The following is a 115,343-nucleotide window of genomic DNA, read 5'->3' on the forward strand; positions in this document are numbered from 1 at the left end:
CAGATTTGGCATCTCAGTAGGCTTTGCATCTAAAATCTTGGCTTTAACACCCGCTTTCTGAAAATTGGCTTGTAAGGTTTGAATGAGTTTTTGCTTGGTATCACGATCAGTTAAATTTGAAGCTTCACCAGTGGCAGGCGCAGTTGCAGTCAAGGTGTCATCTTTTTTAGAGTCTTGGTTTTTTGAGCAAGCACTCACGGAGATAGAGCCTGCAATGAGGCAAGCGAGCATCAATTTTGAACGATTTAATAGCATAAAATAACTCTTTGTGTTTTTTTACGTGGTTTTAACAAACCCGTTTTGAGGAAAATAGCATAGCAAAATTTTTATTGTTGTACGTTAAAACTTGATTAAGGGATGTAAATTGACGATATACAACCCTATTTTCATATTTTATAAAAAACTAAGCTCTTGGATGATATTTTTCATGTAGTTGTTGCATACGAACTTGAGCGACATGGGTGTAAATCTGTGTTGTTGATAGATCACTATGTCCCAATAACATCTGCACCACACGTAAATCTGCACCGTGATTGAGTAAATGAGTGGCAAAGGCGTGGCGCATGGTATGTGGTGAAAGTTCTGCTTGAATCCCTGCCTGTAGCGCATAGCGCTTAATCGCATACCAAAAATTTTGCCGACTCATGATGCCACCATGCTGAGTAAGGAAAAGATAATCAGTCGCTGATTTATAGAGCTGTGGACGAGATTCTACTAAATATTTTTCAACCCATTCACACGCAACCTCACCTAAAGGAACCAGTCGCTCTTTATTGCCTTTCCCTGTGATTCTTAAATAACCTTGTTTGAGGTTAATCAGATCCAGTCTGAGATTTAACAATTCAGAAACACGTAAGCCACATGCATAAAGTACTTCAAACATAGCTCGGTCACGTAAACCGAGCGCGGTGCTGACATCGGGCGCTTGGATCAGTGCTTCTACATCTTGTTCAGATAAATCTTTAGGCAATGCACGTCCAAGTTTTGGCGTTTTATGGGCTGCAACAGGATTGTCCAAACGGATTTTTTGTTCACGTAAAAATTTAAAAAAAGCTCTAAGTGCAGACAATGAACGAGCAATCGAACGCGGGCTTTTACCTTGTTTAGTCAATTCAATCAAAACGTCTGAAATATCGTCATGCGTCCAATCGGGCAGGTAGGCTGTTACACATTCACTACATTGAATTAAGTCGGATAAATAGGCATTTCTTGTATGCGGACTGACCGTTTGCGCAATTAAGTAGTCACGAAATCCCTGTAAAAAGCTTAAATTTTCAGGAATGGTTACCGCAGTGGGGATACGTGGTTTCTTATTGAGCATAGCTTTGGTCAAGAGAATTAGAGATTTATTGTGGAAATGTAGACTAAAAAAAAAGATAAGTCGAACGCTGTTTGGAAATGAGAATTGGAATCAAACCTTATTTGGTAATTATTCTCATTTGTATGTATAATAAACTGAATATCGTATTAATTTCAGGGTTAATCGCAGTGCGTTTGTCAGACTTAAAAGTAAAGCAAACTGCCATTATCAGCAAGGTCAATCGTACCGTTTCTGATAATGTCAATCAGCCAGATTTAGTGGCGAGTCGTTTGGAAACACTAGGTTTTGTGCCTGGCACGCAAGTACAAGTGATCACGAAAGGTATTTTCGGTGGAGATCCTATTTTAATTCAAATCGGTTTTACTCGTTTTGCTTTACGTAAGGTTGAAGCAGCACGTATTGAAATTCAAGAAGTTGTGCAAGGAGCGACTGTATGAGCGAAACATTAAGAGTCGCTTTGGTCGGGAATCCGAACTGCGGTAAAACTTCACTTTTCAACCATTTAACAGGAACACGTCAAAAAGTTGCTAACTATGCAGGTGTGACGGTTGAACGAAAAGTGGGTGCATTTACTTTACCTTCTTCGCGTGCTGTACGTGTACTCGATTTGCCAGGAACGTATAGTTTAAATGCGACCAGTCCTGATGAAGAAATTACCCGTGATGTGATTTTAGGTAAAATTGCAGATGAGCAAGAACAAGATGCTTTTCTGTGTGTGGTTGATGCAACCAACTTAAAACTGCACTTGGGTTTAGTTCTTGAAGTGATTGAACAGGGCAAGCCGATTCTACTTGTACTCAACATGATGGATGAAGCACGTCGTCGTGGCATGCAAATCAATACTGAAAAACTGTCACAACGTTTAGGCATCCCAGTGGTTGAAACAGTTGCCGTGCGTAATGCGGGTATTGAAAACCTCATGGCAGCTTTAGATCAAGAGAAATTCCGTACACCTGATGTGGCGCTGAGTGATGTGATTTTGACGGGTTCAAATCATGACAAAGTCGACCAAATCTTAAGAGATGTAGTGATTTTTGTTGATCATGAAGATAAGCGTACGGATTTTCTTGATAAAATTTTCTTGCATCCTGTATTAGGCTTAGCAAGTTTAGCATTGATGATGTTTGTGGTATTCCAAGCGGTGTTTGCTTGGGCAGAACCGATCATGACTTTGATTGAAGATGGATTTGCTTGGTTAGGTGAGTTTGTCGGTCAATTCATTTCTGCACCTTTGCTGAATAGTCTTGTTGTTGACGGTGTGATTGCAGGGGCGGGTGGTGTTGTGGTGTTCTTGCCACAGATTTTGATCTTATTCTTCTTTATTCTTGTTTTAGAAGAATCAGGTTATTTACCTCGTGCAGCATTTCTCTTAGATAAGCTGATGTTTAAAGCAGGCTTAAGTGGTCGTTCATTTATTCCTTTGCTTTCAAGTTTTGCTTGCGCCGTACCGGGGATTATGGCGACACGTAGTATTAGTGATCCACGAGATCGTTTAACCACGATTTTTGTTGCGCCATTAATGACCTGTTCGGCTCGTTTGCCTGTATATGCCTTGTTAATTGCTGCCTTTATTCCGTCACAAACGGTTTGGGGTTTTCTAAATTTACAGGGTTTGGTGCTTTTCGCGCTCTATATGTCTGGGATCGTGAGTGCCTTGATCGTGGCAACCGTGTTGAAGTTCTTCCAAAAGGATAAGTCTGAACATGCGTTGTTAATGGAGCTTCCAAGCTATCGTATTCCTGATGTGAAAAGCGTGTGGATTGGTTTGCTTGACCGTGCCAAGATCTTCTTAAAGCGTGTGGGTGGCATCATCTTCGCTTTATCTATTTTGCTCTGGTTCTTGTGTACTTTCCCACAACCACCTGAAGGTGGAACTTTACCTGCAATCGACTATTCATTTGCAGGGATGTTAGGGCATTTGATGCAACCGATTTTTGCACCGATTGGTTTTAATTGGCAGATTTGTATTGCATTGATTCCTGCGATGGCAGCACGTGAAGTCTTAGTGGCATCTTTAGGTGTGGTCTATGCGTTGTCTGCAACAGACGAAGATGCGGTGACCCAAGGTTTATCGCAATTGATTAGTCAAGGTGACTTGAGTTGGTCGTTGGCGACAGGCTTGTCACTATTGGTTTGGTTTATCTATGCACCACATTGTTTGGCGACTCTGGCAACTGTCAAGCGTGAAACAGGTTCATGGAAAACAGTGGCAGGTATGACAGCTTATCTATTTGGCTTGGCTTATTTGATGGCGTTCTTTACTTATCAAATTGCATCACATTACTTTGGCGCTTAGATTTTATCGTATCGCGTTCAAAGTCTTGGACAATCAGCGAGGAGTTTGAAATGGTTGAATTATTGATTATTACAGCATTGGTGATTTGGAGTGCAATCTTCGTATTTAAGAAAGTATTTCCCAAGTCAGCGTATTCGGTGTTTTCTAAGCTTGCTCAATTTTGCCGATCAAAAGGTTGGAATGGGTTAGCAAAATGGATTCAACCTGCCATGGTTGCAGGCTGTGGCGGTGGTTGCGGTTGTTCAACCAGTGACGCACCTACACAAAAGAAAGTTGAAGTCCAAGCGGTAAAGTGGAAATAACAAGGTCATTTATAAATTTCAAATGAAAAGCCATTCTGACGATAGAGTGGCTTTTTTATTCTTAATAACTGATGTGATAGATGTCTTTTTAAAACTATTTTAAAGCTTATTTGACGGAGTCTTACATCAAGTATTTGGATTTAGGGTTTAGCCTGCGGCTCGCCTTACTTTTTTTCGGAAAAATGAGAAGCGAAGCTTCGCAAGAAAACCACCTTGCGGAGCGTTGCTCCTCACCGCAAAACTCGTCAACATCCGTCAAATTTTTCAATACATCACAGAAACATTAACTTGTATATTTAGTCCTGCCTCAAACAGTTGCGGATGACGTTTTCGCGTATCCATATTCTTCAAGGTTTAGAGTAGGGTTTTTATCTCACTACGTACATCATTCAATAAATACTTAGACAATCAACTATGCGTTTCTTCCTCAGCATCATCTTCAAAAGTTTTGGCAATTTTTTCAATATTTAAGCTCTTCGCCATTGCATCAAAAATCTCTTTATACGTTCCTTCTTGATGATAAAGCTGATGATGTTCACCGTGTTCTACAATATGCCCATCTTTCATTACATAGGTATAATCCGCATCAATAATTTGCGACAAACTATGTGAAATCATAATCACAGTACGTCCTTGTTTGATCTCATCCAAACTCTGTTTGATTTGTTCCGTCGCAATCGCGTCTAAACTTGCAGTCGGCTCATCTAAAAAGATAATCGGAGGATTCTTCAAGAACATACGTGCGAGCGCAATGCGTTGTTGTTGCCCGCCCGATAATAAAAGTGCATCGGCTTCATAAGCATGTGGAAGCTTTAAAATTTGCTCATGAATAGATGCTTTTTTTGCAGCTTGAATCACTTCATCATTACTGGCATCAGTTTTACCATAACGAATATTTTCTAAAATAGAACCTTGGAAAATATGATTTTTCTGTAGCACTAAGCCAATATTTTCACGTAAATAATGCGTATCAATTTGTTCGAGATCAATGCCATCAAGCTTGATGCACCCCGAGTTTGGTGTATAGAACTTATCGAGTAAACTGATCAGCGTTGATTTTCCTGCACCAGACAGCCCAACCAATGCTGTGATTTTATTCGGTTGAATAGTCATATTGATGCCATGTAGAGCTTGATGACCATTTGGATAGGTAAAATTAACATTTTCCAGTTCAAATTTGCCATGTAAGGCAGGCTTGTTTGAACCACTTTTTTCTATTTCATTATCGGCTTCTAAAATATTAAAGAAGCTCTCTGAATAGATCATTGCTGAGTTAATTTCATCATAAATTCGATGCAAAGAACGAATCGGGGCAGACACGTTATTAAATAACAACACATGATACATGATCATCCCGATGCTCATTTTACCTGCAAGGACAAAATAAGCGGTGAGAATGATGATCAGGACAACACCCACTTGTTCAATAAAGGTTTTTAAACCATCAAAGATGTAACTGGTTTTACGTGTCTGCATCTGATTTTCAGTCAGAGATTTTTGTAAATTCAATTGTTTGGTTGATTCTACCGCTTCTTTATTAAATGATTTAATCACCGTAATCGAGTTGATAATACTCAAAATTCCTTGATTCTTTTTTTCAAAATTATCACGCAGAGCACGACGTTTACCTGAGAGTTTTTGTGATTGTTTATAGGTCAGCCAGAAGTAAATTGGAACAATAATTGTGGCGACCAAGCCGACCCAAAAATTGGCATAGTACATTAACCCAAGCGCAATAATTGCACTGGTAAATAACGGTAAAATATCAATAAAAAAGATTTGCACCAATCGTGTCAAAGAGCTCACACCACGATCAATACGGGTTTGTAATTTACCTGCTTGGTTGTTTTGTTGATCAAAAAAAGCTAAACGATAAGTAATAAATTTTTCAATAATGCCTTGTGATAAATCTTGTGAAATTAAAATTCTGAGTCGTTCACCAAAGGATTTTTGTCCAAACTGTACAATGGCATTGATGATTTCTTTACCCAATAATACGGCTGTAATGGTGATGAGAATATGCCAACCTTGCGTTAAACCTTGTCCTGTTTGGAGCAATTCATTGATACTGTCTACGGCATATTTCAGTGTCAGCGCATTGACCTGTGCGGTGAGTGAACCGATTAAAGTCAGTACGAGTGTGATGATGACGAGCCATCGGTATGGTCGTACAAATGGACGTAATTTTTGGAAGAGTTGCCATAAATTCATAGACAGTTGTTTTTATTGGGAAGCTTAATTGCAGTCTACGGCTGAATTTTTTTTGTCACAAGTCTGTGAATTGTTTTGAATTGTCACAAATGGGAATACTTGGAATTTTCCCATTTACTCTAAGTCTTCTCGATCAATATCTTCTTGAAATTGATGACTAAGTTTAAATCCTAATTCATCCAGTTTTGCAAAATAAGACAAGTAATCTTCGTCTTCCATATCATCAGGAAGATTTTCCCAAAGAAAGCTTGCTATCCATTGATACCAACGTGGTGGAGCAGGGTAACGATGTAAATAAGCCACTTTCTCATCAAAATTCATTTTCTGTTGGCTCATCCATTCACCTAAAAACATGAGATGAGATTCACCAGCACCCATTCTCCAGCCCATACTATAGGGATGAAATTCTGGAGCAAAAGTCCATGGTGGTGGTACTTCGCCATATTCTTCTAAGTATTTTCTAATTCCCTCAATGTACCAAGGTTGATTCGCATATTCTCCCATTTCTATATCCTTTTATTCTTCGTAGATAAAACAGTTAAATTTGGTAAAACAATAGCACTTGTTTCATTAAATGGATTGATTCATTGTGAAATAAAGTTAGAACGTATTTGAAGCCATGAATCTTGAACTTTTTGAGCCACAGCAAAATGATAATTTGCTACCCAGTGATGGGGTCGTGAAAGACTATGGCTTAATTTTAGATGATGGGCAAAGCCAAAAGTATTTAAACTATTTTCTTCAGCATTTGGCTTGGCAACAGGATGAAGTCTATTTGCATGGTCAATATTTTCAAACTGAACGAAAAGTGGTTTGGTACGGTGATGAGAATTATCAATATCATTACTCAGGGATGGCGAAACAAGCACATGTGTGGAATCCCGCATTATTCAGATTAAAACAACACATCGAAAAGCTGACAGGGCATTCTTATAATTCTTGTTTGGCAAATTTATATGAAAATGGCACGCAAGGTGTCGGTTGGCATAGTGATGATGAGCCATCTTTAGTTTCGCCTGAGCAAGAGGTGGTGATTGCATCATTAAGTTTGGGTGCAACTCGAAAGTTTAGTTTTAAGCATAAATGGACAGCTGAAAAAGTCGATTTGTTATTGCAAAGTGGTCAGTTGATTGTGATGCAAGGGCAGACTCAGCGTTATTGGAAACATATGTTGGCGAAATCCACACGAATTTTTGAGCCTCGTGTGAATTTAACTTTTCGTTATTTTTATTCAAATACATCGAAATAGAGAGTTAGCAATTTTCATAAGATTCATTGTGACGGAGTCTTATAGGTTTTGTTCATATATTAGGACTAACCACTGCGTCTTGCGCTTTGTTAAAGCAATGCTTTAATTTGCTCAGGTTCGAGTTACTTTTGATAAGGCAAAATGAGAAGTGAAGCTTTGCAAGGAAACCATCTTACGGAGCGTTGCTCCTCATTCGCAGAACTCGTCTGATACCGAAATATATCAAAATTATCGCAAAAACATTAACGAACGAATTGTGTCCTGCCTCAAACAATTGCGAAGGACGATTCCGCGTATCGAATGTTGACGAAAATTCATATTGAACTCAAATTATTCTATCCTTTAGGCAGTGGATAAAGCTTGTCATCAAACTGCTCTAGTTTCGGAAATTCTAAAGCTTTTAAATTTTCTAAATTGCTTAAATGTTGTTGGTAATCCACTAACATTTGTTGACGAGCTTCATTTGAAATATAAGGGACATGATAGGCAACAAAAGGTGGAAGTACTTCAAAGCCAGCATAAGCCAAAGTTCCACGTTGAATGGGTAAAAGCAGGTCTTCAATCGAACCATGAATCGCATGATCTCCAAACATGTGTTCACGTCCACCGAGGGTAAAACTGAGCATGGCTTTTTTACCGACCATCCCACCATGATTATAAAAACGTTTGCCACCATAGAAAATGCCTGAAACAAAGACGCGATCAATCCAGCCTTTTAACATTGCAGGCATAGATGTCCAATACATTGGAAAGTTTAGAATCACCAAATCAGCACGTTGGACTTTTTCGACTTCGACTTGAATATCTTCAGTCAACGTATGTGTTTTGGATGAATGACGTTGTTCTAAGGCATAGTTTAAATATTCAGCATTGCCACGACTATGAAAGTCTGCTTTAGATGCCACAGGATTAAAATCCATTTCATAAAGATCAGATACTTCAACGTGGTGACCTAAGTCTTTTAAGACTTGAATTGCATGATCTTTTAGCGCTGTGGTAAATGACTGTGGTTCAGGGTGTGCATGTACAATGAGGATATTCATAATTTTCTCTAATTCCATCTCAACTTTTTGTTGTTCAATTTCTACAGTGTTTTTTGATTATTCATAAATCAGTATGCTTCGCCAATTACCTTAAGCATTATTTTTATGGCTGAAAAGTACATTCAATTGTAAAAGTATTGGGTATAAAAAAGCCCATGCAAATGGTGGCATAGGCTTTCTTACTCTGAAGAAACATTGTTTTCGTAAAAACAATGTTTATATCATGGAATACTGAAGAACATAATCATATTATGAGAATATTTAAACTTAATCAAGTGATAAAAATATTACAAAATATTAAATTATCAATGTGTTTAAGGTTGCAGTTCAGTCAGTTGGTCATTTGCAGATAAGGCTTGATAACGTTTTTCAATCTGCGATGCTGAATCTTGCAGTGTTTCGATCAGCTTTTGGAGGTTTAAAAATTCAAAGCGGTTTTTTGAAGCAAGTACGGTCAATGCCATCGGTGCTTCTTTACTTGAAAATTTGATTGGAATAGAAAGCCCTGAAACATTAGGATCTAATTCTCCTTGTGAAAAATAGTAACCTTGTTTCTTGATTTTTTTCATTTTATTGACAAAGGTTTCTTCGTTTTCAGCAAAGCCAGCTTCTGCCAATTGTGTCGCAAATTGAGTGTAATATTCATGGATTTTCTGCTTTGGCAGATGTGCCATGATGACTTTAGGTGAAGAACCCATAAACACAGGGCGAGGGCAACCACGACCATACGAGAGTAGAGTTTCATCACGGTACACTTCATGATGTATGTCGATACAATAGTCATCATTCAAATGGGTCAGTAAACAGCACAATTCGGTACGGTTTGAAATTTCCTGCATAAAAGGCTTACTGATTTGAACCAAAGGATCAGTTGTTCTGGAAATATAATCCATGACTGCAATTTTAGGTCCAAGTGTGTAATCACCTGAAGTGCCATTTAAGCGTTGCAAAATATCGGCTGAAACTAATTCTTTCAGATAGCGATAGCTGGTTGGTTTTGATAAGCCAAGTTCTTCACAAATCACATCAACATTAATTACAGGGCGAGACACCGAAAATAAATCCAATACGGTGAGAATTTTGCCAAAACTTGAAAGTGCCATTGATGACCTACTCAATTAGTGAGAATCAAAAAATAAAAAATTAATGTTACGTTATAACAAATTGTCCGGAAAAAAACAGCCAAATTTGCATTGTAAATGCAAATGATTCTACATTTTTCAATTTGGTGTAGTTTTTGAGAAAAGTACACCATGGGGTGATGTTTATTCGAAATATATTATAATAAATTATCAAAATAAGATATTAATATTGACTTTTAGGTGTTTTTTTGAAAAAATTAGCAATATGAATATCCAATGATGAAAGTTAAACTTTGAGAAAAGCTTAGAATTTCAGCATAAATTGAGTCATTCTCTACTCAAACGTTGTATTTGAACAAAAACATTCAATAAGAAGTCTATTGAATGTTCATATTATTGTTCGCTTATTCACATATTTAAATTTTTTACGAACTTCACTGTTTATTGATTTAGATGGTGCAGTTTTTTGGTCGCTCTAAAAAATCAAAATGTGATGTATGCAACTAAAATTGTAATAATGACGCTGTATCTTTCAGAGATTTTAAGTCGAAGGACAGCCGTTAAAAATTGCAATGGAGAAGCCAAATAAAATTTAAGTTATAGCGAGCGCAAAATGTTACTGATCAAACCACTATTGGCTTTTAGACCCAATAAATTGGATTGGATTTTTGCGAGCAAAACTTTTATTGCGGGGATGTTGGCTCTTTATATCGCCTTTGAATTGAACCTCAGTTATCCGATTTGGGCGATTGGTACCGTATTTGTCACAGCAAACCCTTATTCAGGTATGTTGGCTTCAAAAAGTATCTATCGTCTTTTAGGTACATTATTTGGGGCGATTTTTGCACTTGCCGTCACATCACATTTGATCAATACGCCGTGGCTATTCGTTTTTGTACTGGCAACTTGGGTCGGAATTTGTCTCTATCTTTCACTCATTGATCGTTCACCTCGAAGTTATGTGGTGATGTTGGCAGGATATACCGCGGTTATTATTTGTTTTAACTCGATTTATTATATTGATATGGTTTCAATTTTTGACATGGCGGTCGGACGCTTTTTAGAAATTTCTTTGGGCGTGGTTTGTGGCTCTGTGGTATCCGCAACGATCTTTCCGATGCATATTGGACCTGTGGTACAAATGCGTGTGTCTAAAACCTTAGCAGATACTAAACAAGCTTTTGATTCGATTTTATCCGATCCTAAACATTTGGATAATTACACACAACTCTTAGCCAATATCACACGGGATACCTCGGATATTCATACCATGGCAGAGCATTTGAGTTATGAAAAATCAAAATTTAAAGGCATGACCAAACCGCTACAAGAGTTATTACATCAAATGACGATGTTGGTTGCCAATCTGGTTGCAATGTCTGAACGGATGAAACAGCTTGATCAAATTGATTTAAATTATCGTCCATATCTCCGTGAATTCCATCAATGCATCGATCAGTTTTTAGATCAGCAAAAAAACTTAGAAGATCATGAATTAAAGCATTTACCAGAGAACTTTGATTCAGATTTTAAAAATATTGCGCTACATGCAACATCTGAACAGCAAGTTATTCTGGGCAGTTTGAAAATGGATATTCGCCATTTTATTCAAAATGTTCGTGCCGTACAGTTAATTTGGCAACGCATCCAAAAAGGTGATAGTACATTACCTGAATCGATTACACCGTTGACCACAGCCTATCCAAGTTTACATCGTGATTATGGTATTGCAGTACGTGGTGGTTTATCTGCATTTCTTACCACACTTATAGCGTGCTCATTTTGGATACTGAGTGGTTGGAAAATGGGTTTTATGATGGCTGAAATGGCAGCGATCAGTGCATGTATTTTGACCTTTTTAGATGATCCAGTGCCTGCATTAAAAATGTTTATTCGTGCCAGTATTTACGCTGCATTCTTTGTCTTTATTTATGCATATGGGATTTTTCCACATATCACAGCGTTTTGGCAATTAGCACTGGTTTTGGCGCCATTCATCATGTTCTGTGTGATGTTGTACCTACATCCACCTTTACATGGTTTGGGCTTACCTTTGATTATGAGCACGATCATGGGTTTAAATCTTCAAAATCGCTATGCCATGGATCAAGTGACATTCTTTGATGCGTCTATTGGTACGGTGATTGGACCTGTGATCGCGGTATGCATGGTACAAATGGTGCGTGCAATGTCACCAGAAATGACCGTGCAACGGATGCTCGCTCTACATTATAAAGCGATGCGTGAAACCATTCTTATGCCTTATGGCACAGGTTTTAGAATACATTTGCGCAGTATTCTGGATCGTATTGGTGTGCTGAATACCAAGATGATTCAGTCAGAACATCTCAAAGTGGAAATTAATAAGGCATTGATTGAATCCAGCGCTGCGATTGATTTAACCCGTTTACAAGAGCTGATGAAAAAACTGCCTGCGGATTCTATTACTGCGCTGTCTATTGCCAAATTACAAAGTCTACTGAGTCAGTGGTTAAGTGAGCGTGAAAGCTATCAAGTTGATGAAGCTTTGCAACATCAATTGATTCAACAGTTTTCTCAAGTTGTTGCAGATGCGCAAGCTGTGGGGGATGAGGATATTCGCCATCGTATTGAAATTTCAGTCAATAACATTCGCAATAGCATTTGCCATATTTCAGTCGTAGATACTCAAGCAACAGAACCACAAACGACAACAACTTTAATTGGAGCATGAATATGGGTGAGTTAAACATTTATGGCATTTATGTTCCGATATTTTTGATACAAGCCGTGATCGCCTTTGTGATTTGGAAATTTGTTTGTATCGGTACAGACCGTTTGATTGAGAAAGATTTAATCGCTTTGCCTGGTATTTTTAATATCAGCTTATATCTGATTATTTTATGGATTTTGCATTGGGTGGTGATTCAAATCACCACTTAATTGTCGTGATCGGTTGCTAGGTGTTGTGTTGTTTTAAAAGTTTAATGATTGGACAAGTGAAATGAATAAGTTTGATGTGCGTAAAGTAATACGCCCAGTCTCTTTGGCTGTGGTGGTCATCATCGCGATCTTTTGTGGACTACATATTTGGAATTATTACAATGCTGAACCGTGGACACGAGATGGTCGTGTACGTGGTGATGTGATCCAAGTGTCCTCAGATATTGCGGGTTTGGTCACTGAGGTGATGGTTCAAGATAACCAAACTGTGAAAAAAGGGCAGACTCTATTTAAAATTGATCTGGCACGCCAAACTTTGGATGTTGAACAAGCCAAGTCAGATTTAGCAAAAGCACAATCAGGATTGGCGGAAGCGGAAGCAGGGCTTGCAGAAGCCAGAGCTAATATTGTCAAATCCAAAGCCAATATTAATCTTGCAGATAAAAATGCCAGTCGCTATTCAAACTTGATGGATGGTGCAATCTCTAAACAAGAGCAAGATCAAATGTTTGCAACACGTGATCAATCACATGCTGAACATCAGCAACTTGAAGCAGCTGTGCAACAAGCCGAAGCCAATATTAAACAGCAAAAAGCCTTAATTGAAGCAGCAACCAGCAGTGTGCATTTGGCACAGCTCAATATGCAACGTTCTGAGGTGGTTGCTCCAGCGGATGGGACGTTGTCTAATTTTGATTTACGCGCAGGGAATTATGTCAAAGTTGGACAAGCTGTAGCTGCTTTATTAGATCGTAAACAACTTTATGTAGTCGGGTATTTTGAAGAAACTAAACTCAATAAAATTCATTTGGGTGATCCAGCAACGATTCAGTTGATGGGGGATTCTGAGAAATACAAAGGGCATGTTCAAGGGATTGCTTCAGGTATTGAAGACCGTGAACGGACGACTTCTTCAGGCTTATTGGCGAATGTGAATCCTACATTCAGTTGGGTTCGTTTGGCGCAACGTGTCCCTGTAAAAATTGTTTTAGATGATGTTCCACATGATTCATTAGCATTTGTCGCAGGGCGTACCGTGACTGTACATATTTTGGAAAAACCGAAAAAGTAGTAGCTTCAAACTGATTCAGATCATTCAACTTTTGACCCACCGTGAGGTGGGTTTTTTTATTGAATAAGGCTCTGAGAAGTTTATAAATACATCATTAGTTTAGATCCAGAAAATTATCTTTTTCTAAATAATGGTTTAGAGCATGAACCAGTTCCCCATCTGTCGCATTTGGTTTTTGTTGTATAGCTAAATCGATAACGTCCTGAATATTTTCATCTGAACATGAGTAACTAAATCTATGTGCAATCACATCTTCAGGATAGATTTCAGAATCATCATCCGACACACTGACAGTGTTGCTGATTAAAATTTTTTGCCCTAAGAAAAGAGAATCTTCTTTTGTATAAATTGCATAGAAAAAAGTAGGATCATACTTTTCAGAGCGCTCAATCTTCTGTTTGACCAGTTGAATAAAATCTTCAATCAAATAGATTTTATGTTTGAAATTAGCTGAGTTCATTTGGACATTTCAATTCATTTAACAATCTGATTAAGGCACTAACCCTTCAGGATTACGATACCAACTTTCGATAAATAAAGCGGCAGCAATACTATCCGCAGATATTTTTTTCCCACGACCTTGTGCTTGATAATGATCTAACTCATGACGAGCTTCACGGGTGGTAAGACGCTCATCGACCATGAAGGTTTCAATATTGGTTTGATGACGAATACGACGTGCAAATTTACGCGCACGGGTCGATAATTCAGATTCAGAATCATCCATATTTAGCGGTAAACCGACTAAAAATAAATTCGGTTGATGCTGTTTTACAATTTTTAAAAGTTCATCCCAATTTGGAATCCCATCTTTCATCGGGAAAAGTGCAAGCGGTGTAGCACTTTCAATCAGTGAAGAACCCACCGCCATTCCCATTTTTTGTGTACCAAAATCAAAAGCCATAATTAATTTTGGAGAAGTATTTTGTGAGGAAGCTTGTTGCGGTGGATTTAAATCAGGCATGTCCAATCTCAGAAGATAACCAAGTACGATCAATGCCTATTTTACGATATGCAGCATCCCAACGGTCGGTATAAGGTAAATTAAATACCAAATCCATATCAGAATCGCAGACTAACCAATCACCACGAGAAATTTCCCCTTCAAGTTGGTTCTTCGTCCAACTGGCATAGCCCAACGCGATTTGATAGCGTCCTACGCCTTCATTATGGGCAATTGCATCTAAAATATCTTTACTTGTGGTGATACACAGATTTTCCCCAACAGCAATCGACGAATGCCAAGTCGGTTGACCTGTATGTAACACAAAGCCTGCTTCAGGACGTAAAGGGCCACCTTGCAACACTTCATGTGGATGAACATTATCTGCTTCTATTTCAAGATCATTTAAAAGTTCTTTGACTTGAATCCCCGAAGGTCGGTTGATAATAATGCCTTGAGCACCCTCTTCATCGTGTCGAGCGATATAAATGACTGTATTGGCAAAAAAATCATCTGCCATTTCAGGTGGTGCAATTAGACAACGATGTGAAAGATATTGTTTGCTCAATATGCAACTCCTTTAATCCATTCAAATTAAGCTTTTAATTTTTTAAGAATATTCATGTCTATATAAATAGCATACTTCAAAGAAATAGTTTGATGATTCTTACAAAGGTGTGAAAAATATGCCATATTAAAACTCAATGTGTTTAAAAAACAATCAAACAAACTATTGAATAAAAATAATAATTTGCTTGCTATTTAATCTAAATTAAATGAATACGGTTAAAAAATATGATTCACTGATCATTCGATGTAATTTTGTTTAGTATATGTTGAAGATGTAGTTTTTATATAATTTCAATATTCAAGATGAATATTGAAACTATTGTTATTGATTTGTAATATCTCGCGCATACTTTATTAATAATCATAATATTATGGAATTTTCATTCACGAAAAATATTGGGGTCGCTTGTCTATCATTGGCTTTATCCATGAGTGTTCAAGCAGGGGTTTTTAGTACATATGAAGAGGATGGGGCACTTTTTAGAAGTGATCTGAATAGTCAGATCTCAGCACCGACTTTAGCCAAATTTGATAAAAATCTATCTTCTAAAGACGCCGTGTTGTACAACTTAGAAAAAGCACGTCTATTGCAAGTGAATCATCAGTATGAGGAAAGTGCTGATGTGTATAAAAAAGCCTTTGAATTACTAGAAAAGCAAAATAATCGTGCCAAAGTCAGCGTTTCTCGCCTTGGTTTTAAAGCACTTTCGATGCTGAGTAACGATTCAATCGTACCTTATGATGTACCCCCTTATGAGCAAGTTCTTGCACATATTTCTCAAGCGAAAAACTATATCTTTTTAAAAGATTCAGAAGCTGCAAGTGTTGAAATGCGAATTGCACAACGTATCCAGCGTGAAATTGAAATTGATCATGAAAAAGAGTTAGAGAAGAAGTCTGCAAAAGCCAGTAAGAATGAACCGAGTAATCCCGCTTTAGAAAATGTCGATGAAGCTTTCGCAGGACTAAATACGATTGCTGGGAAAATAAAAAATACTTACCAAAATGCTTATGCATTTTATATGGCTGCCAATCTTTGGGAAGCCGTTGGAGAATCCAATGATGCGTTGGTTGATTATAAAAAAGCTTATGAATTGCAACCAGATACAAACTTAGCCAAAGATGTACAACGTTTAGATCGTAGTCCAGCTCGTGGTAAAGGTGCTGTGCCAGTTATTGTATTTATCGAACAAGGAATTGTACCTAAAAAAATTGAAAACAAACTGGCTTTACCGATGCCAAACGGCATCATGAATATTGCATTTGCAACTTATGAACCAAGTACCTATGTCAATCCTGAAAGTCTAAATATCAAACTGGGCAATAAAGCACAACGCAGCTTTGTATTGAATGATATTGGCGCACTTGCAGTAAAAGATTTAAAAGAAAAAATGGTGGGAACGGTCACCAGTCAAATTCTGCGTGCAACGACTAAATATGCAGCTCAACAACAATTGGGACAGCAACTCGGCTCTCTAGGACAGTTGGCTGGCAACTTGATGAATATTGCTACAGAACGTGCAGATTTACGTGCATGGTCAACCTTACCGAGTAATACCCAAATCGCGCGCTTTGATGTCGCACCAGGAAAGCACAATCTACAGATTTTTGGAAAACGTGCTAACAGTGAGCCTGTGAGTTTGGATGTAGCAGCGAATCAAACCGTATTTGTTTATGTCAATGATGTGAATGAGCGTATCACGACCAGTATCAGTACCATCAGTTATTAATTTTTTAAATTAGAGAAAATGCAATGAAAACATTATTAAAGCTCAGTTTATTGGGTGTGCTTTCTGCAACAGTTGTGGGCTGTACAGCGCCAAATGCACTGTCGACCAAAACAGCTGCAGATGGCACTTATTCTGTGAAAACAGTGGGGAATAACCCATGGTTAAACACCAAAGTTTCGGCTGAGCGTATCTCAATGGCTTATGCAGGGGATTTGAAAAAAGTTTCTTTAGGCATTAAGGGTGATTGGTTTGTGACCAAAGAATTTTTATACAAAATTGTTTGGGTCGATGCAAATAACATGGAAATTAGCCCAGAAAGTTCAATCTGGAAACCAATTCAATTGGCAGGTCGTGAAACGAAAACAGTTCAATCTGTTGCACCAAATCCATCGGCTGTTGATGTCATTGTTTATTTAAAAGGTAATTAAGGAAATAGATCCATGAATATGAAATTAGTTTTGGCTTCGGTTGCCACTGTAGTTGCATTAACGGGTTGTGCAAGCACTCAGGTGAATTATGGTGATGCGCAGTCTGTTGAAACATTAAACAAAGATTTTGGTTCTACAGATCTACAAATGATTGCTGATAAAATGGTGACAGATATGTTGTCATTCCCAGTGGTTGTACAATTGACGCAAAACCGTCGTCCAGTGATGTTTGTAGATAAAATTCGCAACAAAACTCAAGAGCATATCGACACTGAATCAATCACTGACACGATTCAAAACAAATTGATCAATTCAGGTAAATTCCGTTTTGTTGATATGACTGCTGCCAATGCGATGGCAGATCAATTGAACTATCAGAAGAACAGTGGTTTAGTGAATCAAGCGACTTCTGTAAAAGCAGGTGGTCATATTGGTGCTGAATACATGCTTAACGGTAACCTTTCAAGTATCGTGAAAAATGTTGGTGGTAAGAGCGATGTTTATTATAAATTCACTTTAAAACTACAAAATGTTCAAACCGGTATCGTTGAGTGGACAAGCGAAAAAGAAATTCGTAAATCAGCAAAACGTTCAGCATTTGGCTTATAAAATCATTTTAGCGACTGTCTTAGGCAGTCGCTTTTTTTCTTGAAGATGAGAATGATGAAAAAAATATTACTTGCCGCAATTTTAGCAGGAGTGTGCAGTAGCAGCGCATTTGCAGCCCTAAAGGAAGTGGTTAAAGAAGCAACTGGAAGCGGTGCAACACAGCATCAAGCTATTTCAGAAGCACTTTTAATTGCTGTACAGTCTGTTAATGGTGCAACGGTTGCGCCACGTGCTGATATTGAAGAAACAGTTGAAATGTCTGTGAGCAATAATCAGTGGAAATATTCAGGTAAAGTTTCACCTGTATTTAGCGTGGATAATACTGGATCAGGTTCGGTAACAAAATTCCAAGTATTGAGTGTAACGGGCTCAAAAAATAACTATCGTGCTAAAGTTCGCGCGCATGTAGTTCAATTCCAGTCTACGGTTCAAGATCAACATTTGCGCCGTATCGCAGTATTGCCATTCCAATTTGCAGAGAAAAATAACCGTTCCGCAGCAACAGATTCAGCGGGTGAGTTTAGTGTAGAACTAGCCGATGTTTTAGGCAATTATCTTGCACAATCAGGTCAATTGAGTCTGGTAGATCGTCATTATCTTGAAGAAATGATGTATGAAAATGCATTCTTACAATGGGATGGCGCACCACAAGAAATGGCGCGTATTGGTCAAAAAGTAGGTGCAGACTATTTATTGGTTGGGCGTATTAATAATTTGTCTGCTGCAAATTCAGATCGAATGTATGGTTTGAATAAAGGTGCTGAACAAATCCGTTTAACTTGGCGTGTAATCGAAGCGAATACGAGTAAAGTGGTGGCTTCAGGAACATTCAATCGCGCTTTGAACAATAGTTCTTTTCAAAATATGTTGAATAACAATTTAGATGAGAATAGTGCTGAAAAAGTTGCACAAGGACTGAGTCAAGAAGTATTGGCAGGCTTGAAGTTACAGCCTTCGGTAGGTACTTATGGCAATCAAGGTTCAAGTTTTACCCCAACTTATGATATGACACCTGGGTCAAGTGAAAAACCGATTAAGTGGGATTAATCGAGATTGATTATTCTGACAAAAAAACCAGCCATTTCGATGACTGGTTTTTTTGACTCTATTTTTGATGAATTGCGCTTAAAAGTATTTTCCAGTTTAGGCAAGTGAAGACTTATTAGGCATGTTGAAACTTAAGTTGTCGTAACTGTTTGGCATGTTGCAAAGTCGTTTCACTAATTTCAATACCACCCGTCATTCGTGCCAATTCTAAAATACGTTGATCTTCCTCAAGCTCAACAATGGTACTGCTTGCAGGATCAGTTTGTAATTTTTTCACCAGTAAATGCTGATCGGATTGTGCTGCAACTTGGGCTTGGTGGGTAATACATAAAATCTGTACGTGCTGTCCTAAGTCACCTAATAGGCGACCGACAATTTCAGCGGTCCCACCACTGATCCCGACATCGATTTCATCAAATACCAACACTTCAGCATCGGTTTTTTCAGCATTCATCACTTGCATGACGAGGGCAATACGGGACAATTCACCGCCCGATGCAACACGTGCCAAAGGCTGTGGCGGAATGCCTTTATTGGCTGTGAATAATAGCTGAATAAAACTAAGTCCTTCGGCAGATACTTGCTCTAAAGGTTCAAACTTAAATTCAAAATGTGCTTCAGGCAGTGCCAATTGTTTGACTTGTTCCGTTAATTGTTTGGCTAATGGTTCAGCGGCATCACGACGAATTTGATCAAGATATTGTGCTTTCTCGATAAAGGCTTGATGCGATTGTTCAACTTGTTCAGCTAAAGCTTCAGGATCTTCAAGTTGATGAAGCTGTGAAAGTTCAGCTTGCCAAGTTTCATACTGTTGTTTTAACTCGTCAGGTTGAATACGGTATTTTCGGGCTAAACGATGAAAAACTTCAAGTTGAGTATTCAACTCATCCATGCGTTCAGGATCAAAACTTTGACGGTCAATAAATTGACGTAAATTTGCAGTCGCATCATCAATTTCACTTTGCGCATTGATCAGAGAATTATAAATCTCAGACAGTTGTTCGCTACGTCCTGCATGTGATTCTAAACGACGAATAATCGAAGAGATTTCTTGGCCAATATTCTGCTCAGATTCATCAATGACATTGATGCTATAACTACAGTCTTGCATGATGTGTTCATGATGACTGAGGCGGTCAAATTCTTGCTCTATTTCTTTATAGTCGATCTGTACAAGTTCTTCGAGTTCTTCGATTTGTAGTTCTAAGGTGCCTATGCGCTGTAAGCGATTGGCTTGCGCATCAATCGCGGCTTGATGGGTACGAATATTTTTTTGCCATGTACTATAAGCATTGCGAACATCTTGGGCAGGTTGGTAAAAATTACTATAGCGATCAATCCAATGCTTTGGATAAGGTGGTTCTAAAAGTTGTTGTTGACTGTGTTGGCTATAAAGTTGAACCAATAAACGTCCAACTTCTTTTAATTCAGACAGACTGCTTGGGCGACCATTAATCCATGCCTTACTGCGACCTGTAGCAAATATAACTCGTCTTAAATGGATTTCACCAGATTCGTCATCTAACTCATGGGTTTTTAACCATTCAGCTTCTGGGCTAGTGTCCTGATAACTAAACACCGCAGTAATATCTGCTTTTTCTGAGCCATAACGGACATAGTTGGTATCCGTGCGTTCGCCTAAGCAAGCTGACAAAGCATCTAATAATAATGATTTACCTGCACCTGTTTCGCCTGTGAGTACATTGAAGCCCTGATTAATATCGATGGCAAGGTTATCGGCTAAAGCAAAATTGATTAGATTTAAGTGTGTCAGCATAAACGCATCCAAGCTGCGAACGATTAGGTTCTAAGATAGTCAAGTTTTGTTTTTGTCACAAGTCAGAAAATATTCTAATATGAGGTATTTTATACATTCTAAATAATTTTAATATGAAAATGAAACTACCTTTGCCTAAGCCTCCAAATAATATGCACAAACAAATGAGTACGGCAGAGTTAAATAAAAAATTAGATCTTGCCTCTAAAGCATTTAGATCAGCACTAGCGCGAAACAACTTTGAAGAAGCATACCAAAAGATTCTTCCAGCACATCAAATTTTGCCGCAACATCCAAGTATTTTGATGGATTTAGCATATACAGAATTAAGATTGCACAAATTTGATTTAGCATATGATCATTATAAAAAAGCAATTAAATATAGTGGTGCTAAAGTTGACCCCAATATTTATGATGGTTTAGCAGAAGTATGCCATTTTTTAAATAAAAAAGATGAGCTTGTCCAATATGGGCGATTGGCTTTAGAAACTAAAAAAAAATATGGTGAGCAATGAGCCAATCCTGAAACACATCCAAACACCGCCTGAAGCATTTAATCCACATCAGCCAAAAGAAAATATCATTGCATTTTCATTGTTTGGAAATTTGGCACGTTATTGTGAAACTTCCATTATTAATGTGGATTTGGTTAAAGAGATTTATCCTGAGTGGACGTGCCGTTTTTATGTCAATGACACGGTAACGGATCTGGTCAAACAGCGACTCAGAGAAAAAGGTGCAGAAGTTGTTGAAGTGACACAAGCTCAAAATCAATTGTCTGGGCTGTTTTGGCGCTTTTTTGTGATGGATGATCCGACCGTTAAGCGCTTTTTGATTCGTGATGCTGATTCACTGGTATCGTATCGTGAAAAAGCCGCTGTAGATGCGTGGTTGAAGAGTGATAAATGGTTTCATACCATGCATGATTCATATTCACATACTGAGCTAATTCTTGCAGGGATGTGGGGTGGCTGTTATGGCATGTTTGAGAATATTGAGCAGTTGATTCGTGACTTTATTGTTACTGGGCGCTTTTCCAATACACGTGTTATAGATCAGCATTTTTTACGCTGTGCGATTTGGCCTACGATCAAGCAAAGTGTCTTGATTCATGACAGCCAAAGTTTTGAAGTGGATGCTATGCCATTTCCAAAACATGAACAATATACTGATTTTGAAGGCTTAAGCCAGTTTCATATTGGGATGAATGAAGGTTCTGGAAATTTGAAATTAGACGTAAAATTTCCAAATCAGAAACAGGTTTTTTGGACCTTGCTGGATGAAAATGAACAACAAGTTTGTCGATATATTGCAGATGTTACAAAAGATCAGCAGATTGTATTGGATGTACCAAGGTCATATGCACGACAGATCGAAAAGCAAAATTGGAAAATGCAAGTAGATCTATTTGAAAACAATGAATGAAACATAGATTGATTAGTTGGTGAGGCAACATTAAACTACTCAAAACATAATTTTTATAAATGCGCATTATCTGGAGAATACGCATGTCAACTCAGTACGATCATGTATCCGTAGTAAAAAAATCGAATGTATATTTTGGCGGTTTATGTATTAGTCACACTGTTCAATTTGAAGACGGAACGAAAAAAACTTTAGGCGTGATTCTTCCATCAGAAGAAGCTTTAACTTTTGAAACACATGTACCTGAACGTATGGAAATCATTTCTGGTGAATGTCGCGTTAAAATTGCAGACAGTGAAGAAAGTGAATTGTTCCGTGCAGGTCAGTCATTCTATGTACCAGGCAATAGCCGTTTTAAAATCGAAACAGATGATGTTTTAGATTATGTATGCCATTTAGAAGGTTAATCTAAAGCTCCATTTTTCAAAGTGTAGATTGGATTGTCTTTACGAGTTTGGAAAATAAGCAAAGAATTTTTAAGCTAAATCGGTTAGACTAGATCATCAAATAAAATCCTGTAAAGTTGGCTTTGCAGGATTTTTCATTTCTATATTTCTATTATCGTGTTGTTAATGAGGTCGTTCATGGCGAAGTCCGAATATTATTATGGCGTTCATTCTGTGGAGTCATTATTGGAGTTAGAACCTGAGCGTGTTTTGACCTTATTTACCTTGAAAGGACGTGATGATCAGCGTTTGCAAAAGATTTTACAACTGGCTGAACCATTTGGAATCAGTGTGCAAAAAGCCAGCCGTGAAAGTTTGGAAAAACTGGCAGGGCAACCTTTCCATCAAGGTGTCGTGGCTGCAGTACGTCCACATCCAGTGCTGAATGAAAAAGACCTAGATCAATTACTTGAGTCTTCAAATCAACCTTTATTATTGGCTTTGGATCATATTACTGATCCACACAATCTCGGTGCTTGTATCCGAACTGCTGCGGCAATGGGTGTGGAAGCGGTGATCGTACCACGTGATCGTTCAGCGACTTTAACACCGACTGCTCGTAAAGTTGCGGCAGGTGGTGCTGAAAAAGTGAAGTTTATTCAAGTGACTAACTTGGCACGTACATTGGGTCAAATCAAAGAAAACTACAATGTCCGTGTTGTTGGTACAATGTTGGATGAGAAAGCATTACCAATTCAAAAATTTGATTTTACAGGTACAGCAGTCTGTGTGGTGATGGGGGCTGAAGACACAGGCTTACGTCCAATCACTCAGTCGCATTGTGATCAAACGGTCTTTATTCCAATGTCTGGAAACCTACAAAGTTTAAATGTCAGTGTGGCAACAGGGATGGCGTTGTATGAAGCATGCCGTCAACGACAAACAAGCTAATTCACTATTTTTAGTGTCAATTTAATTATCAGTCCGCTGTAAATTAGAGAAAGATCATGATGACCTCCCGTACCCAAGGCTATTTATATGTAGCAATTACCATGTGCATTTGGGGCGGGTTTACCATTACATCAAGGTTGAATGCAATTTGGCATATCAGCCCTTGGGACATTACAGCTTTACGTTTTTCTCTGGCATTTTGCATCTTAATGCCAATTCTGCTTTATAAAAAAGACACGGCATTTTTATTTAAAAAAGAACCTTTTATACTCGCTATGATTGGTGGGGTTGCTTATTGCCTAACTTCATATAGTGCTTTTCACTTTGTCCCCGCAGCGCATGCCGCTATTTTTCTCAATGGTTGTATTCCACTGTGTACGGCTTTAGCAGGTTTTTTCTTATACAAACAGCCTTTTGATAAGCATACGTGGATCAGCTTGGTCATTATGATGACTGCGATTTCTGCCATGAGTTTCTTGATGTATGAAGAAACAGGTGTTGCTTTTGGTTTTGGTGATTTTCTATTCTTCTGTAGTGCAATTTGGTGGGGGATCTTCACCGTCTTGTTACGTCAATGGAAGCTCTCAGCATGGCACTCGATGGCAGGAGTTGCGATTTGGTCAGCGATTATTTATGTACCAATTTACTTATTGTTTTTGCCGAAGCATTTAGATCAAGCAACTGTACCGCATCTAGTGATGCAAACACTCTTTCATGGGGTGTTTGTGGTGATTATTGCAACCTTGGCTTATGTTGAGGCGATTAAGCGTTTAGGTGCGTTTAAGACGGGCAGTATTGTCACACTTGCACCGTTCATCGCTGCAATTATTGCTGTGCCGTTGCTGAATGAACCGCTTAGTCTTGCGATTATTTGTGGCTTGATTGGTATGGGAATCGGTGCTTTACAGCCTTGGCGTTGGTTTGCCTATAAGGACAGTTTGCAAACCAGTTTAGAGCAGCAGCATAAAGATTAAGTCATCCGCTATTTATTGGCTGTTTTCGCCTTTAGCTTTGCTTAAATATTGTTGATGCAATGGGGCAAGTTTGGCGTGTAAATGATCAAGATGCCCATCATTTAACACAATATCATCAGCAAGTTGTTGTTTTTTCTCTCGCGACATTTGTGCTGCAATAATTTTTTGAATTTGTTCAATGGATTGTCCATCGCGCTGTGATGCACGTTGAATTTGTAAATCCTCACTCGCATCAATCAACAGTGTATGTTGTGTGAGCTGATGTTGATTGGTTTCAAAAAGCAAAGGTGATACCAAAATCACATAGGAACTCGTCGCTGCTTGGAGTTGTTGAATGATCGAGGTGCGGATCGCAGGGTGGGTGATTTGTTCGAGTTGATGACGTGCTTCAGGTTCTTTGAAAATATATTCACGTAAAGCACGACGATCGAGTTCACCATTTTCAAGGAGTACCCAATCACCGAAAGTTTGCTGAATTTGTCGTAGAGCAGGCTGACCTTTTTCGACAATTTCTCGTGCCACAATGTCAGCATCAACCACAGTAATTCCTTGGGTCTCGAACCATTGACTCGCAGCAGACTTGCCGCTACCAATTCCACCTGTTAAACCCAAGATAAATGACATGGTTGATTCCTGATTTTATAATTTAAAGTACTTTAAAATTATTGTCCTAAATAAATCTTCATGATTTGATCGCCCCATAAGAAAGCAATCCAACCTGCTATCGCGATATAAGGACCAAATGCGAAAGGAATATTTTCCTTGCGTATTTTGAGGAGAATAATTCCAATAATCGCGCCTACAACTGATGACAATAGAATAATTAATGGGAGGAGTAATGGTCCCATCCATGCACCCAATGCTGCAAGTAATTTAAAATCACCATAGCCCATGCCTTCTTTACCAGTCACAATTTTAAAGAGGTAGTAGACAATCCATAAGCATAGAAAACCAATAATATAGCCCCAGATTGCTGATGTTGCAGTGGTGTATATGTTAAAACTGTTAATGCCTAAGCCAATCGCACCCAGTGTCAGAGTGAAGCGATCTGGGAGTAGTTGGGTATCAAAATCAATAAAGGTAAGGGTGATCAGTATCCATGTTAAAAAGACCCCGAAAACCATTTGTAAAGTTGGTCCAAAAACAGCAACGACGATTAAAGAGCATACAGCAGTCAGTAATTCGATAAAGGGATAGCGAATACTAATCGGGTTTTGGCAAGTACCGCATTTTCCTCTTAATGCTAACCAACTAATAACAGGTATATTTTGATACCAACGAATTGAGGTTTTGCATTTTGGGCATGTTGAAGCTGGTTTGCTTAAACTGAGTTTTTCTTCATCAATGATGGGCTGCTCTGGATGAAGCAGAAGTTGACAGTCAGTATGCCACTCTTGTTCCATTATTTTGGGTGTTCTGTAAATGACAACATTTAAAAAACTACCTATGCACAAACTAAGCACACCAACAGTCAAATAAAGCGCTGTTGGTGTTTGAATCAAATAATCGAGAAGCTCTTGCATTAAACCACTGAACCCATTTGGAAGATTGGAAGATACATTGCAATTACGAGACCACCCACAAGTACACCAAGCACAGCCATGATCAACGGCTCCATCATTGAAGTTAAGCCATCAACAGCATTATCGACTTCATTTTCAAAGTGTGTTGCGACTTTATCGAGCATGGCATCAAGTGCACCTGATTCTTCGCCAATAGCAACCATTTGAATTGCCATGGAAGGGAATTTATTGGTCACTCGCATCGCAAAGTTAAGTTGTTGTCCTGTAGCCACGTCATCACGAATTTTGAGGACAGCTTCTTCATAGACCACGTTGTTGGTTGCACCTGCTGTGGACTCCAATGCTTCAATCAGTGGAACACCTGCTGCAAATGTTGTTGCTAAAGTACGGCTATAGCGTGCAATAATGGCTTTATAGACCAAATCACCAAAAATAGGTGCTTTGAGTGCCGCTTTGTCTAAGAAGTCACGGAATTTTTTACTGCGTTTTTTTGCTTCAAGGAAAGCCGTAATCACAACAGCAATAAAGATAATTAGAATAAACCAATAACTTTGCATCCATTTCGACATATTTACGACCATTTGGGTGAAAGCAGGAAGATCAGCACCAAATGAGCTAAATAAGTCTTGGAATACAGGAACAACTTTGACCATCAAAATAATGGTAACAATGATCGCAACACAAATAACTGCGATGGGATACTTCATCGCTTTTTTAATTTTTTGTTTAAGTAATTCAGATTTTTCTTTATAGATTGCAACACGGTCCAACATGGTTTCAAGCGCACCAGACTGTTCTCCTGATTCAACCAATGAACAAAATAGGTTATCAAAATACTGAGGGTATTTTCTTAAAGCCCCTGCAAAAGTGTTACCGCCTTCGACTTCACCTTTGATTCCCAAAACTACTTCACGCATCGATGGATTTTCTAAACCTTCAGCAACGATTTCAAAACTTTGAACCAAAGGTACGCCAGCTTTCATCATGGTGGCTAATTGACGTGTGAAAATCGTGATATCTAAGGTTGAAACTTTTTTCTTCATTAAACCTTCGAGAATATTTTTCTTTTTTTCTCGAATGGTTTTGATGGTGATGCCTTGCTTTCTTAAAGTCACTTTAGCCAGTGCCATATTACGTGCAGGCAGTTCACCTTTGATTTTGACCCCTTTACGATCAACCCCGTCATATGCAAATGTTGGCATCATTTGAGCTTTTTTAGCTGCCATAACAATTTCCTTAAATATTGATTATATTTATTCGCTGGTTACGCGGTTAATTTCTTGTAAAGAAGTTAAACCATTCATGACCTTAATCAGTCCTGAACGTCTTAGATTATTAAACCCCAATTTCTCAGATGCTGCTGCGATTTGAAGCGCATTACCATCTTCCATAATAATCTTTGAAATTTCAGGTGTTACTTTCATCACTTCATATACACCAACACGCCCCTTATAGCCTTCACGACATTCACTACAGCCAATCGGTTGATATATTTGTAAGTCTGGGTTGCTTAAATCTTGTTCTGTAAAACCCATTTCTAACAGACTTTGCTTTGGAATTTCAACGGGCGCTTTACAGTGACTACATAGGCGACGCGCCAATCGTTGAGCAATCACGAGATTCACTGATGTTGCGATGTTAAAAGAAGGCACCCCCATGTTTCTTAAACGGGTCAATGTTTCAGGAGCACTATTGGTATGTAGAGTAGACATCACCATATGACCGGTCTGTGCTGCCTTAATCGCAATTTCAGCAGTTTCAAGGTCTCGAATCTCCCCGACCATGATGATATCTGGATCTTGACGCAGGAATGATTTGAGCGCTGCGGAGAAGCTTAAACCCACTTTAGGATTGACGTTAACTTGGTTAATCCCTTCCAAGTTGATTTCGACAGGGTCTTCGGCTGTAGAAATATTCGAGCTTTCGGTGTTTAAAATATTCAAGCCTGTATATAAAGAAACCGTTTTACCTGAACCCGTTGGACCTGTGATAAGTAACATGCCTTGAGGTTTTTCGAGCGCTTCCATAAATAAGGCTTTTTGATGTTCTTCATAGCCTAAGGCATCAATCCCGAGCATGGCGCTGGATGGATCAAGAATACGCAGTACCAGTTTTTCACCAAAGAGGGTTGGGAGTGAGTTCACACGAAAATCAATGGCTTTGGTTTTAGATAGTTTTAATTTAATACGACCATCTTGAGGAACACGTTTTTCAGAAATATCCATTTTGGACATCACTTTTAGACGTGAAGCTAAACGATTTGCCAATTGTAGTGGTGGGTTGGTAATAGATCTTAAAACACCATCGACACGGTAACGCACACGATAAGATTTTTCATAGGGTTCAAAATGCAAATCGGATGCGCCCATTCGAATTGCATCGACCAATAACTTATTAACATATTTAACAATCGGCGCTTCATCTTCTGGGGTGTCATTATCGACGTCCGTTGATTCTTGATCATCTGTGGCAATAATATCGACATCAAAGTCTTCTTCGCCAAAACTAAAACTTTCTTCTACTGTAAAATGCTTTTCTAAAGCTTTTTCTAATTTGTCATATTCAACAATGATCGGTTCAATGTTGAGCCCACAATTAAAACGAATGGCGTCAAGCGCTTCAACATTGGTTGGATCTGAGGTCGCAACATATAAAATATTGCCACGCTGTACCAAAGGAATCACTTTATGTTTGAAACATAAATTATTATCAGCCACTTCTTTGGGTAACATTTCAGGGTTAAAGCTATCTAGATCAAAAATTGGTTCGCCAAATTCAGATGAGATCATTTCAGCAATGAGAATCGCTTTAATATCTAATTTTTCGACTAAATAGGCAACTGTGCTCATTTTATTCTTTTTAGCACTGTCAATCGCATCTTTCATTTGTTGGGCTGATAAAAAGCCTTCATCCACTAAGCGACGAATATATCCCGAAAACTTAGGTGAACCATTCTGTATAGACATCCCCAAAACACCTTAAATTTCATTTTATAATTTGAATACGAAAATTATACGATGATCCTTGAAAATAGCTAGGTTCAAACGCATTCTTCTAAACAGATATTTGAGCAATAATTTGAGCTAAGTAGAGTTTTGGTCATTATCTATGAAATGATTTTACTTTCTAATTTGCCTATTCTTTATATTGCTAGAACTTAACTTTAAATGAGATGACGCAATTGATAAAGAAAAAATGATTTAAAAATTAAAATTCCGTGTAGAATGTGCTCATTTTTGATAAAAGGTTAGATGTATGTCGGATTCGACTATTACTCCTTGGGTTGTCGGCAATTGGAAAATGAACCCAATGCAAGCGAATTCGCAACAGCTCATTCAAGATTTAAAACAGTATTTAAAACAAACACCGATTACAGAACAACAATGTCATATTGGTGTTGCACCGATTTCTATTGCTTTATTGTCCGTTCAACAGTCATTGGTTGATGCACAGTCACCTGTTAAAGTTGTCGCTCAAGACCTTTCTCGTATGGCAGGTACAGGCGCATTTACAGGTGAAGTCAGCGCGGAGCTACTTAAAGACAGTCAAATTGATTATGTGTTAATTGGTCATTCTGAGCGCCGTGAAATTTTTGGTGATGGTGTTGAACACGTGAAAGCCAAAGTTCTAAATGCACTGAATGCTGGTTTAACCGTCATTTACTGTGTTGGTGAAAGTTTAGAACAACGTGAAGCAGGGCAAGCAGAGCAAGTTGTGCTACAACAAATTTGTGACCTAGCGACAGTTGTAAAAGCAGATCAGTGGCACAATATTGTAGTTGCTTATGAACCAATTTGGGCAATCGGCACAGGTAAGACAGCTTCTCCTGAAGATGCACAAGCGATGCATGCCCAAATTCGTCAAGGTTTGGCTCAAATTGCAGCTGAAGGGAAGAATATTGCCATTTTGTATGGTGGTAGTGTTAAACCTGAAAATGCAGTAGAGTTGGCAGCTTGTCCAGATATTAATGGTGCACTGGTTGGTGGTGCATCACTCAATGCAGCGTCATTTTTTGAAATTGCTCGCGCATTTGCGAAAATAAAAGAATAGGAGTTCAGCATGCATACTTTTGTGCTGGTAGTACATATCATATTGGCTGTTCTGATGATTGGACTGATTTTAGTTCAACATGGTAAAGGTGCAGATGCTGGCGCTTCATTTGGTGGCGGTGGTGCAGCAACTGTATTTGGTGCATCAGGTTCAGCGAGTTTTTTAACACGTTTAACTGCGATTCTGACAGCATTGTTTTTTGTCACCAGTATCACGCTTGCTGTGTTTGCGAAAAAGCAAACTTCCGATGCTTATGGATTGAAAACAGTACAATCTAGTTCGCAAACAACAGCTCCTGCACAAACAAATACGGGTGAAACTTCGCCAACCGCACCGAAATAACTCTTTTTTTAAAATTAAACCTTTCAATTTGGTGTGTAAGCTACTAGAATGCGTCACAGCTGCGGTGGTGGTGGAATTGGTAGACACGCTACCTTGAGGTGGTAGTGCTTTCGGGCGTGGGGGTTCAAGTCCCCCCTTCCGCACCAACAAAGAATCCAGAAATTTTTGTTGGTGTTTGCAGTGAATACGTTGTTGCGGGATGGAGCAGTCTGGTAGCTCGTCGGGCTCATAACCCGAAGGTCGTTGGTTCAAATCCAGCTCCCGCTACCATTTATTTGGTAAAGTAGTTGATGTGTTTTTGTTGATTTGGCCCGTCGGGCTCAACTCTTCATAAAATCACGAAGGTTGTTGGTTTATTCAGCTCCCGCTACCAATTTAATTAAGATGCAACTTAATTAAAAATAAGATTGAAAAATTTTATTCGTATATTTGCAGTTTGTTGCGGGATGGAGCAGTCTGGTAGCTCGTCGGGCTCATAACCCGAAGGTCGTTGGTTCAAATCCAGCTCCCGCTACCATTTATTTGGTCATGTAGTTGATGTGTTTTTGTTGATTTGGCTTGTCGGGCTCAACTCTTTATAAAATCACGAAGGTTATTGATTTAATCCAACTCTTGTACCATCTTAGTTAAGATGCAACTTAGCTAAGCTTAGAAATGAAACATATTGATTGAAATTTGAATCATTTTTGAGTATAATATTGCAACGCTGATGCGGGATGGAGCAGTCTGGTAGCTCGTCGGGCTCATAACCCGAAGGTCGTTGGTTCAAATCCAGCTCCCGCTACCAAGTTTCTAAAAGGGCTCACAGATAGGTGGGTCTTTTTGTATAGTGAGCTACGGTTTACTGTACGATAATAGGGGCGATTACGCCCTTTTTTATTGGCTATCGTGTGGTGTGTACATCAATTGGTCAAAAAGACATGCTTCACTATAGTAAAGTTTGGTTAGTCCAAAAAATTGGTTAGTCCGATGAGCGATTGAATCGCACAAATTGACGAGAGTAAATGAAGCTATCAAATAAAACTCAGGCACTTCAAGATCTAATCACTCCTGCAGTGCAAGCTTGTGATGTTGACCTTTGGGGAATTGAATTTATCCCTCAAGGTAAACGTTCTTTATTGCGTATTTATATCGATAAAGAAGTTTCTGAAAATGCTGAACCTGTTCTAAATGAAGAGGGTGAAGTAGAGTTAGGCCGTGGTATCGGTGTACAAGATTGTGTACGTGTAACACAGCAAGTGGGTGCGATTTTGGATGTTCATGATCCAATTTCAGGTGAATATGCCTTAGAAGTATCATCACCAGGTTGGGATCGTCCATTTTTCCAATTGGCACAGCTACAAGCTTATATTGGTCAACAAGTTGCTTTGCGTTTAATCGCAGCGGTGGAAAATCGTCGTAAGTTTCAAGCGAAATTGGTTGCTGTTGATTTAGAAAATGAATTCATTCAAGTGGAAGTTGAAAAACAACAGGTACTTGAAATTGATGCAAACAATATTGATAAAGCGAATCTGATCTATCAAGATTAATCCAGAAATAGAAATCTGAACAAATAGGTGACCTATGGCACGCGAGATTCTCACCGTCGTTGAAACGGTTAGTAATGAGAAAGGTGTAAGTCGCGAAGCAATTTTTGAAGCGCTTGAACAAGCTTTAGTTGCAGCGACTAAAAAGAAATTCTACGAAGGAACGAATTCGGAAGAAGCGCGTCTACGTGTGGAGATTGATCGTAAAACTGGTGACTATAGTACTTTCCGTCAATGGGAAGTGGTTGCTGATGAAGATCATGAAATGCCTGCATGTCAAGATGCTATTTCTGATGTTGATCCTGCGCAGTGGTCAATTGGTGATATTCGTGAATTGGAAGTGCCATCAATCGATTTCGGTCGTATTGCTGCTCAAATCGCGAAACAAGTGATTGTGCAAAAAATTCGTGAAGCTGAACGTGCGTTGGTTGCAGATGCTTATGAATCTAAAGTGGGTGAGCTGATCTACGGTGAAGTGAAAAAACAAACCAAAGATGGCTTTATCATCGACTTAGGTGACAATGCAGAAGCATATTTAGCGCGTGAAGAAATGATTCCTAAGGAAATTCTTCGCCCTAAACAACGTATGAACGCAATTCTTTTCAATGTGAACCGTGAAGGTCGTGGCGCGCAATTATTATTGTCTCGTGCTAAACCTGAAATGTTAATCGCATTGATGAAAAAAGAAATTCCAGAAATTTCTGAAGAAATCATTGAAATTAAAGCAGCAGCACGTCAACCAGGCGTTCGTGCAAAAATTGCTGTGAAAACCAATGACCATCGTATTGACCCAGTAGGTGCTTGTATTGGTATGCGTGGTACACGTATCCAAGCAGTACAATCTGAGTTGAATGGTGAACGTATTGATGTGGTTGTATGGTCTGATGATCCTGCTCAATATATCGCTAGTGCTTTAGAGCCAGCGGATGTATCGGGTATTGTGATCGATGAAGAAGAGCGTACTGCAGACATTATTTTTGCGACCAGTGATCAACTCGCGCGTGCGATTGGTTCTCAAGGACAAAACGTTCGTTTAGCTTCAGAGTTAACTGGCTATAAACTCAATATGATGCTTGAAGATGAGTATCGTGCTCGTCAACAAAATGAAGCTCAACAATATTTAGACATGTTTGTAACACGTCTTGATATTGAAGAAGATCTTGCAATGGCTTTAGTAGAAATGGGCTTTACTTCACTTGAAGAGATTGCTTATGTGCCTGCAGAAACTTTCGATGAAATCGAATTGGATGCGGATACAGTTGAATTGCTACAAAGTCGTGCAAAAGAAGCCGCTTTGGCAGATGCATTGAAACAACAAGAAGATATTCAGGATCCAAGTCCAGAGCTTCTTGAGATGGAAGGTATGACTTCTGAAATTGCGCATGCTTTAGCTGCTCGTGGTGTTGTAACAATCGATGACTTGGCTGACCAAGCAACTGACGATATTTCAGATATCGATGGTTTAGGTGCTGAAAAAGCAGGTCAATTGATTATGAAAGCACGTGAATCATGGTTTAACTAGGAGTGCATAAATGACGGATAAGTCAACGCAAGATGCAGGACAATCAGGACAAATTACGTTAAAGCGTAAAACGACCAGCACTGCAAAAGTTGCTAGTACTTCAGGTAAATCTAAAACGATTAATGTTGAAGTGCGTAAGAAACATACTTTTACCAAGCCGGATCCTGAACAAATTAAAGCTGAAGCTTTAGCGAAGGCTCAGGCTGATGCACAGGAAAAAGTGGCTCCAAAAGCACAGGAAGAAACTGCTGTTCAAGAAGTTGAAAAAACTGAGAGTTCAGCAAAAGCGAATTTGGAAAAAATGCGCGCTGCTGCAAAACAGCAAACCGCTGCAAAAGAAACACCGAAAGCTGCGGTCGTGGTTAAACGTAAATCTACGAACAAACCAATTACTAAAGCAACAGTGAAAACAATTGAAACGCCTGAGCAAAAACGTGCACGTGAAGCTCAAGCAGCGCAATTGAAAGCGACGGAAGAAGCAGCACGTAAAAAGTCAGCAGAAGAAGCACAACAACGTACACTTGAGCAAATGCGTCAAATGGCGTCGAAGTATTCAGCTGATGATAATGCACCAACAATTCGTGTTGTGGATGATTCTCCTTTGGCTGCTGGTCTTGTAGGTCAGGCTTATGAAGACTCATTTGCGAAAGAAGACCGTGAGATTAAGCGTGGTACAAACACGAATAATCCACGTGGTCAAAAGAAAGGTGGACGTCGTGGTCAAGAAGAGCAATCTTTCAGCCATAACCCACACAAACGCGGTTTGAAAACAAGTCAAGCAAACAAGCATGGCTTTGAAAAACCAGTTAAAAAACAAGTTTATGATGTTGAAATTGGTACAACGATTGTGGTTGCTGACTTAGCTGCGAAAATGGCAGTTAAAGTTCGCGAAGTGATTAAATCACTCATGAAAATGGGTGAATTGGTTACACAAAACCAAGCGATTGACCAAGAAATTGCAGCATTGATCGTAGAAGAAATGGGACACAATCCAGTTCTCGTTTCTGATACACAAGCGGAAGATAACTTACTTGAAGCAGCTGAAGAAGCGCGTGGTGTTCAAACTACTCGACCTCCAGTCGTTACAATCATGGGTCACGTTGACCATGGTAAAACTTCGCTTCTTGACCGTATTCGTCGTGCGAAAGTGGCACAAGGCGAAGCGGGCGGTATCACTCAGCATATTGGTGCTTATCACGTTAAAACTGAGAAAGGCATTATTACTTTCTTAGATACACCTGGACATGCTGCATTTACTGCAATGCGTTCACGTGGTGCGAAAGCGACTGATATCGTGGTGCTTGTTGTGGCTGCGGATGATGGTGTAATGCCACAAACTGCGGAAGCAATTGACCATGCACGTGCTGCAGGTACACCAATCATTGTTGCAATCAACAAGATGGATAAAGAATCTGCTGATCCAGATCGCGTATTGAACGAATTGACAACGAAAGAAATCGTCCCTGAACAATGGGGTGGTGATGTTCCTGTTGCAATGGTTTCAGCACATACTGGTGCCGGTATCGATGATTTACTTGACTTAATTTCAATTCAAGCTGAATTGTTAGAGTTGAAAGCATCTGAAGAAGGTGCTGCGCAAGGTGTTGTTATTGAAGCGCGTGTAGATAAAGGTCGCGGTGCGGTAACATCTATTCTTGTACAAAATGGTACATTGAATGTCGGTGACTTGGTACTTGCTGGTGCATCTTATGGTCGTGTTCGTGCGATGACAGATGAAAATGGTCAACGTATCAAATCTGCAGGTCCTTCGATTCCAGTTGAAATCTTGGGTCTTCCAGAAGCGCCTATGGCGGGTGATGAAGTTCTTGTGGTTGATGATGAGAAGAAAGCACGTGAAGTTGCTGAAGCTCGTCTAGATCGTGAACGTCAACGTCGTCTTGAACGTCAATCTGCAATGCGTCTTGAAAACTTGATGGCTTCAATGGGCAAAAAAGATGTGCCGATTGTCAATGTGGTCTTGAAAACAGATGTACGTGGTACTCTAGAAGCATTGATCGTTGCGCTTTCTGAATTATCTACTGACGAAGTTAAAGTTCGTGTGATTAGTTCAGGTGTAGGTGCGATCACTGAGTCTGATGTGATTCTTGCTGAATCTTCAGAAGCGTTCTTGCTCGGCTTTAACGTACGTGCGGACAATACTGCACGTCAAAAAGCAGATGCAGACGACATCGATATTCGTTACTACAGCGTAATCTATCAATTGATTGATGACGTAAAAGATGCAATGAGCGGTAAGTTGGCTCCTGAACATCGCGAAACGATTCTGGGTGTTGCTGAAGTACGTGAAGTGTTCCACTCGAGTAAATTTGGTGCTGCTGCAGGTTGTATGGTACTTGAAGGTATGTTGCATCGTAACAAACCAATTCGTGTACTTCGTGATGATGTGGTGGTATTCCAAGGTGAACTTGAATCTCTTCGTCGCTATAAAGAAGTGGTTGAAGAAGTTCGTGCGGGCATGGAGTGTGGTCTTGCTGTTAAAGGCTATAAAGACATCAAAGCACAAGATAAGATCGAAGTGTATGATGTTCAGTTGATCAAACGGAGTCTTTAATGGCGGGTAGTCAACGTCTTAAGCGTATGGCAGATACAGTTCAGAGAGAGCTCTCTGAACTGATTCGTCAGGAGCTGAAAGATCCACGCTTAGGTGGTCTCGTGACCATCTCTGCGGTAAAAGTAAGCCCAGACTTAGGTTATGCAGAAGTTTACGTGACTGTAATGGGGCGTGAACTGGGTGATGAACAAAGTGAAGCTGCGAACAAAGAAACTTTAGATGTATTGAATAAAGCATCTGGTTTCTTGCGTCATGAACTGGGTCGTCGCATTAAAACACGTGTAACGCCACGTCTGCGCTTCCATTATGACAAAACCAATGCATACGGAAACTACATGTTTGGTTTGATTGCAGAAGCTGTGAAGGACTTACCTCCTTCAGAAGACAAAAAAGATGATGAATAAATCATCATTTTGATGAGAGCCACCTTAGGGTGGCTTTTTTGTGGCTGAAATATATAATGAGCACATTGAATAATAATGAATCAAAATGATGACAATAAAAAATATCTTATTTTTAAGCCTAGCTTATGCGGTTTCAAACTCAGCCGTTGCATGTATTAATAGTTATGCTTTTGAGATGGGGGCAGGTGCTATTACTCAAGAATATGCAGAAGAAAAGCTTGAGGAAACTAAAGCTAAAATAAAAACAGTCGAAGAATTAAATGATTATGGTGTATTACTCATTTTTGCCCATCGCTATAACGATGCGATTAAAATATTTAAAAAACTTGAAAAACAACATCCCAATTTAGCCAAGACTGCGGCAAATTTAGGTACAGCCTACGAACTTTCAGGTGATTTAGAAAAAGCGAAATATTGGATTGCACAAGGTATGCAACGTGATGCCAATATTCACCAAGGCAGTGAATGGATGCATTTAAAAATATTGGATGCACAAATCCAGCAGAAAAAAGATTCAAAATGGATTCAAACCCATGATGTATTAGGTTTAGATTTTGGTACTTCAACTGTACCTAAGGCAAAAGTGCAAGAAATTGTATTTCAAAATAAGCATTATGATTTAGACAAAATATTGCTAGACAGTGAGATACAAATGGATCAGCGGCTAAGGTTTGTCAAGCATGATCCAATCAGTGCACAGATTATTTTTAATATGGCAAATATCGAACTTACAAAATACAATACAGATAATTATACCGTTGATATTCTTTATGATCGGGCTAAAGACTTAGGTTATAGCAATCCACAATTATTGGAAAAGCGTAAAGACTATTTCCTACATTCTAAGTGGTTTCAATTCAAAGCATTTGTATTTCAATTATGGCAACATTTAAAAAAAATATTTTGATTAAAGAATAGCAAAAATACACAAAACTTGTGCAAATTGTGTTTAGAATGCAAATATATATGAACAAATACAACGAAATATCTTTGAGGGAAATATGATGAATGCAATGAAAAAAGGCTTATTGGCACTTACTTTAGCAAGTACTTTGGCATTTTCAGGTTGTGGCTATAATACCTTGCAGGCTAAAGATGAATCAGTAACTGCTGCTTGGTCAGAAGTTGAAAACCAATACCAACGTCGTGCGGACTTAGTGCCTAACCTTGTGAATGTGGTGAAAGGTTATGCGACACATGAAGAAAAAGTACTGACTGAAGTCACTCAAGCACGTGCCAATGTTGCAGGCTTGAAAGTCGATAAAGAAGTGTTAAACGATCCTGAATTATTCAAAAAATACCAAGAAGCACAATCGCAAATGACAGGTGCGTTATCACGTTTATTGGCAGTGACTGAAAATTATCCAGATCTAAAAGCCAATGAGCAATTTCGTGACTTACAAGTGCAACTTGAAGGTACAGAAAACCGTATCAGTACTGCACGTACTCGTTATGTGACCACTGTTCAAGATTACAATACTTATGTACGTCAATTCCCTCAAGCGATGACCGCTAAAGTGATTGGTATGAAAACCAAGCCAAACTTTAGTGCGGAAGCGGGTGCTTCTAAAGCGCCAACAGTGAATTTTAACTAATTTCTAAATACCTCACTCACCATCTTATTTGACGTGAATCGAAAGGGGTATTGATCTGGTTAATGAATACATTGCGTGAATAGAGGTGGTTTGATGATTGAATGGTTACAAGCATCACGAATTAAAAAAATCAGTATAGGTATCTTTATACTGTTCGGGTTGATGCTGTCTGTTCAATCAACCGTATGGGCTGAAACTGCAACAGCAACGGATGAACAAGAGGCGCAAGAAGCTGTAGTTTTGGGTAAAATTGTGCCCAATGCGAATGTTCCAAATGTGATTGGTACAAATGCATCCGCGATCAATGGGCAACAAGCCACAAATGTCACAACGAGAACTCAATCACAAGCACCGACTGATGCGACTCAAAATTCAATCGCTGTTGCCAATGATATGGCAGAAGGGCAGTTATCACGTGATATTCCAAGCTTAAATCAACCAGTTATTGACCAAGCAAATGTTTTAACTGCTGCGGAAAAGCAAAATCTTGAACAACAAATTCAGGATATTTACCGTCAGGGCAAGGCACAAATTGGTGTGATTATTGTTCCGACAACAGGCAATGAAGGCATTTTTGATTTTGCTATGCGTGTGGCGGAACAATGGAAATTGGGTTCAGCAAAACAAGACAATGGTTTATTGATTGCAGTTGCGGTGAATGATCATAAATTGCATATCGCTACAGGATACGGTTTGGAAGGTGTGCTTCCAGATATTATGGTCAATCGTATTATCCGTAATCAAATCACACCAGCATTTAAACAAAACCAATTTGGTCAAGGGATCCAAGCTGGTGTTGATGAAATTGAGCGTATCTTGGATATGGATCCTGAAACAGCAGCCAAAGCTGCGGATGAACTCAAGGATCGTCAAGATCAAGCGATAAAAGCACAGGAAGCCAAAGATCGAACACTCACTACCACGATGATTATTTTGATTATTGGTGTATTTGCATCGTTTATTGTGGGGAATCGTTTGAGTGCATCTGTGGCAGGAGTAACTGCTGCTGCGGCAGGTATGATTTATGGCTCAGGCATCGTGATGAGTTTAGTGCTTGGTTTTGGTGTGTTCTTTTTATTGATCACTTCAATCGCGCAGTTGCTGTTCCAAATGTTCGTTTCTGGTGGTGGACGTGGCGGCGGTGGTGGAGGCTTCGGTGGGGGCGGAGGCTACAGCGGTGGCGGAGGTGGTTTTGGCGGAGGGGGAGCATCAGGTTCATGGTAATTAAAAATGATACAACGGAAATTGTAACGCAACCGAAGTTGCAAGAATCAGTTGAACCGAGTTTTAGACGTTGGCTCAAGCACTTTTTTTATATGCCTGCATCTAAACGGTATTTTTCTAAACAAGATCAAATGGTCATCGCCCAAGCTGTTCAGCAGGCTGAAGATGGTCATGTCGGTGAAATTCAAGTGGTGATAGAGGGGCATATCCCAAGCCATCAAGCTTATTACCAATGTACTCGTTTAAGAGCGCAACAGCTTTTTGCGGAGTTGGGTGTATGGGATACCGAGTTTAATAGTGGTGTTTTGCTGTATTTGAATTTGTGTGAGCAAACTGTAGAAATCGTGGTGGATCGGGGGATCAATCTAAAGACGTCTACTGAAGTATGGCAACGGATCTGTGATCAAATCGTGGCTGAGCTGAAAAACAGACAGTATCGTTCTGCTGTAGTTAATGGTGTAGCAGAAATAGGTAAAGTATTGAATTTGTTTTACAATGATAAAAAACCTGATATGATGAACGAGTTGTCAAATCAGCCTATTATTTTGAATTAGCACAGAAAAGCCTGAATTTTTTCTTTAAAAAAGTGACCATAAGTGTCACTTTTTTACGTTAAATTACATGTTGAAAAATAACGATAAAAAAAGCTTGTAAAGAATTACATTCACACTAAAATCAGAATGTGTTCGAGGGCTGTTGGTTTTTTCCACATAAGACAGACTCATAAAAGCTCTAAAAAGCGATAAAAAATTTTTAAAACATTGGAGAAATGTTATGAAATCAGTTCAAAAGGGTTTCACCCTTATCGAATTAATGATCGTTGTTGCGATTATCGGTATTCTTGCTGCAATTGCGATTCCTGCTTATCAAGATTATATTGCGCGTTCACAAATGACTGAAGCAATGAATCTTGCTGGTGGTCAAAAAGGTGCTGTTACTGAATATTATTCGAATAAAGGCACTTTCCCAACCAATAACACGGATGCAGGTGTTGCAGCAGCAGCAAGTATTAAAGGTAAATATGTAGATAATGTTGCAATTAGCGGTGGTAAAATCACAGCAACATTAAAGAGTTCAGATGTCTCTGAAGGTATTAAAAGTGCAACTCTCGTGCTTAGTCCAACTACTTCAGCTGGTTCAGTTGAGTGGAAATGTACAGGTTCAACAGCTTCAACAGCAAAATATTATCCAACTGCTTGTCGTTAATTAAATTAGAGACAAGATCAATAACGCCCTTTTTAGGGCGTTATTTTTGAATAAGAATATATGAAAAAATATTTTCCATTTATTTATTTTAATCTGATAATTATAAGTGTTATATGTGTATATATTTATGGATTAAATGGCAATTTTTTATTTGATGATTATCCAAATCTAGAGCCACTCGCTAATTCTAATGCAGTAGATAATTGGGATAAAGCGAAAAACTTTATTATTAGTGGTTTTGCTGGTCCGACAGGTCGCCCTATATCTTTAGCAAGTTTTCTTTTAGATGCAAATACATGGCCTACAGATCCTTATCCATTTAAATATACCAATCTCATGATCCATTTACTCAACGGAGTTTTACTCTCTTGGGCAACTTTATTGTTATTACGAAATTATAATTATAAAGAACAACAGGCAATTTGGATTGCCTTAATTGCATCAAGTATTTGGTTGCTTCATCCATCCTTCGTGTCTACCACACTTTATGTGGTTCAGCGAATGGCTCAATTAGCTACGCTATTCACGCTTATTGGTATTGTTGGATATTTAAAAGCGCGGTTACTTCTTGTTGATAAGCCACTTCAAGCATATTTCTATATGGCTGTATCAATAGGTTTATGCACAATTTTAGCAACCTATAGTAAAGAGAATGGCGCACTACTTCCATTACTGATCTTGGTTATAGAGTTTTGTAATCCAGATAAACAAAATCGACCAATATGGCAATGGCGAGCATTGTGCTTATGGTTGCCATCATGTGCGGTACTGTACTTAATTTTTAGAGAGATTAATTTTGCAGATAATATCTGGCCAAACCGTAACTTTAATCAGGTTGAACGTTTATATAGTGAAGCTAGAATTGTAACTGAATATTTGTTTAATCTTTTTATTCCTCAAATAGAAGGTCGTGGATTGTATCAAGATGATTTTATAGTTTCAAAATCCTTATTCCAACCAATCACAACTGTATATTCAATTATTTTTTTAAGTGGGTTGGCACTATCTGCATTTGTGTTAAAGCCAAAATATCCTTTATTTTCTTTAGCTGTTCTATTTTTCTTTACAGCACACTTGATGGAGTCTACCGTTCTAGGGCTAGAACTTTATTTTGAACATCGTAATTATTTAGCAGCTTTATTTTTATTTTTACCTATCGCTAGTGCTTTACATTGGTTAAAAAGTAAAATTGAATCAAAATTGGTCTATCTGATTGTTCTTATCATTTTATCTATTTTAAGCTTTTTTACATATGAAAGAGCAAAGCTATGGGGTAATACAGAACAACTTCTTTTGTATTGGGCGAAAAATTCACCAAACTCACCACGCGCTCAAAGTGAGATAGCTAATTACTATACAAAACAAGGTGATATATTAAAGTCAAATCAGCACTTAGAACAAAGTTTAGCGAAAATGCCGAATAGTGCATTATTGACTATGCAGCTTTTATTACAAAAAGTCTCTTATAGTTTTGCGACTGATCATGATTTTGAAATGACAGCATCTAGATTAGGCCAACAGCCTTTTGATGCACAAGCTATACAAGGGTTACGTTTGTTGACAGAGAGCGTTGTTGGTAATCAAGAAGCATGTAAAAAATACTGCTCATCCATATTGGGATTGATTGAGAATTTAGATCATAATTCAAAATACAGTAACATTTCAGTTTATTGGCGTTTGTCTGCATATTTAAAAGCTCAGATATATTTAGCGATGAATAATGATGAGATAGCATTAGAACAATATCAGGAAGCCGTTAAGCGTTATAATGATGTCGAAGCAGGTTTAATGATGGTGGCAGAATTGGGGACACATAGCTCATCATCAAATGCATTAAGTTTATTGAATCAAGTTGAATTGATTTTTAAACAACAGGGTGCATCTACTTTAAGGCGCAGTAGGTCTGAATATGAAATGGAAATTATGAGATTGAAAAAGCTTTTTGAGCAACAAATCAAGTCTGGGGTTTAAGGAATCTAGTTTGAAAATAAGTATAGTTTTACCTGCCAAAAATGAAGCTGGAGCAATTAGCGATACAATTGCCAAAATTCAGGTATTGAATATTGCTAAAGAAATTCTAGTTGTAAACGATGGTTCTACTGATTCAACAAAAGAAATTGCAGAGCAAGCAGGTGCGAAAGTTATTTCTCATCCTTACTCAAAAGGAAATGGAGCTGCAATTAAAACAGGTGCTCGAAATGCAACTGGTGACGTGATTGTATTTATGGATGCGGATGGGCAACACGACCCTCAAGATATTCCAAGACTTTTAGCCAAAATTGAAGAAGGTTATGATCTGGTCGTAGGGGCTAGACAAAAAGGTTCTCAAGCAAGTGTCGGGCGAGGTGTAGCAAACAAACTCTATAATAATTTAGCATCTTATATGTCTGAGCATAAGATTGAAGATTTAACATCAGGCTTTAGAGCTGTACGAGCAGAAAAGTTTAGAGAGTTTATATATTTACTGCCCAATGGTTTTTCGTATCCAACCACAAGTACGATGGCTTTTTTCCGCGCAGGATATTCTGTGACTTATGTGCCAATCCATGCCGCAAAACGTATTGGAAAAAGTCACATTCATCCTGTAAAAGATAGTATACGTTTCTTTTTGATTATTTTTAAAATTGCGACTCTATATTCGCCTTTAAAAATGTTTTTACCTTTTGCTGTAGTGTTGTTTTTATTGGCAACAGGTTGGTATGGTTATACTTTGTATGAATACAATCGCTTTACCAATATGAGTGCATTATTGTATACAGGCAGTATTATGATCTTTCTGATGGGATTGATTTCAGAACAGATTACAGCTTTAATGTATAAAGAGAAATAATAGAAGTGCTTGATAGTTTAAAACAGCTTTGGCAAATTTTGTCACCTTTAGACAAAAGAAAAGTTTTATACGTTTTAATATTGGTCATGGGGATGGCTTTTATTGAATCAGCGGGTGTAATTTCGATTATGCCTTTTTTAGCAGTTTTATCGAATCCATCCATTGTTAGTTCAAATCAATATTTACAACTTATGTATGATCTGATGAGGGGCGGAACTGAACAAATATTTATTGTTAAATTGGGCTTTCTTTCTTTAAGTGTTGTTATTTTTTCTACTTTCTTCAAAATAATTACTCAATATGCTGTAAATCGGTTCTCAAGTTTACAAAGACATTATTTTTCTACGCGGTTGCTGAAAATTTACTTAAAGCAAAATTATGAATTTTTCATTCAACGAAATAGTGCAACACTCAGTAAAAATATTTTATCTGAAGTAGATCAACTGATTTGGATGATGATTTTACCTGCTTTGACATTGATGTCTTATAGTATTGTTTTATTGTCTATGGTGGGTATCCTTTTACTTTATGATCCATTCATGGCATTTGCTACAGCTTCTATATTGGCATTGTTTTATATTAGTATTTATATACTCGTTAGAAAAAAATTAGAACTGATTGGACAAGAATTTACACAAGCTAATAAAGAACGTTACCAAACCTGCCAAGAAGCATTGGCCGGTATTAAAGACGTGATGATTAATAATGCAAAACAAGGTTATATTGATCAATTCGAACAATCATCTAGAGTTTTTGCGAGACATATTGCTACGCGTGATACTTTAGGACAGATACCGCTTAATATTATAGAAACAGTGGGCTATGGTTGTTTAATTGGATTAGCCATGATTTTAGTCATTTCTGGCAAAGATGTTTCACATATTTTACCGATACTTGGTCTATATGGTTTTGCAGCTTATCGAATGTTACCAGCTGCACAGAATATTTATCGCTCTATTTCTCAGGTAAAGTTTTCACAGCAAGTATTAAATATATTAAAGCCTGAATTTGAACTGGAATATCATCAAGAAAGGGATGTGCCTTTATTAAATCAAACTGAAAAAATGGATTTTAATCATTCAATTCGTTTAGAAAATATTTCATTTTCTTATCCAAATCGCTTAGACCAACCAGTATTAAATAACTTTAGTATCGAAATTAAGAAAAATACCAGCTTAGGTATTATGGGGGAAAGTGGTAGTGGTAAAAGTACCTTGATGGATATTATGTTAGGGCTTCTAACTCTACAGCAGGGTAAAATTTATATAGATGAAGTTGAGTTAAACGAAGATAATATCAATGCTTGGCGAGATTTAGTGGGATATGTCCCGCAGTTTATATATTTGGCAGATAAAACGATTACTGAAAATATTGCGTTTGGTATGCCTAAATCTGAAATAAATATTGAACAAGTGATTAAAGTGGCAAAACTCGCACAAGTAGATGATTTTATTCAAAAACAATTGCCTTTAGGTTATGATACTGTCGTTGGTGAACGTGGTGTAATGTTGTCTGGAGGACAAAGGCAACGTATCGGGATTGCACGTGCGTTATATAAGAGTCCTCAAGTTTTATTTATGGATGAGGCGACAAGTGCTTTGGATCATGAAACAGAGCAAGCAGTCAATGATGCAATTCAAGGTTTAAATGGGGAAATTACAATGGTAATTATTGCGCATAGGGAAAGTGCGATAAGGCTTTGTAATAAAGTAAGAAAATTGGGGTAAAAATGGACAACTTGTTTGATGTTTTGAATAAACATAATTTTCATTATGATGAAAATAATAAAATATGGAGCTTAGATAAAAAGTTTGATTATTCAGATGGGGAAGATGAAGAAAATTATATTTATGAAATAGTAAAAAGCACAAATGATTTGTCAACTTTATCAGATGAGCTAGAGTTTAAAATAAAGGACTGGTCCTCTTTATACCATTTTTCTTCACAAAGAACTAATTTACTTGAACCATTCCGTTCTGAATGGGAGGGTAAAGTTGTGTTAGAGATTGGTTGCGGGTGTGGGGCATTTACACGATATTTAGCAGAAAATGCTAAACATGTAATTGCGTTAGAGGGCAGTTTTCGGAGAGCTAAAATTGCTAGAGAAAGATGTCGTGGTTTGGAAAATGTGACTGTAGTGTGTTGTAATGCTCAAGAATTCCCTTTAATAAATAATATAGATACTGTACTCCTTATAGGCGTTTTGGAGTATGCAAAAAAGTACCTAGGTGAAAATGGAGAAATAGAGTTATTAAATTTATGTAAAAACCAATTGGGAGATACTGGAAAACTTATCTTAGCTATAGAAAATAAGTTAGGATTAAAATACTTAGTTGGTGCTAAGGAAGATCATATTGGTATTTCAATGTACGGGTTAAATCGACAATATAAAAAAGCAGATATAACTACGTATGGGCGAGTTGAATTACTAAAAAAACTTAAAAAAACAGGTTTTAATTTTATTTCAGAATATTACCCTTTTCCTGATTATAAATTTCCTACTACGATCATATCAAAGAATGCGTTAGATAAAAATAAGGAGAATACCGTATTTGAAGATATGATAGTTCAGGCTTTACATAAAGACCCGCAACTGGCAGGAACACATTATAGTTGTTCAATAGAACAAATGGCTAAAAATTTATGTGAAAATGATTTAATAGGAGATAATTCAAACTCTTTTTTAATGGTAGCATCAAAAGAGAATTTTGAGCACCAAGATGAGTTAATTTGGTATTATTCATTTTTAAGAAAGAGAAAGTTTTCTAAAAAGATAAAATTTGTTAATTTAAATGAAAATATCTATATAAAAAATGACATATCTGGCTATGAATTAATACAAAGTGGTTCAAATTATTGGTGTTCTATTCATGATGTATTAAATAGAGTTGATTGGTCATATAATGAATTATATGATTATTTTAATAAGTGGTTTAACTTTGTTTTGGAATCCTCAAATCTTGAAAAAAAATATTGTTTTAACAGTATGATTAGTGGAGTTTTCTTTGAGGCTTTGCCATTTAATCTATTGGTTGATGGTAGTGATTTAAAGTTTATTGATTTAGATGATTTTTTTGTTAAAGATGATTGTGAGTTAGGTTATTTGTTTTATAGAGGTGTTTTAAATTCATTATTACGGGTTACATCAGTGAGTCACAGTATTTATTTGAAAGACATAAAGATTCATAATATTTCGAGAGTTATTCTAAAAATGAGGTTTCCAACGATTACGGATAATATAATTGATAACTATTTAATGAAGGAAGTTGATTTTCTGAATGAGGTATCAATTCTAAAAACAAAAAATGAATTACTCAGAGAAATGAATTTGGTAGTACGACTTGATATGGATGAAAATAATAGAAATTTTAATAATTTTAAGTTTGTTTTTAAATATACATGCAGTCTTTTTTTTAGAAAAATAAAAAGAATAATTAATGTTTGAGAGTTAGCCAATGATAAGCATTATTATCCCAAATTATAATCATTATGATTATCTTGAAGAACGTTTAGATAGTGTATTCTCACAAACTTATCTTAACTATGAGGTTATTATCTTAGATGATTGTTCAACGGATAATAGTTTAAAAATATTGAGTAGATATAAAGACCATCCAAAAGTTTCACATTTTATTGTAAATAAAGTGAATTCAGGTTCAGTATTTAAACAGTGGAATAAGGGGATTGAGTTAGCTCAAGGTGAGTTGATATGGATAGCTGAATCAGATGATATTGCGAGTTATGATTTTTTAGAGAAAATGGTTCATAGTTTTGATAAGTATGCCAAAGTAGTATTGGCATATTGCCAATCGAAGAAAATTAATAGTTCTGGAGAAATATTTGGTGATTGGGTGGCTCATACCGACTTAAATGGTCAGAATAAACATACAGATGATTTTCATATGGGGGGAGGGGAGTTTATTGAAAAATATATGTTAGACCAAAACTCAATTCCGAATGCAAGTGGAGTCATTTTTAAAAAATCAATTTATCAACTTGTTGGTGGACCATTGACTGAATTAAGAACGGTTGGTGACTGGAATGTTTGGGTAAAAATATTAACGCAAGGAGAAATATTTTTTTGCGCTGAAAAAATGAATTTCTTTAGAATGCATGACTCAAGTTGTGTAGCTTTATCAAATAAAAATGATAAAAGAGCGAATATTATATTGATGCATCTGAATATGTATGAGAATTTATTTGACTTTTTTCATAAAAATAATTTTAAAATTTCACAAAAAAAGTGGGAAAAAAGGGATATGGTAGCTACTAAATTAATGTTTAACTGCATTTCAAATAATAATTATCAATTGTTATTTGAAGTTTTTATTAAATATAAGCTTTTTTATATCTTTTTTAATCGTACTTTCTATTTTGTGTTTTTAAGAATGATTACTACTTTTTTTCTTGGTAAGAGTAACGGAAAAATTTAATATCTGGTTCTTTTTTAATTTAATGATAAAAAAATATTGTTAAACTTTTTCACTAGTAGAGGTTGTAATGACTAAGCCTTTAGTTTCCATAGCATTAGCCACATATAATGGTGAAAAATTTCTTAAGCAACAGATGGATTCTTTGTTGGCTCAAGATTACCCAAACTTAGAAATTGTTATCTCTGATGATTGCTCTACTGATGGAACTTGGGAAATATTACAGAATTATGCTCTGAAAGATAATCGTATTAAACTTTTACCACGTGAAGAAAAAAATATTGGATATATAAATAATTTTATTAAAGTCTTTATGGCATGTCGAGGAGAGTTTATTTCGCCTTGCGATCAAGATGATATATGGCATGTTGATAAAACAAGTCGTTTAGTTTCTGAAATAGATAATGCAATGCTTGTGTATTGTGACAATAGATTCATAGATGAAGAAGATAATCCTATAGGTATTAACTATTCTGATACTGTAAGATTCATGATATCAGGTAACGACTGCCGAAATTTCTTATTTTATAATTCAATATTGGGTCATACTATGTTATTCCGTAGAGATTTGCTAGGAATAATTAGTGATATGACCTCTATTGGTTATATAGACTGGTTGATTGCATTTTATGCGGCAGAGTATGGCGGTATTGTATATTTAAAAGAAACTTTGGTGGATTGGAGACAGCATTCTGAATCAACAACCTTCAATGTTCGGAATGGTGGTGAGAAAGCTAAGGCTGTAATGGTAGATGAAAATGCATTAAATGTTTTTTCCTCTGTCGAAAGTACGCATCAGGAATTTGCATGCAGAGCTTTCAAGACTTGGCTTAAGTGGAAAAATAGTTATTTAAACTTTTCAATGTTTATATTTATAATTCGCTATGGGAGTATAACGCATTGTCATCACCCTGCAAAATTTCCTGCACTAAAGTATTTACTAGGTTATAAATTAAAAAAATTAATACGCCCTAATTTTTACTAAATAAAAAATTTTTCGAGAGTGTTTAGATGAAAGTTAGCATAATTATAGTAACCTATAACCGAAAGGAGTTACTTTTACAATGTTTAAAAGCATTAATGTTGCAAACATATAAAATAACGACACTCATTGTTGTCAATAATGCTTCAACAGATGGAACAGAAGATTATGTTAAAAATTCTAATTTACAGGGAGTGGATAAAATAAAATGGGTGAATTTAAAAAATAATATTGGTGGTGCTGGTGGTTTTTTTTCAGGTATAGAATATGCTTTGAAGCAAGATGCTGAATGGATTTGGATGATGGATGATGATGGTTATCCTGAACCAGAGTGCCTACAAAAACTTACTGATGAAGTAAGATGTAGAGAGGTTCAGGCAATATCGCCTTTGCAGGTAAATATTCATGATGTCGATAAACTTGCATTCCCTGTTTGGGTGAATGGGAAACAGTTGAGGGGAAATGTAGGTCAAGTTTTAGATAATAACTTTATTGGACAAGAAGCAAATTTATTTAATGGTTTGCTGATCCATGAGTCTGTCATAAAAAAAATAGGATTACCAAAAAAAGAATTATTTATCAGGGGGGATGAGGTTGAATATACTAAAAGGTTGTTAAAAAATAATATAAAATTTGGGACACTTACATCCGCTAAATTTTATCATCCAAGTGATGATAATGAACGAATAAAGAGCTTATTCGGGCTCTTAATTACTCGTGATGCGCATTCAGATTTTAAAAACTATTATATGTTTAGAAATAGAGCTGTTGCTTTTATAGAAGATGGTAATGCATGGTTACTTCCTGTGGATTTCATTCGTTATACTTATTATTATTTAATCGTCAAAAAAATGAACTTAAATGGTTTGAGGCTGTGGTTGAGTGCAACTTGGGATGGTATTAGAGGTAAGTTAGGTCGACATCCAAAATATTAACTGGGGAAAAGAGTTGAAAGTTTTAATCATCGGCGCAGGTTTTGCTGGCTCAGTCTGTGCTCGAGAATTAGCCGAAGCCGGACATCAAATCTGTGTTTTAGATCGTCGTGACCATATAGCGGGAAATGCTTTTGATTTAAAAGATGAGCATGGCGTACTGATTCATCAATACGGTCCGCATATTTTTCATACCAACAGTGAACGAATTCTTAATTATTTATCCAAATACACGGAATGGTATCAATACGAACATCGTGTACATGGAGTGGTTGACGGAAAAGAATATCCATTCCCAATTAATCGAGATACATTAAATCAGCTTTATAGTCTTGATTTGGATGAGAAGGGAGCAGCGGATTTTTTTGAAAAAGTACGTGAACCTAGAGAACCTGTTAAAACCAGTGAAGATGTTGTTTTAAACTCAGTTGGTCGAGATTTATATGAAAAATTCTTTTTAAACTATACAAAAAAACAGTGGGGCTTAGACCCATCTCAGCTCAAAGCTGGTGTAGCTGCGCGGATTCCTACCCGAACGAATACGGATGACCGTTATTTCACTGATACATTTCAAGCAATGCCTTTGCATGGTTATACGGTCATGTTTGAGAATCTCTTGAATCATCCTAATATTGAAGTTCAATTATCTACTGAATTTAAAGATATTCTAAACTCTAGTCGTGAATTTGATCATATTGTTTACACAGGTCCTATAGATGCTTTTTATGGTTTTAAGTTTGGGCACTTACCTTATAGATCACTCCGCTTTGAACATGAACATCTAGCAGATCAAGAATGGTATCAATCAGTTGGAACGGTAAACTACCCGAATGATTTCGATTTCACAAGGATTACTGAATTTAAACATTTGACAGGACAACAGACTACGTCAACATCGATTGTTCGAGAATATCCAACAGCAGAGGGTGATCCATATTATCCGATTCCTCGTGATGAAAATGAAATATTATTTAAAAAATATAAAGCATTGGCGGATCAAGAGGAGAGAGTTACTTTTGTTGGTCGTTTAGCTGAATATCGTTATTACAATATGGATCAAGTAGTTGGCGCTGCTTTAAATGCTGTAGATATAATTTTAGAGAGAAAATAATTGAAAATAGCTTTCTTATGTAAACGACAATATATGTCTAAGGATGTAATTTTAGATAAATATGCTCGTTTATACGAGATACCCAATCAATTGGCTTTACTTGGTCACCAAGTCGAAAGTTTTTGTTTAAGCTATCAGGCACATGATGAGGGTGATTGGGATGAGTCTAATCATTTAAAGTCATTGGTTTGGCATTCTAAAAGTTATAAAGGTCTAAATAAGATAGGGTTGTTGACCTACCCTATTTTTCTTTTACAAAAATTGAAGAAATTTCAACCTGATATTATTATTGCAGCCTCAGATATTCCGCACATTGTTTGGGGAGCATGGTGTGCAAAAAAGTTAAATATTCCTTTAGTAGCAGATCTTTATGATAATTTTGAAGCATATGGACAAGCTAAAATCCCATTTTTAAAGCCTCTATTTCATCAAGCCTTATCCACTGCAAAGGTGATTTCAACAACTAGTTTTAGTTTGGCTGAAAAAATGCGCAAAGACTTTCCAAATGTTCCAAATATATATCCAATGCCAAGTGTTATTGATAAGGACTTATTCAAGTCTAGTGATAAAATTGTGGCAAGAAAATTTTTAAATTTACCTCTAGATAAACCACTAATTGGTACTGCTGGAGGATTAACTCAAATGAAAGGTATTGATGATTTATTTAATGCTTGGGAAATAATAAAAAATCAAAATGACCAAGTATATTTGATTTTAGCTGGACCGACAGAAGAAAAAACACCATTGCCTCATGATGAGCGTGTCATTTATTTGGGATTATTATCGCACAAAGACGTTGTTACTCTGTTTCAAGCTTTAGATGTCGGAGTGTTGTGTATTCCCGATGATGAATTTGGGCGATACTGTTTCCCACAAAAAGCGTATGAAATGCTCGCATGCAATCTCTCAATCGTATCATCAGAAATAGGGGATATGAGAGTCCTTTTAAATAAGCATTCAGATAGCTTATATATCAATAGAAACTATCAAGATTTGGCAAATAAGCTATCCTTTCAATTAGCGCACCATGACAAAATAGAGATACCTATACTGTCATGGAGACAAACTGTAGAAAATTTAGAGTGCTATTTAAAGCAATTGATTTAATATTATTTAAAATAATTAGCAATTATAGCACTAGGAGATGATATCAGATTTAATTTTTCTTTTTGTAGAATAGTATATTTTTTAGATATGATAAATTTAACAACACTTGGTGGATCATTAATTAAAATTGCATTTTCTCCTATTCCATCATGTCTTTCAGTTGATTCTCTTAAAATAATAGTAGGATGACCAAAAAAGGCTAACTCTTCTTGATTAGAGCCACCGTCAGTAATTACAATCTCATTAGATAATGCTAAATCTAGAAACTTTTGATAAGTCATTCTAGGAAGTAAATTTATACGCTTGTTGGTTAATTGTTCTAGTAAATTGTATTGTAATAATTTCTTTTTAGTTGCTGGATGAAGAACAAAGTTGATTGTATATTTTTCACTTAGAGTAATTAGCATTTCTACAATAGATTGTAGTCTTTCTTTATTGTAGATGTTATGAAAACGATGTAATGATATTAAAATCGTATTTGGTTCTCTATTTATATTTTTTCCAATTTTTAGATAGGTAATACTGTCTAGAATGGTATTCCCGTGAGTATAAAGAATCTCAGTTTTAGCATACTTCTTCATGTGTTGAACATCCTGTTCACTAGGACAACAAGCAACATCTGTACATCTAAATACAATTCTTCGAATTATTTCCTCGGGAAACGGATTAAAAAGCATTTTAGATGTCAATCCACTTTCTAGATGAACAACGGAATGCCCTGTAAACTTGGCTGCTAATGTGCTTATTAATGTTGTTAATGTATCACCATGAACAAAAATATTAGATTTTTTAGATTGTTTTAAAACCTTAATCAAAGCTAAAAAGCTATAAGGTAACCATAGTAATAAAGCTAAAATTGAAGAATGTTCTTTATTTTTAATTAATTGCGTTATTGGAGTTTTTATTCCAAATTCCTCAATGATTTCTTCCATTGTATCATTGTGTTGTCCCGTCAATACAAATTTTGAGGGAAGCTCTTTTTCTTCGAATTCTTTTAATATTGGAGCAACTTTTATTAGTTGTGCCCGAGTGCCAATAATAAAAATATTATCTTTGATCATAATGTCTCTATGGCTGTTAAGGTGAATGAAGGACTATACATAATGAATTAAATGATGATTTTAAAGACGAAGGCTGTTTTATCACAATTAATATTTTTGACTACATTTTATAAACGTATATCTACTTGCTCTAACTCAAAAATATGTTTTAAATCATAAATAATACATTCTGTTTTACCTAAGTTACGAATATTCTTATATCCCAAATCAATAAAATTTTGATGGCCTATTGCTAAGATGATAGCATCATAGTGATTATTTTGAAGTTGTTGAATGGATTTTAAGCCATATTCTTTTTCAACTTCATGCGGATTTACCCATGGGTCATAAATATCTAGATTTAGATCATAATCTTTAAGACTTTCAATTAAATCAATAATTTTAGTATTACGAATATCTGGACAGTTTTCTTTGAATGATAACCCCATGACTAGAATATTGCCCCCAACCACTTGAATCTGCTTTTTAACCATAGCTTTGATCAGTTGGGTTGCTACATATTCGCCCATACGGTCGTTCAAACGTCTGGCAGCAAGGATAATTTCTGGATGTAAGCCGATAGATTGTGCTTTATGAGTTAGATAATATGGATCTACACTGATACAGTGTCCACCGACCAGTCCAGGGCGGAATGGTAGGAAATTCCATTTTGTTTCAGCAGCTTTTAGAACTTCTTCTGTATCAATTCCTAAGCGATTAAAAATTAATGCCAGCTCATTCATCAAAGCAATGTTGACATCACGTTGAGTATTTTCAATCACTTTAGCGGCTTCAGCGATTTTAATCGAAGGGGCTTTGTATGTGCCTGCTTCAATAATTTGTAGATAAATTTGGTCAATAAAGTGAGCAACTTCATCTGTAGATCCAGAAGTAATTTTTTTAATATTGGTTAGCTTTTTCTTTTTGTCACCTGGGTTAATTCGTTCTGGACTATAGCCAACAAAGAAGTCGTGATTAAAAATGAGTTCTGAGTATTTCTCTAAAATAGGTACACACACTTCTTCTGTAGCGCCGGGATATACCGTTGACTCATAAACAACTACATCGCCCTGTTTTAGATATTTTGCAATAGTTTGAGAGGAGTGGATGAGCGGGTTTAAATCTGGTTGTTTAAAATCGTCAATAGGTGTGGGCACTGTAACAATATAAAAATTACATGTATCTAAAATACTTGGATCTGATGATAGTGTTATTTGTTCTAATTGGTTAAGTTCAAATGAATTTAATTCAAGTGTATGATCTTGCTTTTGTTTTAACTCTTGAATGCGTTTTGTATTAATATCAAATCCAATGACATCAAATTTTTTGCTAAATGCAAGTGCAAGAGGTAAACCAACATATCCTAAGCCAATGATAGCAATTTTAATATTTTTAAAATTTAAGTTATTTAGTTGTTGCATTGAGTATTCGATCAGACATCATCATTTGATGATTATACCCAATATTTAAATAAAATGTGCTGAATACGATGATTCATTGTATAGAAATACAGTTACAAGAATTTGATAAATATACCTAAATTGTATTATTTATTAAATTAGTGTCAATTAATGACAATAAATTAACACAATCAAAAATAAACTAGATTCATGAAAGCTTTTTGGATATTTTGACAAAAAATTAGGAGGCTTTTATGAATAATAATGGTTTTACACTTATTGAGCTAATGATAGTTGTTGCAATTATTGGAATCTTAGCTGCGTTTGCTATTCCTGCATACATGGATTATACGACTCGGGCACAAGTCTCTGAGGCATTAAATATGGCAAGTTCACTGAAATCTGAGGTAATTAGAAAATATGGTGAAAGTGGAACATGTCCAACATCACCAGAAGATTTGGGTCTTGATTCATTGGGAACAGTGAATGGTAAATATGTACAGAGAGTTGGAATTAATACCACGTATAGTGGGGCTTTATGCGCTTTTGAATTTACTTTTAATAGCTCTGGTATGAATGGTGGTGTGGCTGGTAAAAAACTTATCTTTGCAATGATGAATTATACTGGTAATGGTTCGGCGCGTTGGGAATGTGCGTCATCACAAATCTCTCAAAGGTTTTTACCTACAGTTTGCCATGGCATATAAAATACAGTGATACAAAATATTTGATTCACATGTATTAAGTCATGAATATCTTAGCTCCACTATATTTTGAGGGGGAAGTAGATTTAGGATTAGCTAAATTTTCAAAAATGTTATAATTCATCATTCTTAAATTTTGCTATTTAATATGAAAGCCATCCCATACATTCTTTCAGCCATATTTTTATTACTGGCATGGTTACTCCCGATCCATAAAATACCATGGACAACTTTTGGTAGCGAGCTACTAACATTCCTATCAGCTATTGCATTGCTCTCAGCATTTATCAATCAAGACCTAAAAATACCACGACCACAAGTGGTGGCATTACCGATCCTTGCTATTCCATTACTACAATTTGCGTTCGGACAAATTCTCTATTTGAGTAATGCGTTACTGTGTACAGCATACATTGCGATGTTTTGGTTGATGGTCAGTGTGGGATATAACTTAGCAATAGGTGAAAAAGGGCAAAGAGAACAAGTTTTTAAAATATTCTGTTTGGTGGTTTTTACCGGTGCAGTGCTTTCAAGTGTAATTGCAATCTTTCAGTGGTTAGATATAGAACGTTATTTAAGCCCATTTGCGAATGTTTTAAATCATAACCGACCATATGCCAATTTTGCTCAACCGAATAATTTAGCAACCTTTATATGCATGGGTGTATTTGCTTGTTTATATTTCTATGAAAAGAAAATACTACCTAGGTTGGTTTTAGTTCCTGCAACATTTATATTTTTATTCACAATAGGATTAACCCAATCTCGTACAGCTTGGGTGGTTTGCCTATTCACTCTTATTTATCTAAGCATTAAACAATTTGGGAAAAGTAAACGTTTAAGTTTTCTAAAATTATTGGCATGGGTTACTGTCTTTATCATCATTATTTCTTGTTTACCGATGCTAAATCAGTTTATTGCTTCGGCTACTGAGCATAAAGTGATGTATACGTCATCTGTAGTTGAAAGAGCATCTTCTGGTTATCTGCGTCTGGATATGTGGAATCAAGCTTTAATCGCAATAGGACAACATCCTTGGTTTGGTTATGGTTGGAACCAAACAGGGATGGCACAAATCGCAGCATTTGATCTATATCCATCACATGAGTGGTATAAAACTGCACACAATATAATTCTGGATCTCCTATTATGGAATGGTATTCCGATTGGTGGAGTGATCATCCTTTATGTGGTTTGTTGGTTGTATTGGCTCAATAAAGGTATCCGAGAACCTGTTTCGATCGCTGCTAGTTTAATGGTGTGTGCGATCTTGATTCATGCATTATTAGAATATCCAATTCATTATGCATACTTTTTATTGCCATTGGGTTTTTTACTCGGGATGATCCAAGCGCAGTACCCACAATTACCAACGGTAAAATTAAAGTCATCGGTGATTGTTACTGTGATGATTATTGGTGTGATGCTCGTTGGTGTGATTTATCGTGATTATATTATTTATCGCCAACAATCTGTTTTTGTCTCAAAGAAAACACTCACCGCTTCACAAAAAGAAGTCATGGATCAGGAAATCTATGTCCTGACACAATTTAAAGAACGTGTTTGGTGGATTGGTTTAAATCCGTATACAAAAATGTCAGATCAACAATTGCAATATATCGGGCGTATGGTGGCAAATTTAGCATCGGCTTATGACATCAATAAATATGCTCAGGTACTCGCATTTAATGGTAAAAAAGCTGAAGCTGAACATCAGCTGTGGATTTTAAAAACCTTGCATAGGCAAGATAAGCGCTATCAAGATTTATTACCGAGTTCTATAGTCAAACTATAATAATCGAGCGCATAAAAAATCTTCAGCCGAATGTTTAATGTTGGTTAGTTAAGCAAAATTATTGCATAAATTTCTAAAATCTCCCCTAGCCCCTCTTTTTAAAAGAGGGGAAACTTCTTGTAACTAAAATAATTTTAGTAATGAAAAGCTCCCTCCTTTGAAAAAGGAGGGTTGGGGAGGATTAAAGAATCCTTAACTGACTGGTGTTGAGCATAATGTAGGAGATTTTTTATATCTACAATGATTTTCAGCTTACATTTGACTTTGAATGTAATTCTCAATACCCACACTTTCTGAAAGATCGAGTTGAGTTGTTGTCCAATCCCAGTATTCTTCTTCTTTTTCTAAAATCTCTTGAACCAAGTCACGAGTCACATAATCTAAATGAGTCTCTGCGAGAGCAACTGCTGATTTAAGTGCTTCAATATTCTCTTTAACTTTGCGTACATCGCAGTTCAATACTTCAACGGTATGTTGACCGATATAAAGCTTTCCAAGATGTTGAAGATTTGGTAAGCCTTCGAGGAAAAGAATACGTTCAATGATTTTATCCGCATGTTTCATTTGGCGAATAGATTCTTTGTATTCTGCTGAACCGAGTTGTTCAATTCCCCAGTCATTAAACATACGTGAGTGCAAAAAATATTGATTGATTGCGGTTAAGTGGTGATAAAGCACTTGGTTAAGTTGATTGATGACTTCACGATTGCCTTTCATGGTCAAAGCTCCATTCTAAATTTCTGCCTTAAGATCAATTAAAAATTAAGGCAATCTGATATGTTTTATATTAATCAAAATTTTAGCTTGTTTCGAGTAATTTATGGAACGGCAAATGAAAATCGCAATCAAAAACAATAGAACTGTGTTTTGTGGAACTGCTTATATAAAAATAACCCGCCTTGAGTCGAGGCGGGTGAGGAATATGATCCGAAGATCATTGGAGAAATGTCATTATTATTCGTTGGCTAAATTTATGATTTTAAATTAGGTTTTGTATTCAAATCGCACACTTAACGATGAGTTCGAGTGAAAGCTGAGTAAATTTAAGCCGCCACAGAAATTCGTGCTGCGATCAGACTAAGTTCTTCATTAATGATGCTTTTTGCCTCAGGCGCACAACGACCACAACATGTACCAAGATCTAAAAGATCACGAACTTCACGATAGCTTTCTGCACCATTTGCCATAGCATCTTTAATATCTTGATCTGTAATACCACGACATAAACAAACGTACATAAAAACTCAACCCAAGGGTTAAATGCGATAACTAATATTATTGATAATTATTATCACTTGTCAATGAAATTCATTTAAAAATACACTTATCTTGATTGGCTTTTTGAATAAAAAAATACCACACAATCGGTGGTATTTTTAACTTGTTATAAATTATTAGCTTAAGTGCTTTTGGTTTTACTTGGAAATAATGACGACGCCATCCATTTCAACCAATGCACTCTTAGGTAAAGCCGCTACACCGAGAGCTGCACGCGCTGGATAAGGCTGTGCAAAATATTCGCCCATGATTTGGTTGACGAGTTGGAAGTTAGATAAATCTGTGAGGAAAATATTGAGTTTAGCAATATCTGCCAATGAACCACCAGCCGCTTCACAAACCGCTTTTAAATTATCAAACACACGGCGGATTTGCGCTTCAATGCCTTCTACCAACTCCATGCTGTATGGGTCTAAACCAATTTGCCCTGAAAGGTACAAGGTATTGTCAACTAAAATCGCTTGAGAATAGGTTCCAATAGCAGCAGGGGCATTTTCAGTATGGATTACTTGGCGGGACATCGATTTCTCCTTAATTTCAACTCAATTCATCTGATATGAATGAACGGTATACTTGAAAGTGGCATGATTCAGTTGAAAAATGCTCAAGCTCTAACTTAGCACGCTTTTGCTTTGATGGGTTCATTAATTGTTGGTGGCATTGCAAGACGACTGATGCGAGGGAAACCGAATTGCATGCGTAATTCACGAATGATTTGTGCAATTTGCTTACGATTATTCACCACGATATTGACATAAGTTTTGCCTTCATGGGAACGAACAGATTCAACACCAGTTTTGGCTTTGCGGCACAAATAGATCAATTCAGAAATTTGCTCATCATTCAGCACTAAATCAATACTTAAGTAAGCATTGAAGTTGACATCATCTTCTTGTTCAGAGGTCCAATGTAACAACATGATATTTTCAGGGTGCAAATGTTGTTCATGCAATAGGTTATGACAACGTTCACGATGTACGATTAAACCACGTCGTGATAAATGCCCTTGAATTGGATCACCGAGTACAGGATTACAGCAATGTGCATATTTCACATCGACCCCATCTGTCCCTTGAATTAAGCGTTCTGAAGCGGCTTCATCAGCATTTTGTGATTGTGCAAATAAATGATTCGCCACCAATTGTGGTAGTAAATCACCAACCGCAATTTGTTCAAATAAGGTATCTTTGTCTTGTACATGGCGCCATTGCAATAAATCAATCCAATCCGCTTCAGACAAATCTTTGGTCGAGCGATTAAAGAGTTTTAAAGCGCGATCTAAGGCTTGTTGTCCAACTAAACGTTGTTCATCAATATCTTGGTCACGCAGAATGTTTTGAATCGCACGACGGGCTTTTTGTGTATTGATAAAACTGAGCCAATCAGGGTTTGGAGTCGCCAATACATCGGTAATGACTTCGACGACTTGACCGCTGACCAGTGGTGTTGACAATGGTTTCACTTCACCATTGATCTTTGCACCAACCGCATGGTTACCTAAAAATAGACTGGCTGAATAAGCAAAATCGACAGCAGTCGCACCTTGAGGTAGTTCATGCAGCTGACCATGTGGGGTATACACCCAAATTTTTTCTTGATGTAAATAATCAAGTAGATCACTAAATGTGGTTTTTGCACAATCACCACCTACCAAGATGTCTAGATTCTTCATCGAGGCTTGGATTGCAGAGCGACAAGCTTGAGGTGCATTTTCACCAAGAACTACACCAAAACGCGCGGCTTTACGCATTAGTTCTGTTTGAATGGTGAGTGACAGCGTTGTTTTTTCACCTTTTAGGCGAATCATTAAAGATTGGTTGCCACCAGGCAAAGGGCGACGAATATGATCTTCATAACTCAGTACTTGGAAATTTTCACGTAGAGCTTCGACTAAGCGATCACAATCGGCAATACTTTGTAAAATAATTTCAAAGGCATGGCTATGTGTAAGCTCTTGTAGGTCGATTTCATTTTTGACAAAGTGACGGAGTAATTCGATATTGTTATTTTTCTTTTTAATACGACCAACAATATTATAGTTATTGAGTAGATCCGCAAGATTTTGTTCCCAAACAGATTGATATTTACATCGTTCAGGTTTGGTCTTTAGTAGATTTTCTTGAACATCGTTATACATGTCTAAATCAAGATTTTGATAACACAGATGTTCTAAGTTATCTGCCATCTCATTCATACCAACCAGACGCGCCATTGGAACGAAAATATCAAAGGTTTCTTGAGCAATACGCGCACGCTTATCGGGGCGTAATGCACCTAAGGTCGTCATATTATGATAACGATCAGCAAGTTTGATAATAATAACGCGAGGATCTTGTAGGGTAGCTTGGAGAATTTTACGGAAAGAAGCAGCTTTATTATATTCTTTATCGCTGGAATGGCTGAGTTTAGTCACGCCATCGACCAGTTCGGCGACGACTTTCCCAAATTTTTCAGTAATGTCTTCTTTGGTAAAATCTGTATCCTCAATGACATCATGCAGTAAGGCTGCCATGAGGGTTTCTGCATCCATACGCATATGTGCAAGGATACAACTGACCGCAATTGGATGCAGAATATAGGGTTCGCCACTTTTACGTGTAATGCCATCATGCGCAATATCAGCATAATCACAAGCCACAAGTACTCGCTCGACATCACTTGGTTTTAAATATGCGTCGATAATAATATTGAGCTGTTGTTTAGCTTGGCTGACCGCTTGGCCTGGCATAGAACACCTATCTTAAATTACAAATTTGAACTATTTTTTCCTAATGCTCTAATGAAAAGCATATTGCGTCTCTTGTCAATTTCTTGACATTAAAAATATCTATTTTTTTTAACAAATATTTTGAGTTTTGTCGATGAGTTGGCAAAATAAATAATATAAATATGCAATAAAAAAGCCTAGTATCAAAACTAGGCTTTTTTAGAAAGTTCAACTTATTGGAAAGAGAAACCTTCAAGATTAAGATTGTTTGCAGACAATGCAAGATCAAGACTTGATGTTTGATAATCTTGATCACGTTGCTTCAAGATATCTTTCGTTACATGACCAATTGCAATTTCACGTAATGCAACAACAGTCGGTTTGTCGTTATCCCACTCTACAGTCGGTTCGATACCTTGACGTGCCAATTGACGCGCGCGTTTGCTTGCCACTAGTACAAGCTCAAAGCGGTTGTCTACATGGTCTAAACAATCTTCAACGGTTACGCGTGCCATAAGAATTCTCGTTTGAATACAAATTTTTTAAATAGACTATGCAGTATAAAATGCTTTGACTACAGACTCAAGTTTTAATCGATGCTTATTTAAAATCATCTATTAAAAATTATAGACGGTTTCCAATCAACAAATCGTTACGATTGTGGCGTAATCAATTTGGTAATAAGCGATTGATGACGATTAGCTTGCTGACTGAGTTTTAAGCGATTTGCATTGATCACAGACTCAAGATCATGTAATGCTTTATTGAAATCATCATTGATAATAATGTATTCAAAATTAACATACTGTTGCATATCTTCAACAGCACAGCTTAGACGATGCTCGATCACTTCCACAGAGTCTGTGCCACGATTTGAAAGACGTTGACGCAAATCAAACTGTGTAGGGGGAAGAATAAAGATTTGTTTAGACTCAGGAAAAAGTTTGCGAACCTGTTCAGCACCTTGCCAGTCAATTTCCAATAAAACGTCGTGACCTTTTGCCAATTGGTCTTTTACAGTAGCTTGAGCAGTACCATAATAGTTACCAAATACTTCAGCATATTCGATAAAACCGTCTTGATTCACTTGATCAAGAAAATTTTCTTTACTGGTAAAATGGTAATGAACACCGTCGAGTTCACCTGGTCGTTGACCACGAGTCGTATGAGAAACTGAAACATGTAAATTGCTCACACGTTCAAGTAATGCTTTTACGAGAGATGTTTTGCCTGTTCCTGAAGCCGCAGAAACGACAAACAATAGACCCGACATGATATTTTTCCTGATATGATAAAATATCTTCTCTATTTTAGAGTAGAGTGCACACAAACAAAACTGTTTTTACACATTGTTTGCATTTTAACGATAAAATTTGTCCAACCATTGAAGTGAGCGTTGAGGAATCTATGGAAATTGTTTTGGCTAATCCACGTGGATTTTGTGCAGGTGTAGATCGTGCAATTGCCATCGTCAATCGTGCACTTGAATGTTTTAATCCTCCAATTTATGTACGCCATGAAGTGGTACACAACAAGTTTGTCGTGGATGATTTACGTCAACGTGGCGCAATTTTCGTGGATGAGTTGGATGAAGTGCCAGATGATAATATCGTGATTTTTAGTGCGCATGGTGTATCTAAAGCAGTTCAACAAGAAGCTGAACGTCGTGGTTTAAAAGTATTTGATGCAACTTGTCCTTTGGTGACCAAAGTGCATATTGAAGTGACGAAATATGCGCGTGAAGGAACTGAAGCGATTTTGATTGGTCATGAAGGTCACCCTGAAGTTGAAGGAACCATGGGGCAGTATGACAAAAAGAGCGGTGGTGAAATTTATCTGGTTGAAGATGAAGAAGATGTCGCTGCTTTAGCAGTGAGTCACCCTGAAAAATTGGCTTTCGTTACTCAGACAACATTATCTATCGATGACACTGCCAAAGTAATCGATGCTTTACGTACAAAATTCCCTCAAATTCAAGGTCCTCGTAAAGATGACATTTGTTATGCAACGCAAAATCGTCAAGATGCTGTTCGTGATTTGGCAACCCAATGTGATGTGGTTTTAGTGGTTGGTTCCCCAAATTCTTCTAACTCGAATCGCTTACGTGAGTTGGCGGAGCGTATGGGTAAACATGCTTATCTGGTTGATAATGCCGATGAGTTAAAGCAAGAATGGTTTAGTGCACAAGATAAGATAGGTGTTACTGCTGGTGCTTCTGCGCCTGAAATTTTGATTAAACAGGTAATTCAACGTCTACAAGATTGGGGCGCGACTGCACCGCAAGAACTAAATGGTCGTGAGGAAAATATTACATTTAGTCTACCTAAAGAGTTGAGAATTCCAGTTACTCAAAAATAGTCATCTATTTAATTTTTAAGCCGATAACTTTAGATCAGTTGTCGGTTTTTTTATGCCATTTATCTGCATTGAATTGGATTTGCATAAGATTTACTTAAAATTACAATTAAATAAAACTACTAAAATATCGTAGCAGAAGCTTGTGCTCAGGAAGACACAATGAAAATGAAAAATGAGGGGTTTACGCTAGTTGAATTGATGGTCACTATTCTGGTTATGGCAGTTATTACAATGATTGCAGCGCCTTCTTTTTCAAAAATATTGGCGAAACAAAAATTAAATTCAAATACACAAGACTTAATTTCGACTTTATCTAAAGCACGTAGTCAAGCTGTTTTATTGAGACAAAATACGACGGTTCACCTATCTACTGGAACAGAAAATGATCTAAATTATTATTGGCAACTTGCTGATAATAATAGCATAACGTCTCCTTCGGTTATTACAGAGATCGTTTTTGCTAGAGATGGGAGTATTTCATCGGGAATGGATACTAGTGTAGATTTTATTATTTGTAATTCAAAAACAGGAACGACCAGAGTATTTGCATTAACTCGCATGGGCAGTATTTATAATAAAAATGAAGGAACTTGCTAATGAAAAAACAACAAGGTGTGGGGATGATGGAAGTTCTGGTTGCCTTAGTGCTTTTGGCGATAGGTGTATTGGGTTTTGCCGCCTTACAATTAAGAGCTGTCGATGCAACAGATGAGGCAATGGCAAAAGTTGAAGCAATGAATTTAGCAAGAGATGTAGCCGAGAGAATTAGAGCAAATCGTAATGGACTGGGTACATATATTTCAAATCTATCTGCAACGACACAAAGTAGTACAGCAAATCCTGAATGTATTCAAACAACAGCAACTAACCCATGCACGACTGCAACTCAGATGGCTGATTATGATACAGCCAAGATCGTCTCTCAAGCAAATTCAAAGGGTATGGTGATTAGTTTGCTTAACTGCCAAGTTGCAAAAGAATTGGATGATGAAGGGAAAGAGACAGCAGTAGATGTGCAAGCACGTCATTGCGTATATGTGGCTTGGGGTGAAACAAAAGCAATAAATAGCTCTACTGATGCACAAGCATGTACGAATGGTAGTGCGTATCTTCCACAATCTAAATGTATTGTTATGGAATTATATTAAAATGAAAATAAACATAATTTCTGGACAAAAAGGGTTCACTTTAATTGAACTGATGGTGGCTATAGTTTTAGGCCTAATTATTACTGCTGCCGCGATACAACTTTTTATTACAGGTCAAGCTTCTGTGAATCTACAAAGGGGCATGGCGGATTTACAAGACAGTGGAAATTTTGGGTTACGCTATATTTCAAATGATATTCGAAAAGCAAATTATGGAAATGTAAATATTGTAAATGATCGCCTAGCAAATGGCGGTATCGTGCTTACATCACGCTTCACTCCTAGCCGTCCTACATCAGCAACGACTTTTACGGATGCAAATATTTCTGTAAATATGAATATTAAGAGTGGTGCAACGCCACCAGTAGCAGTACAAGTACCACTGACCACTTTTGCAACAGGAAGTAGTAATGTCAAAATTAACACAACAGATCAAGGAAGTGATCAGCTAGTTGTGCAGTTCTATGCAGATCAAGCTGGAATCGATTGTGAGGGAAATGCTTATACTGCAAATCGTTATATTGTGGAAAGATTTTTCTTAAGAACAGATTCTAATAGTGCATCTAATGAACCCAATGCTGCATTGGCACTTGCATGTGAAGCGGGTTCCTATGTTGGTGACACAGCTACAAATATTTTGAAAAATCCAATTTCCTCGACCACTGTATTTGGAACTACTGGTGGGGAAATATTAATACGTCGTGTTGACCATTTGCATTTCTTACTTGGTATATCAAATGACAATAATAGTGGGGATTTAAGATATATACCGATTAATACTTATTTAGCACTTAATCAGAATCCACGTCCACGCGTGAATGCAGTGCAGATCGGTATGCTAATCCGTTCAAGTGAAAGTGTAAAAGAACGTACTTTAATTTCAGACTCTCAAACCTTCAATGTCTTAGATCAAACTGTGAATGTTAAAGTCCCAACTGGTACACCTCCTAAATACTTACGTCGTGTAGTTACACAAACCATAGCCTTGCGTAATGCTTTAATCTCTACTGATGCGGCGGTGATGTGATGAAAAAACAAAAAGGGTCAACATTAATCGTGGTATTGCTACTGTTATTGGTCATAACTATTATCGGGACAATGGCAATTCGACAAAGTTTAACGAGTTTAAATATAGCAACAAATAGTCAAGCACAACAATTATTAATGCAATCTTCGGATGCTGTTCTTTATCGGATAGGTGGAAGTGGATTTGCGCAAACAAGTGGTAATCCTACAAGTTTGCTTGGATATGCTTTGCAAAAACAAGGGAGTGAGGTTGTTTTTTGCTTTCGTAGTCAAGTAAATGCCAATTCAACTTTTTCTGTGGGGAATACCAGTTTATTGCAATGGAATGATTCAAATAGTGATATTTCAGTAGATGGTGTTTCTGGTTTTTGTGATCTAAGCGCTTCAAATGATTATGCAAGTAAAAGGAAAGCACAGCTTACCCAAGTTGCGATTGCCGTAAATCCAGTGATGAACACCACAAACAAACCATTGCAATTTGTCACCTTGGGAAGTGATTTGGATAGTTTAGGTAAGCTTGACACTGAGCAAGCAAAAAAAATACGCGTGTATGTCACCTCAATATTACCAAACTTAGTTCCATCAGGGGTGACTGCGACACAAGTTAGTAATTGTTTAAAGAGACCAAATGAGACGCCTTTGTCGGGTACAGCAACAACAGTATCAAATTGTCTGCAGAGTTTAGGTGTTCCTTACAATACTCAAATACAAGATTTTTCATTGAATACATTTCAAAGCATTACTCCTTGATATCAAACTCAATACATTTAGGTGATTAAAATGGATACATTTTTAAGAAATAACAAAATGACCACCTTAAAAAGAAAAGGTTTGGTTCTTGCAATATCAGCAATGCTGACAAGTAGTTTACTTACATCAGTAACTCATGCCAGTGATGTGCAGATTTATCAAAATCCAACTGCGACAAGTTATCCCATCATTATGTTGGCTATTGATAATTCTTTTAGTATGGCAATTAATGATGCAAGTTATAATAATGCAGCTACTTCTAGATTAAGTGCTTTAAAAAGCTCACTTGTATATGCTTTAAATGCTAGAAATGTTGATGGTAGTTATAAAATACCAGATAGAGCTTATATAGGTCTGTCTAAGTTTGCAGGCGATAAAGGTAGTAGTGGTTCGGATAATCGAGGTAGGCGTTCTAGAATAGCTGTTCAAGCTCAAAGATTGGATACATTAGTTGGTACAATTACCCAAAGACAGTATTTAATTAATCAAATTAATGCACTATCTGCAGACTCAAGTACACCAACTGCTACATTATTTGCTGATACCTATGCATATTTACTTGGTAGTCGAACAGATAGTCCTAATTCTGTAACGAATTTGACAAATGGTTATCAGTTAAATCTACAAGGGATGGATTTAGCAGTGACAGGTGTGATACAGAATAATAAGTATATTGCACCAATTGAATCATTAAGCAGTGAATCTGATAAACAGTGTTCTACACAAGGGGTATTTTTCTTAACAGATGGTGCTCCATCAGGTGTGCCTGCTGAGCAGAGTCAACTGCTATTAAAGAATACTTTGGGTAATGCGAATATTCCTAATAAAAGTGAAGCAGATATTACATGTGCTGACACAGATGTACCTGCAGTTTATTATAATTACAGTAATGCTCGTGGTACTGCGACTTCTAATGGTGAGTTTTTCCAAATGGCATTGTCGCCAAGTTCAACAACACCAATTAGTTCAAGTGGAACTGTTTCAGGCTATCAAGATCGCAGTGGTTGGTCATGTATTGCAAATCTAGTTAGAGCATCGTCCAATGCTTCTAGAACATCTAAAAAGAGAATTTATTTATCAACAGTGGGGTATGGTCCATTATTTGCTAAGGCGGCTGGTGAAACTTGCCAAACTGATTCTACTGGTCGTAATGTATCGTGCGTGTTGCCAAATGATAAAAAAAATGGAACGTCAGATACGAGTCCTTATTCTAATACTTTAAATGCTGATGCTTTAAAAATGTTAGGTGATAAAGTTGGTCAAGGTGATACATATGGAACAAGTAAGCCAATTGGAGGATATACTTTTGCTAATACTGGTGAAAAAGTTCAAGATGCATTATTAAAGTTTGTAAAAGATATTGATGCTGGGTCATTTGACGCAGCAAGTTTTGGTACTTATGTTGTACCTGCTGATCCTTTGGCGACAACATCATCTTACAATGCTGTTCTAGCACCACAATTCCAGCCGAAAATTTCAGGTAGTGGCGGAACTGTGCAATCAACACAACAACTCTGGGTGGGGAATTTAAAAAAATACACATTGAACTCATCTGGAGTGATTGTTGATAAAAATGGTGCGACCGTATTAAATTCTGCAGGTTCAGTAATTGCGAATACACGTGACTATTGGAATGCAGATGCGGATACGTCTACAAAAGATGGAAAGTCAGCTTTGGAAGGAGGTTTGCTTTCTGGTTTGACGCTACCAAATGCAAATCCTGCCTTATTAAATACAGTTACTGCAAGTACAAGTATAAAAACTCGTCCACTATATATAGATGCAACTATTCCAACAACTGGTACTACAGCGAATAATGTTGTTGGTGGGGCAAGCCTAACTGCTTTGAATACTACAAATGTTCTAACAGCAACAGCAGTGTTACCAATAACCAATACGACAATTACAGGGTGGCGTAGGAATTCATATCAGCCCTATTTGTTGAGTGCCCTAGGGTTTAAATTGGATTTAAGTTATTTAAATGGTTTAACCAGTAATTATATTTGGGACTCAGTTGATAAAGTAAAAAATCTCAATGTTATGCAACAAATGGGAGGAGTTATTCATTCAGATCCATTACTGGTGACATTGGAAGCAAAGTATGATGCTACGACGGGCGCTATTCTGGCGAATACAGATTCAACTACAAATCGTAAAGATTATATTATTGTTGGTACTTTGCAAGGCTTATTGCATATGGTTGATCAGAGTACTGGAAAAGAGGTATTTTCTTTTTTACCCAATGAAATTTTGCAAGATCAAAACCGTCGAGATGCTCTATTAGATATTTCAAACTCTCAAGTCAATACCACAAATCCTTATTATGGTATCGACGCACCTTGGGCATCTTGGGTTGAGTATCAAGTGAACAACACATCCAAAAAATTCCTAGCAACTACAGCCAATGTTTATGGTGGTATGCGGATGGGTGGGAAAAGTTATTATGGATTAAATGTAAAAGACCCAACAGATCCAGAATTTTTATTTCAAATTGACCCTTCTACAGGGAAAGTCAAAAGTGCAAATGCAACAGTGAATGCAACAGCGGCCAATCCAGCAATTTCAACAATGGGGCAAAGTTGGTCAAAACCAACGCTCGCAAAAATTCGTTTTGGTAATTCAGTTAAAAAAGTCATGATTGTTGGGGGGGGATATGATCCAGCCTATGAGGGTTCAAGTTATCAACCAACAGCCGTGACAGCATCAAGTCCTAATGCGGGAGCTGGTGTTTATATTTTTGATGCAACTACTGGGGCTTTATTGTGGAATGCAAGAGCAGGGACAAACAGTGTAGCCACTACTGATGTTAAAAATTCGAATTTAAAATATAGCGTAGTCAGTCAAATTAAAGCATTTGATCGAGATGCAGATGGTTTAGTGGATAATCTTTATTTTGGTGATCTTGGTGGTCAGGTTTTTCGAGTAGATTTAAACAATGCTTATGGAACAGCTACAACGAATTATGGTCGAGTGAATCGCTTGGCTGATTTTTCTGCCTCGAATCAGAAGTTTTATGAGATGCCAGCCCTGAGTGTATATGATAACAATGGTAGCCGTTTTGGTGTAATTAGTCTTGCTTCTGGAAATAGAAGTAATCCATTGAATGTTACAAATGGTGCTGATAACCGCATCTATGCACTTTATGATTATGATCTTAATTCTACTAATTTATTTAATTCAAGTTTTACTAAAACCAGTGATGTTGCTGAGAGTGATTTATTAAATTGGGCAGATATCGCTACAACTAATGTTGGGCAATTAACCGCTAATACCAAAAAGGGTTGGTATTATGTATTACGTAAAACCACAGGAACAATGAATGAAACGGCAAATACAGGTACGGTTAAAGCATTAAATGGTTATCTGGTAGTGGCTAATACCGCAAAATTTTCAGATTTTTATGTATCTTTATACAACCCTAATGATAGTTCAACTCAACAACCTGATGCATGTACGGGGGGGATCACTGGTTCAAGCATGGTGAAGCGCTTGTGTTTACCGTATGGCGTGTGTGGTGATGATTTAACTTTAGCATCGAACTATACCACTAGGGAAACTGACGGTACTAAGAAAGATGGGATTGTTAAAGTACAAGCAGGTGGCTTTGTTGATCCTGACGGTAAAAACATCATTACTCTTGTTCCGAATGTAGGGAGAAATTATAAAACAACAAAAATATTCCAAAGTTCAAATTGGACCGAAAAATAAAGGGAGGATTCTATGTTTAGAGCAAAAGGGTTCACTCTCGTTGAGTTAATGTTTGTTGTGATTATTGTTGCGATGATTGCAGCAATTGCGATACCGAGTTACCAAGCACAAATTCGTAGAGCAGATACTGCTGCGGTTCAACAGGAAATGCAAAAATTAGCGGAGCAACTAGAGCGTTATAAAAGCCGTAATTTTTCATATCATGGTTTTAACCCGAATTATTTGTATGGGCAAACTTCCAATATGACCAGTATTGATTTTCCAAGTGCAACTGCTAAAAAATACACAATAAGCTTGGTGGACATTAGCCAAACGACAGCACAGACATTATTGTCTACAAGTAGTGGTTTAGGTCAAAAGTGGGCGATTACAGCAATTCCCGTAAATACAGGGGCTGATGCATTATTGTTAACTAGTACAGGTATACGTTGTAAAAATCGCTATTTGATCGCAAATGATATTGTGAATATTAATAATTATACAGGATGTAATGGAAGTGATGAAAAATGGTAATCAAGTCGGTTTTACTTTAATTGAATTAATGATTGTTGTTGCTATTATTGCAATATTGGCGGCTATTGCTTACCCATCGTATACTCAGTATAAGATTAGAACAAATAGAGCTGATGTGCAAAATGAAATGATGCGTGTAGCTCAACGAATGCAAAGTTATAAAGCAGTTAATAATAATTATACAAGTGCGACACTCGCGGGAATAGGTGGGAGTAGTACATATCCTAGTACTTCGCCAGTTTATGATTTAACTTTGCAAACAACAGCTCAAACATGGACGCTTACTGCGAGACCAAAGGCCGGAACTAGTCAGGCAGGAAATGGAGTTATTTGCTTGAATAATTTAGGTCAGAAATATTGGGTTAAAGCTGTAACTGCATGTGCTCTATCAGTCACATCTACGTGGGATGGTCGTTAAATAAATTCAAAACTGTGAATAACTAAATTTTGATCTATCTTTCGATGGAAAGATAAAGTAAAATACTGCCCTCTATGAAAGGGGTTTGAAATGTATCGATGGTCGGTACAGGGATAATCCGTAAAAACTATAAGGTTGTATCATGGTAGTTATTCGTCTTGCACGCGGTGGTGCTAAAAAACGTCCGTTTTATCAAATCATCGTGACTGATAGTCGCAATGCACGTGACGGTCGTTTCATCGAGCGTATTGGTTTCTTCAACCCTACAGCTCAAGGTAAAGCAGAAAAACTTCGTTTAGATGCTGACCGTTTTGCTCACTGGGTTTCACAAGGTGCTCAACCTTCTGAACGTGTTGCTTCTTTAGCTGCTCAAGCTAAAAAAGCTGTAGCTGCTGCATAATTAATTCTTCGCAGAATTATTTTACTTGTCAGTAGGTAACCCATGACACCAACACAGAATGTACCCGAAGATCGTATTCAGATTGGACAGCTACGTTCAGCATATGGATTAAATGGGTGGCTCTGGGTCTATTCCAATACAGAACCTATGAGTAATATATTTGACTACCTGCCTTGGTACATTGAAACCAAATCAGGTTGGCAAGTTATAGATGTAAAACGTTGGAAACCACATGGCAAAGGTTTGGTTGTTTCGCTAAAAGGTGTGAGTGATCGCACTGCAGCAGATAGCTTAGTTGGTGCAAATGTCTGGATTTCAAAATCGCAACTGCCTCAAGCAGGCGTGGACGAGTATTATTGGTCTGATTTGAAAGGTCTAACAGTGTTAGGTCTGGATGAAGAAGAACAAGAAGTCAATCTCGGTCAAATCCATGAGTTGTTTGAAACAGGTGCTAACGATGTGATGGTTGTTCGCGCAACAGCAGAAAGCATCGATGGCGAAGAGCGAATGATTCCGTGGCATAAAGATGTGGTACAACGTGTTGATCTTGAAGCTGGTCGTATTTACGTTAATTGGGGCGTAGATTATTAATTCTTAAATGTATATTTAAAGAATTAACGCAGCAGGAAAATAGAGGAGTCTGCGATGTTTTTTGCAGTCATTACGCTTTTTCCTGAAATGTTTGAAGCGATTACAGCCTACGGGATTAGCGGACGTGCAGTAAAACGTGATTTGATTCAAGTCCATTGTATCAACCCACGAGAGTTTGCTGAGGGCAACTACAAAAGAGTGGATGAACGTCCATTTGGTGGTGGTCCAGGTATGGTGATGATGGCTGAGCCTTTAAGCAAAGCAATCAACCGTGCCAAAGAACTTGCAGTGCAAGCGGGTGCAGTTCATGTTCCTGTGGTGTATATGTCACCACAAGGAAAAACCTTAAATGAATCTGCGGTACAGCAGTTCGTCGATTACGATGGATTGATTGTATTGTGTGGTCGTTATGAAGGTGTGGATGAACGTTTGATCCAGAAATATGTTGATCAGGAATGGTCAATTGGTGATTACGTGCTATCTGGCGGTGAACTCCCTGCGATGGTTTTATTGGACAGTATTATTCGACGTTTGCCGAATGCAATGTCTGATGAACAATCACATGTGCAAGACTCATTTGTGGATGGTCTTTTAGATTGCCCACAATATACCAAGCCAGATCATTTTGAAGGTTTGGATGTGCCTGAGGTATTAAAATCTGGGCATCATGCAAATATTGAAAAATGGCGGTTTTTGCAACGCTATCAACGAACACTGGAGCGTCGACCTGAATTGGTTGAAAAAGTGGAGTTGACCAAGCAGCAAAAAAAATGGCTTCGGGATTCAAATACTCAAAATTAATTTGTGTATTTTTTAATAGGCTCTTTATACATTGAAGTGGTCAAGTATAAAGGGAAAGCTAATCGGGTTTATGCGCTTTAGCCTCTATACCCAGCGATGATCAGACCTCTTCTGACTCGCACATATTGGAGATACCCCATGAGCGGTAAGCATCCTTTAGTACAAGCTGTAGAAAATGCTCAGCTTAAACAAGACATCCCTGCTTTTGCACCAGGTGATACAGTTATCGTATCTGTAAAAGTAAAAGAAGGTGATCGTGAACGTCTTCAGGCTTTTGAAGGTGTTGTAATTGCTAAGAAAAACCGTGGTTTGAACTCTGCGTTCACAGTACGTAAAATTTCTAGCGGTGTTGGTGTTGAGCGTGTTTTCCAAACTCATTCTCCAATCGTTGCTAAAATCGAAGTGAAACGTCGTGGTGACGTTCGTCGTGCTAAGCTTTATTACCTACGCGAATTGTCTGGTAAAGCTGCACGTATTCGTGAAAAATTGCCAGCACGTAAACAAGGTTAATTTTAACTTTGCTTTACAGCTAAAAAATGCGCCTTTTGGCGCATTTTTTATGTCAGAACATAAAGTTTTATAAACCTTGCTGTTTTAAACGATTGGCATGTTCACGGTAGACCTGAACTGGATCTTGAGAGAATAATCCTCGTAAGCCAAAGATTTGATTAATTTCATCCAAATGGTTCCAAGCATAATTGTCACGAATGGTTTTACCGAATTTGCCACTGCATCGTGGTACAAGCCCATCATTATCCCCATTAATCAGCGCACCTGTAATAAGCATGGCAGAATCTGGATCAAAGAAATTGGTTAATTTACGATCCCCCATAAAGGAATACATATAGATTCCCTGAGCTTGATAAGCACCTTCGCCACAGGCTGTAGTTGGAACACCTAAAGGAAATTTGACATTATATGCAAGTGATCCTTTGGTGGTCAGACTTTTGCCTGAAGCAAGTGAATCGCTGGGTAAAGATTGCTGATCAAGACCTTGAGCCCATACCACTGCGGCAGACAGTAAATTGACTGCACCGACTAAAGGACCTTCAATTGGGGTGCCTTCGGCCTTGAGAATTAGGTCAGCAACCGGTGAGCCTTTGTTTGGAGAAGCAACAGCAGTCATCGATGCCACTTTTTGCGGGATGATACCTGCAATATAACGAATGGTTGGTCCACCATGACTGTGACCAATCAAATTAACTTTGGCTTGTCCAGTCAATGCAAGAACTTCTTCAACTTGTTGTAACAGTTGTTCGCCACGGACTTCTGTAGAGTTAAAAGGAGAAACCCGTGTCGTCCAGACATTGCCTCCATTACGTGCCAGGTCAGGCGCGATCTGATACCAATAGTCTAAACCAAAAGCGTCTGTACCAATGCGGGTAAAGCCACTCATACCATGTGCCAATACGATAGGGTATTTGGTTTTGGTATAACTTGAACTGATATAGCTGGCTTTAACTTGTTGTGTCAGACTGGCATGAGTAGATAGGTTGAAGCATAGCCCCATGCTGAGAGCCGTGGAGAGAAGTAGTATTTTTTTCATTTTATCCTCGTTTTTAATATTGTATTGACAATTCATTTTGTCAAATTTAATTATAAAGATAAAATAAACAATGTATAGGAAATTGTATGATAAATAATCAATCTAAAAAATAGAGGATGCTGAAATCAGCATCACTCGTTTTTGAAATTATAAACCTTGCAGTTTTAGACGGTTGGCATGCTGTCTAAACACAGCGACAGGATCTGGTGCAAAAAAGCCTTTCATTCCTAAAATTTGGTTAACCTCATCAAAATGATTCCAAGCATAGTTATCACGAATGGTTTTACCAAATTTACTACTACATTTACTCACCAAACCATCATTGGCTTGTCCATTGAATAAAACTGGTCCTAAGGCAGTTAAAATGGTATCTGGGTCAAATAGATTGGTGGTATTTGAAATTCCTGTCCAAGAGTACAGCGCAATGCCATTGATTTGAGAGGCTCCATCACCACAAGCTTGAGTGGGTAGACCCAATGGAAATTTAGCATTATACGCTTGATAACCAGATTTAGTCATGCTGTTCAGAGAGGCATCAAAATCAGTTGGCAGATTGGTTTGTTGGGCATAATTAATTACAGGAGTCGCAAGTGAGTTCATCACTATAGGAATAATGCCATTTAAAATCGGAAGATTTTTAAAAAAATCAGCGACAGGTGAACCACCATGTACCCCAGCAATTGAGGTGACTGAAGCCACGAGATCAGGTCTAGTTGTTAGTACATAACGAGAAGTTGGTCCACCTTGGCTGTGCCCGATTAGATTGACCTTAGCTTGCCCAGTCATAGCAACAACCTCTTCGACTTGCTGTAACAATTGTTCACCGCGAACCTCATTTGAATTGAGTGGTGACATTTGTGAGGCATAGGCTGTTGCGCCGCGCTTGGCGAGGTCAGGTAAGATTTGATACCAATAATCGAGCCCAAACTCTGCACTACCTAAACGATTAAAGCCAAACATACCATGAACAAAAACAATGGGATATTTAGTTTTTGCGTAATTATCGATGGTATATGGGGCTGTTGCTTTTTGTAGGCCTGGAGCAGCATTGGCTTGGTTGATACTGATACATGCCAGTAATCCTGTTAGCATGATTTTTAATTTCATTGTTATTTCCTTGTGAAGTCTTTATTTTTTTACTTTTACACATATTACAACGATTTCTATTCTCTTTATGATGTCACTGGTATTTGCTTCTCCTAAGCGATTCGCTGGAATGCGTAAAAAATATAGTAGCAATTTTGAAGAATAGATTAACAATAAAACGATAAGTGGTTAAAAATTATTCTATTGAGGGTTTGAATACAGTTGAATCCAGTGGTGCTGTATTTAAATGTAGGTCTTGTCGCAATGTTAATATTCTTTGAAGAAGACTTACCATATAAGTTTGTATAGTAAGTCTGACAAGGGCTGGATTAAAGCCCTTGTAGTTTTAATCGATTGGCATGTTGGCGGAAGAGCACAACTGGATCAGGTGCAAACAACCCTTTTAAGCCTAAGATGAGATTGACTTCATCGAGGTGGCTTTGAGTGTAATTGTCTCGAATAACTTGCCCAAAATGAGTATTACAGCGACTGACCAGACCATCGTTATCTTTATTTTTATAAGAAAGCGGTGCTAATTGAGAGATAGCAGTATCCGCAATATCAAAGAGGTTGGTTATTTGTGCCGTCCCAGTCCATGAATAATGGTAAACACCATTCGTTGTTACTTTTTGTCCTTGTCCACAGTCTGTTGGGATCGCAGCACTAGGGTATTTGTTATTAAATTCTGTTGAACCTTTTTCACTAATGCTTTTCAATGAGCGATCTAGGCTATTGCTTAATGATGGATTGCCTTCAAGAATGGTAATGATCGGTGCAATGAGATACTGCCCTAAAACTGTCATCACACTGCTTGCTGCTTGATTTGCCAGTAAATCATCCGCGACTTTCGAGCCTTTAATGGTACCCGCAACGGCTGTTAATGAAGCTACTTTTTGCGGTGCGACGATTTCAATATAACGAATGGTTGGGCCACCATGGCTATGACCAATTAAATTGACTTTAGATGAACCAGTTAATGCGATGACTTCATCGACTTGTTGTAAAAGTTGCTCCCCACGAACCTCAGTAGATTCCAATGGTGAAACTTGGGTTGCATAAACATTTGCACCATTTCGGGCAAGATCAGGTAGGATTTGGTAAAAATAATCCATACCAAAAGACTGTGTTCCTAAACGTGTGAAACCAAACATGCCATGATTAAATACGATGGGGTATTTGGTTTTTGCATAATCTGAACTGACATAGTTTGCACTGACTTTTTGGAGCCCAGAGGCAGAAGCCGACATTGTGCTGAGTCCTATGATGAGTCCGATTCCAAGTGCATTCATTGTTAATTTCATGGTGTATTACTCTTTTTGTTTTTGATGGTTTGAAAGAGCCATCATGTTGAGATATTTAGTATTTAAGCAATCTGCGTTAACAGTTACTTTTTGCAAAAAATTGCGATGCTGAAACTTGAGTTTGACTCCTGCATTTACAGCAGCGACATAAACTCATTACCAATAACGTGTTGTCGGTATCTCTATATTCCCTGTGTATTGAAAATTTGATCATTAATTCGCAAATGGTAATTTCCCTCCTTGGTCATGAATAGTTTCAAAAGTTTGTAAGCGTAATTGCTCTTGTTGATTGCTAAATTGCTTTTGTTTGAGTTGTTCCACAGCACTTTGTTTTGCTGAATCACTCATATTGCTTTTGATAATGCTGTCGCGATCAGTAAGATATTGGGTGACTTTATTTCTCCAATCATTACGTTGTACATCTAAGCTTTCTAAGCGTTGTGTTGCTTCAGCACCGACAAGATTAGTGCGCATTTGACGTAATTCCTCAGCGGAACCTCCACGAGCTTTAATCTCAGCTGTGAGCTTTCTCAGATCTTCTAGTTGGTTGAGTTGCTGTAGGTTTTCTTTCCAATCTTCAGGAAGTTTGTCGAAGAGGTCTTTGAGTTTCTTGGCTTTTTCATCGGCAGATAAATTTTTATTATCCAAGATTGCCATACGATCCACAGTATATTGGTCATAGGTGTCTTGAGTGCCAAATAAGCCTTGAATTTCGTAGTCTGAAAAGAATTGCTTTCTTAAACTTTGGGTGTTATTCACAATTTGTTGATAATACTGCACACTTTCCTTATCCGCTGTGGGTGCTTGTAAGTCACCAAGTTTATTGCGGTAGTTGATGTAACGTGTCCATAAATCCCCGAGTTGTGAACGAACAGGATCTTGATAACTGACTTTGATATAGCTGAGAAAATCCGTTTTAATTTGTTCAACCGTTTTTTCACCATACTGAGTAATGAAATATTCAAAACAGTCTTTAGTTTGTTCATTCACAATCAAACGGTTGCTTGCATCTGTTCGGATTTGACAATTGATTTGGGTATCTTGTTGGCTTTTACTGGCAAAACTGATGGCTTCTGAAGCAGAAATTTGAGATGGAGCTAATTGTCCAGCTTGCTGCTGTAGTTGTAGTGTATTGTCTGAATTTTTAGTGTCTTGTGTACTTGGTTTTAACCAAAAAATAATCGCTAAAATAAGGATTAACAAAACAATAGCTGCTAACCCTAGCATTTTTTTTCTAGACAGTTCCATCTAATATCCTATTTTTTTAATATTTTTATAGACAAAGCAATTTGACATAAAAGCATCAGTTTCTCATTTAAAATTTGTAAAAATAGACAAGTGGTTTTTGTTAAACTACATCAATCATATCTTTATACAGTCTGATTATGTCCGCTAAAGCTCAAAAAATATCACGTCGCCATATCAGTGGTGTTTTTTTATTGAATAAGCCTTTGGGTATTAGTTCAAATGCAGCCTTACAGAAAGTACGTTGGTTATACCGTGCGCAAAAAGCAGGACATACAGGGGCTTTAGATCCTTTGGCTTCTGGTTTATTACCCATTTGTCTGGGTGAGGCGACGAAATTTTCACATTATTTACTCGATTCAACTAAGCGTTATCAAACCACAATTCAATTGGGCAATAGCACCACGACAGGTGATGTCGAAGGTGAAACCCTTTTAGAAAAAGCAGTTCCTGAATTAAATCCAGACATGATCGAGCAGGTTTTGGCGCAATTCACAGGGGATATTCAGCAAATTCCTCCGATGTATTCAGCACTTAAAAAAGAAGGTCGTCCTTTATATGAGTTGGCACGTAAAGGCATTGAGATCGAACGCGAAGCTCGTCCAATCACCATTGAGCAAATTCAACTTTTATCTTTTACAGCAGATTCAATAACGCTAGATGTGACTTGTTCAAAAGGGACGTATATCCGAGTTTTGGGTGAGGATATTGCCAAAGCCTTGGGTACTTATGGACATTTGACCTATTTACATCGAATTAAAACAGGACATTTTGATCTTCTTCCTGAATATACGATTGAGTATTTAGAAAGTTTGACTGAGCAACAGCGTGAAGCTTTGTTATTACCCGTGTATGCGCCGATTGATCATTTCACTAAAATCCAAGCACCTGAAGGTCGTGCAGAATACTTTTGCCGCGGTATGGAAAGTAATATTGACCATGCTGCCGAGGCTGAGGTTTTGGTTTTTGAGGGTGATAAATGTCTAGGGCTGGCAGAAATTAGTGATAAAAAGCGTTTAATTCCGAAAAGAGTGTTAAACCTCTAAATAAACCATCAGTTTTGCTGGCAATGTTGTTATTATTTCTCACATTGTGAAAACTTTAGAGTAAGTGGTATGGAATTTGATCTGATCCTCAGTCTGATCTTTTTTGCCTTTTGTGCAGGTGCAATTGATGCGGCTGTCGGAGGTGGAGGTCTGATTCAAATTCCTGCGTTAATGGGTGCTTTACCACACTATCCAACTGCGACAATTTTTGGAACCAATAAACTGGCTTCTATTTGTGGTACGGCATCTGCTGCTTTCTCTTATTTAAAACAAGTCAAAATCCAGTGGAAATTACTTGCTGTTATTGGTGTTACTGCATTTATCAGTTCATTTGGTGGTGCAGCATGTGTATCACTGATTCCTCAAAATATTCTGCGACCATTCGTGCTATTCATGCTGATTGTGATTGCGATTTATACTTTGTTAAAAAAGCAATTTGGTCAAATCCATATTCAACAAGAAATCACCAATAAAATGCTACTGATTGCAGGAGTCGGTGGTTTAGCCATTGGTTTCTATGATGGTATTTTTGGACCAGGCACAGGAAGTTTCTTCATTTTTTATTTCATACGTTATTTAAAAGTTGATTTTTTACATGCATCTGCATTGTCAAAAATCGGTAATTTTATGACCAACTTTGCTGCTTTAAGTTTCTTCATCCCTACCGGACATGTGTTATTTCAACTGGGTTTAATGATGGCAGTTGCTAATGTTTGTGGTTCATTGGTCGGGGTAAAAATGGCTTTGAAATATGGCAGTGGCTTTATTCGTATTCTATTTCTAATTCTTGTGAGTGTCTTAATCTGCCGTTTGGCTTATCAAATGTTTATGAGTTAAAGATGTGAGTTAAGAATTCAATATTACGATCATCGTATTTGAGTTTATTAGAACATGGAGAGTTTCGTTCTAATAAACTTTAAGTTCTTCAATATTTCTAAAATCATAATTTTATGTTGTTCAAGTGCTAATTGAGATGTAGTTGATCTGACCATCTATGTAATCGAAGTCGAGTGTCATAAAAAGAGCACTCAAATAAAAAGTGATTATTCACTAATGGGAAAAGCGGGATATCATTCCGAGAGGTTTAGTGTTTATAGTTACTGTTATTTTTTCTTGCCCGTCGAAATCTCCTCATACTTCATTTGACTAAACATGCCTGATTTTAAACCTGACACGGTAATTGCCATTTCTTTACGGAAGTAGGGAATACGATACATCCATGAAAAGGTTAAATCACGGAATCCACCTGCCCACCAATGTTCAGATTGATAGAGTGGTGTAAGAAGTCGACTTAAAAATTGATAAAAAGCTGTCGAACTTTGACGATGTTGGTGATAAGTTTTCCAAAGTTGTGGATAATCAAGTGATCCATGCTGTGTAGCATTTTCAACAGCTTGTCCTAAAGCCCACGCATCCAAGAGAGCCATATTTGCACCTTGCCCAAGTTGTGGGCTCATGGCATGCGCCGCATCACCAATTACACCAAGTCGACCCTTGCCAAACTTTGACATCACCACATCACGATAATTTGCTGAAAGCCATTGTTGTTTATCTTCAGGATTGGCAATCACTTGTTCTAACCAATCTGCGATAGGTGACCAACGTTTTGAAACTTGTTTTAACCATTCTGAACGTGCTTGATTGGTCTGTAAAAAATTGCCCAATTGATCTGTGGGTAAACTCCAAAACACACTCGAAAGCCGTTGCTTAGGTGCAGTCGGTACAGCACCTGTTGGCAGGATTCCCATCATAATTTTAGAACGATCATAAAACTGATGCAGAATTTGGGTATCGAAGTCTAGGCATTCAGGAACAATGGTCCATTTTGCACCCCATGGATAAGCTTGATCGACTTTAACCCATGACTTGGGTCTCAGTTCGCTTCGTGCGCCATTGGCAATAATCACACAATCAAAAACTTGATCGAATTTTTCACCATTGACAGTACCATAGACTCGAATTTCATCTGTAGTTTCTTCAAGGCGTTGAATATCTGTATTCATTTGCCATGTGATGAGTTTAGGATATTCACGACATTTATGTTCAAGAATATGACAGAGAGTTGCTCGATGAATCCCTAGACCATAAAAATCGGGATGTGCTTGTGCATAATGACTATCGACCAGTTTAAAGCCACTTGGTAGTTGACCTTCTAGACCTGTCACGATTGCACCCAATTTTACAGCATCATCCAATACGCCTAAATGTTCAAATACTGCAAGCCCTGAGGGTTGTAGTAATAAGCCTGCACCCACAGGTTCGAGTTTTTCAGCTTTTTCAAATAGAGTGACCTGAATATTTTGTCGTGCCAATAGGATTGCGGTGGCAAGCCCTGCTGTTCCTGCACCGATGATGGCAAATTTTTGAATTTTAGTTTGAATCATTATTGAAGTGTGTATTTGTAATTAGCTTAAATTTAACAAAAAATGGGGAATAGGCAAGATAAAAATTGGTTCATTATTTTCATTTTTTAATGTAAATAAAGTTTTGCATACAGATGCAACACTTGATATTTTAAGCTTAAATAATACAAGATAATTAATGAATGAAAGAGATGTCGAGAGCTGAAATTAAACAACAGTTTTGGGATAATTATTTTAACACTGTTTCAGAAGAGGAATTATTTTGTACAGTGGATAGTTTAAATTGGGATAGCGGGGAAGAGTTTGCTAACCGCTTACTTGATTATTCACATATTGACCAAGCTACTGTCTTATTACTGTATTGGAAAAGTACACCAGCATATAGTAAAAAATATCTGAATCGTGAAGAAGTGCTTGCAGATGTTAGTTGGTATATTGATAATTTTGATTGGATTGAGCGTTTAGAACAAAAGTTTTTAGCTGGATTTTGGAAGAATCAAAAACTAGCATTTGGTTTTTTCGGTGAATATGGAGGTGAAAACTGGTCAAAGCATTGTCGCCACACCTCAGATATGAAACGTGAAATTCCCGCCATTATGATGCAAAGTTTAGAAGGTGTTGTGGCGGAAATAGATATCTATAGCTTTGATCCAGAAGATGTTATTAATCGTTGGTTTGCGTTATAAGAGGCTGAACTTGTGCAAGGTGCTTTAAAAAGCACCTTGATAGATATTAAGTTCTATAGCAACTTTACATGTTCTGTAAAATTCTGCTTTTCCACCAGTTCTAAAAACTCATCGCCCATACGTTGACTTTCAGCCACAGATTGTCGCCATAATTTTTTACGTTCACTGTCTGATAAGCCTTTCATCACAAAGTCTTTACGGTCAGGGAGGCGACCCAAAGGCAATGACTTTAGATATTCCGCAGACGGTGAAAGCAGTAAAGTCCGTGCTTGATTTTCAGGATTGGCTTTGCGGGATTTAAACATTTTATCGAACCAACCAGGGGTGATACTGTCGGTGAAATGTGGATATAAAACAATCCCTTTGCTGTTGAATGGCAAGTCGATGTGATAGTCGATCAAACCACCATCACGATATGCGCCTTGTGGTGCATCAGCGATATTTTTTACTGCAGGAGTTACACCTGGAATCGAGCCTGAAGCCATCAGCCAATCTGCGACATTGTCGGTATTAAAGTTGACATAATGGGTTGTAAAAGCATCATCCTGAATTTTAAATTGTGGAAAATGTTCAGGCTGACTGATCACCCGTTGCATAAATTTATTGAGGTGATTGCGTGAAATTGCATTGCTACCAATGATGCCCAGTAATGAACCATAGAGCGCAAGCTTTTGATCACTTTGGAAAATATGCACTGCTTTGGCAGCGATAATCGCAAGGTGGTAATCAGGATGAGTGACTAATTTTTCAGATTGATCACCGAGTATTCCATGTAACATATCCCGTGAAATTTTCTCAATCTCAGCGATTTTCATGCCTTTATGAAAGGGCAGATTGATATATAACTCTGCCAGTTGTTCTGCGCCCTTTTTTTCACCTTGTGCAATCAGACTTGCAAAACGCCATGCACCCACTGATGAGCCGATGAGGTAACGACGTTGTTTCGCTCTTTGTAGGAAATCACCGAAAATGGCTTGATCCAAACCCATTAAACCTATGCCTTTCGGACCACCTGCCGCACCAGGAATCATGTCGACATAGTGTGCTTGTAGTCCTTCTTTTTGAATCAGTTGTTTGGCAAGTGAGCCTGCTTGGATGGTTAATGCAGCAGGGCGCTTTTGTAGAATTTGGGTCATGGGTTCACTCACTCAAACGGATGAGGGTATTTTAGTGGTGAGGGATTGTTGGACAATGGCGAGAGGTTTCAGTGGGTGACTTGGGAGTCATTTGTTCTATTTATTTAATCTGGATATTAGACTTCTTGCGAAAGTTAGTTTCGGCAATATTTGAATCCTCCCCTTGCGGAACATGTTCCTCACTTTTTTCAAAGGAGGGATGAGTAGCTCAGCTACGCAAGATTACTAAAAATTACTTTAGTTACAAGAATTTCCCCCCTTTTTCCTTGTGCCATATATGGCTCAGGGTTAGGGGAGATTTTAGGGGGTTTTCAAATAATTTTGCTTAACTGATCGGCATTATATTCGTTGAATAGGCTTGAAAAGTTTACTTCGCAATCCTCCAAACCGCTAAAACACTCGCCAATACTATCAGCACAATTGAGATATACCACGGTGCAATAATCGCTATCGACAATAAAATCGCCATGATACTGCCAAACATCCAACTGCGTTTTTGTTGATGTTCTACTTCCAAACGCATCATCTGCAATTCATGTAACTGTTTTGAATGCCATGCAGATTGGTTTTTTAAACCATTCAAACTATCAATCAGCAATGTAGGGAAATCCTGCGCACCTAACAGTAGGTCAGGAATTTTTTGTCCTAATTCCTTTAAGTTCTTCTGCGGATTCATTTGGGCTTTAACCCATTCGGTCAGAATCGGTTTTGCTAAACTCCAAATGTCCAAATCAGGATATAAGTCTGTTCCTAAGCCTTCCACATGCACCAATGTTTTGAGTAATAACATCAGTTGTGGTGGAATTTCCAAATGGAAACGACGAGCAATATCCATAACTTGAATCAGGATGCCTGCAAAATCCAACTCATGCATTGGTTTAGACACCATCGGTCCAACCGTACGACGCATTTCACGTGCCAAAGCATCTTGATCAGTGCCAGGTGGAATCCAACCTGCTTGATGCACGATCTGAATCAATTGCATAAAGTCGCTGTTCATCACAGACAATAACATACGAGCGACAGTCATCTGATCTGACTTAGACAATTCGCCCATAATTGCACAATCAAGGGCAATATAACGAGGTTTGCTTGGATTCAAGGTTTCAACAAAGACATTTCCAGGATGCATATCCGCATGGAAGAAGTTGTCACGGAATACTTGGGTAAAGAAAATCGTTAACCCTTTTTCAGCTAAATCTTTACGATCCATGCCGAGTTTTTCAAAGGTTTCAATGTCAGAAATTGGCACACCTGTGATGCGTTCAGCGACCATTACATCTTTGCTATCCATATACACTTCAGGCACATACATCATGCTTGAGCCTGTGAAGTAATGGCGCATACGGCGGGTATTATCTGCTTCTAAAGTCAAATCCAATTCATTCAAAATGACTTGACGATAGTTCTCGATAATTTCTGAAATATGCACAGCACGTGCTGCTTCAAGGCGTTTTTCCAAATTCGCCCCAAGCCATCTTAAAATTTCAAAATCTTCTAAGATTTGACTGCGAATATCAGGTCGAGTGACTTTGACTACGACTTCACGACCATCATGCAAAGCCGCTGTGTGTACTTGTGCAATCGAAGCCGCAGCTAAAGGCTGTTCATCAAAACGAGCGAAAAGTGTTGAGATATTGGCTTTGAGTGATTCTTCAATACGTGTTCTTGCAACATTTGAATCAAAAGGTTTGACACGATCTTGTAGTAAAACCAATTGCTGTAGAATTTCAGGTGGAATCAAATCACGGCGAGTTGAAAGTAATTGCCCTAACTTGATTGCCAAAGGTCCCATTTTTTCTAAAGCTTCTTTGAGCTTTAGTGGATTTTTCTTCTCTTTACTTGACCATGCAGCAGGGTGCATACGAATAATCGACAAGGCATGGCGGGCTTTTTCAGGTAATTCTTCCGCAGGTACCAATGTATCGAGTCTATAGTGAGCAGCGATGCGCCACAGGTCGAGCAATCGGGAAATGTGCGGAATCATAAATGGTCTTACCTAGGTTGTTCAGAGTTGAAATGGTTTTGAAGCTGTTGAATTTTCGCTTCAAGCCGATCAATATTTTGGTTGAGAGAACGCGTATCGTGTTGCAAATCATCCATTTGCCAACGTGGAGCAACTAAGCCAGTGTCTTCTTTTAAAAAGTCTTCGGCAAAAAATAAATGACTTTGTAAAGAGCGTTTGATCAGTTTTGGCGCAAGCTGAATTTTACCAATTTCATGTGCCAATGCAGGACCAATCCACGGGCTTAAATGCGAGGCTAAATCAGGTTCAGCCTGTTGCAGAATACGTTGAATATCCTGTAGCAGGTGATAATCACCTTGAAGTGGAATATTACCAATATCATCCGCAACAAACAGTTTGGCGAGTTCAACTACACTTTTGACATGCAAAGTCGCAGTTGCTTCTGAAATCGCAACTGTTTGATCAAAAGGACGTTGTTCAAACACAGATGGCGTATCGCTTTTGCCTGTCACTGTCGGTTCAAGCCGAACTTTATGCGTATCAAAAAACACATCAACAGACAATTGTGGTGAATCGATCACCACACGTAATAATTTACCTTGTAATTCATCGAATTGGATACGAGTGATCGCATCCAAATTGATAAATTGATTGATCAGCCGTTCAACAGCACCGAGTGCCAAAATTGACCACATGGCGATTGACCTTTAAAGTTTAAAACCACGATGCACAGCCACGATTCCACCTGTTAGATTGTGGTAATCGGTGTTTTGGAAGCCTGCATTTTCCATCATGCCTTTTAAGGTACGTTGGTCAGGGTGCATACGGATTGATTCAGCTAAATATTTATAACTTTCTGAGTCATTCGCTACAAGTTTACCCATGATCGGTAAAGCAGTGAATGAATACAAATCATACAATTTTGAGAATGGCTCGAACACTGGTTTAGAGAATTCTAAAATCAATAAACGACCGCCTGGCTTAAGTACACGATACATCGCAGCAAGTGCAGCATCTTTATCGGTCACGTTACGTAAACCAAAACTGATGGTTAAAAGGTCAAAACTGTTGTCTGCGAATGGTTCTAAAGTTTCAGCATTGGCTAAAACAAAATCCACATTGGTACAGCCTGCATCGAGTAAACGATCACGACCTACATTCAACATAGATTCGTTAATGTCTGATAATACAACATGACCTGTAGGACCAACTTCACGGCTGAAGACTTTGGCTAAGTCACCTGTACCGCCTGCGATATCAAGTACGTGTTGACCGCGGCGTACACCTGACATATTGATCGCAAAGCGTTTCCATAAACGGTGAATACCGAAAGACATCAAGTCATTCATGATGTCGTATTTTGCTGCAACTGAGTGGAACACTTCTGCTACTTTTTGCGCTTTGTCTTCACTGCTAACCGTTTGGTAGCCGAAATGTGTGGTTGCACCGACATTGCCTGTGTTTGCGCCACGAGGTAGATTGTATTTAGGCACAGTGCCTGAAACTGGTGTATCGGTCAGCTGTTGTTGTAAAGATTGTTGCTGACCTTGTGGTGCGCCTTGTGGCAATGGTTCTGTTAGAAATGGACTGACTTTGTCTGTATTGGTTGCCGTTTCAGCAGGTGCTGTAGGCTTTTGGTCTTCATTCGACATTTGAGTCACTCCTGAACACAAAAATGGGAAATTTTATATTGCCCTGCATAATGACAGATTCTGAAAAAATTTGCAGTCATCATCCAACAATTGTTATGAATAATATACAAAAACCGATCTAAAAGATCGGTTTGTTGAGTGCACAATTAAAATTAAATTTCAAATGGATGTGGATGCCCTGAATGGACTTTTTCAACAATCTCAGTTTCTTTTACGGTAAATTCGTGAATAAACTTGGCTGCGGATTTCATCGGTTTCATTGCCACAAAACCTTCACCAATAAAGTCATACATCAGTTCAAATTTATATTTCGCTGCTGTGCCTTTACACATTTTAAAAGCAGTATGCATGATAAATGAGCGCATATATTTATCCAATGCGCCGCCCAAATCATCCAATAGCCCCAATTGCTCTAAACGGGCATCGTGTTGATCAAGTTTAAGCAAGGTTTGGCGCATCATTTCGTCATCAATGGCTTGGTCAGCAGGGTAGTCTTGTAAAAGTTGTGCTGCGACTTGTTCATCGAGTTGCATTGCCAATACAGCAAGCCCGACTGACTTTAAACCTGTTTTGATGGCATTTTCAGGAATGATTTTTTCTGCTTTGTACGCATACTTTAAAAGGCGTTCAATTTGCAAAGCGAGATCATCAAACTCAGGACCACCATATAAACGGTTGATAAAGTATTTCGCCATCAACTGGTTTTCTTTTTGATTAAACAAATCATGGTGCGTTTTTTGAATGCGAACTTTTAACCAACCTTGGGCTTCATGTAGGCGCTTTTCAAGAATTGGGTCAGTGTGATAACTCAATTGTTGGTATTGTTCTAAAAGCTGATCGAGTGCAGCAAGTTTTGACATACAAAAACTCTAAATTTCGTTTTATAAAAGCATAAAGGCAGTTTAATCATATCGCCATGACAAAAGTACAAAAACAATTGGGAAATATGGTCAGTGGATGTCTTATTCAGCGAGATTAGTTTGCTTCGCTGTATTTTTATACAGAAAAGATATGGTGTGATTTTAGAGAAAGGTTATACTCGAATGAAGTACAGTTAAATCAAAAGAGTAGCAAATGATTGAAGAACAACTACAATTTTCATTGCGGGATGAAGAAGAACTTTCGGTTGATTTGATTGAAGCACAATACGCACTTAAAAATTCTAAAGGTCAAAGCAATGCCAAAAGCATCGTGATCTTGGTCAGTGGTATTGAGCTTGCGGGTAAAGGTGAAGCAGTAAAACAACTACGTGAATGGGTTGACCCACGTTATTTACGTGTTAAAGCTGATCCTGCACACCTATTTACCTTTAGACAAACATTTTGGCAGCCTTATGCAAGACATATCCCTGCTGAAGGGCAAATCCAAGTCTTTTTTGGCAACTGGTATAGTGATTTATTATCAACGGCAATGCATGTGTCTAAGCCTTTGGATGAAACGTTATTTGATGCTTATATCGAAAGCATGCGCACATTTGAACAGGATTTAAAAAATAACCATGTGGATGTGATTAAAGTCTGGTTTGATCTGCCGTGGAAAAATTTGCAAAAGCGTTTGGATAATATTGATGCCTCTGAGCAACGTTGGCACAAGTTGATGGGCTTAGATTGGCGCAATAAAAAGCAATACGACACCATACAAAAGCTTCGTCAGCATTTTACTGATGATTGGTATGTGATTGATTGTGAAGATGAAGAAGTCCGTGATCAACAATTTGCACAATATATTTTGCATGCCTTAAAACAATTACCGAAACATAAAACCACGGTGAGAACTAAGTGGAAGCAAGCCCCTGTTCCTGAAAGTCTGTTGAATCCATCTACTGATGAGATGAAAAATGATGATTATAAGGCTGAGTTAAAGAAATTATCCAAGAAAGTCTCTGATGCCTTGCGTAATGACCCACGCAATATTGTGGTGACGTTTGAAGGTATGGATGCTGCGGGGAAAGGTGGTGCGATCAAGCGGATTGTTAAAAATCTTGATCCTCGTGAATATGAAATTCATACCATTGCCGCACCTGAGCAGTATGAGTTACGTCGTCCATATCAGTGGCGTTTTTGGACGAAGATTCAACCTGAAGAAAAGATCAGCATTTTTGACCGTACTTGGTATGGGCGGGTTTTGGTGGAACGGATTGAGGGCTTTGCTAAACCTGCGGAATGGCAACGTGCTTATGATGAAATCAATCGTTTTGAAAAGGATTTAAGTGATAATCAAACGGTGCTGATTAAGTTTTGGCTGGCGATTAGCAAAGATGAGCAAGAGGCTCGTTTTAAAGCACGTGAAGAAACACCGCATAAGCGTTTTAAAATTACCCCAGATGATTGGCGTAATCGTGGGCATTGGGATGATTATTTAAATGCGGCGGCGGATATGTTTGAGCGTACCAATACTGAGTATGCGCCGTGGCATATTATTTCAACTAATGATAAGTATTCGGCACGTATTCAGGTGCTTAAGGCGATATTGAAACAGTTAAATGTGGATTGATGTTGAAGAATTTTTTTTTCTTAGGCGTCATGCATGGCTTAGGGATGCTGTGTTTTTCATATACATCCTCTCCCTAACCCTCTCCTTGAAAAGGAGAGGGGACTTTCATTATGAATTAAATGTTGATTGTAATTAGACTTATTGCAAAAACTTTATTGTTGATAAGACTGGTTTAGTTAAAATCGGGAATGCATAAAAAAGAACATCGGATTATGAGTCCGATGCTCTAAACGACTAGAAATATTCAGATCAAGAATACTTCACCACACTCGCATTCTGTTTCTGTTGAATGCCTTTTGCCAATTTATAACATTCATCCACATGCGCTTCAGCGACTTTTTTCATCACGATATAGCCCAAGCTTGCCGCAATGATCGAACCGCCCAAAGGAATAAATTTAGTCACTTGTTTGGTGATGACTTTGGCAGCAACATTATTCAAAGAAGATTTCACCGCAGTGCGTGCTACCACCAAGCCCGAAAACTCAAAACCACGTTTACGCAATTCATTCCAATGGATTTTTTTGGTCGCAGGGTCATAAACGCTGATTTGATCAGGTGCTAAACCAAAACGGGCATTAATTTCAGGAATCAATTGCGATAAAATTCCCACATCAATCACCACATCAAAAAATGGTACAGGAACAACGGCTGCACCTGCTGAAAAATAAGCACGTTTTTTGACGAGGTCTAAGCATTCATTACGAATTTGTTCTAAATTTAAAGTTGGGTCGATTGAATCTGGGATTTTATCAATTTTCATAAAACAATTACCTATTTTTCAAGCATTTTATATTTCGGCGGATACCAGTTTTTAAGCTTGACGGTGTGAAGTTATTTCCAAATATAGTGTAAAAATGCCATAGTATGACGCAGTTGTATAGTGGTGAATGTTTATGTTTTTGTGCATCACCATGCAGAGTAAAATATTGACAGTTGAGGGATTATGGCAATACATGTGATTCAAAGCCAACGCATTGACGTTTTGGTGCAAGGGCTTTTGCAAAATACGACACAGCCATCTAAAAATCCTTTTGCTGTCCTGCAAACACAACATTTTATTGTACCGAGCCCTGCTGTTCAGGAATGGCTCAGTCAACGTATCGCTGAACAACAAGGGATTAGTGCCAATAGCCAATTTCACCAACGGATTCGTGGTTTTCAATGGTTTGCCTATCAACAAGTTTTAGAAGATAAAGATAAAGTTCGTAAAGCCAATATTCCACGTTTGATTATGAAATGGCGCATTTATCAAACTTTAAAAAGTTTTATTGAAAGTGATGAAAATAGCCTTGCTGAACATCATCCTTTACATAGCATTATTCAACGTATTTATGATGCCGCTTCACAGCTTGAAAATGGTTTAGATAAACAACTCAAAAAACAAAGTATGTTGTATTGGGTGTCTGAACAAGTATCAAAGTTATTCAGCAACTATATGATGTATCGTGGCGAATGTCAGCGTGCATGTGAACATATCTGTACCTGTCCAAGTAATTGGCTCGGACAATGGGGACGTGGTCAAGAACTCAATTTAGAACAACAATTCTTTAAAACCAATCAAGCGATTTCAGCATTCACTTTAAATCAAGCGCAAGAATTGGAAAGCTGGCAACGATGGTTGTGGCAACAGACATTTCATGATGATTTTGTTGAAATGCAAAGTATTGATGATGACTTTTGGCAGATTTTAGATGATGAGGTTAAACGTCCTTTCGCATTGAAAAAATTGCCAAGTCGTTTGATTGTTTTCACCTTACTCGATTTACCACCGAGCCAATTGCAGTTTTTAAGACGATTGGGACAATATTTAGATGTCATCATTCTGCATTACAACCCATCGCAAGAATATTGGGCGGATAGTGTCGATCCAAACTGGAAAAAACAATACGATTTACGTGTCAAAGAACGCTTTATTGCCAAGCATCCTAAAGCGACAGATGAGGATATTCAAAAGTTCTTTGATGAATTTACTTTAAATTTTAATGCTGAAATTCGTGAATCACGTCATCCATTACTGACTCGTTTTGGTAAACAAGCCCGTGATCATTTCTCGATTCTTTCCAATCTTTCATCGGGTGATGAAGGGCAATGGGTCGATGCCTTTGTCGATGAAGAACCGACCAATTTATTGACGAAATTACAGTCTGATATTCTGTATTTGGTTGAGCCTGAACCGCATGCTTATCCAATTGCTGAGGACGATGATTCGATTCAAATACATGTCTGTCATTCGTCATTGCGTCAGTTGGAAGTTTTAAAAGATCAACTGATTCATTGGTTGGCGCAAGGTACGGCAGAGAATCCACATCGTCCGAGTGATATTCTGGTTTTAGTTCCAGATTTAAAACAAATTGAACCGCTAATTCGTAGTGTATTCCCACATACGCCAAACCAAGACAGTGTTTATTTACCTGTGAAAATTGCAGGGGTGACGCAACTGGATGCCAATAATGCATGGCGGGCAGTGCTTGGGCGTATTCAATTGGTCGAAGGGCGTTTTAGTGTCGAAGATTTTGCTGATTGGCTGAGTTTAAATGCCACACAAATCCGCTATGAGCTTGATGTTTCCAATACCGAACGCATGATTGATTTGTTGATCAGTGCAGGGTTTAAGCGTGGTTTAGATGCGCAACATTTACAACGTTCACTCAGTGCTGACGATACTGATTATCGTTTTAGCTTTAAATATGCCTTAGATCGTTTGGCATTGGGTATGGCGGTTCCAGAGCATCAGATTTTTAAACATGTGAATGGCGATACTTTAAGTTATGCACAAGTCTTAGCCAGTGATTTTGAGCTCATTGCCAAGTTGATTCAGATTTATCAAGACTTTGACCAGCGCCGTGATTGGATGATTGCGCATGAACTGGGTAAAAATACCCAACTAAAATGCTATGTCGATGCGTGGTTAAACTTACTCATGCAAGACATTATCGAGTTTGAGCAAGCTGGAGTTGAGTCATTAAAAGTAGTCCGTGAAATTGTCAAAAAACAAGAACGTATGCTGACTTTGGCGAGCTACTATGATGAAAGAATTGAAAATCTGACTGGTGCTTCAGCGCATGTAAAAGCGCAGTCTGTTTTAAAGAATATTTACTTGCCTTTGCCTTATTTACTCAATGAAATTAACAATCTATTAGATGGACAAATAGATCAAGCCTTACCGACAGGACAAATTACCTTTAGTCAGATTGGGCAGATTCGACCATTACCCTATAAATTAATGGTGATGATGAATTTAGACGGGGGTAAATTCCCAGATCGAAATGTGCATTTACCCTTTGATTTAATGGAAATTCTAAAACCACAATTGGGGGATCGTTCTCGTTTGGATGATGACCAAGGTGCATTTTTAGATGCTTTGCTCTTGGCGCAGGAAAATCTATGGCTGTTTTATAATGGTTTTGATGTCAGTGATGGTGAGGTGCGTGATCCATCTAGTGTATTACAGGAATTGGTCAATCATATTGCTTTGATTGCACAGTCCACAAATGCTTCATTCAACTCACCTGATCAGGCAGATCAGATGGTTAATTTGAATGGTATTGAAGTCCCTGAACAAATTCAGTCTTTGTATCATATTCATACTTTACAGCCCTTTGATCCGAATGGTTTTGAAGCTACGCAGAATATCCGCTATCAAGATCAATGGTTTGCTGTGGCACAGCAGATTCGCCAAGCAGAAAAGCTATCCAAACGTACAGCTTGGGCAAATACACCTTATCCAATTGTTCAGGAAGACATGACTGTATTAGATGCAGGGCAATGGATTCAGGATGTAACTTTCCCTGCACGCTTATATCTAAAAACTTTGGGTGTGGAAAATCTACGCGCGGAAGATATTCCAACATTGAATGAGCCTTTGATTCTCGATGGTTTAGCACGTTATCAAATTCGGGATTTTTTACAGAAAAGCGATACGCAAAACAACGCAACTGATATTGGCTTATTACAAGATCAACTGCCAATGGGTAAGGTTCAGCACAGCGCATGGCAAATGAGCTTGGCGGAACAAGACAATTTACAAGAACGCTTAAAACGCTATGCACCGGAAGTGACAGCGACCACACAACGGCAATGGCGTATTGAAAAGAATGTGGTGATGAATATCACTGTGCCGAAACAATTCGGTGTGGATTGGGTCAGTTTAGATGCTTCCAGTGGTCGTGCTAAACGCCGTGCCAAAGTTTGGCTCGAATATTTATTGTGGTTGAGTTATCTAAATCTCGCAGGTGAGCAAGCCAAAGATTTGCAACGTATCGCTGTATTTAGTGATGTCACCATTATCAATACTGGGCTGAGTTCGGAGCAAGCCAAAGCACATCTATTGGCATGGTTCCAAGCCTTTACTTATGGGCAATCTGAACCTTTGGTTTTGCCCGCAGGATTATTATTAAAACTTGCTGAAAATAAAAAGCAACTCGAATGGCGCGAAGAAGAGGGACAAACCCGTATTGAAAACTTTGCAGATATTCTGGCGGAATGGAACAAGAGTGATGCCTTCTTACCTTATGATTTAAGCGAGATGGAATGGAGTCGTCAGCATCGAGATTGGCAGTTTATTTTACAAGAACAGGATGCAACCGCCTTGTTGAAACATGCCTGTGATCAATTTGCCCATGATCTGTATCAACCGATTTATCAGCATCAAACTGTTGCAGAGGAATAATCATGACTGAATCAACTTCTGCCGACAATGTTGCAAATAAACATGTTGCGAATAAAAAGATTTCCATTAAACCGATTGGCGATATGCAATTTTCAGGATTGCATTGGATTGAAGCTTCGGCAGGGACAGGGAAAACCTATACCTTATCCAGTTTAATGGTACGGATTTTTCTTGAGAAATATTTACCAAGCCAAGTGATTGCCACCACTTTTACCCGTAAAGCTGCGGCAGAATTAAAAAGTCGTATTCGCGCACGTTTGCAGGAAACATTTCGTTATTTCGAGTCTTGTCGTGAATTGACTGAGGCAGAAGTATTAGCCAAAGCACAACAAGAGACCGATCCCTTATTCGCCAAAGTACTGGTGACTTTTGCAACACAGATTGCCTATGCTTGTGAGCGTTTAAAATTAGTCATTGACCAACTCGATGAGCTATTCGTCGGGACTTTAGATAGTTTTAGTCAAAAGTTATTGCGTGAGTTCGCTTTTGAAAGTGGCAAGATTGAACGGGCTGAAATTACTGATGATGCGAAAAGTTATAGTCATCAATTGATTCACGACATATTGCGTGCATGGATTCAAAAGCAACCGCAAGAAATTGTGGATAGCTTGATGTTCGCAGGAGAGTTGCGTGGCGTTGATTATTATGTGGCGACGGTCGAGCAAAGTTTAAATTTTGCTTCAGCTCAGTTTATTGAGCCACAATTTTCTAGTGCTGATTCTCAAATGTTTCAGCAAGCCATTGAACAACTCGCTCAAATTCCACCCGAGAAACTACAAAGCCTAGAAGCCTATTATTTGTTGGATGGTGAATATTATAAATTCATCAATGGGACGAAATTTAGAAGTGATCGTTTCCATCGAATTTTTGCCAAAAGCTTGCCACAAATTATTCAAACTGTTCAGAAGAATGATTATAAGCATTATCTAAGTTCAAGCCTTGCCACAGCAAAGACTGATTTTGCTACGCTGATTAAAGTGTTACGTGAGCAACAAATTTTCAAGAAAGCTGCCCCTGAAAAGGTACAAACTGACTTTTATCAACATGCGGTGATTCAACAGCTTTTAAAGATTTATGAAGCCATTGAAACATTTGAAAATCAGTTACTGGGTACCAATACATTTTTAAAATATTACTTGGCACAAGAAGTTAAACAGCGCTTACCCCAAGTCTTGCAACAAAAGGGTGAAACCACCTTTGCACAGCAAATTCGCACATTAGCCGAAGCTTTACAAGGGGAGCAAGGGCAACGCTTTGCGACTTTTGTCCATGCGCGTTATCCTTTGATTCTGGTGGATGAATTCCAAGACACCAACCAAGATCAGGATGATATGTTGGCGCAAATTTGGCGTCATCCGAGCCGAGTGAAAAAAGGCTGTATGATCATGGTTGGCGACCGTAAACAAGCGATTTATGGTTTCCGTGGCGGTGATATGCTGACCTTTTTAAAGGCGCATCAAGATGTTTTTGGCAAAGATGGACATGAATATAACCTGATTTATAACCATCGTTCAGTAAAACCGTTGGTTGATGTGGTTGATGCATTATTCCAACAGCAAATGGATTTTGGCGAACAGGTGATCTATACCCCTGTACAAGCAGGTAGTCGTCCGCATCCTGATTTAATTGACAATGGTATTGTCAATCCACAACCGCTACGTTGGTTGAAATTAGAAGATAAAAACCAAGAAGCAGAGCAAGTGGCTTGGAAAATTCGTGATCTGCTCAATCAAGGCATTCAGGGCAATTTGTATTTTGTTGAAAAATCAGGGCAACGAAATATTGATGAAAATGATATTGCCATTTTATCCAAAAACCACGATGGTTTAGATAAAGCACAATCTGCATTGAATTATTTAGGTATTCGTACCAATCGACCCTCGAAAAAAAGTGTTTTTGAAAGTCAGATTGCTCAAGATGTGGGTGCGGTATTATCGGCAATTCTTTATCCTTACCATGAAGCAAAAATTAAACGGGCTTTGCTGAGTCGTTTATTAGGTTTTGATTTAAAACAATTGGTTGCATTGGAACAACATGCAGATGGTTTAAGTCAGTACATTGAGTTGTTCGATCAAATCCGTGAAATGTGGTTGAATCAAGGTTTTTTAACCACTTGGCAATTTGCACTGAATCAATTTTCAGTGTGGACAAAATTAGTCTCCACGCAAAGTCGGGACAATGAGCGCGTGGTGGTGAATTTACGTCATTTAACCGAATTGCTCAGTCAGCACAGTGAAGAATATCAAGGTGCGCAAAATCTGTATCATTGGTATTTAAAACAGCTCACGTCACCGATGGAACGTGAGTGGGAAATGGAACGCAAACTGTCGAATGAGGCAGGCGTTCAGCTGATGACCATTCACCAATCGAAAGGTTTAGAATTTAAATTTGTCTTCCTTTTAGGTGCGGATAAAGATTTTAAAGAAATCAATAAAACCCTCAATTTTTCCACCATTGAACAGGTCAATACTCAAGGAAAAGTAGAACAGCAACGTGTGGTTGCGGTGAATGACACAGCTGTTCTCGATCCTAAAGATATTGAACAGCATAATGAGCGAGCGTTGGCAGAGCACCATCGCCTATGGTATGTGGCGTTAACCCGTGCCAGTTATCGTGTCTATGCCATGCTCAGTGATGTGAAGGAAAAATCAACCACAGGTTTGGCTTTTTGGCGTGGGCAGGGTGCGAATACCTTTAGCCATATTGGCAGTACGGTAGAACCCTTACTGACACAATGTCCTCCACGATTGGAAAAAGCCAAAATGGAAACAGACATTCCTTTGACCGCTGAAGTTTTCCCAAGTCAACGTTTTTATGCACGGGGTAAAACCAGTTTTAGTGCTTTGGCACAGCATTTGACTCGACAACAAATTCAAGATGCACTGGCTGTTTCTGAACAAAAGACTGAAAGTGCTGAAGATGAAATTCAGCAAGAAATCATTGAAATAGATCATCAAATCACAACACAACCGATTGCATGGATTAAAGCCAATTTCCCTATGGGAACGGTTGCAGGGAATTTCTTACATGAAATCTTTGAACATATCGATTTTAAAGATCAGCAATATTGGCATTTAGAAATTCACCGTCGTTTTAAAAATGACTATGCCGGTTTGAGAACAGAATTACTTGAGAAGTATCAGGCAGCATTTATTGATGATCAGCAAGAAACGGAATCATCCGAAATTCCACCTGCTGAAGAAACTGTTTTAGGTTGGATGGCGGAATGGCTGAAAGATGTTTTATCTACACCGATTCTCAATGGTTTTAATTTAGGTCAACTGGAACCACATGAGCATTTAGCCGAATTTCCTTTCTATTTGTCCTTATCTGATCGTGTACTCGCTATTAAACGGATTCATCAATTGTTCGATGAACATGGTATTACCATGCCAGAGTTTAAAGATGCCAACTCAGCACGTTATTTAAATGGTTCGATTGACTTGGTGTTTTTTGATGGGCAGAAATATCACATTGCCGATTATAAAAGTAACTTCTTGGGTATCGATCAACAGAGTTATTGTTCCGAAGCAGTACAGGAAAGTATGTCACATGCCAGTTATTGGTTACAGGCTTCATTGTATTTGGTTGCCTTGCATCGGTATTTAAACGTGCAACTTGAGGACTATCAAATTGAACGTGATTTGGGTGGTGCAACCTATTTATATTTACGGGGTATGAATGGACAGTCTGAACAGGGCTATCACTATTGGCGACCAAGTACAGAATTTATCCTCAGATTAGATGCGATTCTCGGTTATTTTACTGAGGGTAACTTGGCAGAAAGTGCGTAATTTTTATTTAAAATTTTGAATAAACAGATGCTTATCCTTGTTTTAAGGATGTGAATGAAGTTGTGGATGCTTTTGTGGATAAGTGTGTTGAAAACCTTGTAGATAACTCTGAGGATAACTGTGTGGAAAATAAACAAGATTTAGCAGGTCAAGTCCCGCAATGGATAGAGACATGGAGTAAATACGTTTTAACACAGTATTCCACAGCCTCTCATATGCATGAAGATGCACACGCACAAGCACTTGAATTGGTACAAGAGATTTTGTTGGCAACGACTCAAGGGGATAGTTGTATTGCCAAACAAGGGCGAAACACAGCCGTATTAGATACATTGATTAGCGATGATCAAACTGTACAGACAGAGGTCGCACCTTTTGTGCAAGATGATGAATTTGTTTATTTATATCGTTATTGGCAGTTGGAACAGCGTTTGGCAACTCAAGTTCTACGTTTAAAAAAGCAAGCGATTCAACAGGTTGATGTATCTGCTTATGATGATTTATTGAGTGATGAACATCAGAAAAAGGCTTTGGTCAACGCTGCCAAAAATGCATTCAATATCATTACTGGCGGACCTGGCACGGGTAAAACTTATACCTTAGCGCGGATTATCGCAGTGCTTCATCAAGCCATTCCAGATATTCGTATCGCCATGGCAGCACCGACAGGGAAAGCTGCACAACGTATGGGTGAGGCACTACAAAATTCACTATCTGACCCTAAACTACACAGCTTTGGACTAGATCAAAATCTCTTTAACCCCATGACTTTACATCGCCTATTGGGTTTGGGTAATCAACATGTACCTCGTTTTAATTTAAGACAACCTTTACCTTATGATGTGATCGTGGTCGATGAAGCATCCATGTTAGATTTGAATTTAGCCACTATGCTGTTTGAAGCTGTGCCTGAACATTGTCGATTAATTTTATTGGGCGATGCCAATCAGCTTGCTTCTGTAGATGTGGGTTCGGTATTGGCAGACTTACAACATGTTGAATTACTAAAAGAAAACAGAGTTAATCTGCTTACGACACGACGTTTTAGTGATGATGCTTTAATTGGAAAAATGGCACGCTTTATTCAACAACAAAAACATCAGCAATTGAATGAGGAGCAGATCCTCCAAGATTTTGAAAATGAAGTTGTTCAAGCCACAGAAATTCAAAATATTGTTTTACAAAATGACGTGCAAGATGTCATTCAACTTGAATATTTACCTGAAAAAATTACATCAGCAGAACTCGAAAGTTATAATCAAAAGTTGAGCTTTGGCTTTCAACCATATTTTGAAACGCTCAAAAATTATTTATCCAAAGATGAAAACAGCGATGAGGATATAGAAGAAGTTGTTAAAGCATTTGATTTGTATCGCATCTTAACGGCAGTACGTCATGGCACTTTGGGCTTGGAACAACTCAATAGAGAAATGGAGAAAGCATTATTTACATCTTTGCCAACATTATCTAGGCAAGGGGATTGGTATGTCGGGCGTCCTGTGATGATGACTTATAATGATTATCAACTCGGATTGTCCAATGGTGATATTGGGGTTTGTTTTAGGCATCGTCAGCAAGCCGATCAATTTGAAGTCTATTTTCCAAGTTTGAATAAATGGTTGCCTGCAACACGATTACCAAAGTCGATGCAAACTGCTTTTGTATTAACAATTCATAAATCCCAAGGCTCAGAGTTTACCCATACAGCAGTGGTTTTGGATGCAGCTGCAACACGATTGTTGAGTCAAGAATTGATTTATACAGCGATTACCCGTGCCAAAAAAGTGGTGAGTCTTTTGGTTGATCAACAAGCTTTTGTTCAATCTTTGATGATTTCAACGCGTAGAATGAGTGGGTTGGTTAGTAAGATTAAATGAATGTAGTTATTTTGTAGTATATTTAAATAATTTTAACTTTGTACGAAATGGCTTACATGAATTCGAGAGATTTGCGCATAGAGCTTCATGTCACTTTTTGAGATGATGAACCCATAAAGAGCTCAGCAAGGATCGTTGAGTAAAATCGCACAATAAGAATAATTTGAAGTCGAGAGACTGCGAACTTACATGTAAGTAAGTGATAAAGAGGAAACTTACAGCCGCTAAGCCTTGTAGTTTTGGGAGAGACTACAAGGCTTTTTTATTGAATAGATATTAAAAACCGTATTTTGAGATCTTCATTAAAATTTTTTAAATGTATTCAATATATTTTTTACAGGAAACGATGATTTGTATTTTTGTAAGATATTTCTCACACGGATAGAAGATAATGCGACTTATGTCTGGAAAAATCATGGTGCATAATAGGTCACATATGGACATAATTGGTCACAAGGTCGTGAAAATATTGTCAGTATATAAGAACAATAAGTGCCAAAGCACGAGTGAGTACAATAAATAAGATAACGAAAATTATTAAATAAGAAACTACAGCGCAATGGAAAAGCCCTAAGAGTAATCTTAGGGCTTTTTTATAAGATAAACTAAAAAGTATAATAAAAAGAAGGATTATGATCAGGCTAAAGCGTATTTAAACTAAATCTGTTTCAGTACGATCAGTTCCAAACAATGCACGACGCTGTTCTTTTGGAATTTTCGGACAATTCTTAGAAATTTGGTAAAGTGTCTGTGCTAAAGCAGGAATGTGGGTTCCTACTACAGATTTTCCTGTATTTAAAATACTGACACTAATGTCACGCTCAGGATCAGCCCAACATAGAATGTTGGAAAAACCTAAGTGACCAAACGCTTGTCCTGTCATAGGACCAAATACCCCCACAGGATTACTACCAAGCATTGGTCCAAGAGCATAACGCATGGGTGCAATGAGAGTGCGGTCTATCGTTGTGGTCGATGTCGGAAGTGTCGCTCTGAACACCGTTTCAGGGCTCATGATTTGTTTGCCTTTATATTGTCCACCATTTAACAACATTTCAAAAAAACGATTGGCTTGTTCGGCACTGGTATAAATATTACCTGCAGGACAAACACTGTCCATGAATCGAGGATCGTTGGTGACATCGACAGCAAGTTGCAAGCCACCACCAAGCACATGATTTAAATATAAATCTGTACCTAATTTAGGATGTACTCCTGTAGGGTAGTTTAAGGCAACATGATCTCGAAATTCAGGTTTTAAGCCATAGTTGAAAAACTCCATCTCCATCGGCTTTTCAATTTGTTGATGCAAAAACTGGCGAATATCTTGTCCAGTCACACGCTCAATCAATTCACCCAAGATATAACCTGCGGTCACAGCATGATAGGCGAGGTGTGCTCCAGCAGGAGAGATCGGTTTAGAAGCATAGAGTTGTTGTAAAATCTGTTCTTTATCAAATAAAAGCTCAGGTGTGACTTCTGTTTCTACGCGAGGGATTCCACCACGATGTGAGAGCAAATGGAAAATGGTGGCACGTCGTTTACCATTTTGGGCATATTCAGGAATGTAATAACTGATCGGATCAAGTAGATTAATTTCACCTGTTTCATCTAACATGTGAATCAGCATCGCTGTAATCATTTTCGAGGCTGAAAATAAGCAAATCGGTGTATCAGGATTGGCAATCACAGCATTTTGTGCAAGACCGCTGGCTGAATTTCCTGAAGCATAGCCTAAACTACGATTCAGTATAATTTCACCTTTACGACGAAGGCAGACACTGATCAGAGGGTGGTTTCCCGTTCGATATAAGCTTTCAATACTGCCCCATATTTTTTGAACTTGCTGTTCAGTCATCCCACCTTGTTTAGGCAATACTTCATTTTTACTTTGTGTAATGCTGTTTAAGTCTTTAGGTACATAACAGGTATTGGTTGAAAATAGTTTCACATTCTTTTCCGTGATTATTTTTATTCAGGTTTACAGTTTGAACTGAGTAAATAAATAAGTCAGTGTCCTAAATGCCTTGAAGTTTGTAAAAAAAATGCAATATTTCATTTTTTATTTTGAAGCCATTTTTAGAAGCGAGAATATGTACGATATTTTTGCAATCTCATTATACTTCCTTTAAAATAGTCGACTGCTGTAGTGATGCACGGCAGTTAAATTGATTTTGAAGAATCAATTTGATTTGTATCAAGTATTTAAATTAAGCATCTCGGAGAAATCGAATGGCTTTAACAAACGCAGATCGCGCAGAGATCGTTGCAAAATTCGCTCGTGCTGAAAATGACACTGGTTCACCTGAAGTACAAGTTGCTTTATTGACTGCTCAAATCAATGATTTGCAAGGTCACTTTAAAGAACACAAACACGACCATCATAGCCGTCGTGGTTTGATCCGTATGGTTAACCAACGTCGTAAGCTTCTTGACTACCTTAAAGGTAAAGATGCTACTCGTTATAGCGATTTGATTGCTGCTTTAGGTTTACGTCGTTAATTCGATTTAAACTTTTATTTTCGGATTATTGCATGATCAATGCTGTAGTGATGAAAACTAAAGTCTGTCCAGCATTTGCTGGATAAAGAGAAGGGGCGAATATTCGCTCCTTCTTCGTGTTTAAAATTAGTGTAAATAAAGATTAATTTGAATTTATTCTCTAGTGAGGTCGGCTTCTAAGCTTTGTCATTTATGCTTTTTATTCGTTCAGAATGATGTGAATGCCAAACCTTAGGGGTCTCCACTAGAATAACCGTTCAAAAGAACTAGGAAATAAAATTACATGTCAATGTTTAATGTGATTCGTAAAGAATTTCAATATGGTCAACATCAAGTTGTACTCGAAACAGGTCGCGTTGCTCGTCAAGCAAACACTGTAGTGATCACAATGGGCGGCGTAACAGTTTTAGTTGCTGTTGTTGCTCAACCAACTGCGAAAGCGGGTCAAGACTTTTTCCCACTTACAGTTAACTATCAAGAAAAACAATATGCTGCGGGTCGTATCCCTGGCGGTTATGGTAAACGTGAAGGTCGTGCTTCAGAGTCTGAAACTTTAATTTCACGCTTAATCGACCGTCCAATTCGTCCACTGTTCCCAGAAGGTTATTATAACGAAATCCAAGTGACGGCAACTGTTGTGTCTTCTGACAAAACTATGGAAGCTGATATTGCTGCAATGTTAGGTACTTCTGCTGCACTTGCGATTGCAGGTACGCCGTTCCGTGGTCCGATCGGTGGCGCGCGTGTTGGTTTAATCAACGGTGAATATGTTCTTAACCCGAACTTAGAACAACTTGCTCAATCTGATCTTGACCTTGTTGTTGCTGGTACAGAATCTGCTGTACTTATGGTTGAATCTGAAGCGAAAGAACTTTCAGAAGACCAAATGTTAGGCGCTGTGCTTTTCGGTCATGACGAAATGCAAATTGCGATCCAAGCAATTAAAGAATTTGCAGCAGCTGCGGGTGCAACAGAGTCTACTTGGACTGCACCTGCGAAAAACGAAGATCTTCGTGCAAAATTAAAAGAAACATTTGAAGCTAAAATCTCTGAAGCTTATACGATTGCAGTTAAACAAGATCGTTATGCAGCTCTAGATGCGTTGGAAGCAGAAGCAAAAGCTCAATTTATCCCTGAAGAAGACGTTGATGGCATCGCTGATGACCTAAACGAATTATTTGAAGATCTTAAATACCGCACCGTACGTGACAACATCCTTTCAGGTAAACCACGTATTGATGGTCGTGATACTAAAACTGTTCGTGCATTAGACGTACAAGTGGGTGTATTAGACCGTGCTCACGGTTCTGCATTGTTCACACGTGGTGAAACTCAGGCTTTAGTTACAACGACACTGGGTAATACTCGTGATGCGTTGATGGTTGATACTTTAGCGGGTACTAAAACTGACAACTTCATGTTGCACTACAACTTCCCTGCATATTCTGTAGGTGAAACTGGTCGTGAATCAGGTCCTAAACGTCGTGAAATCGGTCATGGTCGTTTGGCACGCCGTGGTGTTCAAGCTGTTCTTCCTGCGGCTGATCGCTTCCCGTATGTCATCCGTATCGTATCAGACATTACTGAATCTAACGGTTCATCTTCAATGGCTTCTGTATGTGGTGCTTCATTGTCACTTATGGATGCAGGTGTTCCACTTAAAGCACCAGTTGCGGGTATCGCAATGGGTCTAGTAAAAGAAGGCGAGCGTTTCGCAGTACTTTCTGACATCTTAGGTGATGAAGATCACTTAGGTGATATGGACTTTAAAGTAGCGGGTTCTGCAAACGGTATTACTGCGCTTCAAATGGATATCAAAATCGAAGGTATCACTGAAGAAATTATGGAAGTTGCATTGAACCAAGCTTATGCAGGTCGTATGCATATTCTAAATGCAATGAACCAAGTGATTTCACGTGCTCGTCCTGAAATTTCAATGTTCGCGCCGACATTCCAAGTGATCAACATCAACCCTGATAAGATCCGTGATGTCATCGGTAAAGGTGGTGCGACGATTCGTGCAATCACTGAAGAAACTAAAGCTGCGATCGACATCGAAGACAATGGTACAGTACGTGTATTTGGTGAATCTAAAGCTGCTGCTCAAGCTGCAATTGCAAAAATCCAAGCTCTTACTGCTGAAGTTGAACCTGGTACAATTTACCAAGGTAAAGTCATTCGTATCGTTGAATTTGGTGCGTTTGTAAACATCATGCCAGGTACAGATGGTTTACTTCACATTTCTCAAATTTCAAACGAACGCGTTGCAAATGTAACTGACGTATTAGCTGAAGGGCAAGAAGTGAAAGTACAGGTTGCAGATGTTGATAACCGTGGTCGTATTAAACTTACGATGAAAGACATCGACCAAGCGTAATAGACGCAAGATTTATTTTTTCTAAAAGAGCCTGCTAAATGCAGGCTTTTTTATGGCATGTTGAAAATAAGGAAGATCAACAATAACGGTTAAGCGCTGTGAATATACAAAAGCATTGGTCAAATAACTTGAACTGACCAATCCTTGCTATTTAATTTTTCTAGATAAGGAATAGGGACTACAAAAGTAAACTTATTGGCTTTAACTGTTGAAGTGTATTTACAAATCACATGATTTTCTTTATCTACGATTGCCCAAGAAAATTTTTCACCATTTTTTTTGTTTGATGGGATCGAAAATTCTGAAGTTGTATCCCAACCAACATGAAAGTTGGGTCTATTTTCATGTCCATTTTCTTGTTGAGGATGGTTTGGGAATTTAACCGTATTTTCATAATTAAACTGGCTGTCGTGGTGTAAAACACTGCCTTTAATTTGTTTCCATATCACATCTCTGAGAAAATGTTGATCCTGCCCAAAATATAGTTTTGACTGACATGTTTTATTATATTTGAGGATTTGGCTTTTTATATCTTCTATAATTCCTGTCACTCCACCCCACATACCTGCCAAAATGATATCTGTATGTGTATATCCATCACGCATGATATGAAATGCTTTATCACTTTCGAGCCATTCATTTACAGCATATTGTTCTCTAGTCGATACAATAGAATCTGCATCACGGATTATAAATCTATCAATATTTTCATCATCAATAACTAAAAAGCGCCACATCGTGCCGTGGATCATTTTTTTAACTTCATCAGATACGAAGTGTAACTCAGCACCATTTGCAACTAATCTATCTAATACTTCTTGGGGGACGCTACGATCGACGTAAAATCGGCATGTCCAATTTGGATATAAATTTTTCGCCTCTATTGTATTTAAAATGGCTGTTTCGCAATATCTTGGTGAATCGCCATAGATTGAAAAACTAATGATATTTTTAGTTTTATCATTACCTATAGGTTTTGGTTTGGTGTGTATTTCCAAAAAATCTTGAGTATCATTTAAAGATAAAAGTTGATTACCGACTTTTAAAAAGTTTTCAAAATCATTCAACAAATAATGTATGGATGATAATTTACCTAAGAGATATAAAGTCTCACCATTCGCTTTAATCGATTTTAAAATATATTCTTTTGCGAGTGCATATTCTTTTATTTCAAAATAACAATCTGAAATTTCAAGATTTATATCTTTTGAAGAGTAAAAAGTATTCGGTTTTTTTAAAAGTTCTATTGCTTCGTTATACCTTCCATTAAGTTTAAGATCTTTTATTTTTTCACCTACGTTTACGTTTGAAAATAATGGTGAGTTAAATTTAGTTGTCTTTTTCATTATATAAATCTTTTATTTGAGGTCTTGGTATAACACGTTAAGTTAATCTGTTTTGAGCTCGATTACAATTAGAGTGTGATTTGTCTCTTTCATAAATCAAAAAAAAGATCACTTAATTTATTGTTTTTAGATTAGATTATTTTTCATATTTCATGAGTGCTTTATAGGTGAAATCTGTAGATCGAGCGCAATTGACGTGGGATTCACAATTTTCTTTAAAAGAGCCTGCTTCATGCAGGCTTTTTTATGGCATGATGCGAGTAAGGAAGACCAACAATAATTTTTTTAAAAGCTGTGAATATGCAAAGTTTTTATTTTTTTCAGCATCCTGAAGCACCCTTTACCTGTGTACAAAAAGAACCTGTATTTAATGTAGAGCAGCAATTTGTCTGGATTGATTGTACCCGTGAAGATGTGGTGAATCGTGCAGAACAGTGGCAACAAGAAATATTGCAGAATACTCAAATTCAGGTCAATGAATATCATTTAAAAGATCTTTTAAATATTGAGCACCCATGTGCATTCGATGCGATGGAGGATTATGATTTACTCATTTTTAGAAAGTTGATTACCCCAGACGATCAAATTAATAGTGGGGAAAATGCACTAGAAAAGCATGACACAATATTTGGATTAGCCACATCACCAGTCAGTTTTATTATTACCTCTCATGCACTAATCACGGTACATGAAAAAGGTAATCATGCTTTTGAAAGCTATCTTACGAGAATCATGAATATCATGAGCAAAAGTATAGATGAGCAAAATAAACCGCGTAAATTAGCGACGACGCCTGTCGATTTGGCCTTACGCTTACTCAATAGTATGGTGGATGGATATTTAGACCTGCGAAAGCCTTTGTCTCGCCGTGTAGAATTTTGGCAACAAGAACTTTTACAAGGCAATCGTCGTTTTGCCAAGTGGCATCAGCTATTTCAGGAAAATATGGTCTTTCAGCAAATTGAGAATTTGTGTGAGGAGCAGATCGATTCTTTACAGGAATTACGCGATGAAATTGTTGAAAATTACACCCATTTAAAGGGTAAAAAACACAATGAAAAACAAGATATTATGCTTGTTCGAGTGGATGATTTAACCAGTCATGTTGAGCGAATTCAAAAATATACAGTTCGCTTAAGTACAGCGATTCAAACAGCGATTGATCTACATTTTTCTGCTATCGCCAATCAAACTAATGAAAATATGCGGATTCTCGCAATCATTACCGCAGTATTTGCACCATTAACTTTATTAACCGGTGTATATGGAATGAATTTTGAATTTATTCCAGGCTTAAAGAGTCCAATTGGTTTTTGGATCATGCTCAGTGCAATGTTGATTTGTACTGTAGGATTACTGATCTATTTTTATCGACGACATTTGGTTGGGCGAGGGGAAAGGAGTGTGATTGATATGTTGGCGCAACAACATAATAATCAACACGTTAACTTTTTATGGTTTTTGGACTATGAGCCGATTAAACAAACCATGAAAGAAGTTGAAAAAATAACAAAGCTAAAGTAATCACATAGCTAGAGTAATCATAAAACTGACATAATTATGGATTATTCTAGTGATACATTCATGTGAGCAGACCTTTGTAAAATTGAATAAAGCTGATCTTTTAATCGCAGTTTTTTTCGTTTGAGCTGTTCAATATTTTCATGAATATGATTGAGTGGATCAAGCTCTAGCTGACTAATTTCACGATCGAGTTCATCATGATCAGTTAAAAGCTTGGCAAAATGCGGATCTTCTTGTTTGAGGATACACATGAGATTGTGATGTTCTGGGAACATGTGTTTCAACTTTTTATTCATTACTTTCGAATTCATTAGAGCCCTTAACCTCTTATTTATAAAATTCTAAATCATAAAACAAAACGGAAAGACAAGCTCTCCATCATGACAGGTTAAATAATAACCTGCCACTAGGTATTAACAATTTGAAATGAATTAGTGTGAATGTAGATGAAGGTGTTTGACTTGTTTCCGTAATTGTTGAACCTCATCAAGTAAATCCATCATCATTGCAACAGCAGATAAACTTGCTTCAAAATCTCGTTGAAGGCGATAGGCTCGTCGAGCACGTGCAATGTCTTCTCCAAAAAATTGATGAATACGATCTTCTGGTCGAGCAGGTAAGATTTCATATTCTAGTAATTGTAAAATCCACTCAGGGCTTTGACCACAGGCTTGGGCAAAATTTTTGAGATCTAAATTTAGGTTTTCATCTACGATTTCGGCATCTTGGAAACCGTCATAGACAATTTCACGGTATTGAATAGTTGTCATGATTGCTCTCCTTTAGCAGAGTGATTGATTTATCAATCAATTATTCAGTTATGAACGTGGATTAAAGTCATGAAAAGCATTGGAAAAATCTTGATATGCTTTTTGCTGTTGTTCTGTGTTGGCCTTTGGATAAACGATATTGATGACTAAATATAAATGTCCAGGTACTTTTGCAGGGATGCCTTTATCTTTTAAGCGCAGTTGTTGATTATTTTTGGCATTCTGTGGGACATTTACTTTGACTTTACCCGCAGGTGTATCTATTTCAATACTTTGACCCAGTGCTGCCTCCCAAGGGGTAACATCTACGGTGTAATATACATCTGCGCCTTCGACACGAATACGATCAGTATCTTGGTATTGAATTTCGATATATAAGTCACCATTCTCACCGCCATTAATTCCAGCCTGCCCTTGTTTAGAAAGACGAATTTGTTGTCCTTCTTTCATTCCCTTTGGGATTTTTACTTGAAGTGTTTTGCGTTGAACTTCGGCTTCGCCATAAGCATTATAAGTCGGAATTTGTAGGGTGATGGTTTGTGTTGAACCTTCATAGGCAATATTCACAGGAACTTGAATACTGGCGTGTTGATCTTCACCTTTATAACTACGTTGTTGAGAGCCCCTTTGTCCATATTCTTGTTGGCGTCCGCCACCAAACCCACCACCAAAACGTCCAAACAAATCTTCAAAACCGCTAAAGTCTTGACCACCTGTATTGCCACTTGAACGATAGAATTGACTGCCATCAAAGCCACTTTGTCCACTGCTTTGTCCGCCAAAGCCTGCTGTATTGGCATAAGGGTTGTCGAGTTCGAAATCGTATTGTTTTTTCTTTTCTTCATTACTGAGCGTGTCATAAGCGACATTAATGCCTTGCATTCTTTCCTCAGCATCAGCTTCTTTACTCACATCTGGATGATATTTTCGAGCCAATTTACGATATGCTTTTTTAATTTCATCAGGCGTCGCAGTTCTTGCAACTCCCAGTTCTTCATAATAATTTTTTGCCATATTCTCAGTCATTAATTGTTTATCTTTATTATAGTTTTATGCTTTTTTTGAGATCTATGGAAGCCTTTCTTCGTGTTGTTATTGTTTCAAAATTTATAGCTGAAAAACGAGTTCTAGATCAATGTTATTTTTATTCAATTATTGAACAAGTATTTTCACGTTATTGGGGATTATTGTTTATAGTTTCAGGTTATTTAAATCCATTTAGGATAAGGCAGGGCTTATAAAAAAAGCGCCGAAGCGCTTTAATATAAATCTATTCAATTCTCAACCAAGTCACACTCCGCCCTAACATTGATACACCAATATATCCACGCATATTTAAGCGATTATTTTTTGCATTTACTTTGGCTTTCCCTTTATAAACTTTACCTGATAACGGGTCTAATACTTGCCCATCAATAAATTCATTTGGGCTATTTGGATCCTGTTTAAATCCTGAAATAATCTGTAAGCCCACGTAAGGTGCATTTTTTAAGTTCCCTTTACACTGTAAGCATTTCGGTTCTAATGGTTTACCTGGTAATGGACGGATAGTATAAATTTTCCCTGAATATGTGCCATCTGGATTTTTTACAATTTCGACATCGGCACGAGAATAACCTGTTTTATCATCTACAGTTTTCCATTTCCCTGTTAAATCATAAGCATGGCTTAGGCTTGTAATTAGGCTCAAGCAGCAGAGTAAAATCTTTTTCATATTCTTACATCCTTTTTATTTAAATCATAAGTATGAATTATTATGAATAGACTCTACCTTTTATAAGTATAAATCAAGATTTTATTATTTAAATATGTTTAGTTAAATCAGTGTGTTATTTATTATTAAAGGTATATTTTTTGAATGGGTTTGATCGAATATATACTGTTTATTTTTTATTTTGAGTGATTTAAGTTTTACTAATTAAAATTACAGTATTCGATAAGAATAAAATAAATAATTTTTATTTTTAAAGTGAGATATATGTCACAAATTTATGTTTGGTTTTTCGGGTATTATTTAAATATAAGAATATGTATTAATCTGCAAAAAAAATAGCAAACCTAAGTTTGCTATTTAAACTGGATCAATTTAAGTTAGTGGAATTATTTAACTTAAATGCTCACCAAAGAGACTAAGTGCCTCTTTTGCAGTGAACTGATATTTTTTATTACAGAACTGACAATCCATTTCGATTGGGTTTTGAATTTCTAAAGTTTCTTTGACCGCATCTAAACCAATTTGAATCAATGCATTTTGACACTTCTCATGTGAGCACGTGCAATTAAATTGCAAGTTTTCCACTTCTGGAAGACGAACTTCTTCTTCATTGTATAAGCGATAAAGAATGTCTTGGGCTTCCAAATCGGTTAATTCTTCAGATTTGAGTGTTTGAGTCAGCATGATCAGGCGTGGCCACAAATCTTCATCGACACGTTGCTGTTCTTCTTCATTATTACGCGGTAATAATTGGATCAGTAAGCCTCCCGCATTGTGATGTGTACTAGCCAAAACAATACGTGTAGGAATTTGTGCAGACAAATCGTAGTACTGCATTAAGCAACCTGCAAGTGTTGGTTTATCTAAAGGTACGATACCTTGATAACGCTCACCATGCTCAGGTTCAATATTAATAAACAAAACAGGTTGTTGTAGGGTGCTGAGTACAGTGCTGCTATCCTCACTGAGCATGAAGTGCGGATCTTCTTCATAGTCTGCAAGCGCACGTACATCACCTAAGTGATTGCATTCAGCCATTGCCCATTTAAAAGTACCTTGCGCTTGGATTTGTAAGCTGATACGTCCTTTAATTTTTAATGTGCTGGCAAGTAGCGCAGTTGCACAAAGCATTTCACCCAAAAGAATAGCAACCGCTGGTGCATAGTCTCGTTGAGCTAAAATGGTTTGTAGTGCCGTATCTAAATGCACAACTTCACCGCGAACAGGGCTGTCTTCAATATAAAAACGTTGACGTAAATCAGTCATAAAATTCTCCAAATCCCTGTTTAGATGGTGGCGATATTATAAATCACAAGTTTATTTTGTACTAAAACTTGATGGCTTTATATGTACGATCAGTTTTCATCATCACGAATAATATGAAAACGATCCTGCTTTTGCTGTAGTGCTTGAGTTTTCGGCTCTGGTCGCTCCAAACCTGATTCGTCCAAATCAGGGTCATCTTTGTACTGCTCTGGATTTTGGCTATCCACTTGGGTATCACTTTCAAATAGATGTTCAAGCTCTGAAATAAAATCACGGTAGCTTTCAAAGACTTTTTGTTCATCGGTAAAAATACGTTGTTGCCGTGCTAAAAGTTCTTCATCGTAATTTCTAAACAGTTCAACGCTATTATAAGCATCTTCTTTACTGACGCCTAATTCACATAAAGCACGATAGCCCATACCCAAAGACGTTAAGTATGTTTCACGCCAGATGTGTTTAACCCCGACATCACGAAGCAAATGCATGTGATAACGGTCACGTGCGCGAACCAGTAATGTTAGGCTGGGATAATTCAATAAAATATGGCGCGCAACATTCATTGAGTCTTCCACATCATCAATGGCAAGTACAAAAACCTTGGCTTGCTCGATGCCTGCGGAACGTAATAAATCAGGTTGTGTTACATCGCCATAATACAATGTGCCACCATAGCGACGGACAAAATCAATTTTTTGCAGATTATTATCAATTGCGGTAAATCGAAAATGACGAATACGTGCCAAACGAGCAATGATTTGCCCAACACGACCAAAACCTGCAACGATCAGTGCAGGGTGATCATTGGGAATTTCATCATATTGAGGTTCAGTATTTTTATTGAGTAAAGGCAAAATCCAAGTGGAAACGACCCAAAATACAACGGGTGTAAACACCATTGATAGCGTCACAACCAATGTAATCGGTTCCATGATGGCATCTGTGAGGACTTTTTCACTTTTGGCGACATTTAACACCACAAATGCAAATTCACCCCCTTGAGCCAAACAGGTTGCAACCATCAAGCTATTTGACCAACTCATCTTCTTCAATCGTGCAATCGCTGTCATGACGAGCATTTTGATGAGGATCAACCCTATTGCACCACCAACGATGAATAAGGGCATATCCACAATCAATGAGATTTGCGTGGTCATTCCCACAGTCATGAAAAATAGACCGAGTAACAAGCCTTTGAAAGGTGCAATACTGGCCTCTAACTCATGACGAAACTCAGAATCTGCTAGAAGCACGCCTGTGAGGAATGCGCCAAGTGTGGTGCTAATGCCCAAAGTGTCCATGAGTAAAACCACACCGAGGACAATGAATAATCCAACAGCAGTAATCAGTTCTGTCGCGCCACTTTTTGCCACAAAGCGGAAGAAAGGGCGCATCACATAGCGGCTAAATAAAAATAACCCTGTAAATGTGGCAATGATCGCTGCGAAATAAGCAACACCATGATGACTGGATTGACCACCTGCGAGCATTGGAATCACAGCAAGCAGTGGAATCGCCGCAATATCTTGAAAGAGTAAAATTGAAAAGGACTGCTGACCGTGTGTGGTGTTGAGTTGTTGTTTTTCTGCAAGCAGTTGCAGTACAAATGCTGTTGATGAAAGTGCCAGTGCAAAACCAATCACAAAGCTCGCGGAAAGGCTTTGTTGCAACACGAGGAACGTGGTTCCCATGAGCACAATGCCAGTTACTATGACTTGTAAGCTTCCCATCACGAAAATCGATTGGCGCATTTCCCACAATCGTTGAGGACGTAATTCTAAACCGATCAAGAACATCAGTAAGATTACGCCGAACTCTGCAAGGTGCATGATTTCTTCAGGATCATTGGCAATATTAAATACGCTTGGACCAAGTAATATTCCTGTAAATAAGTAACCAAGTACTGTTGCAATACCGAGTTTTTTCCCGAGCGGAACGAGAATGAGCGCGGCGCCAAGAAATAGCGTGATTTGGAGTAGCAGTGACATGCACACCTGTCCTTAATTTTTTTCTTTCTAAGACAAGTGTAACTTGATTTTGTTAATAACTTTGCATTTTTTGCGTGGAGTTTATGAGACCTCAACGAAATGGATTTATTGTATCGTAGAGGTCATTGAGCTTGTGATGAATAGAAAATAAGCAATGAGAGAGGTATTAAACTTTTCGTGCTCTTGCCATGAACATACGCCGTCCGACTTTTGGTAAATCTTCAGCATCAAAATAATATTTCTCAGCAAATTTAAAATTGGCATTTAAAAGTTCAAGCTCAATATTCCGATTCAAATGGCAACCATCTGCAATAACTTTTTGTACAGGTGTCAAAATATCCTGCAATTTTTTGAGCGTGTTGTTATCGTTATATTGTACATGTTCAATCAAATGAAACGTTCCATTTGGTTTTAGAACACGACGAACTTCCTGAATAGCTTGGTTTAAACCTGCAATACTGCATAAGGTCCAAGTGCTGACTATACTATCGAGTGAGTTATCTGCAAAAGGTAACTTTTCGGCACTGGCTTGAATATGTTGTACATGAAAAGGTGCTTCGGAGACACGTTTATGCGCAAGTTGGTAAACATCTCGATTGGGTTCAAGCGCGTAGAGCTGATCGACAGCTTGATAAAAAGGTAAATTCAAACCTGTACCAAAACCAATTTCCAGCACTTCACCGTGTACTTTACGCAGTAACTCTGCACGACCATCCATCATACTTGGGGTTTGCATAATTTGATTGAGTAAATGCGGGAAAATGCGTTGCTGGTAAAATTTATAGATCATCGTTTTAGACTGTTGTATTTGTATTGATTCGATTCTAACCAAAGCAAGCGTGGAATATAAGACAAAAATATGACGAAATCGCTGTATTTTGTTACTTAATCTCGATATTTATTTTAAGTTTTTATGTGAATAATGCAGTTATATTGATGAAAAATGTACGTTGTGGTGAATAGGAGTATGCGATGAATAAAAAGTTAATCTTTGCAGGATTGTTGGCATTGAGTGCTTTTCAGGTTCATGCTTTTCAATCGACAACATCTGCACAGAAAGTTGCAATAAATCCTGCGTTCAATATCGCCAATGGTTTAGCGCCAACTGAACAGCAACAGAAAATTTCAGTATTAGAGCCATTTCGTGGTGAATTTCGTATTTTAGGCTCAAAAGAATATAACGATGATGAGCAAGCAAAGTTTTCACCGATTGATTATGCAGTAACGCGTGGTTTGTTTACTCATCCAGAAATTGCACGTCAGATTTCTATTAATCAATACGATCGTTATTTAAATTGGCAAATGGCGAAGCCACCGATTCCTGCACAGTATGCCACCCAGTTGGTGAGTAATATGCATATCATTCCTGCTAATCCAGAAATTGCTAAAGAAATCAAAAAAGTAAAACGTGGTGACTTGGTGCGTTTGACTGGTGATTTGGTTCAGGTGAATGACAAAGATTTGGTGTGGAAATCTGCACTCGATTGGAATGGCGTCGGGGATGGCGCATGTAAATTGATTCGTGTTGATTCAATTAAGTGGTTAGAAAATCAAAAACTCTAAATTCAAATTGAGCCAAAGCTGAGATGATGCTAAGTTATTGGCTTAATTTTAGGCAATATTTATAACAAAGAGTTTGAAGAATGAAAGGTTTAGCGTGTGTGACCATGTTGGTATTGGGTTTAGGATTGACCGCTTGTCAAAGTTCCAATGCGCCTAAGAATACGAGAACACATGAATATACGCTCAAACAAAAGTGCCCAACTTTGATGGATATGAAAGTGGGTGATGTACTTGTGTTTAATGCACCTGAAAATCCAAGCACGGGTTATCAGTGGCAATTGTTGCAACCGTTGAAAATTTTTAAAACTGAAGAAACGTATACGCAGAATGAAGTAGAGCAGGGTGCTGTCGGTGTCGGTGGGACAAAAACTTTCCGCTTTAGTGCTGAAAAACCTGGACAGGATTATATTGAGCTAGTTCATATTCGTGCATGGGAATCGTCTAAGCAACCTGATCAGCAATGGCGTTGTCGTATTCGAGTGTCATGATTTTTAGATAAAACATAGACAGATGTTAAAAAGCCCTATTTGATTATAACCAGTAGGGCTTTTTTAATGGATAGTCACAGGGAAAAATAGATAAATAATCTGACGAAACTATGATTTTTTCTCAGTTTGATTTTTCCAATGCTGTAATTGCTTCTGAGCTTGCATATATTCGTTTATTCCTTGAACCGGTTGTTTTGCTTCTACTGATGAGTTTTCTTTGAGTTGTTTTTGCTGCGCTTCCCAAGAGCTATAGAGTAAACCTTGGATATAACGTCCTTGCTCGGTATGTAAATCTAATTCTTTGAGCATGTTGAATGCGGATTGAATATTATCCTGACGGCGACTGAGTTCAAATTCAGGGGTTAAAGAGCCATCTTGTTGCATTTTTATGATTTCATTTTCCATTTCATCACTTAAAGCTGAAAATTGATTATTGAAATTAACTAATATTTCAATATCTTGTGAATCATGTTCTGTTGCAGGGAATTCTTTGATTGGTGTTGCATCTAGTTGTTGTTCAACTTTGTTTTGTGGATCTGTTTTTGTTGCCTCTTGTTCAGGTGATTTATGACATGCACTGAGGATTAAACCAGAACAGAGTAAGGTGATGATTGG

Annotated in this window: 102 protein-coding genes, 4 tRNA genes and 2 pseudogenes (2 of these 108 running past the window's edge); 65 read left to right on the plus strand and 43 right to left on the minus strand. The window is 37.8% G+C overall.

The genetic code is table 11. From position 1 onward, the window contains the following. Together BEN71_RS02000 and xerD are read right to left on the minus strand one after the other, a co-directional pair. A protein-coding gene (locus tag BEN71_RS02000) for a DsbC family protein (protein WP_068973869.1) crosses the window boundary here: on the minus strand, positions 1–255 show its 5' portion. 558 nt of this gene lie to the left of the window's left edge; only the first 255 of its 813 coding nucleotides appear in the window; it begins with the start codon at positions 253–255; its stop codon lies beyond the left edge, outside the window. 148 nt (positions 256–403) lie between these two features. Next, the gene (gene xerD / locus BEN71_RS02005; protein ID WP_068973868.1) at positions 404–1,321 is read right to left on the minus strand and encodes a site-specific tyrosine recombinase XerD; all 918 of its coding nucleotides are present in this window, start codon (positions 1,319–1,321) and stop codon (positions 404–406) included. Positions 1,322–1,488: 167 nt separating this feature from the next. On the opposite strand from xerD, the gene BEN71_RS02010 reads away from it, so the two are divergent. The 3 genes from BEN71_RS02010 to BEN71_RS02020 are packed head-to-tail and all read left to right on the plus strand — an operon-like array spanning position 1,489 to position 3,919. Further along, positions 1,489–1,758, plus strand: coding sequence for a FeoA family protein (locus BEN71_RS02010; RefSeq protein ID WP_068973924.1), 270 nt, complete (start codon positions 1,489–1,491; stop codon positions 1,756–1,758). After that, the gene (gene feoB / locus BEN71_RS02015; RefSeq protein ID WP_068973867.1) at positions 1,755–3,617 is read left to right on the plus strand and encodes a ferrous iron transporter B; all 1,863 of its coding nucleotides are present in this window, start codon (positions 1,755–1,757) and stop codon (positions 3,615–3,617) included. Before BEN71_RS02010 ends, feoB begins: the two co-directional genes overlap by 4 nt. Before the next feature lie 50 nt (positions 3,618–3,667). After that, the gene (locus BEN71_RS02020; protein ID WP_068973866.1) at positions 3,668–3,919 is read left to right on the plus strand and encodes a DUF6587 family protein; all 252 of its coding nucleotides are present in this window, start codon (positions 3,668–3,670) and stop codon (positions 3,917–3,919) included. Positions 3,920–4,327: 408 nt separating this feature from the next. Here BEN71_RS02020 and BEN71_RS02025 read toward each other — a convergent pair whose 3' ends face one another. Further along, positions 4,328–6,130, minus strand: coding sequence for an ABC transporter ATP-binding protein (locus BEN71_RS02025; RefSeq protein ID WP_068973865.1), 1,803 nt, complete (start codon positions 6,128–6,130; stop codon positions 4,328–4,330). Positions 6,131–6,244: 114 nt separating this feature from the next. Next, the gene (locus BEN71_RS02030; protein ID WP_068973864.1) at positions 6,245–6,634 is read right to left on the minus strand and encodes a hypothetical protein; all 390 of its coding nucleotides are present in this window, start codon (positions 6,632–6,634) and stop codon (positions 6,245–6,247) included. Between the two features lie 115 nt (positions 6,635–6,749). On the opposite strand from BEN71_RS02030, the gene BEN71_RS02035 reads away from it, so the two are divergent. After that, the gene (locus tag BEN71_RS02035) at positions 6,750–7,379 is read left to right on the plus strand and encodes an alpha-ketoglutarate-dependent dioxygenase AlkB family protein (RefSeq protein WP_068973863.1); all 630 of its coding nucleotides are present in this window, start codon (positions 6,750–6,752) and stop codon (positions 7,377–7,379) included. A 335-nt stretch (positions 7,380–7,714) separates the two neighbouring features. On the opposite strand, the gene BEN71_RS02040 is transcribed toward BEN71_RS02035, so the two are convergent. Together BEN71_RS02040 and BEN71_RS02045 are read right to left on the minus strand one after the other, a co-directional pair. Beyond that, positions 7,715–8,422: an NAD(P)H-dependent oxidoreductase gene (locus BEN71_RS02040; protein ID WP_068973862.1), complete on the minus strand. Its 708-nt coding sequence runs from the start codon at positions 8,420–8,422 to the stop codon at positions 7,715–7,717. A gap of 314 nt (positions 8,423–8,736) precedes the next feature. Continuing rightward, the gene (locus tag BEN71_RS02045) at positions 8,737–9,525 is read right to left on the minus strand and encodes an IclR family transcriptional regulator (protein WP_068973861.1); all 789 of its coding nucleotides are present in this window, start codon (positions 9,523–9,525) and stop codon (positions 8,737–8,739) included. 592 nt (positions 9,526–10,117) lie between these two features. Here BEN71_RS02045 and BEN71_RS02050 point away from each other — a divergent pair. The 3 genes from BEN71_RS02050 (at position 10,118) to BEN71_RS02060 (ending at position 13,498) form a co-directional block, all read left to right on the plus strand. Further along, complete coding sequence (locus BEN71_RS02050) at positions 10,118–12,217, plus strand: FUSC family protein (RefSeq protein ID WP_068973860.1); 2,100 nt, start codon at positions 10,118–10,120, stop codon at positions 12,215–12,217. Between the two features lie 2 nt (positions 12,218–12,219). Continuing rightward, positions 12,220–12,426, plus strand: coding sequence for a DUF1656 domain-containing protein (locus BEN71_RS02055; RefSeq protein WP_068973859.1), 207 nt, complete (start codon positions 12,220–12,222; stop codon positions 12,424–12,426). Positions 12,427–12,487: 61 nt separating this feature from the next. Beyond that, a complete protein-coding gene (locus tag BEN71_RS02060) occupies positions 12,488–13,498 on the plus strand; it encodes an HlyD family secretion protein (protein WP_068973858.1) in 1,011 nt (336 codons plus the stop codon). 94 nt (positions 13,499–13,592) lie between these two features. Here the strand turns inward: BEN71_RS02060 and BEN71_RS02065 are convergent, their stop codons facing one another. From BEN71_RS02065 to BEN71_RS02075, 3 genes are read right to left on the minus strand one after another with little or no spacing between them, the layout of a single operon-like run. After that, complete coding sequence (locus BEN71_RS02065) at positions 13,593–13,958, minus strand: DUF7716 domain-containing protein (protein ID WP_068973857.1); 366 nt, start codon at positions 13,956–13,958, stop codon at positions 13,593–13,595. Between the two features lie 30 nt (positions 13,959–13,988). Continuing rightward, positions 13,989–14,462: a Holliday junction resolvase RuvX gene (gene ruvX / locus BEN71_RS02070; protein WP_068973856.1), complete on the minus strand. Its 474-nt coding sequence runs from the start codon at positions 14,460–14,462 to the stop codon at positions 13,989–13,991. Beyond that, positions 14,455–15,009: a YqgE/AlgH family protein gene (locus tag BEN71_RS02075; protein ID WP_068973855.1), complete on the minus strand. Its 555-nt coding sequence runs from the start codon at positions 15,007–15,009 to the stop codon at positions 14,455–14,457. Before BEN71_RS02075 ends, ruvX begins: the two co-directional genes overlap by 8 nt. A 430-nt stretch (positions 15,010–15,439) precedes the next feature. On the opposite strand from BEN71_RS02075, the gene BEN71_RS02080 reads away from it, so the two are divergent. The 4 genes from BEN71_RS02080 to BEN71_RS02095 are packed head-to-tail and all read left to right on the plus strand — an operon-like array spanning position 15,440 to position 18,825. Then, the gene (locus tag BEN71_RS02080; protein ID WP_227542644.1) at positions 15,440–16,741 is read left to right on the plus strand and encodes a COG3014 family protein; all 1,302 of its coding nucleotides are present in this window, start codon (positions 15,440–15,442) and stop codon (positions 16,739–16,741) included. A gap of 23 nt (positions 16,742–16,764) precedes the next feature. Continuing rightward, positions 16,765–17,169, plus strand: coding sequence for a DUF1425 domain-containing protein (locus BEN71_RS02085; protein ID WP_068973853.1), 405 nt, complete (start codon positions 16,765–16,767; stop codon positions 17,167–17,169). Positions 17,170–17,181: 12 nt separating this feature from the next. Further along, positions 17,182–17,778: a penicillin-binding protein activator LpoB gene (gene lpoB / locus BEN71_RS02090; protein ID WP_068973852.1), complete on the plus strand. Its 597-nt coding sequence runs from the start codon at positions 17,182–17,184 to the stop codon at positions 17,776–17,778. 51 nt (positions 17,779–17,829) lie between these two features. After that, complete coding sequence (locus BEN71_RS02095) at positions 17,830–18,825, plus strand: CsgG/HfaB family protein (protein ID WP_227542645.1); 996 nt, start codon at positions 17,830–17,832, stop codon at positions 18,823–18,825. A 115-nt stretch (positions 18,826–18,940) separates the two neighbouring features. Here the strand turns inward: BEN71_RS02095 and recN are convergent, their stop codons facing one another. After that, positions 18,941–20,602, minus strand: coding sequence for a DNA repair protein RecN (recN, locus tag BEN71_RS02100; protein ID WP_068973850.1), 1,662 nt, complete (start codon positions 20,600–20,602; stop codon positions 18,941–18,943). 113 nt (positions 20,603–20,715) lie between these two features. Between recN and BEN71_RS02105 the strand changes: the two are divergent. From BEN71_RS02105 to BEN71_RS02120, 4 genes and pseudogenes are all read left to right on the plus strand, one after another. Continuing rightward, positions 20,716–22,027, plus strand: a pseudogene (locus BEN71_RS02105) (tetratricopeptide repeat protein). A gap of 83 nt (positions 22,028–22,110) precedes the next feature. After that, positions 22,111–22,434, plus strand: coding sequence for a pyrimidine/purine nucleoside phosphorylase (ppnP, locus tag BEN71_RS02110; protein ID WP_068973849.1), 324 nt, complete (start codon positions 22,111–22,113; stop codon positions 22,432–22,434). A 177-nt stretch (positions 22,435–22,611) separates the two neighbouring features. Next, the gene (gene rlmB, locus BEN71_RS02115) at positions 22,612–23,364 is read left to right on the plus strand and encodes a 23S rRNA (guanosine(2251)-2'-O)-methyltransferase RlmB (protein ID WP_068973848.1); all 753 of its coding nucleotides are present in this window, start codon (positions 22,612–22,614) and stop codon (positions 23,362–23,364) included. A gap of 56 nt (positions 23,365–23,420) precedes the next feature. Beyond that, positions 23,421–24,338, plus strand: a complete 918-nt coding sequence (locus BEN71_RS02120; RefSeq protein WP_068973847.1) for a DMT family transporter — start codon at positions 23,421–23,423, stop codon at positions 24,336–24,338. 12 nt (positions 24,339–24,350) lie between these two features. Here the strand turns inward: BEN71_RS02120 and coaE are convergent, their stop codons facing one another. From coaE to pilB, 4 genes are read right to left on the minus strand one after another with little or no spacing between them, the layout of a single operon-like run. Next, positions 24,351–24,962: a dephospho-CoA kinase gene (coaE, locus tag BEN71_RS02125; protein WP_068973846.1), complete on the minus strand. Its 612-nt coding sequence runs from the start codon at positions 24,960–24,962 to the stop codon at positions 24,351–24,353. A gap of 38 nt (positions 24,963–25,000) precedes the next feature. After that, complete coding sequence (locus BEN71_RS02130; RefSeq protein WP_068973845.1) at positions 25,001–25,861, minus strand: prepilin peptidase; 861 nt, start codon at positions 25,859–25,861, stop codon at positions 25,001–25,003. Then, positions 25,861–27,087, minus strand: a complete 1,227-nt coding sequence (locus tag BEN71_RS02135) for a type II secretion system F family protein (protein WP_068973844.1) — start codon at positions 27,085–27,087, stop codon at positions 25,861–25,863. The genes BEN71_RS02130 and BEN71_RS02135 overlap by 1 nt, the downstream gene beginning before the upstream one ends. 27 nt (positions 27,088–27,114) lie before the next feature. Next, on the minus strand, positions 27,115–28,827 hold the full coding sequence (gene pilB / locus BEN71_RS02140) for a type IV-A pilus assembly ATPase PilB (RefSeq protein WP_068973843.1): 1,713 nt from the start codon (positions 28,825–28,827) through the stop codon (positions 27,115–27,117). Positions 28,828–29,116: 289 nt separating this feature from the next. Between pilB and tpiA the strand changes: the two genes are divergently transcribed. The 24 genes and pseudogenes from tpiA (at position 29,117) to BEN71_RS02260 (ending at position 51,694) form a co-directional block, all read left to right on the plus strand. Beyond that, positions 29,117–29,911 carry a triose-phosphate isomerase gene (tpiA, locus tag BEN71_RS02145; RefSeq protein WP_068973842.1) on the plus strand — a complete coding sequence of 265 codons (795 nt, stop codon included), beginning with the start codon at positions 29,117–29,119 and terminating at the stop codon, positions 29,909–29,911. A gap of 9 nt (positions 29,912–29,920) precedes the next feature. Next, positions 29,921–30,253, plus strand: coding sequence for a preprotein translocase subunit SecG (secG, locus tag BEN71_RS02150; RefSeq protein ID WP_068973841.1), 333 nt, complete (start codon positions 29,921–29,923; stop codon positions 30,251–30,253). 61 nt (positions 30,254–30,314) lie between these two features. Further along, positions 30,315–30,399: transfer RNA gene (locus tag BEN71_RS02155), tRNA-Leu, on the plus strand. A 47-nt stretch (positions 30,400–30,446) separates the two neighbouring features. Then, a tRNA-Met gene (locus BEN71_RS02160) sits at positions 30,447–30,523 on the plus strand. A 170-nt stretch (positions 30,524–30,693) separates the two neighbouring features. Next, a tRNA-Met gene (locus tag BEN71_RS02165) sits at positions 30,694–30,770 on the plus strand. A 193-nt stretch (positions 30,771–30,963) separates the two neighbouring features. Beyond that, positions 30,964–31,040: transfer RNA gene (locus BEN71_RS02170), tRNA-Met, on the plus strand. A 217-nt stretch (positions 31,041–31,257) separates the two neighbouring features. Then, positions 31,258–31,782, plus strand: a complete 525-nt coding sequence (gene rimP / locus BEN71_RS02175; protein ID WP_068973840.1) for a ribosome maturation factor RimP — start codon at positions 31,258–31,260, stop codon at positions 31,780–31,782. A 34-nt stretch (positions 31,783–31,816) separates the two neighbouring features. Continuing rightward, positions 31,817–33,301 carry a transcription termination factor NusA gene (gene nusA, locus BEN71_RS02180; RefSeq protein ID WP_068973839.1) on the plus strand — a complete coding sequence of 495 codons (1,485 nt, stop codon included), beginning with the start codon at positions 31,817–31,819 and terminating at the stop codon, positions 33,299–33,301. A gap of 43 nt (positions 33,302–33,344) precedes the next feature. Beyond that, positions 33,345–35,873: pseudogene (gene infB, locus BEN71_RS02185) on the plus strand (translation initiation factor IF-2); the annotation flags it as partial. Further along, positions 35,873–36,277, plus strand: a complete 405-nt coding sequence (locus BEN71_RS02190) for a ribosome-binding factor A (protein ID WP_068973838.1) — start codon at positions 35,873–35,875, stop codon at positions 36,275–36,277. The pseudogene infB and the gene BEN71_RS02190, both read left to right, overlap by 1 nt. 85 nt (positions 36,278–36,362) lie before the next feature. Continuing rightward, positions 36,363–37,184 carry a tetratricopeptide repeat protein gene (locus BEN71_RS02195; RefSeq protein WP_068973837.1) on the plus strand — a complete coding sequence of 274 codons (822 nt, stop codon included), beginning with the start codon at positions 36,363–36,365 and terminating at the stop codon, positions 37,182–37,184. A 97-nt stretch (positions 37,185–37,281) separates the two neighbouring features. Next, positions 37,282–37,872 carry a LemA family protein gene (locus BEN71_RS02200; protein ID WP_068973923.1) on the plus strand — a complete coding sequence of 197 codons (591 nt, stop codon included), beginning with the start codon at positions 37,282–37,284 and terminating at the stop codon, positions 37,870–37,872. Between the two features lie 93 nt (positions 37,873–37,965). Beyond that, positions 37,966–39,096, plus strand: a complete 1,131-nt coding sequence (locus tag BEN71_RS02205; RefSeq protein ID WP_068973922.1) for a TPM domain-containing protein — start codon at positions 37,966–37,968, stop codon at positions 39,094–39,096. Further along, positions 39,090–39,650, plus strand: a complete 561-nt coding sequence (locus tag BEN71_RS02210) for a TPM domain-containing protein (protein ID WP_068973836.1) — start codon at positions 39,090–39,092, stop codon at positions 39,648–39,650. Before BEN71_RS02205 ends, BEN71_RS02210 begins: the two co-directional genes overlap by 7 nt. Positions 39,651–39,870: 220 nt before the next feature. Continuing rightward, the gene (locus BEN71_RS02215; RefSeq protein ID WP_068973835.1) at positions 39,871–40,302 is read left to right on the plus strand and encodes a pilin; all 432 of its coding nucleotides are present in this window, start codon (positions 39,871–39,873) and stop codon (positions 40,300–40,302) included. Between the two features lie 60 nt (positions 40,303–40,362). After that, a complete protein-coding gene (locus tag BEN71_RS02220) occupies positions 40,363–42,273 on the plus strand; it encodes a hypothetical protein (RefSeq protein WP_068973834.1) in 1,911 nt (636 codons plus the stop codon). A 10-nt stretch (positions 42,274–42,283) separates the two neighbouring features. Then, positions 42,284–43,132 (plus strand): glycosyltransferase family 2 protein, encoded by an 849-nt coding sequence (locus tag BEN71_RS02225; protein ID WP_068973833.1) that lies wholly within the window; start codon positions 42,284–42,286, stop codon positions 43,130–43,132. A 92-nt stretch (positions 43,133–43,224) separates the two neighbouring features. After that, on the plus strand, positions 43,225–44,859 hold the full coding sequence (locus BEN71_RS02230) for an ATP-binding cassette domain-containing protein (RefSeq protein ID WP_406565257.1): 1,635 nt from the start codon (positions 43,225–43,227) through the stop codon (positions 44,857–44,859). Between the two features lie 2 nt (positions 44,860–44,861). After that, complete coding sequence (locus BEN71_RS02235; RefSeq protein WP_068973831.1) at positions 44,862–46,577, plus strand: class I SAM-dependent methyltransferase; 1,716 nt, start codon at positions 44,862–44,864, stop codon at positions 46,575–46,577. Between the two features lie 10 nt (positions 46,578–46,587). Beyond that, positions 46,588–47,565 carry a glycosyltransferase family 2 protein gene (locus BEN71_RS02240; RefSeq protein WP_068973830.1) on the plus strand — a complete coding sequence of 326 codons (978 nt, stop codon included), beginning with the start codon at positions 46,588–46,590 and terminating at the stop codon, positions 47,563–47,565. Positions 47,566–47,632: 67 nt separating this feature from the next. Beyond that, entirely contained in the window at positions 47,633–48,547 is a 915-nt protein-coding gene (locus BEN71_RS02245; RefSeq protein ID WP_068973829.1) for a glycosyltransferase family 2 protein, read from the plus strand. Positions 48,548–48,573: 26 nt separating this feature from the next. After that, positions 48,574–49,479, plus strand: a complete 906-nt coding sequence (locus BEN71_RS02250) for a glycosyltransferase family 2 protein (protein WP_086322677.1) — start codon at positions 48,574–48,576, stop codon at positions 49,477–49,479. Positions 49,480–49,492: 13 nt separating this feature from the next. Further along, the gene (glf, locus tag BEN71_RS02255) at positions 49,493–50,587 is read left to right on the plus strand and encodes a UDP-galactopyranose mutase (protein ID WP_068973827.1); all 1,095 of its coding nucleotides are present in this window, start codon (positions 49,493–49,495) and stop codon (positions 50,585–50,587) included. Positions 50,588–50,620: 33 nt separating this feature from the next. Beyond that, positions 50,621–51,694 carry a glycosyltransferase family 4 protein gene (locus tag BEN71_RS02260; protein WP_227542646.1) on the plus strand — a complete coding sequence of 358 codons (1,074 nt, stop codon included), beginning with the start codon at positions 50,621–50,623 and terminating at the stop codon, positions 51,692–51,694. A gap of 2 nt (positions 51,695–51,696) precedes the next feature. Here the strand turns inward: BEN71_RS02260 and BEN71_RS02265 are convergent, their stop codons facing one another. Together BEN71_RS02265 and tviB are read right to left on the minus strand one after the other, a co-directional pair. Next, complete coding sequence (locus tag BEN71_RS02265) at positions 51,697–52,755, minus strand: UDP-N-acetylglucosamine 2-epimerase (protein WP_068973825.1); 1,059 nt, start codon at positions 52,753–52,755, stop codon at positions 51,697–51,699. Between the two features lie 107 nt (positions 52,756–52,862). After that, on the minus strand, positions 52,863–54,155 hold the full coding sequence (gene tviB, locus BEN71_RS02270; RefSeq protein ID WP_068973824.1) for a Vi polysaccharide biosynthesis UDP-N-acetylglucosamine C-6 dehydrogenase TviB: 1,293 nt from the start codon (positions 54,153–54,155) through the stop codon (positions 52,863–52,865). A gap of 233 nt (positions 54,156–54,388) precedes the next feature. Here tviB and BEN71_RS02275 point away from each other — a divergent pair, with 233 nt between their 5' ends. Both BEN71_RS02275 and BEN71_RS02280 read left to right on the plus strand, forming a co-directional pair. Continuing rightward, positions 54,389–54,841 (plus strand): pilin, encoded by a 453-nt coding sequence (locus tag BEN71_RS02275; RefSeq protein WP_068973823.1) that lies wholly within the window; start codon positions 54,389–54,391, stop codon positions 54,839–54,841. A gap of 145 nt (positions 54,842–54,986) precedes the next feature. Further along, on the plus strand, positions 54,987–56,633 hold the full coding sequence (locus tag BEN71_RS02280) for an O-antigen ligase family protein (protein WP_068973822.1): 1,647 nt from the start codon (positions 54,987–54,989) through the stop codon (positions 56,631–56,633). Positions 56,634–56,885: 252 nt separating this feature from the next. Here the strand turns inward: BEN71_RS02280 and bfr are convergent, their stop codons facing one another. From bfr to gmk, 6 genes are all read right to left on the minus strand, one after another. Continuing rightward, the gene (gene bfr / locus BEN71_RS02285; RefSeq protein ID WP_068973821.1) at positions 56,886–57,350 is read right to left on the minus strand and encodes a heteropolymeric bacterioferritin subunit Bfr; all 465 of its coding nucleotides are present in this window, start codon (positions 57,348–57,350) and stop codon (positions 56,886–56,888) included. 326 nt (positions 57,351–57,676) lie between these two features. Continuing rightward, positions 57,677–57,871, minus strand: a complete 195-nt coding sequence (locus BEN71_RS02290; RefSeq protein WP_068973820.1) for a bacterioferritin-associated ferredoxin — start codon at positions 57,869–57,871, stop codon at positions 57,677–57,679. Between the two features lie 177 nt (positions 57,872–58,048). Further along, entirely contained in the window at positions 58,049–58,432 is a 384-nt protein-coding gene (locus BEN71_RS02295; RefSeq protein WP_068973819.1) for a RidA family protein, read from the minus strand. Positions 58,433–58,527: 95 nt separating this feature from the next. Next, a complete protein-coding gene (locus tag BEN71_RS02300) occupies positions 58,528–60,639 on the minus strand; it encodes a RelA/SpoT family protein (RefSeq protein ID WP_068973818.1) in 2,112 nt (703 codons plus the stop codon). A gap of 212 nt (positions 60,640–60,851) precedes the next feature. Next, positions 60,852–61,133 (minus strand): DNA-directed RNA polymerase subunit omega, encoded by a 282-nt coding sequence (gene rpoZ, locus BEN71_RS02305; protein ID WP_004718302.1) that lies wholly within the window; start codon positions 61,131–61,133, stop codon positions 60,852–60,854. Positions 61,134–61,270: 137 nt separating this feature from the next. Then, positions 61,271–61,891 (minus strand): guanylate kinase, encoded by a 621-nt coding sequence (gene gmk / locus BEN71_RS02310; protein ID WP_068973817.1) that lies wholly within the window; start codon positions 61,889–61,891, stop codon positions 61,271–61,273. A 134-nt stretch (positions 61,892–62,025) separates the two neighbouring features. Between gmk and ispH the strand changes: the two genes are divergently transcribed. The 12 genes from ispH (at position 62,026) to rplS (ending at position 72,841) form a co-directional block, all read left to right on the plus strand. Next, positions 62,026–62,976 carry a 4-hydroxy-3-methylbut-2-enyl diphosphate reductase gene (gene ispH, locus BEN71_RS02315; protein ID WP_068973816.1) on the plus strand — a complete coding sequence of 317 codons (951 nt, stop codon included), beginning with the start codon at positions 62,026–62,028 and terminating at the stop codon, positions 62,974–62,976. A gap of 159 nt (positions 62,977–63,135) precedes the next feature. Beyond that, complete coding sequence (locus BEN71_RS02320) at positions 63,136–63,573, plus strand: GspH/FimT family pseudopilin (RefSeq protein ID WP_068973815.1); 438 nt, start codon at positions 63,136–63,138, stop codon at positions 63,571–63,573. Next, the gene (gene pilV / locus BEN71_RS02325) at positions 63,573–64,124 is read left to right on the plus strand and encodes a type IV pilus modification protein PilV (protein ID WP_068973814.1); all 552 of its coding nucleotides are present in this window, start codon (positions 63,573–63,575) and stop codon (positions 64,122–64,124) included. Before BEN71_RS02320 ends, pilV begins: the two co-directional genes overlap by 1 nt. 1 nt (position 64,125) lies before the next feature. Beyond that, positions 64,126–65,151, plus strand: coding sequence for a PilW family protein (locus BEN71_RS02330; protein ID WP_068973813.1), 1,026 nt, complete (start codon positions 64,126–64,128; stop codon positions 65,149–65,151). Then, complete coding sequence (locus tag BEN71_RS02335) at positions 65,151–65,900, plus strand: PilX N-terminal domain-containing pilus assembly protein (protein ID WP_068973812.1); 750 nt, start codon at positions 65,151–65,153, stop codon at positions 65,898–65,900. The genes BEN71_RS02330 and BEN71_RS02335 overlap by 1 nt, the downstream gene beginning before the upstream one ends. A 30-nt stretch (positions 65,901–65,930) precedes the next feature. Continuing rightward, on the plus strand, positions 65,931–69,608 hold the full coding sequence (locus BEN71_RS02340; protein WP_086322676.1) for a pilus assembly protein: 3,678 nt from the start codon (positions 65,931–65,933) through the stop codon (positions 69,606–69,608). Positions 69,609–69,620: 12 nt separating this feature from the next. Further along, positions 69,621–70,121, plus strand: coding sequence for a type IV pilin protein (locus BEN71_RS02345; RefSeq protein ID WP_068973811.1), 501 nt, complete (start codon positions 69,621–69,623; stop codon positions 70,119–70,121). Further along, entirely contained in the window at positions 70,108–70,539 is a 432-nt protein-coding gene (locus BEN71_RS02350) for a type IV pilin protein (protein WP_068973810.1), read from the plus strand. The genes BEN71_RS02345 and BEN71_RS02350 overlap by 14 nt, the downstream gene beginning before the upstream one ends. A gap of 142 nt (positions 70,540–70,681) precedes the next feature. Then, entirely contained in the window at positions 70,682–70,939 is a 258-nt protein-coding gene (gene rpsP / locus BEN71_RS02355; protein WP_068973809.1) for a 30S ribosomal protein S16, read from the plus strand. A gap of 42 nt (positions 70,940–70,981) precedes the next feature. Then, positions 70,982–71,530 carry a ribosome maturation factor RimM gene (gene rimM / locus BEN71_RS02360; RefSeq protein ID WP_068973808.1) on the plus strand — a complete coding sequence of 183 codons (549 nt, stop codon included), beginning with the start codon at positions 70,982–70,984 and terminating at the stop codon, positions 71,528–71,530. A gap of 54 nt (positions 71,531–71,584) precedes the next feature. Further along, positions 71,585–72,331, plus strand: a complete 747-nt coding sequence (gene trmD / locus BEN71_RS02365; RefSeq protein WP_068973807.1) for a tRNA (guanosine(37)-N1)-methyltransferase TrmD — start codon at positions 71,585–71,587, stop codon at positions 72,329–72,331. A gap of 138 nt (positions 72,332–72,469) precedes the next feature. Continuing rightward, positions 72,470–72,841: a 50S ribosomal protein L19 gene (rplS, locus tag BEN71_RS02370; RefSeq protein ID WP_068973806.1), complete on the plus strand. Its 372-nt coding sequence runs from the start codon at positions 72,470–72,472 to the stop codon at positions 72,839–72,841. A 67-nt stretch (positions 72,842–72,908) separates the two neighbouring features. Here the strand turns inward: rplS and BEN71_RS02375 are convergent, their stop codons facing one another. The 4 genes from BEN71_RS02375 to BEN71_RS02390 form a co-directional block, all read right to left on the minus strand. Beyond that, complete coding sequence (locus BEN71_RS02375) at positions 72,909–73,877, minus strand: lipase family alpha/beta hydrolase (protein WP_068973805.1); 969 nt, start codon at positions 73,875–73,877, stop codon at positions 72,909–72,911. A 147-nt stretch (positions 73,878–74,024) separates the two neighbouring features. Further along, complete coding sequence (locus BEN71_RS02380) at positions 74,025–74,984, minus strand: lipase family alpha/beta hydrolase (protein ID WP_068973804.1); 960 nt, start codon at positions 74,982–74,984, stop codon at positions 74,025–74,027. A gap of 308 nt (positions 74,985–75,292) precedes the next feature. Then, positions 75,293–76,264 carry an esterase/lipase family protein gene (locus tag BEN71_RS02385; RefSeq protein WP_068973803.1) on the minus strand — a complete coding sequence of 324 codons (972 nt, stop codon included), beginning with the start codon at positions 76,262–76,264 and terminating at the stop codon, positions 75,293–75,295. Positions 76,265–76,477: 213 nt separating this feature from the next. Further along, positions 76,478–77,512 (minus strand): lipase secretion chaperone, encoded by a 1,035-nt coding sequence (locus tag BEN71_RS02390; RefSeq protein WP_068973802.1) that lies wholly within the window; start codon positions 77,510–77,512, stop codon positions 76,478–76,480. A gap of 137 nt (positions 77,513–77,649) precedes the next feature. Here BEN71_RS02390 and truB point away from each other — a divergent pair, with 137 nt between their 5' ends. Together truB and BEN71_RS02400 are read left to right on the plus strand one after the other, a co-directional pair. Continuing rightward, positions 77,650–78,555 carry a tRNA pseudouridine(55) synthase TruB gene (gene truB, locus BEN71_RS02395; RefSeq protein ID WP_068973801.1) on the plus strand — a complete coding sequence of 302 codons (906 nt, stop codon included), beginning with the start codon at positions 77,650–77,652 and terminating at the stop codon, positions 78,553–78,555. Positions 78,556–78,624: 69 nt separating this feature from the next. Next, the gene (locus tag BEN71_RS02400; protein WP_068973800.1) at positions 78,625–79,392 is read left to right on the plus strand and encodes a sulfite exporter TauE/SafE family protein; all 768 of its coding nucleotides are present in this window, start codon (positions 78,625–78,627) and stop codon (positions 79,390–79,392) included. A 266-nt stretch (positions 79,393–79,658) separates the two neighbouring features. Here the strand turns inward: BEN71_RS02400 and BEN71_RS02405 are convergent, their stop codons facing one another. Continuing rightward, positions 79,659–80,939: an FAD-dependent oxidoreductase gene (locus BEN71_RS02405; protein WP_068973799.1), complete on the minus strand. Its 1,281-nt coding sequence runs from the start codon at positions 80,937–80,939 to the stop codon at positions 79,659–79,661. A 170-nt stretch (positions 80,940–81,109) separates the two neighbouring features. On the opposite strand from BEN71_RS02405, the gene BEN71_RS02410 reads away from it, so the two are divergent. Further along, positions 81,110–81,604, plus strand: a complete 495-nt coding sequence (locus tag BEN71_RS02410; RefSeq protein WP_068973798.1) for a DUF4274 domain-containing protein — start codon at positions 81,110–81,112, stop codon at positions 81,602–81,604. 53 nt (positions 81,605–81,657) lie between these two features. Here BEN71_RS02410 and BEN71_RS02415 read toward each other — a convergent pair whose 3' ends face one another. The 5 genes from BEN71_RS02415 to BEN71_RS02435 form a co-directional block, all read right to left on the minus strand. Next, positions 81,658–82,740, minus strand: a complete 1,083-nt coding sequence (locus BEN71_RS02415; RefSeq protein WP_068973797.1) for a patatin-like phospholipase family protein — start codon at positions 82,738–82,740, stop codon at positions 81,658–81,660. 367 nt (positions 82,741–83,107) lie between these two features. Continuing rightward, positions 83,108–84,727: an ABC1 kinase family protein gene (locus BEN71_RS02420; protein WP_068973796.1), complete on the minus strand. Its 1,620-nt coding sequence runs from the start codon at positions 84,725–84,727 to the stop codon at positions 83,108–83,110. Positions 84,728–84,735: 8 nt separating this feature from the next. Next, on the minus strand, positions 84,736–85,401 hold the full coding sequence (locus BEN71_RS02425) for a ubiquinone biosynthesis accessory factor UbiJ (RefSeq protein WP_068973795.1): 666 nt from the start codon (positions 85,399–85,401) through the stop codon (positions 84,736–84,738). A 12-nt stretch (positions 85,402–85,413) separates the two neighbouring features. Next, complete coding sequence (gene ubiE, locus BEN71_RS02430) at positions 85,414–86,358, minus strand: bifunctional demethylmenaquinone methyltransferase/2-methoxy-6-polyprenyl-1,4-benzoquinol methylase UbiE (protein ID WP_068973794.1); 945 nt, start codon at positions 86,356–86,358, stop codon at positions 85,414–85,416. Positions 86,359–86,510: 152 nt separating this feature from the next. Next, a complete protein-coding gene (locus BEN71_RS02435; protein WP_068973793.1) occupies positions 86,511–87,218 on the minus strand; it encodes an FFLEELY motif protein in 708 nt (235 codons plus the stop codon). Between the two features lie 214 nt (positions 87,219–87,432). Between BEN71_RS02435 and pap the strand changes: the two genes are divergently transcribed. After that, the gene (gene pap / locus BEN71_RS02440) at positions 87,433–88,851 is read left to right on the plus strand and encodes a polyphosphate:AMP phosphotransferase (RefSeq protein WP_068973792.1); all 1,419 of its coding nucleotides are present in this window, start codon (positions 87,433–87,435) and stop codon (positions 88,849–88,851) included. A gap of 249 nt (positions 88,852–89,100) precedes the next feature. Here pap and BEN71_RS02445 read toward each other — a convergent pair whose 3' ends face one another. Continuing rightward, positions 89,101–89,613, minus strand: a complete 513-nt coding sequence (locus BEN71_RS02445; protein WP_068973791.1) for a hypothetical protein — start codon at positions 89,611–89,613, stop codon at positions 89,101–89,103. A 183-nt stretch (positions 89,614–89,796) separates the two neighbouring features. Here BEN71_RS02445 and BEN71_RS02450 point away from each other — a divergent pair, with 183 nt between their 5' ends. The 3 genes from BEN71_RS02450 (at position 89,797) to recD (ending at position 99,193) form a co-directional block, all read left to right on the plus strand. Then, on the plus strand, positions 89,797–93,522 hold the full coding sequence (locus tag BEN71_RS02450) for an exodeoxyribonuclease V subunit gamma (RefSeq protein ID WP_068973790.1): 3,726 nt from the start codon (positions 89,797–89,799) through the stop codon (positions 93,520–93,522). Between the two features lie 2 nt (positions 93,523–93,524). Continuing rightward, positions 93,525–97,316, plus strand: coding sequence for a UvrD-helicase domain-containing protein (locus tag BEN71_RS02455; RefSeq protein ID WP_068973789.1), 3,792 nt, complete (start codon positions 93,525–93,527; stop codon positions 97,314–97,316). 122 nt (positions 97,317–97,438) lie between these two features. Further along, a complete protein-coding gene (recD, locus tag BEN71_RS02460) occupies positions 97,439–99,193 on the plus strand; it encodes an exodeoxyribonuclease V subunit alpha (protein ID WP_193925007.1) in 1,755 nt (584 codons plus the stop codon). 652 nt (positions 99,194–99,845) lie between these two features. Here recD and BEN71_RS02465 read toward each other — a convergent pair. Beyond that, on the minus strand, positions 99,846–101,144 hold the full coding sequence (locus BEN71_RS02465; RefSeq protein WP_068973788.1) for a serine hydrolase domain-containing protein: 1,299 nt from the start codon (positions 101,142–101,144) through the stop codon (positions 99,846–99,848). Between the two features lie 281 nt (positions 101,145–101,425). Here BEN71_RS02465 and rpsO point away from each other — a divergent pair, with 281 nt between their 5' ends. Together rpsO and pnp are read left to right on the plus strand one after the other, a co-directional pair. Next, positions 101,426–101,695 carry a 30S ribosomal protein S15 gene (gene rpsO / locus BEN71_RS02470; RefSeq protein WP_004725514.1) on the plus strand — a complete coding sequence of 90 codons (270 nt, stop codon included), beginning with the start codon at positions 101,426–101,428 and terminating at the stop codon, positions 101,693–101,695. Positions 101,696–101,984: 289 nt separating this feature from the next. Further along, on the plus strand, positions 101,985–104,072 hold the full coding sequence (gene pnp, locus BEN71_RS02475; protein ID WP_171405006.1) for a polyribonucleotide nucleotidyltransferase: 2,088 nt from the start codon (positions 101,985–101,987) through the stop codon (positions 104,070–104,072). A gap of 119 nt (positions 104,073–104,191) precedes the next feature. Here the strand turns inward: pnp and BEN71_RS02480 are convergent, their stop codons facing one another. After that, positions 104,192–105,418, minus strand: coding sequence for a tetratricopeptide repeat protein (locus tag BEN71_RS02480; RefSeq protein ID WP_086322674.1), 1,227 nt, complete (start codon positions 105,416–105,418; stop codon positions 104,192–104,194). A 300-nt stretch (positions 105,419–105,718) separates the two neighbouring features. On the opposite strand from BEN71_RS02480, the gene BEN71_RS02485 reads away from it, so the two are divergent. Then, a complete protein-coding gene (locus tag BEN71_RS02485; protein WP_068973786.1) occupies positions 105,719–106,942 on the plus strand; it encodes a magnesium transporter CorA family protein in 1,224 nt (407 codons plus the stop codon). 41 nt (positions 106,943–106,983) lie between these two features. Here BEN71_RS02485 and BEN71_RS02490 read toward each other — a convergent pair whose 3' ends face one another. The 7 genes from BEN71_RS02490 to BEN71_RS02520 all read right to left on the minus strand — a co-directional run bounded on the left by BEN71_RS02490 (position 106,984) and on the right by BEN71_RS02520 (position 113,467). Continuing rightward, on the minus strand, positions 106,984–107,253 hold the full coding sequence (locus BEN71_RS02490) for a YdcH family protein (RefSeq protein WP_068973785.1): 270 nt from the start codon (positions 107,251–107,253) through the stop codon (positions 106,984–106,986). Between the two features lie 120 nt (positions 107,254–107,373). Then, positions 107,374–107,712 (minus strand): chaperone modulator CbpM, encoded by a 339-nt coding sequence (locus tag BEN71_RS02495; protein ID WP_068973784.1) that lies wholly within the window; start codon positions 107,710–107,712, stop codon positions 107,374–107,376. A gap of 48 nt (positions 107,713–107,760) precedes the next feature. Then, positions 107,761–108,726, minus strand: coding sequence for a DnaJ C-terminal domain-containing protein (locus tag BEN71_RS02500; protein ID WP_068973783.1), 966 nt, complete (start codon positions 108,724–108,726; stop codon positions 107,761–107,763). Between the two features lie 256 nt (positions 108,727–108,982). After that, positions 108,983–109,426 (minus strand): DUF2147 domain-containing protein, encoded by a 444-nt coding sequence (locus tag BEN71_RS02505; protein WP_068973782.1) that lies wholly within the window; start codon positions 109,424–109,426, stop codon positions 108,983–108,985. Between the two features lie 390 nt (positions 109,427–109,816). Beyond that, positions 109,817–110,692 carry an Hsp33 family molecular chaperone HslO gene (gene hslO / locus BEN71_RS02510; RefSeq protein WP_068973781.1) on the minus strand — a complete coding sequence of 292 codons (876 nt, stop codon included), beginning with the start codon at positions 110,690–110,692 and terminating at the stop codon, positions 109,817–109,819. Between the two features lie 89 nt (positions 110,693–110,781). Continuing rightward, complete coding sequence (locus BEN71_RS02515; protein WP_068973780.1) at positions 110,782–112,677, minus strand: monovalent cation:proton antiporter-2 (CPA2) family protein; 1,896 nt, start codon at positions 112,675–112,677, stop codon at positions 110,782–110,784. 166 nt (positions 112,678–112,843) lie between these two features. After that, positions 112,844–113,467: a class I SAM-dependent methyltransferase gene (locus BEN71_RS02520; protein WP_068973779.1), complete on the minus strand. Its 624-nt coding sequence runs from the start codon at positions 113,465–113,467 to the stop codon at positions 112,844–112,846. Positions 113,468–113,649: 182 nt separating this feature from the next. On the opposite strand from BEN71_RS02520, the gene BEN71_RS02525 reads away from it, so the two are divergent. Next, positions 113,650–114,240, plus strand: a complete 591-nt coding sequence (locus BEN71_RS02525; RefSeq protein ID WP_068973778.1) for a hypothetical protein — start codon at positions 113,650–113,652, stop codon at positions 114,238–114,240. Between the two features lie 80 nt (positions 114,241–114,320). After that, on the plus strand, positions 114,321–114,728 hold the full coding sequence (locus BEN71_RS02530) for a protease inhibitor I42 family protein (RefSeq protein ID WP_068973777.1): 408 nt from the start codon (positions 114,321–114,323) through the stop codon (positions 114,726–114,728). Positions 114,729–114,836: 108 nt separating this feature from the next. Here BEN71_RS02530 and BEN71_RS02535 read toward each other — a convergent pair whose 3' ends face one another. After that, positions 114,837–115,343, minus strand: partial view of a hypothetical protein gene (locus BEN71_RS02535; RefSeq protein ID WP_068973776.1) — the 3' portion only. The gene runs 15 nt beyond the window's last position; the window shows 507 of its 522 coding nt (coding positions 16–522); the start codon falls outside the window, past its right edge; its stop codon occupies positions 114,837–114,839.

This window comes from Acinetobacter wuhouensis, assembly GCF_001696605.3.
Lineage (GTDB): Bacteria > Pseudomonadota > Gammaproteobacteria > Pseudomonadales > Moraxellaceae > Acinetobacter > Acinetobacter wuhouensis.

Bases quoted from the DNA above. Each gene is read 5' to 3' on its own strand.
- xerD (WP_068973868.1), bottom strand. From the start codon at position 1,321: ATGCTCAATAAGAAACCACGTATCCCCACTGCGGTAACCATTCCTGAA.
- feoB (WP_068973867.1), top strand. From the start codon at position 1,755: ATGAGCGAAACATTAAGAGTCGCTTTGGTCGGGAATCCGAACTGCGGT.
- BEN71_RS02020 (WP_068973866.1), top strand. From the start codon at position 3,668: ATGGTTGAATTATTGATTATTACAGCATTGGTGATTTGGAGTGCAATC.
- BEN71_RS02025 (WP_068973865.1), bottom strand. From the start codon at position 6,130: ATGAATTTATGGCAACTCTTCCAAAAATTACGTCCATTTGTACGACCA.
- BEN71_RS02030 (WP_068973864.1), bottom strand. From the start codon at position 6,634: ATGGGAGAATATGCGAATCAACCTTGGTACATTGAGGGAATTAGAAAA.
- BEN71_RS02035 (WP_068973863.1), top strand. From the start codon at position 6,750: ATGAATCTTGAACTTTTTGAGCCACAGCAAAATGATAATTTGCTACCC.
- BEN71_RS02040 (WP_068973862.1), bottom strand. From the start codon at position 8,422: ATGAATATCCTCATTGTACATGCACACCCTGAACCACAGTCATTTACC.
- BEN71_RS02045 (WP_068973861.1), bottom strand. From the start codon at position 9,525: ATGGCACTTTCAAGTTTTGGCAAAATTCTCACCGTATTGGATTTATTT.
- BEN71_RS02050 (WP_068973860.1), top strand. From the start codon at position 10,118: ATGTTACTGATCAAACCACTATTGGCTTTTAGACCCAATAAATTGGAT.
- BEN71_RS02055 (WP_068973859.1), top strand. From the start codon at position 12,220: ATGGGTGAGTTAAACATTTATGGCATTTATGTTCCGATATTTTTGATA.
- BEN71_RS02060 (WP_068973858.1), top strand. From the start codon at position 12,488: ATGAATAAGTTTGATGTGCGTAAAGTAATACGCCCAGTCTCTTTGGCT.
- BEN71_RS02065 (WP_068973857.1), bottom strand. From the start codon at position 13,958: ATGAACTCAGCTAATTTCAAACATAAAATCTATTTGATTGAAGATTTT.
- ruvX (WP_068973856.1), bottom strand. From the start codon at position 14,462: ATGCCTGATTTAAATCCACCGCAACAAGCTTCCTCACAAAATACTTCT.
- BEN71_RS02080 (WP_227542644.1), top strand. From the start codon at position 15,440: ATGAGTGTTCAAGCAGGGGTTTTTAGTACATATGAAGAGGATGGGGCA.
- BEN71_RS02085 (WP_068973853.1), top strand. From the start codon at position 16,765: ATGAAAACATTATTAAAGCTCAGTTTATTGGGTGTGCTTTCTGCAACA.
- lpoB (WP_068973852.1), top strand. From the start codon at position 17,182: ATGAATATGAAATTAGTTTTGGCTTCGGTTGCCACTGTAGTTGCATTA.
- BEN71_RS02095 (WP_227542645.1), top strand. From the start codon at position 17,830: ATGATGAAAAAAATATTACTTGCCGCAATTTTAGCAGGAGTGTGCAGT.
- recN (WP_068973850.1), bottom strand. From the start codon at position 20,602: ATGCTGACACACTTAAATCTAATCAATTTTGCTTTAGCCGATAACCTT.
- ppnP (WP_068973849.1), top strand. From the start codon at position 22,111: ATGTCAACTCAGTACGATCATGTATCCGTAGTAAAAAAATCGAATGTA.
- rlmB (WP_068973848.1), top strand. From the start codon at position 22,612: ATGGCGAAGTCCGAATATTATTATGGCGTTCATTCTGTGGAGTCATTA.
- BEN71_RS02120 (WP_068973847.1), top strand. From the start codon at position 23,421: ATGATGACCTCCCGTACCCAAGGCTATTTATATGTAGCAATTACCATG.
- coaE (WP_068973846.1), bottom strand. From the start codon at position 24,962: ATGTCATTTATCTTGGGTTTAACAGGTGGAATTGGTAGCGGCAAGTCT.
- BEN71_RS02130 (WP_068973845.1), bottom strand. From the start codon at position 25,861: ATGCAAGAGCTTCTCGATTATTTGATTCAAACACCAACAGCGCTTTAT.
- BEN71_RS02135 (WP_068973844.1), bottom strand. From the start codon at position 27,087: ATGGCAGCTAAAAAAGCTCAAATGATGCCAACATTTGCATATGACGGG.
- pilB (WP_068973843.1), bottom strand. From the start codon at position 28,827: ATGTCTATACAGAATGGTTCACCTAAGTTTTCGGGATATATTCGTCGC.
- tpiA (WP_068973842.1), top strand. From the start codon at position 29,117: ATGTCGGATTCGACTATTACTCCTTGGGTTGTCGGCAATTGGAAAATG.
- secG (WP_068973841.1), top strand. From the start codon at position 29,921: ATGCATACTTTTGTGCTGGTAGTACATATCATATTGGCTGTTCTGATG.
- rimP (WP_068973840.1), top strand. From the start codon at position 31,258: ATGAAGCTATCAAATAAAACTCAGGCACTTCAAGATCTAATCACTCCT.
- nusA (WP_068973839.1), top strand. From the start codon at position 31,817: ATGGCACGCGAGATTCTCACCGTCGTTGAAACGGTTAGTAATGAGAAA.
- BEN71_RS02190 (WP_068973838.1), top strand. From the start codon at position 35,873: ATGGCGGGTAGTCAACGTCTTAAGCGTATGGCAGATACAGTTCAGAGA.
- BEN71_RS02195 (WP_068973837.1), top strand. From the start codon at position 36,363: ATGATGACAATAAAAAATATCTTATTTTTAAGCCTAGCTTATGCGGTT.
- BEN71_RS02200 (WP_068973923.1), top strand. From the start codon at position 37,282: ATGAATGCAATGAAAAAAGGCTTATTGGCACTTACTTTAGCAAGTACT.
- BEN71_RS02205 (WP_068973922.1), top strand. From the start codon at position 37,966: ATGATTGAATGGTTACAAGCATCACGAATTAAAAAAATCAGTATAGGT.
- BEN71_RS02210 (WP_068973836.1), top strand. From the start codon at position 39,090: ATGGTAATTAAAAATGATACAACGGAAATTGTAACGCAACCGAAGTTG.
- BEN71_RS02215 (WP_068973835.1), top strand. From the start codon at position 39,871: ATGAAATCAGTTCAAAAGGGTTTCACCCTTATCGAATTAATGATCGTT.
- BEN71_RS02220 (WP_068973834.1), top strand. From the start codon at position 40,363: ATGAAAAAATATTTTCCATTTATTTATTTTAATCTGATAATTATAAGT.
- BEN71_RS02230 (WP_406565257.1), top strand. From the start codon at position 43,225: ATGGCTTTTATTGAATCAGCGGGTGTAATTTCGATTATGCCTTTTTTA.
- BEN71_RS02235 (WP_068973831.1), top strand. From the start codon at position 44,862: ATGGACAACTTGTTTGATGTTTTGAATAAACATAATTTTCATTATGAT.
- BEN71_RS02240 (WP_068973830.1), top strand. From the start codon at position 46,588: ATGATAAGCATTATTATCCCAAATTATAATCATTATGATTATCTTGAA.
- BEN71_RS02245 (WP_068973829.1), top strand. From the start codon at position 47,633: ATGACTAAGCCTTTAGTTTCCATAGCATTAGCCACATATAATGGTGAA.
- BEN71_RS02250 (WP_086322677.1), top strand. From the start codon at position 48,574: ATGAAAGTTAGCATAATTATAGTAACCTATAACCGAAAGGAGTTACTT.
- BEN71_RS02260 (WP_227542646.1), top strand. From the start codon at position 50,621: ATGTCTAAGGATGTAATTTTAGATAAATATGCTCGTTTATACGAGATA.
- BEN71_RS02265 (WP_068973825.1), bottom strand. From the start codon at position 52,755: ATGATCAAAGATAATATTTTTATTATTGGCACTCGGGCACAACTAATA.
- tviB (WP_068973824.1), bottom strand. From the start codon at position 54,155: ATGCAACAACTAAATAACTTAAATTTTAAAAATATTAAAATTGCTATC.
- BEN71_RS02275 (WP_068973823.1), top strand. From the start codon at position 54,389: ATGAATAATAATGGTTTTACACTTATTGAGCTAATGATAGTTGTTGCA.
- BEN71_RS02280 (WP_068973822.1), top strand. From the start codon at position 54,987: ATGAAAGCCATCCCATACATTCTTTCAGCCATATTTTTATTACTGGCA.
- bfr (WP_068973821.1), bottom strand. From the start codon at position 57,350: ATGAAAGGCAATCGTGAAGTCATCAATCAACTTAACCAAGTGCTTTAT.
- BEN71_RS02290 (WP_068973820.1), bottom strand. From the start codon at position 57,871: ATGTACGTTTGTTTATGTCGTGGTATTACAGATCAAGATATTAAAGAT.
- BEN71_RS02295 (WP_068973819.1), bottom strand. From the start codon at position 58,432: ATGTCCCGCCAAGTAATCCATACTGAAAATGCCCCTGCTGCTATTGGA.
- BEN71_RS02300 (WP_068973818.1), bottom strand. From the start codon at position 60,639: ATGCCAGGCCAAGCGGTCAGCCAAGCTAAACAACAGCTCAATATTATT.
- rpoZ (WP_004718302.1), bottom strand. From the start codon at position 61,133: ATGGCACGCGTAACCGTTGAAGATTGTTTAGACCATGTAGACAACCGC.
- gmk (WP_068973817.1), bottom strand. From the start codon at position 61,891: ATGTCGGGTCTATTGTTTGTCGTTTCTGCGGCTTCAGGAACAGGCAAA.
- ispH (WP_068973816.1), top strand. From the start codon at position 62,026: ATGGAAATTGTTTTGGCTAATCCACGTGGATTTTGTGCAGGTGTAGAT.
- BEN71_RS02320 (WP_068973815.1), top strand. From the start codon at position 63,136: ATGAAAATGAAAAATGAGGGGTTTACGCTAGTTGAATTGATGGTCACT.
- pilV (WP_068973814.1), top strand. From the start codon at position 63,573: ATGAAAAAACAACAAGGTGTGGGGATGATGGAAGTTCTGGTTGCCTTA.
- BEN71_RS02330 (WP_068973813.1), top strand. From the start codon at position 64,126: ATGAAAATAAACATAATTTCTGGACAAAAAGGGTTCACTTTAATTGAA.
- BEN71_RS02335 (WP_068973812.1), top strand. From the start codon at position 65,151: ATGAAAAAACAAAAAGGGTCAACATTAATCGTGGTATTGCTACTGTTA.
- BEN71_RS02340 (WP_086322676.1), top strand. From the start codon at position 65,931: ATGGATACATTTTTAAGAAATAACAAAATGACCACCTTAAAAAGAAAA.
- BEN71_RS02345 (WP_068973811.1), top strand. From the start codon at position 69,621: ATGTTTAGAGCAAAAGGGTTCACTCTCGTTGAGTTAATGTTTGTTGTG.
- BEN71_RS02350 (WP_068973810.1), top strand. From the start codon at position 70,108: ATGAAAAATGGTAATCAAGTCGGTTTTACTTTAATTGAATTAATGATT.
- rpsP (WP_068973809.1), top strand. From the start codon at position 70,682: ATGGTAGTTATTCGTCTTGCACGCGGTGGTGCTAAAAAACGTCCGTTT.
- rimM (WP_068973808.1), top strand. From the start codon at position 70,982: ATGACACCAACACAGAATGTACCCGAAGATCGTATTCAGATTGGACAG.
- trmD (WP_068973807.1), top strand. From the start codon at position 71,585: ATGTTTTTTGCAGTCATTACGCTTTTTCCTGAAATGTTTGAAGCGATT.
- rplS (WP_068973806.1), top strand. From the start codon at position 72,470: ATGAGCGGTAAGCATCCTTTAGTACAAGCTGTAGAAAATGCTCAGCTT.
- BEN71_RS02375 (WP_068973805.1), bottom strand. From the start codon at position 73,877: ATGAAAAAAATACTACTTCTCTCCACGGCTCTCAGCATGGGGCTATGC.
- BEN71_RS02380 (WP_068973804.1), bottom strand. From the start codon at position 74,984: ATGAAATTAAAAATCATGCTAACAGGATTACTGGCATGTATCAGTATC.
- BEN71_RS02385 (WP_068973803.1), bottom strand. From the start codon at position 76,264: ATGAAATTAACAATGAATGCACTTGGAATCGGACTCATCATAGGACTC.
- BEN71_RS02390 (WP_068973802.1), bottom strand. From the start codon at position 77,512: ATGGAACTGTCTAGAAAAAAAATGCTAGGGTTAGCAGCTATTGTTTTG.
- truB (WP_068973801.1), top strand. From the start codon at position 77,650: ATGTCCGCTAAAGCTCAAAAAATATCACGTCGCCATATCAGTGGTGTT.
- BEN71_RS02400 (WP_068973800.1), top strand. From the start codon at position 78,625: ATGGAATTTGATCTGATCCTCAGTCTGATCTTTTTTGCCTTTTGTGCA.
- BEN71_RS02405 (WP_068973799.1), bottom strand. From the start codon at position 80,939: ATGATTCAAACTAAAATTCAAAAATTTGCCATCATCGGTGCAGGAACA.
- BEN71_RS02410 (WP_068973798.1), top strand. From the start codon at position 81,110: ATGTCGAGAGCTGAAATTAAACAACAGTTTTGGGATAATTATTTTAAC.
- BEN71_RS02415 (WP_068973797.1), bottom strand. From the start codon at position 82,740: ATGACCCAAATTCTACAAAAGCGCCCTGCTGCATTAACCATCCAAGCA.
- BEN71_RS02420 (WP_068973796.1), bottom strand. From the start codon at position 84,727: ATGATTCCGCACATTTCCCGATTGCTCGACCTGTGGCGCATCGCTGCT.
- BEN71_RS02425 (WP_068973795.1), bottom strand. From the start codon at position 85,401: ATGTGGTCAATTTTGGCACTCGGTGCTGTTGAACGGCTGATCAATCAA.
- ubiE (WP_068973794.1), bottom strand. From the start codon at position 86,358: ATGTCGAATGAAGACCAAAAGCCTACAGCACCTGCTGAAACGGCAACC.
- BEN71_RS02435 (WP_068973793.1), bottom strand. From the start codon at position 87,218: ATGTCAAAACTTGCTGCACTCGATCAGCTTTTAGAACAATACCAACAA.
- pap (WP_068973792.1), top strand. From the start codon at position 87,433: ATGATTGAAGAACAACTACAATTTTCATTGCGGGATGAAGAAGAACTT.
- BEN71_RS02445 (WP_068973791.1), bottom strand. From the start codon at position 89,613: ATGAAAATTGATAAAATCCCAGATTCAATCGACCCAACTTTAAATTTA.
- BEN71_RS02450 (WP_068973790.1), top strand. From the start codon at position 89,797: ATGGCAATACATGTGATTCAAAGCCAACGCATTGACGTTTTGGTGCAA.
- BEN71_RS02455 (WP_068973789.1), top strand. From the start codon at position 93,525: ATGACTGAATCAACTTCTGCCGACAATGTTGCAAATAAACATGTTGCG.
- rpsO (WP_004725514.1), top strand. From the start codon at position 101,426: ATGGCTTTAACAAACGCAGATCGCGCAGAGATCGTTGCAAAATTCGCT.
- pnp (WP_171405006.1), top strand. From the start codon at position 101,985: ATGTTTAATGTGATTCGTAAAGAATTTCAATATGGTCAACATCAAGTT.
- BEN71_RS02480 (WP_086322674.1), bottom strand. From the start codon at position 105,418: ATGAAAAAGACAACTAAATTTAACTCACCATTATTTTCAAACGTAAAC.
- BEN71_RS02485 (WP_068973786.1), top strand. From the start codon at position 105,719: ATGCAAAGTTTTTATTTTTTTCAGCATCCTGAAGCACCCTTTACCTGT.
- BEN71_RS02490 (WP_068973785.1), bottom strand. From the start codon at position 107,253: ATGAATTCGAAAGTAATGAATAAAAAGTTGAAACACATGTTCCCAGAA.
- BEN71_RS02495 (WP_068973784.1), bottom strand. From the start codon at position 107,712: ATGACAACTATTCAATACCGTGAAATTGTCTATGACGGTTTCCAAGAT.
- BEN71_RS02500 (WP_068973783.1), bottom strand. From the start codon at position 108,726: ATGGCAAAAAATTATTATGAAGAACTGGGAGTTGCAAGAACTGCGACG.
- BEN71_RS02505 (WP_068973782.1), bottom strand. From the start codon at position 109,426: ATGAAAAAGATTTTACTCTGCTGCTTGAGCCTAATTACAAGCCTAAGC.
- hslO (WP_068973781.1), bottom strand. From the start codon at position 110,692: ATGACTGATTTACGTCAACGTTTTTATATTGAAGACAGCCCTGTTCGC.
- BEN71_RS02515 (WP_068973780.1), bottom strand. From the start codon at position 112,677: ATGTCACTGCTACTCCAAATCACGCTATTTCTTGGCGCCGCGCTCATT.
- BEN71_RS02520 (WP_068973779.1), bottom strand. From the start codon at position 113,467: ATGATCTATAAATTTTACCAGCAACGCATTTTCCCGCATTTACTCAAT.
- BEN71_RS02525 (WP_068973778.1), top strand. From the start codon at position 113,650: ATGAATAAAAAGTTAATCTTTGCAGGATTGTTGGCATTGAGTGCTTTT.
- BEN71_RS02530 (WP_068973777.1), top strand. From the start codon at position 114,321: ATGAAAGGTTTAGCGTGTGTGACCATGTTGGTATTGGGTTTAGGATTG.